The organism is Bacillus sp. FSL W8-0640, assembly GCF_038007725.1.
GTDB lineage: Bacteria > Bacillota > Bacilli > Bacillales > Bacillaceae_G > Bacillus_A > Bacillus_A cereus.
The window spans coordinates 1,359,925-1,475,267 of record NZ_JBBOXT010000001.1; the positions used below are offsets into that span (position 1 = coordinate 1,359,925).

A 115,343-nucleotide genomic window follows, 5' to 3' on the forward strand; every position below is an offset into this window, starting at 1 on the left:
GTTTTAATGCTAGCTTATATGAATGAAGAAGCATATGAAAAAACGTTAGAGACGAAAAGAACATGGTTTTATTCTCGTTCGAGGCAGTCGTTATGGAATAAGGGGGAAACATCAGGGAATCTTCAATATGTGCAATCTTTATATTTAGATTGTGATCAAGATTCAATTGTTGTGAATGTGAAACAAGTAGGACCTGCTTGTCATACGGGAGAGAAGACATGTTTTCACTATCAAATTATATAGGGGGATACATATGGAAAATGCCTTTAAGTTGCTGTATAAAATAATTGAAGAACGAAAGGAAAGCCCACTTCCTGAATCGTATACAAATTATTTATTTTCAAAAGGAGAAGATAAAATTTTAAAGAAAATTGGTGAAGAGTGTGCTGAAGTAATTATCGCATGTAAAAATAATGATAAAGAAGAAGTAGTGAAAGAAATGGTTGATGTATTTTATCACTGTTTCGTTTTATTAGCTGAAAAAAATATTACATTGGAAGATGTCATGCGAGAGGTGAAAGAACGAAATGGAAAGCTTTCGAGAGTTGGGGATAGAAGGGAAATAGATACATTATAAGGGGGAATGTATATGAAAGTAGATTATCATCTTCACTTAGAAGAAGGACCGTATTCAATAGGATGGCTTGCTAAAATAAATGAAGCGCTGGAACGTTATGAACCGCTTCAAGAAAGGCATTCTATTGATTGGCTTATGAAAACACAAGAGCGTTTGCAAAAGCGTGTGAAGGAAGGGCCATTTACAACAGAATGGATGGACCTCTATTTAGAAGAAGCTGTGCGAAAAGGTATAACAGAAGTTGGGATTGTTGATCATTTATATCGTTTTCATGAAGCGAAAGGATATTATGAAAAATATGTAGATATTAGTGATTCTAAGCTCGGTCGTATACAGAAGGAATGGTTAGATCAAGTAAGGGTAGTTTCACTGTATGATTTTACAAAGGTCATTGAAGAGGCGAAAGAACGATGGAGTAAAAGAGGTGTCACACTTAAACTTGGAATTGAAGCGGATTATTTTATTGGTTGTGAAGGAGAGTTAAAAGAATTATTAGCGCTAGGAGACTTTGATTATATAATTGGTTCCGTTCATTTTCTAAATGGCTGGGGATTTGATAATCCAGATACGAAAGAATATTTTGAGAAGCATGACCTACGCGCATTATATGATATGTTTTTTAAAACAGTTGAGAGTGCGATTCGTACCGAGTTATTTGATATTATCGCTCATCTTGATAATATAAAGGTATTTAATTATCGATTGGATGAGAATGAACAGCTTTCTTATTATGAGGAAATTGCCTGTGCGTTAGTAGAAACGAATACGGCAACAGAAATAAATGCAGGATTATACTATCGTTATCCTGTTCGTGAAATGTGCCCAAGTCCACTATATTTACAAGTATTAGCTAAGTATGGTGTTCCAATTACGATTTCTTCGGATGCCCATTATCCAAATGATTTAGGGAATTATGTACAAGAAAATGTACAAACATTACTAGCTCACGGTGTTACTCAGGTTGCAACATTTACGAAGCGAGCAAGAGTAATGAGGTCGCTTGAAGAAGAAGTAACAAATTCAAAATGAAACGCAATTTTTTAATGAAAACCGTCCTTTTTGTTCAAAATAAGAAAGAATGAAAAGGAGGGTAAGAAATGGCGAAACAACAAAATAAACAAAATGTACAAGGTGCACAGCAACAAGCCTATACTTCTGAAACGAATGCTGAATCTCAATCGGTTATTGAGGAGCAAATTAGCGATACGGTTGCAGAAGGAACGATTGATGTGAAGCTTGGAAAAGAATCGCAGGAAAAAGCGTAAGAAAAGGGGAGAGTTGCATCTCCTCTTTTTTCATGGAAAAGTGTCGATTTTTAAAACTATAATCAAATTCCTTGGTTTTTATATGTGGATTTCTTACAATGAAATATAAGAGATATCTTATTTTCTATAGAAGAGGTGTTAGTAGTGGCAAAAATATTAGTAGCGGGAAAAATTCCGGAAATTGGATTAGAACTATTAAAAGATCATGATGTAGAAATGTACGATAAAGAGGAATTAATTTCTATAGATGAATTAACAGAGCGTGTAAAAGATAAAGATGCATTGTTAAGTTTACTTTCGACAAAGGTGCCAAAAGAAGTTATTGATGCAGCGCCTCATTTAAAGATTGTTGCAAACTATGGTGCTGGTTACGACAATATTGATTACAAGTATGCGGGCGAAAAAGGAATTGCAGTTACGAATACACCGAAAGTATCAACGGAAGCGACTGCAGAATTAACATTTGCACTTCTTTTAGCAGCGGCGCGTAGAATTCCTGAAGGGGATACGTTATGTCGTACGACTGGATTTAACGGATGGGCACCGTTATTTTTCTTAGGACGAGAAGTTCATGGTAAGACAATCGGAATTATAGGTCTTGGAGAAATCGGGAAGGCTGTTGCAAAACGTGCGAAAGCATTTGGAATGGATGTTTTATATACAGGGCCAAATCGTAAGCTTGAAGCTGAAAGTGAGCTGGGGGCAACGTATGTGATGTTGGAAGAATTATTACAAACAGCAGACTTTATTACAATTAACTGTGCTTATAATCCAAAATTACATCATATGATTGATGAAGAGCAGTTTAAAATGATGAAGAAAACAGCGTATATTGTAAATGCTTCACGTGGACCAATTATGAATGAAGCAGCACTTGCTCATGCATTAAAAACGAATGAAATTGAAGGAGCAGCTCTTGACGTGTTTGAATTTGAACCGAAAATTACAGAAGAGTTAAAAGAATTAAAGAATGTAGTACTTGCTCCACACGTAGGGAATGCAACATTTGAAACTCGTGATGCGATGGCTGAAATGGCTGTCAGAAATATTTTAGCTGTATTAAACGGCGAAGAGCCAGTAACACCTGTAAATCAAATGGTATTAGTTACAAAATAAAAAGAAACCTTCCGGACTCGGAAGGTTTTCTTATTTTTCTTTATTCGCTTTTTTAGACGGTCTTTGTCTAATGAATTGAGATAACATGTACAAAATATATAGTGGAATGGCAATAAATAAGAAAACAGAAAAATTTCCAAATCCTGTTTGATACATTGTAATAATGATTCCAACTAAAAATAGTGTAATAATGATGCTATATCGTGGAATTGGTACATCTTTTAAACTTGGGATACGAATGCGGCTCACCATTAAAAATGCGAACGTTACAAATACGGTAATAAGAACGATTTTTGGAATGGTATGTGAAAATAATGTTAAGAAAGCAACAAGCCCTCCCGCTGCTGTAATCGGTACTCCAGTGAAATATTTCATTGAAGTAGAAGATGGTGTTACATTAAATCGTGCTAAACGATATGCTCCGAAAAGAGGGAATAATCCCGCTATGTATAATCCGATGATTCCGTAGTTTGAGAAAGATGTGTAATACATTAAAACAGCTGGTGCTGCACCAAATGTTACGACATCTGCAAGCGAGTCGAGTTCTTTTCCCATTTGTGAATCAACACGTAATAAACGAGCAACACGACCATCAAGACTATCTAACATCATCCCGATAAGTACTAAAATAGCAGCTGATTTATAATATCCTAAAGATGCATAGCCGATTGATAAAAATCCGCTATATAAATTTCCGAGCGTAAATAAGTTTGGAATAGCTGCTCTATACAAAATCTGATCCCTTGCTTTCTGTAATAAATTCTTAATTAGTGTATGAAAGTTTACTTATTTTATCATACCATAAATTTATTCCTCATACGAAAGAAATTACCAATTTGTGAAAGATTTCATAGAAGGATGGTTTGAAAATTAAGTGAAAATAAAAAGAGGAAGCAACTTGTATAAAGTTGCTTCCTTTACTATTCAAATTTCGTTGTCATCGTTCCAGTTTTATATCGATTATTAGGATCGAAGCGTAATAAATCTCCATAAATTAATTTATCGGAGAGTTTTAATTCTGTTTTTGCTTTTTCAATATACGGCTGACATAGCGTCATGTCAGCTTCTTCACCCGTACTTCTTTTGTAGCACATATTTTTTGTATAAACATACTCTTCAGAAACAAAGCTACCATCACGCATTACCATAAGCGGGTCTTTCTCTTTAATAAATAAGTCAGTTCCAAATTCAACGGATTTATTTGTTTTAATACCAAGTAAATGAAGGAGCGTTGGCTTAATATCAATTTGACCGGATACTTTAGAAACAACTTTTCCTTCTTGGCCAGGCACATGAATAATAAGAGGGACTCGTTGTAATTGCATAGAATCGAATGGTGTAATAGTATCTTTTCCTAGGAACTGTGCCATAGCTGCGTTATGGTTTTCGGAAATACCGTAATGATCACCATAGATGACAATAACGGAATTATCATACAATCCTTCTTCTTTTAATTGTTTAATAAATAATTTAAGAGCTTCATCTGTGTAACGAACAGTTGGGAAGTAGCGGTTTACAACACCACTTTCCGAGTTGAATTCATCAACATATTGATCTTCCGGATTTAGAAGAAATGGAAAATGATTTGTTAATGTAATAAATTTTGTATAGAACGGTTGCGGTAAAGATTTTAACTTTGGAATAGATTGTTCAAAGAACTCTTTATCTTTTAATCCCCAACCGACAGACATTTGCTCCGTTCCTGCGTAATCATTTAAATTAAAGTAACGATCATATCCAAGCGCAGGATACATTACATCCCGATTCCAAAACGTTTTATCATTTGAATGGAAGACGGCAGAAGAATATCCGTATTTCTTTAATTGTTCTGGTGTCGCTGTGTATTCATTTGTTGCATGAGTAAAGAATACAGAACCACGATCTAGCGGATAAAGTGAGTTTTCAACGATAAATTCAGCATCAGAAGTTTTACCTTGTCCAGTTTGATGATAGAAGTTATCGAAATAGAAACTATCCTTAATAAATTCATTTAAAAATGGTGTAATTTCTTTTCCATTTATTTTTTTATTAATAACAAAGCTTTGTGTAGATTCCATTGAAATTAAAATTACATTTTTACCTTTTGCAGCTCCAAATAAGTTTTTATCAACTTGTTTGTCTTTTGAGTCTGTATAGTTTTTAATTTCAGAAAACCCATCCCCACTTGCAAATACACGCTCAGCTGAGGACTTGGATTGAAGCGTAATATCAAATAGATGATATGTGTATAAACCTAAATTCTTCACGACAGTTTGACGGTCAAATGAGCGTGAGAACATTTGTGGTTTATAAATAACTGATACAACAATTTGTAGTGCTAATAAAGCTGTTACACCGCTAAAGAAAGTTCGCTTCTCTGAGCGGGAAAGTGGTGTTTTGTCGCCAAATGACGGGAATTTACGCGAAATAAACATTAAAATAATTGCATCTGCAAATAAAAGTAATGTTTTGTACGTAAAGAGTTCTTTTATACTTGTCCCTAAATCAGCCATATTGTTTGTTTGGAATAAAACTGGGAAAGTAACGAAATCGTTATAGAACCCATAAAACATTGCGTTTCCAAATAAAATAAATGACAGTATAAAACTGATTCCAATTATAATTCGGTTTCGGTGCTTAGATGCAAGTAAAGCTAAGCCGAAAAATAAAAGTAACGCAGCTAGTGGATTGATAAAAAGCATGAATTCTTCAAAGAAATTATCAATTTTAATATCAAATGCTAGCTTGTACACAATATATGTTTTAATCCATAGTAAAACGACTGCAACGAGTGCAAATCGCAGTTTTGGAAACAGATGTTGTAGCATAATATACTCCTCTCCTAAAAAGCATGACAGTTCTTGAGAGTCAGTTTGCTTAACGACTCATTTTATATATACGAACAGTCCTTTGTTATTATGATTATTATACTATGAGTATCATTATACGAAAATAAAAGAAGGTTGTGGGCTTTTTTATAATAATCGAGTAGAAAAAGAGTGGTGGGAGACAATAAAACAGAATTTCTATGTATGATAATTATTGTACGCAGAAAGAATCGCGTGATAATACGGAGGTTATAATGCGAAAATTATTATATTTTATAGCATGCAGTAGTGTTATACTTTTTACTTCACCGAGTGTGTCGGTAGCCCAATATGATGCACCTCTTATGGAAGATGCACTTTATTCTGTTTTATTTCCAAAAATAAATAAAGCAATTGAAAAACAATATGGAAGTTTGAAACCTTATCAATGTCCTAAAATTATTAGTTTAAAAAAAGTGTATAGCGGTACATATTTATTTCAAGCAAGTATTGAAGTGACAAAGTATGAACGTGTTGCTGGGAAAATTGCTCCACCATTTGAGAAGGTAACGATTACATTTAATAACGAAGAAGGCGAATGGGAAGTAACAAAGGTATTAGTAAAGCGCTTACCAGACGATACGAAATTAAACTGCAAAAAAACAATATAAAAAATTGTTTGACAAATAAAATGGTCCTTTGGTATTGTTAATAGCAACAATTAGATGTTTGAAAATTAAATAGACTTACCTCATCTACTCTCAAAGGTAGAGGCCGCGATAGGAAAGAGTAAGCTATGGGAGATTTAATGGAATCTGTGATCATAGGTTGAAAGGGACTATTGCCGAAATATAAGAATAACCATCTTATTCATATATTGGGACTGCATTGAATAAATGTAGTACTGTCATAAGATTTATTTTATGGAGAGCTATTTGGAGATGTTGATGCGGTTTCTTATTTTGAGGAGATAACAACTCGTTTATTTTTTCAATATATATTTTTCCTAATAAGAAACGCGTGTGAACATTGTTCCGCGCGTTTTTTGTCTATCTAAAAGCGTGCTGCAATGAATAGAAGATTGGGGTTATGAGTTTTAGAGGAAATAAGGGAGGAATTTAAATGTATTTACACGGCACAAGCCGAATTAATGGGCAAGGACACTTAGAAATTGGAGGGTGCGATACGACGCAGCTAGCAAAGCAATACGGAACACCACTTTATGTATACGATGAAGAGTCTATTCGAGGAAAATGCCGAGCATTTCATCGGGCTTTTAAAGAAAGTGGTTTCTCTTATCAAGTAGCATATGCAAGCAAGGCGTTCTTGTGCATGGAGATGTGCCGAGTAGCTCGTGAAGAGAATATGTCATTAGACGTTGTCTCTGGGGGAGAATTATATACTGCGCTCCAAGCAGGATTTCCGGCATCACGTATTCATTTTCATGGAAATAATAAAACAGAAGAAGAAATAGTGATGGCTCTTCAGGCGAATATCGGTTGTTTTGTCGTAGATAATTTCTTTGAATTAGAAGTTTTACACGATTTAGCGATGCAACATGGAAAGTTTGTGAACATATTAATTCGTGTAACGCCTGGAGTAGAGGCGCACACACATGAATATATTACGACAGGCCAAGATGATTCGAAATTTGGATTTGGCGTTTCAAACGGTCAAGCGATGCAGGCAATTAGATTTGCTTTACAAAAATCCAATTATAATGTGCTAGGGATCCATTCACATATTGGATCGCAAATATTTGAAACAGCTGGTTTTGTTCGAGCGATTGAAGTTCTTCGCCAATTTTTAGTAGAAGTGAGAGAGCAAACAAACTATGTAGTAAAAGTGTTAAATGTAGGCGGGGGATTTGGAATACGCTACACAGAGTCAGATACACCATTAACTCTTGAGACATATGTGCGAGCTGTAACAAGTGCAGTGAGAGAACAATTTACTGTATGTGAATATCCATTGCCAGAAATATGGATTGAACCAGGACGTAGCATTGTAGGTGATGCTGGGACAACAATTTATACAGTTGGATCTGTGAAAGATATTCCTGGTATTCGGAAATATGTATCAGTCGATGGTGGAATGACAGATAATTTAAGACCTGCTTTATATAGCGCGCGTTATGAAGCGATGTTAGCGAATCGAGGGAATGATGAGAATGAGGAACTCGTTTCGATTGCCGGGAAATGCTGTGAGAGTGGAGACATGTTGATTTGGGATATTCATTTACCAAAAGTCGCTTCTTCTGATTTACTAGCAGTTTCCTGTACAGGAGCATACGGGTACTCGATGGCGAATAATTACAATCGGATTCGAAGACCAGCCGTTGTCTTTGCAAAAGGCGGAACATCGCAAGTAGTTGTGGAACGCGAAACATATGAAAATATTATTGGGAACGATCGCATACGTATTAAAGAGCTTGTCTAAATAGAAAAAGGGGTTGTTCGGATGGGCAATTCCTTTTTTGTAAAAATAAAATAATTAAAATATATCGGAAAACTAGGATTGAAAAAAATCAGAATTATGATAAAATACAAATACAAAGCTTATCAAGAGAAGCGGAGGGAACTGGCCCGAAGAAGCTCGGCAACCTGCTTATAGAAAGCAAGGTGCTAAATCCAGCAAAATGGAATCCATTTTGAAAGATAAGGTAAAATATATTACCGAACAGTCTTTTCGAAATGGGAAAGATTTTTTTTATGAATAAAAAGGGGGGCTGTTCGCGTGGGTGTACGGGAACATTTTGATGAAGTATCCGAGAAGATTGAAGCGATGCTTGCTGATATGAAATATGGTTCAATTACAATTGTTGTGCAAGATGGAAAAGTAATTCAGTTAGAGAAAAGTGAAAAAGTACGTTTAAAGTGAAAAGCGCTGACTAGAAAAACTAGAGGCGGTTTTAACCTATTTTCATTAGGTTAAAACCGTCTTTTTGCTTTTACAGGGGGAAAAAACATGTTGACGTATGAAACGTGGGAAGAAAATGTTGTTTCGTTTTCGGAAGAAGATGAAACAAAAGGCGCGCTATCAGTATTAAAGTGGGCTTATAAAGAATATAAAGATGAAATCGTCTACGCATGTAGCTTTGGGGTGGAAGGTATGGTATTGCTGCACCTTATAAACCAAGTAAATCCATCTGCTAAAGTCGTATTTTTAGATACAAATGTTCATTTTCAAGAAACATATGAATTAATTCAAAAAGTGCGGAGGCGATTTCCTTCATTAAATATTATAGAAAAACAACCGGAACTTACGCTTGATGAACAAGAGAAGTTGCATGGTGAGAAATTATGGGAAAGTAATCCGAATCTTTGTTGTAAGATTAGAAAAATTTTACCGTTAGAAAAATCATTAGCAGCGGAAAAAGCGTGGATATCGGGCTTAAGAAGGGAACAATCAGAAACACGTAAGCATACAAAGTTTATAAATCAAGATCATCGTTTTCAATCTATTAAAGTTTGTCCACTCATTCATTGGACGTGGAAAGAAGTTTGGCGATATGTATACAAACATAGCTTGCCGTATAACCCGTTGCATGATGTTGGCTATCCAAGTATTGGGTGTGAGAAATGTACGTTACCTGTAGGGGATGGTGGCGATTCAAGAGATGGTAGATGGGCTGGGAAAGTGAAAACCGAATGTGGTCTTCATTACCAATAAGATGAATCTTGAAATAAAGCTAAGAGAGGATATAGAAAAATGAGCATAGTAAACGAATTAGTAAACCGTATAGATGAGACATATGACGTATCACAAATTGAAAAAGAAATTAAATTAGACAATATTGCGTTAAGTGATTTAGAACTATTGGCGACAGGTGGATATAGCCCCCTTACTGGTTTTTTAGGGAAGGAAGATTATGATTCAGTTGTAGAAACGCTTCGTTTAGCAAATGGTAGTGTGTGGAGTATACCGATTACATTACCGGTAACAGAAAAAGTCGCAGAAAGCCTGAAGGTTGGAGAGGAAGTAAAGCTTGTCAACAATGGAAATATATACGGTGTCATTCAAATAGAAGATATTTTTGTACCAGATAAAGAAAAAGAAGCGTTACTTGTATATAAAACAACGGATGAGGCTCATCCAGGAGTGAAAAAATTATATGAACGACCAAACGTTTACGTTGGAGGAACTATTATTCTAACAAAACGCTTTGAAAATAATCAATTTCCTTCTTATCATTTAGACCCAATTGAAACGAGGGAAGCATTTAAAAAACGTGGGTGGAAAACAGTGGTCGGATTTCAAACGAGAAACCCGGTACATCGTGCCCATGAGTATATTCAAAAATCTGCTCTTGAAATTGTAGATGGTCTCTTTTTAAATCCGCTCGTCGGAGAAACGAAATCGGATGATATTCCTGCTGATGTAAGAATGGAAAGCTATGAAGTACTTCTTCAAAAATATTATCCGAAAAATCGTGTCTTTTTAAGTGTATTTCCTGCTGCCATGCGTTACGCAGGACCAAGGGAAGCGATATTTCATGCGTTAGTAAGAAAGAATTTTGGATGTACCCACTTTATAGTAGGGCGTGATCATGCTGGAGTAGGAGATTATTACGGAACGTATGAAGCGCAAGAAATCTTCACAAATTTTACGATAGAAGAGTTAGGAATTACACCACTATTCTTTGAACATAGTTTTTACTGCACGAAATGTGAAGCGATGGCTTCAACGAAAACATGTCCGCACGGAAAAGAAGATCATGTTATTTTATCGGGTACGAAAGTAAGAGAATTATTAAGAAACGGTGAGATTCCGCCAAGTACATTTAGTCGTAAAGAAGTAGTGGAAGTGCTAATTAAAGGCTTGAAAAAAGAAGTAGTAACAGAATAGGGAGAGAACGAGATGGATACGAATATTACTTGGCATACAGCTTCGGTTTCAAAAGATGAGAGAAGAGTGAAGAATGGACATCATAGTTTTGTAATTTGGTTTACTGGTTTATCAGCTTCGGGTAAATCTACAGTAGCGAATGCGGTCGCTCGTAAACTGTTTGAAAAGAATATTGGAAATTATGTGCTGGATGGGGATAACATTCGCCACGGTTTAAATAAAGACTTAGGATTTTCTGAAAGTGATCGCATGGAAAATATAAGACGTATTGGCGAAGTGGCAAAGTTATTTGTAGATCAAGGAGCAGTTGTCCTTACAGCATTTATTTCACCATTTCGAGTGGACCGTAAACAAGTAAGAGATTTATTAGCGGCAGATGAATTTATTGAAATTTTTGTGAAGTGTCCGATTGAAGAGTGTGAGAAACGTGATCCGAAAGGGCTTTATAAAAAGGCAAGGAAAGGTGACATTAAGGATTTCACAGGTATTGATTCGCCTTATGAAGAGCCAGCACAAGCGGAATTAATTGTAGAAACGCACAAATATTCTATTGAAGAATGTGCGGAACAAATCGTGAAGTATTTACAAGAGCGTAGTTTTATATAGGGGGATAAACAATGAGTTATGAAAAAGTATGGGCTAACAATGAAAAATTAAATCAGACGGAGAAAAATAAATTAGAAAAAGATGGCTTAGAAATTTTTAATGATATTCCTTACTATGCGGAAAATGGATTCGAATCTATTCCAAAAGAAGAGTGGGATGCCTTTAAATGGGCAGGATTGTATTTACAACGTCCAAAAGAAGCTGGTTATTTTATGATGCGGGTAAATATTCCGTCAGGGATTATTACAAATGCACAGGCAGAAGTGCTTGCTTCTATCGCTGAAGATTATGGACGTGATGTAATAGATATTACGACGAGACAAGCGATTCAGTTTCACTGGTTAGAAATTCAGCAAATTCCAGATATTTTTAATAGATTAGCGAGAGTTGGATTGTCTTCAGCTGGAGCGTGTGGTGATATAACGCGTAATATTACAGGTAATCCGCTTGCTGGCATTGATGCAAATGAATTATTTGATACAACGCATATTGTAAAAGAAGTATACGATTACTTCCAGCATAATGAAGAGTTTTCTAATTTACCACGTAAATTTAAAATGTCTATTAGTTCTAATATTTATAACTCAGCAAACGCAGAGATTAACTGTGTTGCATTTACACCTGCTACGAAAGAAATAGATGGTGAGAAAAAAGTTGGTTTTCATATAAAAGTAGGTGGAGGATTATCAGCCCGTCCGTATTTAGCTGAGGAATTAGATGTATTCGTTTTACCAGAAGAAGTGAAGGCGGTGGCGATTGCAATTGCTACTATATTCCGTGATTTTGGATATCGTGAGAAACGTCATTTAGCGCGTTTGAAATTTCTTGTTGCGGACTGGGGAGCAGAGAAATTTAAAGAGAAACTAATAGAGTATACAGGGCCTTTACAAAGTAAAGGGGAAAGTGCACTCAAAGGATGGAATGCAGGCTATTTTTATGGTGTTCAAGACCAAAAACAAGAGGGATTAAAATATGTAGGTTTTAATGTACCGGTAGGTCGTTTACATGCAGAAGAAATGTTTGAGGTTGCAAGAATCGCAAAGCAATATGGAAATGGACAAATTCGTACATGTAATTCACAAAATTTCATTATTCCGAACGTTCCTCCGGAAAATGTAAAAGGATTACTTAGTGAACCGCTGTTTGAAGCGATATCTGCAAGCCCGAAATCATTTATTGGTCATGCGGTTTCATGTACCGGTATTGAATATTGTAATCTTGCACTAGTAGAAACGAAAGAAAGATTACGTCAAATTGCAGAATACTTAGATACACAAATTGCACTCGATGTTCCAGTTCGAATTCATATGGTAGGCTGCCCGAATTCATGTGGTCAACGTCAAATTGCTGACATTGGGTTACAAGGGGTGAAAATGAAAACGAAGGAAAAAGGCATTGTTGAAGCGTTTGAAATATACGTAGGTGGAACATTGTTAGATGGCGGTGCCTACAATCAAAAGTTAAAAGGAAAAATAGATGGCGAGGATCTACCTGATGTACTTGCATCATTTATAAGTTATTTCAAAGAGAATAAATTACCAGCCGAGACATTTTATGATTTTGTAGGTCGTGTTGGTGTAGATACATTACAAATAGCGTTAAATAACGTGTTAGAAGAAGTCATAGCGTCTTAGGAGGGACGATATGGATTTATATCGATTTGAAGCTGTATTAGTGAGTGATATTGTTCCGATAGTTGTTGTTGCTCAAAGTGAAGAACAGGCATTTAAGCTTGCGGAGATTGAGCTTGAAAAGCATTTTTTACCGTTGCCAGAGGTAAAAGAGATTTCTTTGTTTGAAAAAAAGAAGATTCGAAAAGGTGGGGCATTTGTTATCCATGAGTAGAGATCAGTAATACGAAAAAATAAAAACTTCCATTCTTATATACGAATGGAAGTTTCATTTTAATAGAAGAAATGAGGAGAGATGATGGGAAAGGTTTATATTGTTGGAGCGGGTCCTGGCGATCCAGATTTAATTACTGTTAAAGGGTTGAAATGTATTGAGAAGGCAGATGTTATTTTATACGACCGACTTGTGAATAAAGAGCTGCTTTCACACGCAAAGCCTGACGCGGATTTAATTTATTGCGGAAAACTCCCGAATTATCACACGATGAAGCAAGAGACAATTAACACGTTTCTTATTAAGTATGCGAAAAAAGGAAAAGTTGTAACGAGGCTTAAGGGCGGCGATCCATTTGTGTTTGGTAGAGGGGGAGAAGAAGCTGAAGCATTAGCAAAGCAAGGTGTACCATTTGAAATCATTCCTGGTATTTCAGCTGGAATAGCTGCTCCTGCTTATGCGGGCATTCCAGTGACGCACCGTGATGCAAGTGCAAGTTTTGCTATTGTGACTGGGCATAGGAAAGAAGGTGCTGAAGAAGAAGTGAAATGGGAAAGTTTAGCGAAAGGTGTAGAGACTTTAGCGGTATATATGGGGGTTAGTAATTTGCCCTACATATGTGAGCAACTTATGAAGCATGGAAAAGATAAAAGTACGCCAGCCGCTATTATTGAGCAAGGGACGACGTCTATGCAACGCACAGTTGTTGGAACGTTAGGGACAATTGTAGATGTTGCGAAAAAAGAGCAAATTCAAAATCCGAGTATGATTGTAATTGGAGAGGTTGTCCGTTTTAGAGAAAAAATTCATTGGTTTGAGAAGCAGACAGAAAATGCTTATCAAGTAAGTGGAGTGTTGTAAAATGAAAGCCGTCTTATATATATGTCATGGAAGTCGTTTGAAGACAGCGAAAGAAGAGGCGATTCAATTTATTACATCGTGTATGAGCCGTATAGAAGCGACTATTCAAGAAGTTTGTTTTTTAGAGTTAGCGAATCCTTCTATTGAAGATGGTTTTCGTACATGTGTGAAGCGTGGGGCCACTGAGATTATTGCTATCCCTGTTTTTTTATTAGCGGCAGGGCATGTAAAAAAAGATATCCCTTTTGAATTGGAAAAGTTAACTAATCAATTTTCGGATGTTAAAGTGACCTATGGTAATCCGTTTGGTGTATCAGAAACACTTGTTAAATCGGTGTATAGCGGAAGTGGCATCGAACAGGAAGATAAAAATGAAGTGACGTTACTTCTTGTTGCAAGAGGGAGTAGTGATCCTGAAGTATTAAGAGATATAAACTGGATTGCTTCTTTATTTCAAACAAAAGAGAAGGTTAAAAAAGTAGAAGTTTGTTATTTAGCGGCTGCAGAGCCAAAATTTGAGGAGAAGTTAAAGGAAGTTGTAGAACGAAAAGAAAAGAACATCGTTGTACTGCCTTACTTGTTATTTACAGGTTTACTTATGAAACATATTGAGAAAGAAGTGCGCCAATATGAATTGGGAGAGATAAAAATCAGTCCATATTTAGGGAAGAATGAAGCGTTTCAAGATATGTTAATTCAGAAAACGACGGAGTTATTGAAAGGAGATCAGTATGTATCCACTTACAGTGCGAGTTAATGAGAAACGCGTTGTTGTTATTGGCGGGGGAAAAGTTGCAGGATTTAAAATTATTCCTTTGCTCAAACAGGGTGCGGATATAGTTGTGATCAGTCCAGAATTAGATGCGAATTTAGTAAAACTTGTGGAAGAAAAGAAAATTCGTTGGTATCAAAGAGAATATGAAAAAAGTGATATTAAAAGTGCTTTTTTAGTTGTTGCAGCGAGTAGTGATTCAATATTAAATGAACAAGTTGCTGAAGATGCCGCTGAGAATCAATTAGTAAATGTTATTACAAATCCGGAAAGTGGTAATGTTCATTTTCCGGCAGCGATTCATCGTGGTTTACTTAATATAGCAGTTTCTACTGGGGGAGCGAGCCCGAAGCTCGCAAAAAAAATTCGAGATGATATTGCAAATAAATATGATGAGACATATGAATCGTATTTAGATTTTTTATATGAAGTAAGGTTGAAGTTAAAAGATTTACAGTTAGAAAAGAGGGCACGAAATATATTGCTCCAAGAAGTGTTAAAATCAGTATATGTGCAAAACGAGGGGAAAAGAGAAAGTTTTTTACGAGAATTAGAGGAAAAGATTTTAAAATAATAAAAGATAAAGTGCGCTTTACAAATATAAAAATATAATTTATAATCACAAGTAACTTCAATAGATGAAATCGATGAGCAAGAAGAGTACGTATATTTGATGCGTTCAGAGAGCTGGGGTTAGGTGGGAGCCCGGTACGATAAAATATACAGAATGGGCTTGCGAGAGGTATGTTGAACATTGTAGTAGGCAACCCGGGTTCCGCCGTTAAAAGGATAGAGTATCGGATTTATTCCTGTACTTGAACAAGTGGGATTTATCAATCCAATTGAGGTGGTACCACGGTATTTACATTACATATATCGTCCTCTACATGCATATTTGCGTGTAGGGGACTTTTTTATTTTCTAAAGGAGGTGTGCGAGTATGAAATGAAAGTGTATAATTAACAAAAATTTAAATATTCAGAAAAGGAGAATTTATGATGAAAGAAACACAGCAATGGACGTCGAAAATAGGCTTTGTACTCGCAGCAGCCGGAGCCGCAGTAGGTCTTGGTGCGATATGGAAATTTCCATATGTTGCAGGTAATGGCGGGGGAGGCGCATTCTTCCTTGTATTTTTACTATTAACTTTATTTATAGGTATGCCTCTTCTAATAGCGGAGTTTGTTATTGGACGTAGCACGCAAAAAGAGGCGGTTACAGCTTATAAAGTACTAGTGCCAAATAGCAAATTATATCCTTGGATTGGTCGTATGGGAGTTGTTACTTGTTTTAGTGTACTATCTTTTTATAGTGTTGTAGGTGGATGGATTTTACTTTATTTATATTATAGTGTGACAGGAAGTTTCTGGAATGGAGCAGCTGATTATGGACAATTGTTCGGTGAAACGATTTCAAATCCATTAAGCGCGATTGGAGCACAATTTATCTTTATGCTTTGTACGATTTTTGTCGTAAGTAAAGGTGTAGAGAAAGGTATAGAAAAGGCAAGTAAGTACATGATGCCGCTATTATTTATTTTATTTATTGCGATTATTGTTCGTGCGCTAACACTCGATGGTGCTTTTGCTGGAGTAGAGTTCTTCTTAAAGCCAGATTTTTCAAAGCTTACAGCAGATACGATTTTATATGCGATGGGACAATCTTTCTTCTCGCTAACTGTAGGTGCCTCGGTAATGGTAACGTATAGTTCGTATTTAAAGAAAGAAGAACATTTAGCGAAATCAGCAACATCTATTGTAAGTTTAACGGTTTTTGTTACAGTACTTGCAGGATTAGCAATTTTCCCAGCGATTTTTGCGTTGGGAGTTAAACCGACTGAAGGACCAGGACTACTGTTTATCGTCCTTCCAGCAGTATTTGCAAAAATACCATTTGGTCAATTTTTCTTTATTATGTTTTTAATTTTATTCTTCTTTGCGACTTTAACATCAGCAATTTCAATGCTTGAAATTGTAGTAGCATCTGTTGCGAAAGGTAATGAGAAGAAGCGTCCATCAGCATCATTATTAATTGGTATTCTTATTTTTGCAGTCGGTATTCCATCGGCGTTATCATTTGGGATTATGAGTGACGTGAAAATATTTGGGAAAACATTCTTTGATTTAGTCGACTTTTCGGTCAGTAACGTATTGCTGCCGTTAGGAGTACTAGCTATTTCATTATTTGTACCAAATAAAATGAGTAAAGAGTTATTGATGAAAGAATTAGAAGTGACGGAAACGAAGGGGAAAACGTTATTTAACATTTGGTTCTTCTTACTTCGTTATGTTATTCCGGTAACTGTAATAATTGTATTTTTAAATGCGATAGGTGTATTTAAAATGTTTGCATAAAAAAAGGCGGGGATCTCCCGTCTTTTTTTATGTGGATGTTGATGAGTGTAATAAACGATTATATGCTTTATAGGCTGTAGTGACTGCAAGGAATGAACCGATTAAAAATAATACTGAGCCGCCAAATGTAAATATCCGGCCAATATACGTCTCTCTAGCTTCTTCTATTTTTTGTTGTAATTGCGTATTCATATTGATCACCCCGTAAACTATAGGCATTTAGTTATAGTCTATGTAGAATGCCTATATTGTGTGAAGTGTAAATAAAAAACCTCGGTAGGCACCGAGGTTTTTTATAATCCGATATAAGGAGATGGGTCAACTGCGTTTGTCTTGCCGACATTCCATTCTCCAAGATGAAGTTCGAAGTGTAAATGTTGTCCGTATGATTGGCCCGTGTTCCCCATAAATCCAAGCTGATCGCCTTGTTTTACAGTTTGTCCATTCGATACAGAACGGCTATTCATATGAGCATATACTGTCGTATATGTTTTTCCGTTTATACGGTGAGATAAATACACTACGTTTCCGTAACTAGATGATAATTCTGAACGAATAACAACGCCATCTGCAGCGGCGATAATTGGAACCGTTCCCGAAGCAGCGATGTCAATTCCTTTATGGTTATCTAAAGAACGTACACCAAATCCGGAAGTTTTTGATCCAGCTGCTGGTTTGATAAAGCCACCGATATTTGTATCATGTGGTGTTGGGGCCGCTTGAGTTGCTTGAGCAGATTTAGTAGCTTGTTGTTTGCGAGCCTCTTCTGCCTGGCGAGCTTCTTCCGCTTTACGAGCTTCTTCGGCCCGTTTTTCTTCTTCAATTGCTTTTTGAACAGCTTGACGTTGATTTTCTAAAATGCCTTTGGATTCTTCTAATCCTTCAATCTCTGAATCTACTTTTGCTACTTTCGTATGTAGATCGTTAATAAGAGTTTGTTGCTGTTGTTGGTTATTTTGTAATTCTTGCTGTTTTTGTTCTAGTTTTTGCTCAGATTCTTTCAGTTGTTGTTCTTTTTTCTCAACAGCCTCTTTTTCTGACGTTACAGCATTTTGATCAGATGTTTGTTTTTTTACAATATCTGTATCGTTGTTTAATATTAAACTTACGGAGTACATATTATCAACAAGATCGGCAATATTTGAAGAATTTGTTAGTACCTCTGTAATGATATTTGTACGAGGTTTTTCTTGCATAGATTGTAATCGTTGTTTAATAACTTCCTGACGTGTATCTATGTTTGTTTGTAATTGTTCTATATGTTTCTTTTTGTCAGCAATTACTTGTTGAGTTTTGCTAATTTCTTTTTTTGTATCGTTTAATTCAGCTTCGTTTTTATTAATAGAAGTAGTTAATTCATCAATTTTCTTCTGTAATTCTTGAATTTCTTTTTCTATTTGTTCTTTCTCGACTGATTTATTTTGTAAGTCACTTTGTTTGCCTTCTAATTCAGATTGAATGTTAGATAATTTATCTTGATTTGTTTCAGCGTATACGGGTGAAAGTAACGGGGAAGCAAAAATCGTTCCTGCTGCTAAAACACTAAACGCTGCAAATTTCTTTTTCATAGTTGTCTGACTCCTTTCCCTATGAATGTTATATATCATAAGAAGAAGGGTGTCTATCGTTGTAATCATAATGTAAAGAAAATTTTATAAAATTGCTAAGTTTTGTCGGAATTTATCATTTTTCAACTGTAATTGTCATAATGCTTACATTTTATTCATATGCACATAAAGGTAAATTTTGGAATTCATCTGTAAAATGAAGGAGGAAAGTAATCGTTTTTATGAGGTGAAATATTACTTGGAAAGCTAATAAAACACTAGTGAGGAATCGTTCTCATGTTAGGTTTTCTGACATGGGTCTGCTTTTTGTCAAGAAAATTATTTGTGTTCGGGCAAAGTTATTTTGTTGTCAGATTTAAATTTTTGATTTATGATTTTTAACAGGGACAAAATGTAGTGAATTGTCGAATAATATGTAATACTCTTAATTTCTTAGTTTTATAGAGATAGAATGAGAGATAGAGTGACACATCGAAGAGGGGGTTACAACAAATATGAAAAGAATAGGACTTGCATGGCAAATATTAATAGGGCTTGCGCTTGGTATTGCGGTTGGGGCGATTTTCTTTGATAATCCAGCTGTTGTGAAGTACTTACAACCAATTGGTGATATTTTCATCCGATTAATTAAAATGATCGTTGTACCGATTGTTGTAGCAAGTATTGTTGTTGGGGTTGCTGGTGTTGGCGATGTTAAAAAACTAGGTCGACTAGGCGGAAAAACAATTCTTTACTTTGAAATTATTACAACAATTGCAATTATTGTTGGTCTATTAATAGCGAATATTTTCCAACCAGGAAAAGGCGTAAATATGGAGCAGTTAACAAAGACAGATATTTCGAAATATACACATACGACAGAACAAGTACAAAGTCATTCATTTGCAGATACATTTGTAAATATTGTTCCAACGAACATTATGAAGTCGTTAGCTGACGGAGATATGCTTGCTATTATCTTCTTCTCTGTATTATTTGGTTTAGGTGTAGCAGCAATTGGTGAAAGAGGAAGACCAGTTCTTCAATTTTTCCAAGGTGTAGCTGACGCAATGTTTTACGTAACAAACCAAGTTATGAAATTTGCACCATTTGGTGTGTTTGCACTAATTGGTGTTACAGTTTCTACATTTGGTCTTGCTTCATTAATTCCATTAGGGAAATTACTAATTGTCGTATATGGAGCAATGATCTTCTTCGTCGTAGTTGTCTTAGGACTTACAGCGAAAATATTTGGAATCAACATTTTCCAATTCTTTAAGATTTTAAAAGACGAGCTGATCTTAGCGTATTCTACAGCAAGCTCAGAAACAGTTTTACCAAAAATCATGGAGAAAATGGAGAAATTCGGTTGTCCGAAAGCAATTACATCTTTCGTTATTCCGACAGGTTATTCATTTAACTTAGATGGATCAACTTTATATCAAGCAATTGCGGCTCTTTTCTTAGCACAAATGTACGGTATTGATTTATCTATTACACAACAAATTACATTATTGCTTGTATTAATGGTTACATCAAAAGGTATCGCAGGTGTACCGGGCGTATCATTCGTTGTATTATTAGCGACACTTGGTACAGTAGGTATTCCACCTGAAGGCTTAGCGTTCATTGCTGGTATTGACCGTATTTTAGATATGGCTCGTACAGCAGTTAACGTTGTAGGAAACTCTTTAGCAGCTGTAGTTATGTCTAAGTGGGAAGGTCAATATGACGCTGAAAAAGGACAAGCTTATTTAAAAGAGATTTCTGAAAAGGGTCAAGCGGCTTAATTATAATATGAACAAGCTCTCACATAATATGTGGGAGCTTTTCTGTATATAGAAGAGGAGCAGACATAATGAAACGTAAATATGGTGACGGTTCTTCGTGGAAGAGGCTAATAGAAAAGAGTTATACGGTTAAGCAAGTGGAAGAGGGAATGCTCGGAATACTGGATATAAAAAAGGTGAGAGAGCCTAGTTGTAAAGAATATGATGGTGAAGAACTTTGTATTGCAGCGGATCAGTATACGTGGATTCAATATTTCATAGACGGGAAAAACTTTGCGATTACCGCTATGTTAGATGATCAGAAAAAATTAGTGCAATATTATATCGATGTGGCGAAAGAATATAAAATAGACGATCGTGGTTTACCGTATTTTGATGATTTATATTTAGATGTAGTATTATTACCTAGCGGTAAGGTGTATGTATTAGATGAAGAGGAGCTAGAGGATGCTTATAAAAGTGGTGATGTCACGAAGGAAGAGTATGAGTTAGCTTGGTACACTACGAAATGGATATTAGCAACAATAAAAAATAATGAATTTTATTGGATTTCAATGTTGAAAGAAGAAATAGAAAAGTTAAAATGATTGTTGTATTCGAATTTTTGTATAATTACCAAAAAAATCTATACAAAAAATAATTGACTTTTGTTTTGTAAGCGAGTAAAGTTAGGAAAGAAATTATTATTAAAAAATAAATATGAAACCTTCTTATAAAGAGAGGCGGAGGGACTGGCCCTACGATGCCTCGGCAGCGGACTCGATTTCAGAGTGCTGTGCCAAATCCAGCAAGCGTGTGCTTGAAAGATGAGAAGAGTGTTTCTTATAGATGTATAAGACCTCTTCTCATCGGAAGAGGTCTTTTGTTATTCATTAGAAAAAGGTTGAAACTAGGGAGAGATGATACTTTGAAAGAAACGAGAGGAAATGGTTTAGCTTTATTACCACTTGGGATATTTTTGGCGCTATTTATTGGTTCTGGAATTATTACAGGTGATTTCTATAAATTGCCGATACTTGTAGCGATCTCAATTGCTGTAGGAGTCGCTTTAATGATGAATCGTAAAGAAAGTTTTAATGTGAAAGTAGAGCGGTTCGCTAAAGGTGCAGGAAATCCGGATATTATGATTATGGTATTAATTTTTGTGCTTGCAGGTGCATTTTCTGAAACTGCTAAAGGAATGGGCGGAGTAGACTCAACTGTTAATTTAGCATTAACTATTTTACCGCCAGAATTTATCGTAGCTGGAATCTTTGTTATTGGGGCATTTATTTCATTAGCGATGGGAACTTCAATGGGAACAATTGCAGCATTAGCGCCGATTGCTGTAGGTATTAGTGGTCAAACTGATATCTCAATTGCGCTTGCAATGGCTACTGTTGTTGGCGGAGCGATGTTTGGTGATAATTTATCATTTATTTCAGATACAACAATCGCAGCTGTTCGTTCACAAGGAACAGAAATGAAAGATAAGTTTAAAACGAACTTTTTAATTGTGTTACCAGCGGCTATTATTACAATTGTGCTATTAGTAATAGTTACTTCAGGAAGTGACACGCAAATTAAAGCACATAGCTTTGATTGGATAAAGATTTTACCGTACGCAGGAGTACTGATTACAGCGCTACTTGGCTGGAATGTACTTATTGTATTAACTGGTGGAACTGTACTATCTGGTGTTATCGGTCTTATAGATGGAAGTTACACGTTAGAAAGTTTCTTTAAAAGTGTAACGACTGGAATGGGCGGTATGATGGAGTTAGTATTACTTGCTATATTAATTGGCGGTATGGTTGAATTAATCCAATATAATGGTGGTATTCAATATTTAATGAATGTATTAACACGTAATATTCGTTCGAAAAAAGGAGCGGAATTTGGTATTGCTGGTTTAGTGAGTATGACGAATATGTGTACAGCGAATAATACGATTTCAATTATTTTTACAGGCCCGCTTGCAAAAAATATTGCAGATCAATATGAAATAGACCCTCGTAAATCAGCGAGTGTATTAGATCTTTTCTCATGTTGTGTGCAAGGATTAATTCCGTACGGTGCCCAAATGTTAACGGCAGCAGGATTTGCAGCGTTATCTCCAGTTGAATTGTTACCGTATGCATTTTATCCAATTTTAGTTGGAGTATGTGGGATTGTTTCTATTTTAATTGGGTTTCCAAGGTTTTCGAAAGTAGCTAAGAAAAAAGAGTATCATAAAACTGCTTAATTTAATATGAATGTTAGTAATTAAAAAACGTGCAGAGAATAGACTCTGCACGTTTTTTGCGTAAAGGGCTGAATATGACTCGGTCTTAAGTCTGAGTAGAAAACGGTTCTTAAGCTCGTTATGGAAAGATGAAAAAATAGTTAAGATAAGAGTATCAAATCGAAGGGAGGCAAGCACAAGATGAAACAATTTCTAGCGTTTATCGCAGCCGGTATTTTGGCTTTAATTGCTCTTGGTAGTCTTGCTGGTATTGTAGGATTCGCAATCGGAGCAGGAGTTGTATATTGGAGCTATAAATCATTTGTGCGAGCTAAATCATTTTTTGGAAAGTTAGCTTGGGGTATTGTTGGTTTAATCGGTTTATCCATTGCACTTTCTCATTCGCCAGCATTAATCGGTATCGCTGCTTTAGTGGTTTTATACTACGGATACCGTGAGTGGAAAAAAGAAAAAGATGTAGTTGTTGAATCTGCTCCAGAAAGTTCTAAATCATATAGCAACTTTGAAGATGAGTGGAACAAATTAATGAAAAACTAAAACAATAAATCAAATTATAATTAAAGTAGAAGAGAGGAAGATTTATAATGAAACAATCTTTATTCGGACGTGTACGCGATGCAATTTTAGCTGATTTTCATAACGTGTTAGATGAGAAGGAAAGAAAAAATCCAATTGCGATGTTAAACCAATATTTACGTGATAGTGAGCGTGAAATAACAAAAATTGAGAAGTTAATTGAGCGTCATAAAACATTAAAATCTAACTTTGCTCGTGAGCTTGAGCAAGCACGTTATTTCGTTAATAAAAGATCAAAGCAAGCTATCATTGCTCAAGAAGCAGGTGAATTACAATTGCACGAACGTGCGTTAGAAGAGGTAGCTTATTATGAAGGGCAAGTAACTCGATTAGAAGAAATGTATGCAGGTGTTGTAGAGCAAATTGATGAGTTAGAGCGTCGTCTTTCTGAAATGAAAAATAAATTAAAAGAAATGCACGCAAAGCGTATGGAACTAATGGCACGTGAAAATATGGCACATGCAAATCGTCGTATGAATACTGCGATGCATAAAATGGATGAAAATAATCCATTCTTACGATTTGAAGAGATTGAAGATCATATTCGTGACTTAGAAACTCGTATGAATGAAGAGCATGAGCGTGACACATTTGATATGAAAATTGCAAAACTTGAGCGTGAAATGAAAGAAAAGAATGATGTATCGTTAACGAAAGAGTTAACAAAATAATAGTAGTATATTATAAAACAGGCTTATGATATAGTGATAGGAGAAAAGGTGTTGGAAAGCAATGCCTTTTCTTCTATGTATATGTGACAAGAAGGGGGGAGCTGAAATGAAGAAACATTTTTCAAAGACACAATTAATGGGGATGCTCCTCATCATATTTGGGTTCGGTCTTTTTCTTGATATGATACTTGGACATTTTGAACCAGGTGGTCTCATTTTTGCATTTATTATGCTTATGTTTGGAAGGCATTATCGTAAAAAGAATCGTTATGTACGGGGAAATGTATTTTTATTTGTTGGTGGTATCGTATTTTTATTCTTCTTATTTTCATCAGCAGCATTTGTTCTTGTCGTATTTGCTTGTTTAGCTTTAATTGGTTATCAATTGATTCAACAAGGGCATCAGCAAAAAGCAATGAAGGTTGAAATTAAAGAAAAAGGGATGATAGACGAAGAGAAGCAAATATTTCGTACAGAACCATATTTGAAAAATATGTTTGTAGGCAATGTGCGAATGATGGATCATATTTATGAACTTGAGGATATTAATGTTCAATATGGTGCTTGTGATGTGGAAATAGATTTAACAACTGCTATGATTCCAGAAGGGGAAACGGTAATTGTTATTCGAGGTGTCGTTGGTAATATTCGTTTATATGTGCCATATGATATTGAACTTTCTTTAAATCATTCTGTTATTGTCGGGCGTGTGCTCTTGCCAGGTCATGAAGAGACAGGGTTTAACCGCAATGTTACATTTAGAACAGAGCAGTATAAAGAGGCTCCTCGACGTATTAAAATTATTTCTTCGCTTGTCGTAGGCGACACGGAAGTGAGGAAAGTATAATGAAGAAACAAAAAAATATTTCGTGGATGTATATTCGTTATTCTATGTTGTCCTCTGTTAGTATCGCACTCATTTGTACAATTGTATATGTATGGAAAAGCGAGCAACAAGTGTATGATTTATTATGGAAGGAATCCATCGCTTCTGTTCCAATTGGCTTGTTTATTATGACTACAAGTTTACTTATCGGGGGAATTGTAGGATATGCAATCGGTTACTATATAGAGCAGCGTATACAAGGATTAAATACGTTTCTATTTGAAGTAGAGCGAGGGAATTTTCCGAGCGATGTTTCGTTTACTGCAGATGATGAATTTCATGAAGTGGAACGAAAAGTAATCGTTCTGGCTCGTCGATTAGAGGAGCAAGCTGGACTCTTTCAAAAAGTAACGAATGAACGAGCTCATTGGAATGAAGAGATGAGACAAGAAGCGATTTCTCAAGAAAGGCATCGTTTAGCAAGGGAGTTGCATGATTCAGTAAGTCAGCAGCTTTTCGCAATGTCGATGATGATGTCAGCGATTAATGAACAAATAACTGAATTTCCAGATGTGACAAAAAAACAATTGCAACTTGTTGAAAATATGGTTGTAAATGCTCAATCAGAAATGAGAGCATTGCTCCTTCATTTACGTCCTGTACAATTGGAAGGTAAGAAACTGACAGAAGGTATAGAGGAATTATTAACGGAATTATCACGAAAACAACATATGAAAATTGAATGGCTTATTGAGCCAATAGAATTAAAAAAAGGTGTAGAAGATCATTTATTCCGTATTGTGCAAGAAGCGCTATCAAACACGTTGCGACACGCGAAGGCAAAGAAAACAGAAGTGCGCCTTCGAAAAATTGATCAATATGCGATTTTAAAAATCATTGATGACGGCGTTGGGTTTGAAGTAGGGGTTAATAAGGCTGGTTCATATGGCCTAAGATCGATGCAAGAGCGTGTTCATGAAATTGGTGGGACACTCAAGGTACTTAGTTTCCCGGCCAAAGGTACACAAATAGAAGTAAAAGTACCGATTATGATTGAGAGAGGAGGAGAAGTATGATAAAAGTATTGCTTGTCGATGATCATGAAATGGTTCGTATGGGTGTATCGGCATATTTATCTACACAGCCAGATATTGAAGTAGTAGGGGAAGCTGAGAATGGAAGAAAAGGATCAGAATTAGCATTGCAATTAAGGCCGGATATTATTTTAATGGACCTTGTTATGGATGAGATGGACGGTGTCGAAGCAACACGTGCTATTATTCAAGAATGGCCAGAAGCAAAAATTGTAGTTGTAACAAGCTTTTTAGATGACGAAAAATTGTATCCTGTTATTGAGGCTGGGGCGACCAGTTACTTATTAAAAACATCAAGAGCAAGTGATATTGCTGATGCTGTACGAGCTACTTATGATGGAGAAACAGTATTAGAGCCGAAAGTTACCGGGAAAATGATGTCCCGTATGCGTCAAAAGAAAGAGCAACCTTTGCATGATGATTTAACGGAAAGAGAGTTTGAGATTTTGTTATTAATCGCAGAGGGAAAAAGTAATCAAGAGATTGCGGACGAGTTATTTATTGCACTGAAAACGGTAAAGACACATGTGAGTAATATATTAAATAAATTGAATGTAAGTGACCGTACTCAGGCGGTTATTTATGCATTTAGGCATCAATTAACGAAGTGATAAAGTGAAACTTTAATCAGTGGGGAGGTTGTTCCTCCCCCACTGATTATCAGCCCTCACCAATCGGGCTTTTACGGGCAGTTAATGCGGGATAAAGTGAAACTTTAATTGGCGGGGAATTCCTCGCTGATTATTGGCTCGATACAATATAGATTTGGCGTTAAAACTATTGAATGTTTTTATTGACGATAAATAATGTAAGCGTTATCATTGAGGTGTTAACAGTACATATAAAGGGGAGAATGTATATGTTAGTTCAAACTATATTCGGAATGGATAAGTCTAAAAAATTAGGGGATTATGTGAACGCATTACAAGCGCTTTGTGAACAATATAATGTTGAAACAGATAAAATTGCGATTATTGAGGCTACAGAGGAATACTATTTATTTTTAGTAAAGCAAGAAGAGCACTATGATGTTGTCAAGGTAGAAACAGTTGATACGAATATTGAATATTATACGAAGGCTTATAAAATAAGCAGTTTTAATCATGCTGCGTATCAAATGTAAAAAAACTCCCTTTTGGGAGTTTTTTTAGGAGGCTTTTACTTCGTGAGATTCGGTTACTAATGGAACTTTTTTCGTACCGCTTAACTTAGCCATTGCAAGACCAATAAGAGCTCCTGCTAATGCTGGTATTAGCCAGCCGATTCCTTCATTATATAAAGGGATAAATTCAAAATATGGTGTGATAAATGAAACTGAAATACCACCTTGTTTTAATCCATCAAATACGCTCACTACAGCTGCTCCAATTAAAGCACCTACATAAACAGAGCGATATCCACCGAAGTATTTATGAAGTAATGATAGTAGTACGAGTACAATCGCAATTGGATACACAACAAGTAGAATTGGAACAGAGATTGCGATAATTTTCGTTAAACCTAAGTTGGCAACTAGTAATCCTAATGCGCAAATGATACTCGCGAACGTTTTGTATGAAAATGTAGTCAATAATGTTGAAAAATATTGGCTGCACGCAGATACGAGTCCAACGCATGTCGTTAAACAAGCGAGTGTAACGATAAGAGATAATAGGAGCAAACCGTATGGACCGAATAATTGTTGTACGATAACAGTAAGTAGCTGTCCGCCATTTTTTGCATATCCGAGCGAGACGCTAGTTGCCCCAAGCCAGCCGAGTGCACCGTATACAAGTACGAGCCCTGTAGCGGCAATAAGCCCTGCTTTTGCTGTGGCGATGGCAATGGACTTACGATCATTCACACCTTTAGAGCGAATTGCATTTACAACGATAATTCCGAATGCAAGTGCTGAAATAGTGTCCATTGTTAAGTAGCCTTCCATAAAGCCTTTGAAGATTGGAGAAGTTTGATACTCTTGCATTGCTGGTCCTGATTGCCCAAGTGGTGTAAATACACTTTTAACAAACAATAAGAAAATAGAGAGTAATAAAATAGGTGTTAATACATTTCCAATACGATCAACAAGTTTAGATGGATTCAAACTCAGCCAAAATACGATAGTAAAGAAGATGATTGTATATACAAATAGCACTAGGCTGCTAGAGCGGATTGTTTCTGGTAAGAAAGAACTAACACCCATTTCATAAGCGACATTTGCAACACGTGGGATGCCCATAGATGGACCGATAGCAATGTATACAATTACTGTAAAGAAAATTCCGAATAATGGATGAACATGACTTGCAAGTTGCTGCATTCCATTTCCAGATAGAGAAATTGCGATAACAGTTAGTAGTGGTAAGCCAACTCCTGTTAGTAAAAATCCAATCATTGCTGGCCAAAAGTTTTCACCTGCATTTTGGCCAAGCATGGGAGGGAAAATTAAATTACCTGCCCCAAAAAATAAAGAAAATAGCATAAGACCCGTGAAAAAAATATGTTTTTTTGATACAGTGTTCATTGTTTTTCCTCCTTTTTTAAATTCATTTGTAAGAACACAAAAAACTCGTCCCTAAAGAAAGGGACGAGTTATATTTACCCGCGATACCACCCTAATTTACACATGTAGAAATAAATCTATATGTATACGGCTTTGCAACGTACAACATGATACGTGTTCCTTGTAACGGGGGACGGCCGGTAAGAACTTACTGTAACATTCGGTTCTACTTCTCGGAGATGATTTTCGGTTACGCGCTGAACGTTGGCTTTCAGCAAATCGCCAACTCTCTGGGGAACAGTTCTATAACGTACTCGTTCTCGTCAATGAATTTTTATTCAAGTATTCTGACAGTATTGTTGCATGTTTTTTTTAGAAAGTCAATATGTTTTTTGAAAGATATATTTATATACGGAAATATCGAAAGTGATATTCGTTGTTGTAAAGGAAATGATGAATTGTAAAATGGGAGTGAAAATTTGCGGAGAATTGTAAATTTTATAGAGAAAATTGATATTTATAGGAGTGAAGAAGGGATTGTTTGAATTTATAGAGAATAATACAACAATCCACTTGCTGGAAAGAACAAACCAAAAGAGGTGACTGAAATGCTTGCGATGGGAGTATTATTTGGCATTATTGCTATAATTGGTTTTATGTGGTTATATTATTCGCGTTCGTTTAAACAAGCAGAAGTTTTACTCTTTCAAAAAGGTAGTTTGTTGACAAATCAGTCTAGATATTTAGTATGTCCGAAGTGTGGAAGTGCACAGGCCAGAAGTGGAGGATATCAAGAGTGTTGCAAAATTAGATTATGAAAGAAAGGAAGCCTCACATTATTTTGTGAGGCTTCCTTCCTTACAACTTCATGGCGCTCCAAATTGTCCATCGATCTCTTTCAATAATAGGAGAGACGTTTTGTAATGCGGTCTGTATATGTTGTAGAAGTTGAGAAAGTTCATCATCTGTTAACTCATATAGAATGGATCGACCTGTTCGAGGAGATAAATCTTGCAATAATGTTTCTACAGAATCATGTATTTTTCGTATTTCCCATTGTGTTTGTGTGGGAAGTACATGAAGAGAATGTTTTTGTAATTCTGTCTGTATAGTGTTGGTTTTTGGACGTCTTTTTGACTCTATTTCAATAAGTTTTGGAAATAGAGAGAAAAAATATCCGCGAATGTGTTCGGGACTTCCTGGAATTGTACAATCTTCAATTGTTCGATCTTGTAAAATAAGTACACCGTTTTTATTTAATATACGAGAAGCTTCACGTAAAAATGTAGGAATGTCTTGTAAATGATGAATAACTGCACGCGAAATAACTATGTCGAATGTTTCATTAGGGTATGGGATATTATGTGCATCACCGTGGATGAATGAAATGTTTGAAAAGTTGTTACAATTTTCTTTTGCAGCTTGTAATATTTCTTTTGAAAAATCAAGTCCCACAACATTATTGGCTCCCATAAGAGCGAGTTCTTTCGTATAAATCCCACCACCACAGCCGATATCAATTATTTGCTTGTTTTGTATTTCTGTAATGTTTTTTACCATTTCAGCCCAAGAAATATGAGCGTTTCTTGTTGCATATGTGTACTTATTATTTTCATCATGAAAATTAATGGACATGATAAAGACCTCCTTTCAATGATTAGTATAGCGTATTTAATAGGATGTCACGTTTTTGTTTTATGTATGAAGATTATAAGGATTTCTTATCGTAAGAGGAGGATTAATTTGAAAGGGAAATATGTATTGGTGTTGTTGTTTGTTATGTTACTAGCAGCTTGTGGTCAAGTTGAACCGAAAAAAGAAACAAAAAAAGTAGAAGAGACGGTGAATGAAGTGAAAGAAACAATAGGGGTAACCGTTATACAAAAAAAACATAAAGAGAAAAAGTTGCAGGAATCAGAAGCGAAGTTAGTAATAGACATTTTGAATAAAGCTGAGAAACAAGAAATAACAGGAAGCTTCGGTGAACCTGAATATGAAATACAAATTAGTAGAGATGGGAAAAAAGAAACTTATTATGCATGGTTAAGGGGAGAAGATAGACGAGGATGGGTGCAATATAAGAAAGCTATGTATATGTTGAATGAAAAAGATACGGAAAAGCTTTTGGATATATTTCCAAATGTCTCAGAACAAAAAGAAGATGAGATGCAGGTAAGCCCTTTAACGGAAGTAACAAAAAAAGATTTGCAGATTACCGCGTTTCATATTAAAACAGGCGATCAAAACGTGAATTATACGGTACGGTATACGATTTCACAATCACTATACAATAAGTTAGTGAAGGAGCAAGAATATTATTTGCAACTCAATTTTCCAGAAAAAGTTCAAAAATTAATTGGAGCAAAAGAGAGTGAAATGATTTTAGGTGAAAAAGTAAAGGAAGGGTATAAGCAATATGAATTACATGCTACTGTTCCGATAAAAAGCGCTTCAGAATCACAATTAAAATCATTAGAAACATATTACGAAAGTTATGATTTGAAAATATTAAACAGTAAAAAAGAAAAAATAGGTGTGTTTCAAAATATAATTCAGATTGTTAAAGATTATGGTGAAAAAATGAATTTTCAAAGATAAAGTGAGACTTTAATTAGCCCTTACGGATTGGAATGAATATAAACTCGTCAAATCTATATGACCTTTCCTAGGAAATGATAATAGAGAGGGGAAAGCACCCCTCTCTATTACTTTGCTTTTGCAGATGGCTCATTCATTGATTTTCGTGTAATAAGAAAAGAAATCATAAGAGCGGAAAGGATGACAAGGGCAATAAATACGTGATTGGGCAACAAATCTAATAATAATACGTAACTAACGGTATAAAAAATAAGAGTTGAAGCTAAAAACGATAGAGCACCTATTATAAGAGATTGTAAATTCATTTTTGTACACCTCCTTTTATTTATATTTTTGGCTGAAAATGGATTATATAAACATTATTTCTAACAATAGAAAAAAATATGTCATAATAGAGAAAAGAACAAGCTTTAATGAATGAATATGATTCATTAATGAGAGATAAAGGAGAGGAATATGAAAAATAATAAAAAAGGATTATGGGGAATTATTGTTGCGATAGGTCTATTTTTACTGTCTAAGTTAAAGTGGGTATTTGCAATTTTTAAATTAGCAAAGTTTTCAACGGTATTTAGTATGTTTCTATCGCTTGGCGCATACGCAGTTCTATATGGTTGGAAATTTGGAGTGGCGCTCATTTATTTGTTGTTTGTTCATGAAATGGGCCATTTATGGGCTGCGAAAAGAAAGGGGATCCCAACATCGCCAGCAATCTTTATTCCATTTATGGGGGCCCTTATTGGAATGAAAGAGATGCCGAAAAATGCGAAAGATGAAGCTTACATTGCCTATATGGGTCCGCTTTTCGGACTTCTGTCATTTTTACCCGCGATACCGCTTTATATAATGACGAAAGAGCCATTTTGGGCGCTTGTTATTTTGCTTGGAAGTATGATTAATTTCTTTAATTTAATTCCCGTTTCGCCGCTAGATGGTGGGCGAATTATTTCAGTTGTCAGTACTAAAATTTGGGGAGCAGGCCTTATTTTATTACTTGGCTATTCAATTTACTTTAAAAGTATTTTGGGAGGATTTATTGTTATTATCGGTTGTATGGAGTTATATAGAGTAATAAAGAGAGATGAGCCGATTAAGGAATTAGGGCATAAAATTGATGGGATGAAAGAATATGTTACTAGGCTTGAAGAGGAATTAAAAGAAACGGGTGCTGTACATCGGACTATATACGTGATGCATCATGAGATGAATGCATTAAGACAAAGAGAACGGGAAAAAGAGTTACAAATAGGTGAACTTCAAAAAATGGAAGTGTTAGAGTATCTTTTACCGAAGTTCGAACCGTTAGATTATGTTCCATATGAAGATGAAAAAGATGAGTATACAATTCACATAAGGGAAGCATTTGAAGCGTCAGAAAGAAAATTAAATGAATGGAAAACAGAAAAGGAACAACAAGAAAACTATTATAAAGTGGATGCGAAAACGAAATGGACAGTATTTGCTTGTTATATTGGATTAATGGCTATACTCGGTTACACAGCTTATGAAGGATATATTGTTTTACAAGAACATTTGCCAACGAGAAATGTATAGAAAAATATTGTCGAAATGATAGGAAGAATTTATACAGGAATTATATTTCTACGAGAGAAAGTTACAAGTATAGTCATACATTGTAATATTTTTAGTAGAGAAGGAGTTCTGTATATGAAGAAATTGTTAAGTGTATTCGGGATTATTATCGTGATGATCATTGCAAGCTATAGTCTTATGAAAGTGCTGTTACATTATGCGAATAAGCCTGCTGAGGTAAATACAATAGCTCAAATAGAAGATGTGCAAGAAGAGACAAAAGTGCTAAATTTTATTCGAATGACACATGAAAGCTATAATAATTTCTTAAATTACGGTAAAGCAGAGAATTATACAGACGGGGATTGGAATCAATTTAAGCAATGGTTTCAACAACAAGAATCATCGTTAAAAAATATACATACAGAAATAAAGAATGAAAAAATAAAACGTGATGTAAATAGAAGCTATGAAATTGTAAAAAAAGGTGTGGAACTTCAAAATATTGAGTATGTAGTGTATGCCCACCGTGTATATCATGACTTGGATATTATCGTAAATAAATATAGAGGTGAAACGAATATCTGGGGATATACGGAGTTTGGCGATGGGAAAGATATAAAAGTAATTGAACAAGCTATACAAACAAAATAATAAGCTAGCTAGAATTCTAGTTAGCTTATTTTCTTTTGTAAATACAATGTTCATATATTATTCACAAAAACACCGTGTTAATAGTGATTAAAATCACAATCTGCATTATAAGATTCAGTTAAACTAAAAACAGTTAAGGAAATAGAGGAGTGGGATACAATGTTAAGTGCAAAAACAATTGAAATCGTAAAGTCAACAGTACCATTATTACAAGAAAAAGGCGTTGAAATTACAACGAGATTTTATGAAATTTTATTTTCGGAACATCCGGAGTTATTGAATATTTTCAACCATACAAATCAGAAAAAGGGAAGACAACAACAAGCGTTAGCGAATGCTGTTTATGCAGCTGCAACGTACATTGATAATTTAGAAGCTATTATTCCAGTTGTAAAACAAATTGGTCATAAGCATAGAAGTTTAGGTATTAAAGCAGAGCATTACCCGATTGTAGGTACATGTTTACTACGTGCCATTAAAGAGATCGCAGGTGCACCTGATGAAGTTTTAAATGCATGGGGAGAAGCATATGGTGTCATTGCTGATGCATTCATTAGCATTGAAGCAGAGATGTATGAAGAAGCTGCACATAAAGAAGGTGGATGGAAAGACTTCCGCAACTTTGTGATTGTTAAAAAAGTGAAGGAAAGCGATGTTATTACGTCATTTTATTTGAAACCTGAAGATGGAGGGAAAGTTTCTTCATTCATCCCAGGTCAATATGTAACGATTCAAATCAATATTGAAGGTGAGACATATACACATAATCGTCAATATAGTTTATCCGATGCTCCTGGGAAAGAATATTATCGTATTAGTGTAAAAAAAGAAAAAGGTGTAGATACACCAGACGGTAAAGTGTCTAATTACTTACATGAACATGTAAAAGAAGGAGATGTTTTACCAGTAAGTGCACCAGCGGGAGATTTCGTGTTAAATATGGATTCAACATTACCAGTTGTACTAATTAGTGGTGGAGTAGGGATTACACCGATGATGAGTATGTTAAATACGTTAATTGAACAAGATTCAAAACGTAATGTATATTTTGTTCATGCAGCAATAAATAGTAATACACATGCAATGAAAGAACACGTTAAGACAGTAGAAAATGAATATGAACAAGTTAAAGCATATACTTGTTATTCTGCACCGACTGAAAAAGATTTAGAAATGAAGAACTTTGATAAAGAAGGTTTCATTGAAAGTGAATGGTTAAAAACTATTATTCCGACAACTGAAGCAGAGTTTTATTTCTGTGGTCCAGTAGCATTTATGAAGCATATAAATGCTGCACTAACTGATTTAAGTGTGAAACAAGAGCATATTCATTATGAATTTTTCGGCCCAGCAACAAGCTTACAATAAGCAAAAAAACGAGGTATTTATTTTACCTCGTTTTTTATTTGTTCTCGTAATAAACGGTTTACTGTTTCACGACGTATACCTATCAGTTGACCAATTTCGGTTTGTGTTAATATTTCATATATAGGAATGTCACCTAAATATAGGGCGAACCATTCTTGTAAACGATGAAGACGTTCTTTCGGAGAGACGGTTGTCAATTGATCAATTCGTTGTTGCATCATTCTTAATTTAGATTGCAATTGCATAGCGATGTTAGCATACGATTCGGGATTTGCTTGAAGTCTCTCGTACCATTCACTATTAGTGATCGGTTCCACTTCTGTTTTTATTAAAGCGATAGCTGTACCGTGATATTCTTTCGGTGAAATTAAAGAATGATGAGGTATCGTTTCACCTGGAACGATAATGTTGAATAAAAATGGTGTTCCGTCTTCTTCTAGCCGAACTACTTTTAATAAGCCTGTTTTTATAAAGTATAAAGGACCGTCCTCGCCTTGACGGAATAGTACATCTCCTTTGTGTAGAATCAATGTTAGCCCCCCATTAATATGTTTCTATTTCTTCTATTTTAGCGTATATGTATATAGACAATATGCTATTTCAACAGCAATTTCATTGACGAAATGTATGCTATTACAGTAGTATACTATTTAGTGTGTAATAGTACTAGCAATGAATACGCTGTAGGGGGTTTAGTATATTGTTAGATGCGATGAGAATGACGGATATGAGAATTCCGGCGAATGCTATCATTCATGTAGAAGAGATGAAAGGTGGAGTCGTTTTATCCGTTGAAGTAGACGGCCAAATTATTTATACGATGGCTTATGATGAAGAAACAGATAGCTATGCTGAATTATATGATCGAAACGATAAGAGGGCGTGCCAAGTACATGAAGACTTCATGGGGTGGTCACTTCTTCATTAAAAAAGATGTCAATATGACATCTTTTTTTATTAAATCGATAGAATATACAAAGAAATGAAATATAAGGATAAAATTTGTAATAATTGATTTTGCATTGTTAGCACTCTGTAACTGCAAGTGAACTATTTTTTCGCTATCATAAAGATAACAGTCGCAGTTATAGGAGTGGTCAACTTGAAGAAAGTACATATTTCAAATTATATGTTATTATGTGTTTGTTTAATTTTATTTGTTCTCCTCGGAGGATTTTTATATTCATGTGTATAAGAAAAACGCATTCTAAAAAGAATACGTTATAAAAGGGAAATAATGATTAATCTAGTTCCAAGAATAATCAACGTAATACGTAATAAATTAATTACGGCGTTACCACTTAGTTTTGTATTAATGTAAGCCCCGATTTTTCCGCCAATCCATGCACCCGGAATCAGGATTAATGCATAAATCCAGCTGACATTTCCAAGTGAGATGTGAGTTACAGAACTTACAATTGCTGATAGAAATACGATGAACATTGAAGTTGCTACTGCAATATGTGCTGGGAATGCAAAAAGAAGCATCATTGCTGGAACAAGTAAGGCACCGCCACCAATTCCAAATAATCCAGATATAAACCCAACTATAAAGGCGATAAAGATAGCAAGAAACGGTGGGAATTGGTAGTGTACAGTATTTCCATCATTATCTGTAAAAGAACGCTTAATTACAGACGTATTTGAGAGGGAAAGAGGTTTTAATTTGTCTCGAAGCATAAGTAGAATTGAGACGAATATAAGGAAAATCCCAAAGTATAAAGAAAATGTGTCTTGGTTTAAAAATTTATTTGCCCATGATCCGATAATACCACCAGGGCCGCTTCCGATAAATAAAATAAGTCCACTTTTATAATCTACTCGCTTATGCTTCATGTAAGTAAGGGTGGAAGATAGTCCTGTGAAAACGACTGTTACCATAGAAGTCCCTACTGCAAGTTGTGGTGATAAACTGTGTAATCCAATTAATAACGGAACAATAATAATTCCGCCTCCAAGCCCAACTAGGCTGCCGACTGTTCCGGCGATTAGTCCGATGAAAAGTAACATGATGTATTCCAAAATTGCCAACTCCTCTAAATAACTTATCCACCAATTATTATACACGCTTTTTAATGAGAAATAGGCTTGTTCACAAAAAAGTCGTCTTCCTAGAAAAATAAGGAAGACGACTTTTGATTAGAAAACAAAATGTAATAGGTAGTAAAACAGAGCAGCTAAAGAAGCTGAAATAGGAAGTGTAATAACCCATGTAATTAACATGCGTTTTGCAGTTCCCCATTTTACCCCTTTCACACGGTGAGAAGCACCAACCCCTAAAATAGAAGAAGAGATAACGTGCGTCGTACTAACCGGTAAGTGAATGAATGTTGCACCGAAAATAACAAGTGATGATGATAAATCGGCAGCTACACCATTTACAGGACGAATTTTCATAATTTGTCCACCGACAGTTTTAATAATTTTCCATCCGCCGACAGAAGTACCAAGCCCCATTGCGATAGCACAAGATAATTGTACCCAGAACGGGATATCGCTAGAAGTATGATAGTTATTAGCCATAAGAGCCATCGTAATGATTCCCATTGCTTTTTGTGCATCATTCGTACCGTGTGTGTAGGCTTGTAATGCTGCAGTGAAAATCTGGAATATACGGAAGTTCTTATTCGTTTTTGTTAAGTTAAAGTTTTTAAATACTACTTTAAAAATACTGTATACGGTATAACCAATAACGAAAGCGATAATCGGTGAAATGATTAAAGCTTCAATAATTTTAATAAATCCTTTAAGATTTAGCGAGCTAATCCCAGCGGCCGCAATTGCTGCACCTGCGATTGAGCCGATAATTGCATGCGAAGAACTACTTGGAATACCGTAGTACCAAGTAATTAAGTTCCAAGCTATCGCCGCAAGCAAAGCAGCTAAAATTACAAGAGAACCATTTTGTAAGGCGAATGGATCAACGATATCTTTTGTAATCGTTTTTGCTACACCTGTAAATGTCATTGCGCCCAAAAAGTTCATAATAGCCGCCATAATAATGGCATGTCTAGGCTTTAGAGCTTTCGTTGAAACAGCCGTTGCAATAGCGTTTGCTGTATCGTGAAATCCATTGATAAAGTCAAAAGCTAAAGCGCAAATGACTACTAAAACGGTCAGTATCAAGAGTGTATCCATGATCAAACTCCTTACGCGTTCTTCATAATAATTGTTTCTAATACGTTTGCAACGCTTTGACAGCTATCAGCTACTTCTTCAAGCTCTTCGTAAATCTCTTTAAATTGAATAATCTTAATCGGATCTTTTTCACGAGAGAATAAGTTCTTAATCGCATGACGGCGAATATCATCACACTGTGATTCATAATCCTTAATCTTAATCGCATTTGTACGAATGTCGACTAATTTTTTGTTAGACATTAATTCAACAGAGTTTGCAATCTCAATCGCACATTGATTAATTGCTTCTACGAATTTAATCATGTATTCATCTGCTTCTGTAATAGAATACATTTCGAACAGACCAGCACTGTGATCTAATCCGTCTAATACATCATCCATACTCATTGCAAGTTGTAGGATGTCCTCACGCTCAATCGGAGTGATAAACGCTTTGTTTAACTCCATAATGATTTCGTGAATAAATGAGTCACCTTTTGACTCATACTCTTTCATGCGCATAGAAAACTCTTTTAAATCGCTAGCATTTTTAATTTTATACTCCACGAAAAACTGCGCGCCTTCTTTTAAATTTTCGGAAACATTCATTAACATTTCAGAAAATTTATCTTTTTTTGATTTAAAGACCATTATTGTTACCCCCACAAAAGTAATATATGTAAAATATATTGGCTAATCAATTCTAACAAAAAACTGTCGTTTTTTAAAACATTTTATCGAAAAGTTTACAAAAACTTAACATAACTCTCGTTGTTCTATTAATAATATTAATATCCAATAGTGAATATCTTACTTGTAGAATGTCCTTTTCTTGCAAAAAGTATGAATGTAAAAGAAAAGCTTTACACTATAGGAATGACTACGTTATTATAATAAATTTAAAAGGCGGTATATTCTTCCTTTTAAAAAGAAGAGTGTAAATAAATGAAGGAAGTGAACGAATGAAATTGAAGAACACTCATTTTAAAAAAATGCTTGAGTGGTTCAATAAGAGGAAGAAACTTCGTAATTCATTAATTGTATTGGGAAGTGTATTCGTTACTCTATTTATTGCTGTAAATATAATAATTTCCATTCAAGACATATCTGAACTAAAACAAGCTGTTCCACAACCGACTTTAATTTATGATGCAAATAATGAGGTCGCAACTAAATTAGCTTCTTCGAAAACAGAAGGCGTTAAAAGAAAAGATATTCCTGATATTATGGTTCAGGCAATTGTTGCAGTAGAAGATAAGGAATTTTTTAACCATCATGGTATTTATTATAGTGGAATTATAAGTGCGGTTTTTAAAAATATTACAGCAGGAGAAGTTGTAGCAGGGGGAAGTACAATTACACAGCAGCTTGCGAAGAATGTATTTCTGACACAAGATCGTACATTTTCTCGTAAAATAAAGGAATACTTTTTAACAAAAAAAATAGAACGTACTTATACAAAAGATGAAATTATTGAAATGTATATGAATCAAATTTATTTTGGGGAAGGTGCTTGGGGTATAAAAAGGGCAGCAAAATCTTATTTTGATAAAGATGTAAAAGATTTAACAATTTCAGAAGCTGCAACGATTGCAGGCTTAATTAAAGCACCATCTGCATATTCACCTTATAAAAACTTTAACAAGTCAATTGAAAGACGTAATGTCGTATTAAGCTTAATGAAAGAGCAAGGATATATTTCTGACGAACAGTATAATAAAGAAAAAGAGAGTGGTCTTGTATTAAAACGTGGTGTGGATGATAAATACAAGGGAAAATATTCTCAATATGTAGACTATATTGTTAGAGAAGCGATGGACAAATACGAATTAACACAAAATGAAATTTTAGCAGGTGGTTATCGTATTTATACTGAGCTTGATCCGAAAAAACAACAAGCTGTAGAAGATGTTGTGAATAATGATAGTTATTTCAAAGATAGTGGCTCAGATCAACTTATGCAAACAGGTGTAGTCCTTATAAATCCCAAAACAGGCGGTGTTCCAGCTTTAGTTGGGGGTAGAGGACCATATCAGTTTTTACAATTTAATCATGCTACGCAATTAAAAAGACAGCCAGGTTCAACATTAAAGCCTCTAGCTGTATATGTACCCGCTTTAGAACAAGGGTATGAAGTATACGATATATTAAAGGATGAACCATTTAATATTAAAGAATATAAACCACAAAATAGCGATCATACTTTTCACGGTGATGTGACAATGTATGAAGCTGTGGCAAAGTCGTACAATGTTTCGGCTGTTTGGCTATTGGAACAGATTGGATTAGATAAAGGATTGAAATCTTTAGAGCGATTTGGTATTCCATTAGTGCCAGAAGATCGTACGTATCCAATCGCTTTAGGCGGTATGCATGTAGGAACATCCCCATTTGTAATGGCTCAAGCGTATAGTACATTTGCAAATGATGGTGTTCAAGTGGAAGCTCATGCGATTAGAGAGATACAAAATGCGGAAGGTGAAACGATTGGAAAGTGGTATAAGAAAGAGACACGAGTGACAAGCGAGAAAATTTCTCAAAAGATGACATATTTATTAAAAGGCGTTGTCGAAAAGGGAACGGGTGAAAAGGCGAAAGTTAATAATGTTGATACGGCCGGTAAGACAGGAACTACTCAAATTGTAAATGGCCCAAGCACCGGCGCAAAGGATTCATGGTTTGTTGGATACACACCAGATTTGGTAGGTGCGATTTGGGTAGGATATGATAAAACAGATAGCGATCATTATGTTCCGGGTGGTAGTCAAATTACGACGACAATGTTCCGGGATATTATGAAAAAAGCGAACGCAAATCCAGCTCAAAAAGCATTTCAGTTATCGCTCATATCTGAGGCTGATTATAAAAAACAATTGACTACAATAGAAGAGGAAAAACGAAGAAAAGAAGAAGAGAAGAGAAGGAAAGAAGAGGAACAACAAAGAAAAAAAGAGCAACAAGAGTGGATTGATAAAGTGAAAGAATGGATTCCTTCATTTTGGTAAAAGAAAGAGGCGAATAATGAAATTCGCCTCTTTTTTGTATGAAAAACAAAATGAAACTTTAAACGATTGAAATTATCCCTTCTCCGTACTAGTTACTACTCGTTAAGTATAATGTTCGTATTGCCAAAGGATTGAGAATCGTATGTGACAATTATTTTTCCTTTACTAATAGGTTCGTAAGGTAATTCTTCTTCGTAATTACCATTATTTTCATTGTGGATAGAAAGTGTAATTTCATCGATTTTTTTATTTGTATACTGATCTTTAATCGTTTCAGCAATTTGAAGTAACGCTTCGGAACTAGAAGCTTTCGTAATAAGCATTCCCGTTATAACTTTCTTTTCATTTTTTGTTGCATTGGAATAAGGGATGTTGCTTTGTTTCGTATACAAAATTTTGTATGGAACAGTTTTTCTATCTGCTTTTGAAATAGTGGAATATTTTAGAGTTAAAAAAAATCCTACACATAAAATAATGCATACCATAAGAGCAATCCAAATGCGTATCGGTGACATAACTCTCATTTTTCATCCCTCTTTCATATCTTTGACTTCATTATTTATCATACAAAATGAGGATTAAGATAGAGTAAATTTGAGGTAAAGAAACGTAAAGAAGGAGCACTTATCCTCCCAAACAAGTGCTCCTTTTTATTAAAAGAGAGATTTAATAGACAATCAAAATCACATCTATTACTTATAAATGTGCTTAGTCCTCCCAAAATATTTTCGGAAATTGTGGTTAGTAAATTCGGAAGACAGATAGTGTCGCAGTTGTATCGCCCGCAGGTCCTTGAGCGCCTTGAGGCCCTTGAGCACCAGTAGTCCCCGTAGTTCCTCCGCCTAGGCAACCAAATCCATATTGAACTGGAATAGCTTGACCAAGAGCTTGAAGAAGTATAACAAATTCTGTAAGTTCTGACTTAGGGATGTTAATATGGTTACATGCTCTTACTTCGCAACAATCATTACCATAAAATACTTTTCCTTTATTTTTATTGTTCATCTTTTCATTCTTTTCTTTCATAGAATCATTAGTCATTACTATATATTAAAATGAAATTTATACTAAATTCGTGATGGACAAACTACCATTTCTAAAAAAAATAAGAAATTGGCCCACCTACGAAAGAAATAAGTAAGATATAGAGAAAGATTTATATAATGTAAAGAAGAAAAGTGCAACATAAAAAACTACATGCTAATTGTTGGGAGTGTTTAACAATTGGCATGTAGTTCGTGGATTAGTCCTTTATTTACATTGATTTAATTTTTCAAGGGTTGTTTTAGGTAAGATTGGAATTGAAATAGTGAAAGTTGTACCATCTTCATTACTAGTCATTTTTAATGTGCCGTTATGATTTTGGATGATTTTTTTTGTTACTGACAAGCCTAGTCCTGTTCCCGAATCCTTCGTTGAGAAGAATGGATCAAAGATATATTCTTGAATAGCTGGATGAATACCAATTCCATTATCTGTGAAAGTAATCCGAACGAAGTTATTAAGGCGATAACTAGTAATTTGAATAGAAAGAGGTTTGTCGCCTTGAGCATCGACGGCATTTTGAAATAGATTTAAAAACACTTGAACAAGTTCATGTCGATCAATATTGACTAAAATATCATCTAATTCATTAGAGAAGTTATAATCAATTGAAATATTATGCAAGGAGACTTCACTAGCTAGTAACTGTTGAATATAGTCACGTAAAAATGTATTGATGGGAAACGGTTCTCTTGTAAATTCCCGTGTTTTTGAAATGGCTAAAAATTTTGTAATAATATTATTTGCACGATCTAATTCAGGGATAAGCAAGTTTTTAAATAACTCTTTATTTGATGGAGAAATGCTTTCTTGTAAAAATTGTAAGTATCCTCGTACTGTTGTAAGAGGATTTCGTACTTCGTGTGCAATTCCAGCTGCGATTCGCCCTGCTAACGAAAACTTCTCAGCATCACGTTCTGTATTTAAATAATGAAAGACACTAATAACTCTAAAAATCTCCCCGTTATAATCGCGAATAATTCGGTTATTTATAATGCCATAGTTTTTGTCTAAAACTTCTTCATTATATATTTCTGTTCCCGTTTTTAATGTTTCAATTGCTTTAATTTTTTCTTCCGGCAAGTTTAGTAATTGTTGAATCGGTTTTCCGATAATATCATTTCGTATTACACCGAAATCATCTGCAGCAACTTGATTACATAAAGTAATATTCCCTTTACTATCGATAAAGGTTACATGATGTGAAAAGGCATCAAAAATATGTACAAAGTGTTTTTCAAGTTGTTCAAATAAAAATAATGAATCACAAGTAAGTTGAAAATGAGCCTCTTTATTCTCTTTTGGTATTTCTTGAATGGAATGAGTCGTTCTAGTTTTCTTTATTCGTAAACCAATATGTGGATTTTTGTATGTGAAATGATGTGGTAATTGATTCACAAGTTCTTCATAAAAACGTACTTTATTTTCTAGTTCTTCAATTCGTTTTTCATGAGATACAGTAGCATCGTTTGGAAGCATAAATAAATAACCCCTCATTTTAAAAATTCTTCCATATAGTATATCATATTTTTATAAGGATACTCTTAAAGAAAAGGCTACATGATGCAAAGTGTTTGGAAAGTGAATTGAAGATGAAGTTAAAAGGGAGGGGTATATGTGCTGTTTATTGGAGTGACAGGATGGGGAGATCATGATTCTTTATACATAAATCCCTATGAAAATAGAAATAAATTACGAACATATAGCGAGTATTTTCCTATTGTGGAAGTGGATAGTTCATTTTACGCAATGCAACCTGCACGAAATTATATAAAATGGGCAATGGAAACGCCGAAAGATTTTTCTTTTGTCGTAAAAGCGTATCAAGGAATGACAGGACATATGAAAGGTGAAATTCCTTTTTCTACGTTCGATGAGATGTTTGATGTGTATAAACAGTCTATTCTTCCTTTAATAGAAGCTGATAAATTAAAAACAATTTTATTTCAATATCCACCATGGTTTGATTGCAAAAAGAAAAATGTAGATTTTCTTCGATATACGAAAGAAAAAATGGAAGGTTTACCATGTGCAATAGAATTTCGAAATCAAACATGGTTTTATCCAGAAATGAGAGATAAGACGTTACAGTTTCTAGAACAGGAGAAATGGATTCATACAATTTGTGATGAACCACAGGCTGGGATAGGTTCTGTGCCACTCGTGTTAGAGGTTACGAATTCAGACATGGCATTAATACGTTTTCACGGTCGAAATGTTCATGGTTGGCTTGATAAAGGGGAAAATTGGAGAGCGGTTCGCTGTTTATATCGCTACAACAATAAAGAACTGGAAGAATGGGTTGAACGACTAGAGCAATTAAAAAAGAAAACAAAGGATATATACGTACTGTTTAACAACAATTCAGGTGGGGATGCAGCAGATAATGCGAAACAGCTTATGAAAATGATGAACATTACATATGGTGAGCCGAAGCCGGAGCAATTAAATTTTTTTGAATGATAATAAACAAGAAAGGCACTGTACAAACAGGGGGAATGTACAGTGCCTTTCTATATGAAAAAGAGGGGTAACAATGTTACTGAGCGTTTGGTTGATTCATCAATTGTTGGCTTCATAATAAATGATAATGGTTATCATTATCATTGTCAATGGTTTTTCTAAAAATATATAAAAAACTTTGTGTATTTTAAATAGAGATAAAAAAAGAACAGCGATTAATGCTGTTCTTTTCCATTGACGAATTGTTGTAAATCAAAAGGAGTTATCGCTTGGATAAATTCTTTTGAGATAAGTGTTTGAACGAGAGTGCTCTCAGAGATAGAAGCACCTGTTTTCTTTTCATAAGCTTGTTTTAATAAATCAAGTTTTTCAGCCGTTTCTTTTGGTAATTCAATTGTAAGTGTGTTCATAATTTCTCCCCCTTATTATTAGAGTACCACTACAGTATAGGAGAGACAAGAAAAGAGCATATGAAATATAAAAAAGGTTACCAAATTTTAAAATGGTAACCTTTTTTATGTATAAGAGTTATTAAGCAATACCGATATACTTTAAAGTTTTTGATGGAGTACTGTGATCAAAGAAGTGTTGTAAAAACGCAATATCAACACCTGATTTGTATGCACAATAACCCCAAGTTTTTCGAAGTGTATGTGAGCTAATCCCTTCTAATCCAACTTCTTTTGCGGCTTTGTTTAAAATGTACCATGCATGTTGTCTCGTAATAGATTTTGTTCCTTTTTGAGATTTTAACAATGGTTCATTACGTTTCCAAGTTTTACGTTCTTTCATGTAGTCTTCGATTGCGTGCTGTAAGTCTTCATTTACAGCAAACCATTTATGTTTCTTCACTTTTTCATTGTAAAATAAAATGGAATGGCGAACATTTTCATTTTCATCGATTACATCACTAACTTTTAATTGTAAGATTTCACTTACTTTTAAGCCAGAATTTACAGCTAATACGAATAATAAGCCATCACGTTTCGAAGATTGTAAAAGTATATTTTTGATAGTTTCTAATTGTTTTTCATTTTGAATAGGTTGTCCTGCTTGTTTCATTTCACGCACTCTCCTCTTTTATATGTGTAAAGGAAAGGATTAACTTGTTTCTTACTATAAAGGGAGAGTGTGAATTTCATGTGAACTCCTAGTGAAATTAAGACAAATTATTTGACTTCTTTTACTTTTTGTAAATTGAAATAGAATACAACACTGTTAGTCGTATTATACACACCATACTCGGCATGATGTAGGTCTAAAATATTTTTTACAATAGATAATCCGAGACCGGTACCTCCAGTGTGACGGCTACGTGATGCATCTAGACGATAGAAGCGATCCCAAATTTTTTCAAGACTTTCTTCAGGGATAGGGTTTCCTGTATTTTCGATTTCGACTTTTACGGTATCTTCTGCTTCTATAATGGAGACTTGTATTTTTTCTCCCTCTGGTGTATAACGAATTGCATTACTTAGTAAGTTCACAACTACTTGCTCAATGCGACTGCGATTTGCTGTAACAAGTATAGAAGGGTCTGCATCGACGTTCACTTGTAAATGTTTTTCTTCCATGCTAAATAATAATTTTGTGTAGACTTGTTGCGTTAATTCACCGATTGAGAACGTCGTCATATCTAGTTTGTAAGTACCAGATTCCAACTTTGCTAATTCTAACATTTCAACAATCAGCCTGTTCATATTTTCTGTTTCTTCTAAAATAACATCAGTATAATACGAAGTATCCTTACTAACACCATCTTTAATTCCTTCTGCAAAACTTCTAATTACACTTAGCGGTGTTTTTAATTCGTGTGATACGCCAGAAATGAATTCTTTTCTTGTTTTTTCTAATTGACGTTCACGTTCAATATCTTGTTGTAACTTTGTATTAGCAACATTTAATCGATCGATTCGATCTTTTAAATTTACAGATAATGTATTGATACTGCCAGAAAGTCCGCCAATTTCATCGTCAGCTGTAACTGGTAATTTCTCACTAAAATCAAAATTAGCCATTTTTTTCGTAACACGATTCATTTTAATTAATGGCTTTACAATGATTTTTGAGTAGTAGAAGGATAACAAAATAATAACGAGAAACACGATGATTAAGGCATAGACATAATAATCTTTTAAAACGAGCATCGCTTCATTAACAGGCTGCAAAGATGCTATCGCAAAAGCGTATTCTGTAATCCTTCCATTTTCTGTAATCGGTTTTACAAAGATACTATTTTTTATATTTTCTCCGCCATCTAATATGAAAGTACTTAATTGGTTCGAGTTAGAAGTGCCCTCTCTAATCATATCAGCAAAATATTGAACGGCTTGTAATGTTTCAATATCATTTGCAAGGCGAACCTCAGCTTTGGATGGGAGCTGTAACTTAGTTATAACACCTGTAAAGACGATTCGAGTTGTAGATTTGTATCGGCTCGCAAGTCTATTCTTAGAAGGATTTCCATTAATTGATTGAAAATCCGAATAGAAATGTTCGTTTTGCCATTGATTATAATTCGTTCCTAATTTTTGTGGTGTGATTATATTATTCTCTTGCACGACTCCATCAACATTGATTATTACATCTTTTTTTAAACCTAAATTTTCGAATTTATTATATTCTTCTGGTGTTAAAAGATTATTGAGTGGAATGGAATACTGTTTATTATTGTTGGGATTAAATACATCGATATAGTAATTGTTATCACTTTTAATAATACCGTTAGAATCTAAAAACTGCATATCGGCATTTGTTTTATCATGAAATTCTTGTTTTAGTTTTCTAACCTTCTCATAACTTTTATCACTTTTATCATAATTATCTACGAATTTTTCAAAAGCAGTTTGGACTGTTTTTACTTTCTTATTAATATAAAATTTCTCTAAAAATAGAGATTGTCCTAGGAAAAAAAGTAGGAATATGATTGTAAATAAAGTGGATGTTAATAAAAATAGTTTAAAGACGATACTTCTGTTTTTCACTGCGTCACCTCTTATGAGAAATACTGTAAATGATTTCTTTATCCCGCTTTAACGGGCAATAAGACTCCCACTTCAAAATTCGGCGAATACAAGGGAGTTAAGTGGGAGATCAATTGCCCGTAAAATCCGATTGGTTCAACTAATAATCAGTGGGGGATGGAAAAACCCCCCACTGATTAAAGTTTCACTTTATTATAACAAACGTTACAAGAAAGTAGAGGGGAGAAATCTGTCTCTTTATAAAGTAGTTATTTATAAAAAGTAACATAAAAAGAACTCGCCAGACGTATGACAAGTTCTTTAGTGTACTATTGTTGAATTGCTGCATCTAAAGCGATTTCAATCATTTCGTTAAATGTAGTTTGACGCTCTTCAGATGTTGTTTCTTCGCCAGTGAAGATGTGATCGCTAACTGTTAATACTGATAATGCATTTACACCGTATTTCGCTGCTAATGTGTAAAGAGCAGTTGTTTCCATTTCTACTGCTAATACACCGTAATCTCCAAGTTTTTTAACCATGTCCATGCTTTCACGATAAAACACATCTGCTGTTAAAACGTTACCGACACGAACGTGTAATCCTTTTTCAGTTCCAGCATCATAAGCTTTCTTTAAAAGGTCAAAGTTTGCAGCTGGTGCAAAATCAAATCCTGGGAATGTTAAACGGTTCATATTAGAATCAGTACAAGCCGTCATTGCGATAATAACATCACGAACTTTTACATCTTTTTGAATTGCACCGCAAGTTCCAACGCGAATTAAATTTTTAACTCCGTAGCTTTGGATTAATTCGTTTACATAAATAGAAATAGAAGGAACACCCATACCTGTACCTTGAACAGATACACGTTTTCCTTTATAAGTTCCAGTGAAACCTAACATACCACGCACATTATTATAGCAAGTAACGTCCTCTAGAAATGTTTCAGCGATATATTTTGCACGTAATGGATCACCAGGTAATAGAATAGATTCAGCGATTTCACCTTGTTTTGCTTCGATATGTACACTCATAAAAAAGTCCTCCTTATAATGTATTGATAGAAATCAATATCATTTGCATTATACACTACGAATCCTTTCAATTAAAATCTTTTTATTATTTGTAATATGTACAAAATAGGAGGATTTCATAAATCATAATCTAGAATATATATCTTAAGAAGTTTTGTATGAATAGAGACAATAAAAATGGTAGGTGATGTTTTGAAAAATCTTGTCATTGGGCTTATTGCGTTAGTACTTATTGTGGCAGGAGGATTTTACATAAAAAAATATCAAGAAAACGAAGAGACTGTAGGAGATGTTCAGGAAGTAAAGTGGGATGTTTCGAATGGAAAGGGAAATGAGAAAGTAGATATTGTATTTCAGTTGTTAAACAACAAGAATAATGAAATTCGTGGTGTAAATGATCAAATGCGGGCAGTGATTGTAGATGGACAGTTAAAAAACATACAACAAATTAAACCCACATTTGCAGGGAACGGGTCATATAAGTTATCTTCCAAAATAGCGAAAGACGAAGAATATACAATATTTTTATACGAAGACAAAAATAAGTCCGTAGAGTCATTCGCTAGGAAGAATTTTGGTAGAACCAAAGAGGAGAACAATAAGAAAAAAGTGAAATTTCCAATCGACAGTGTACTTACAAAAAAAATAGGAGAGTATGAAGTTTCTCTTTTATTTGGTGCATTACATCCGAATGAACCAGTTACGTTAACATTTCAGTTTCAAGCGAAAAAGGGTGAAAAATTGAAATTGCATTCAGAGAGAGGAGAAGTAGAGTCACTCTATATAGTGGATGAAACGAAGGAGAATTTTTTATACGCTATGCCTGTAGATACGGATGAACAATTACAATACCGAATTACATTTCCTGCCGAGGGCACGTATAAAATGTGGGGGAATTTCTATATAAATGGTAAGAAGTATGAAAAAGAATTTATTGTACAAGTTCAAAAAAGAAAAAACAGCTAAGAATTTAGCTGTTTTTTCTTTTTCCTATTAATTTTGTTACAGAGAGCATTGTAATTGGTAAAGAATGATTCTTCCTAAATGCTAAATATTTACCGCTCCATGCTGGTTTATATTTTTCTTTAAAATGTCGTAATCCGCTGAAACTATACGTATAACGAACGTTATTAAAGATTGCAGCAGCCACTCGTTCAGACCAGAAAGACTGTGTGGATAAACCAACATTTGAAAGTGGTGCCATACCGATATTAAAGGAGTGGTATTCATTTTCTTTTGCCCACTGGAATAAGTGGATGAAAATTGCGTCCATAATGCCGCTAGGCGCATCTGGATAATATCGCATTAAATCGACAGATAATGATCCGTTTTGATATACAGGCATGAATGTTGTGAATGCAATAATTTTTCCATCCGAATCAGATAATGTTGCGATAGGAGCGCGACTAATATATTCACGATCGAAGTATCCGAGTGAAAAACCTTTCTCTTTTTTTCCACCAAGCCATGCATCTGAAACTTTTCTTAACTCTTCATATAATTCGTCGGAGAAAGGTGGCTCATGAATAGAGAATGTATAGCCTTCTCTTTCAAAACGGTTGAAAGTAGCTCGCATGCCAGCGCGTTTCTTTCCTGTTATTGTAAAGGTATTTAAATCAACAACAGCTTCTTCACCAAGCTTAAAGAAGTTATAACCAAAATCGTGGTATAAACTCATCCATTTACTTTCAATTTGATAGAATACACAAATGTATCCAAATCGATCAGCCTCAGCTAAAAACTCTTGCAATACAGTACGATAGGAGGAAGGGTCCCCAATTGGATCACCTAGTACAATAAGTCGTTTTCCAGTTATTGAGAAGAGAATGAGTGCTTTTCCATCACTACTGAAAAAGAACTGTTTATCTCCTAAAAAACCTAAATGACTAAGTACATTTCCACCATGTTCATCTAAGAAGTTTTGTAATCGTTTATCATTAGCTGGTTGCCCGGGAAATTCATTTCGATAACGATTTGCAATGAGTGAACCAATTAGTAAAAAAGTAGGAACAAAAAAGGCAGCTGCTAATGCACTTCGTTTCACTTGTGTAATATTACGAACGACAAAATCAGGTTTGAAAGCTTCTTTTGCACCTGCAAATAAAATACCTAAGTTTTTATATAAATATAACGTTACAAGTAGGAATATAAAAACTTTTACGATATCGGAAAGTGAGACTTCCATTTTCTCACGCACAAACCTTTTACGAAGCATATACAATACAGCGAGTACGATTAATAAAATAAAAGTTTCTTCAACATCAATTCCTTTTAGTGTGTTAAAAATAGCCGCTCCAATTAAAGAAACAATCGTCATATAATAAGAACGTTTTGTTCCGTAATATATCCCCCGCGAAAGAATGAGGAGGAGAATACCGAATGTTAGCGATAAGCTAAAAGAAAATTGAATAAGATGTTTTGGAGCTAGAATATGTAAGGCGTGTGCCCGATTTATACTTGTCGGTAGAATGGTTGATAAAATAACCATTAAGCCAGCAAATACTGTTAAAGCAGCAGATGCCCAAGAACCTAACTTTCCTAGAAAGTCACGCTGCAAAGTCCATATAACACCAGTTGTCTCTAATGCAGGCGCAATAAAAGGTTTATCTTCAAACTTTTTAATGGCTACTCCTGTCATTTCAAAAGCTGCAAAAATGAGACCAAGGCAGAAGGGCAAGATGTAATAGACGAGACGATATAATAACATAGCAGGGAGTAAAACACCTGTATCGATGCCGTATTGCCCAAGCCCAGTTAAGAAGACAAGATCAAATGATCCAAGGCCACCAGGAACAAGACTAACGACACCAGCTAAAGCAGCAATAACATATACGCCTAAAAACTTTTGGAATTCGATTTCAATGCCAAATAATAGTAATATGACGTACATAACAATACCAGCAGATACCCATTCGACTAATGAAACTAATGAGTATAAAACAGTTGGGTTTTTCTCCTCTTCTTCTTGTTCCTCTGTTTGCGTCGCTTTTCTATTTTTTAATTTAGAAAATCCGATATATATAGGGACGAAAAGAGCGAAGAAGATAAGAACAGGCCATAGCCATGGTTTTTCATGCAAAATAAATCTCGTGTCTAATATTCCGATGAGACCAAGAAATGAAAGAATGGCTAATCCATTAATAAAGGCAGTTGTCATCCAAGCGATACTTTTAATAAGTTTTCCATTTTCTTTTATATATGGACGATAAAGCATTGTGCGTACGCCGGCTCCAACAAGACCACCAAACCCGATAAATCCATTTAAAGTATTAGCAATCCACGAGATACGGAAAATCTTTTGGACAGGGATATCAGCTTTTAAGTAACGAAGCATAACATAGTCATAAAAGAACATTGTTGATACAGCGAATGCACCAAGTGTAATTGCTAAAAAGACTCCTCCAGTTGGAATGTTTTTAATTGTATCAATCGCTTCTAAAAAAGAAATGCCCGCTAATTCTTTTTTTGCTTGAAAGAATACAATTGTTAATACAACAAATGGGAAGACAATTTTCCCGATTTGTAAGAAACGTTTCCATGAAAACGACATAAATACAACTCTCCTTGTATAAGAAAACTGAGACAATAATATTATTATGACAAACTTCAAGAAAAATAAAAAGGTAAATTCCTGTATAGGCGAGCTATTTTTTATATAGGTATATTTAAAAGAATATTTTGTTTGTCAGAAAATTAAGTTAGAATAAGATGAAAGAGGGGGAGGGTAGTATATGATTATAAAAGGTTACGTAGGATATGAGTTAGAAAAAGCGAAACCTAATACATCAGAAGATTTTTTTAACAGATCTGAAGTGACATATATATTAAATGGTAAAGAGAAAACTTTTTCGGTTTTATACGTTCGATATTTTGAAGAAGTTTTACAAGAAATTACTCCTTTTGAAGGAAATCCAGTGTATAAAGTAGAAGAACAAAACATATATTTGCGTGATATTGTAGCGATATGTTGTTTAGTGAAAGATAAGGAGCTTCGTGCGCAAAAACGTTTGTATTTAAATAATATGGAAGAATTTCAACAATATTTTGATGAGGGAACGGTGTCGAAAGTACAAGAAATATTGGCTGAATTACATAAAAATAAAAGAGTAGAAATAGCGTGAAATGGCAAAGGAGAGAGAAAAATGTCTAATTTGATGGTTGAAAATCAAACAGAACAAGTTTCTATATTTTTAGAAGATGCTATTAATTTGATAACCAATTATGTAAATTATCATACGTTACCTTCTTTATTAGAGGAAACACCAGCAGGGAATGAGCAATATTATAAAGGGGTATTAGCATCAATGAGACGACTTCTCGTTTTTTGCGAAGAAGGACAGGATGCATGTTTTGTTTTGTTGAATAGCCAGCCATTTCGAAAAACAGCAGCTGAAAAAATTTTATATAAGATTTACCATCAAGTAATTGCAGAGTTTTTTTCACCGAAGAGTGATCATTGGTATGAAAATAGTCGGTCTGCATATACAGGGAAAAATTCTATCGTTTTTCAACAAACACCACCTGCATCTTTGGAGCAAGTGATGAAGAGTTTAGAAGGTAAATTTCAATTGATGCGTGAAGAACTAGAATATTATGAGACGGATTATCAGACAAAGATGTTACACAAATATTGATTGAGGAAAAGAAGCTAAGGTTACTTAGCTTCTTTTCCTTTTGTACAGTTATATAAGGGATTTTCATTGAATATAGTTAAGTGGATAGCATTAGGGAGGTGCAACATGAATCAGCAAGGTGTATTTACAGATTACTTTCATGAAGTAGAAAATTGGTGTGAAAGTGTTCTTCACGTATTAGATAGCCGCGCAATGGAAGTGTATGATGTCCATATGCTTGCCTATAAAATTCAGACGTTATTAGAGCGTATGAAAGAGCATGAGTATGAAACAGATGCAGAGTTTATGTATGAAATAAGCGATGATGTAGAACATATTCAGCATCACTTGCAGGAAGTATTTATGCAAGAAGAAGAGGAATATGAATTATATGAAAGAGGGGATAGTGAACGAGCTGTCCCGATTGGAGGACATACACTCCCGCCATTACCTTATCCGTATAATGCATTAGAACCGTATATTTCTAAAGAAATTATGATGTTACATCATGATAAACATCATCGGAGTTACGTGGAAGGGTTAAATAAAGCAGAGAAGATGATGGAAGAAGCGAGAAAAACAAATAAATTTGATTTAATTAAGCATTGGGAAAGGGAAGCGGCTTTTCATGGGTCAGGTCATTACTTACACACGATATTTTGGAATAACATGAAAAAAGACGGTGGTGGAAGTCCAAGAGGAGCTTTTTCACAACAAATTGAACAAGATTTTGGGAGCTTTTTACGTTTCCAAAAACATTTTACAGAAGCGGCCTCTAAAGTAGAAGGTTCAGGCTGGGCAATTCTCGTTTGGGTACCCCGGTCTGGAAGGTTAGAAATTTTGCAAAGTACACTTCATCAATTATTTACACAATGGGATACGATACCGCTCCTTGTACTAGATGTCTGGGAACATGCGTATTATTTACAATACCAAAATCGAAAAGATGAATATATTAAAAACTGGTGGAATGTTGTAAATTGGCCTGATGTAGAAAAAAGGTTTGAAACTGCGAAACAAATTGAATGGACACCATATTAGACGCAAATTCTCTGCGTCTTTTTTAATGGAAGTAGAAGGAAGATTTCGTTCATATTTTAAAAGGCCAAGCATACACTTGTACAAAAAGTGCCAAAAGGACGTGGGGGGAAATATGAGACGAATTTGTGTAATCATTACGCTTCTTATGATGTATGCAAGCGTTATGCCGATTCCTACATATGCAAAGATGAACAGCAATGTCAGTGCTCGAAATGCTGTATTAATGGAGCAACAGTCTGGTCGTGTATTATACGGAAAAGCAGAACATGAGCCTCAAAAAATTGCTAGTATAACAAAAATTATGACCGCCTTATTAGCTGCTGAATCAGGGAAGATGAAAGAAATGGTATCAGTTAGTAATGAAGCGGTGAGGGTGGAAGGATCGGCAATCTATTTAAAGCCTGGACAAAAAGTGAAGTTAGAAGATTTAGTATACGGACTCATGCTTAGATCTGGTAATGACGCAGCGCAAGTAATTGCTGAAAGTGTGGGTGGGAGTATAGATGGATTCGTATATTTAATGAATCAAAAAGCGAAAGAAATTGGAATGAAAGATACGCACTTCTCAAACCCTCATGGCTTAGATGGAGATGGATCACATTATTCGTCGGCTTACGATATGGCATTATTAACGAAATATGCAATGGGAAACGAGACATTTAAGAAAATCTTTGGAACCAAAACATATAAATCAGATTCTTGGGATTACCCGTGGAAAAATAAACATAAGCTGGTAACGTCTTATTATGAATTTGCAACAGGAGGAAAAACAGGCTTTACGAAGAAAGCTGGGCGAACGCTTGTGACAACGGCATCAAAAGATGGACTAGATTTAATTGTCGTAACTTTGAGTGCCTCTAGTGATTGGGATGATCATATGAATTTGTTTGATAAAGGTTTTGAACGTTTCAAACAAACGAAAGTTTTAGGACAAGGAGCAATTGCTGAAATAAATGAAAAGAAGTATGCCAACCATGTTTATACGAAAAATAGTTTTTCGGTACCGTTAACTGAAGAAGAAAAAAAGAACGTAGTATTAAAAGTTGAACTCCATAAAAGTATAAAACTTACGGATGGAGTAAAGGTTGGGAAGACAGACATTTATGTTGGTAATGAGAAAGTTGGAGAACGGAATTTATTTTATAGTAAACGGAAGTTAGTAGCTACAACGGGACTTTACTGGAATAATGTGAAAGAAATTTTTTCTTACATGATAGGTGTTGGGAACGATGGTTAATCTCGTATGGGTAGCGATGGCTGTCATTGGGATTGTATACGCCATGATAAATGGAACGATGGAAGAAGTGAATAAAGCTGTATTTGACGGAGCAAAAGATGCGGTAACGATTTGTATAGGACTTATTAGTGTTTTAGTATTTTGGCTCGGTTTAATGAAAATTGCAGAGGAAGCCGGATTGTTAAAAAAATTAGTTACACTTTTTATGCCGATAGTAAAAAGGTTGTTTCCAGAAATACCAAAGGATCATCCGTCTATGGGATTTATTCTATCAAATATGATGGCAAACTTTTTTGGTCTAGGTAATGCAGCAACCCCTCTTGGTATTAAAGCGATGGAACAACTGAAAGAGTTAAATGGAGGAAAGGATTCGGCGAGCCGTTCTATGGTGACGTTTCTAGCATTAAATACATCAGCCATTACATTAATTCCTACGACAGTCATTTCCATTCGAATGACGTATGAATCAGCGAATCCTACTGAAATTGTTGGGGTAACATTTATTGCACAAGTACTTTCTATGATTGGAGCAATTTGGATTGACCGCTATTTTTACCGAAGAAGGAGTAGAAAGGGGCGGAAAAAATGAGTATTGTAAATACAATTTCCTTATGGGTAATTCCTTGTGTAATTGGTTTTATCCTTTTATATGGCACAATAAAGAAAGTACCGACGTATGAATCGTTCGTTGAGGGAGGAAAAGAAGGGATTCAAATTGCAATTTCCATCTTACCGTTTATGGTTGGAATGCTTGTGTCTATTTCTATATTCCGGTCTTCAGGTGCATTAGACGCAATGATATCGGTAATGAAGCCAATGTTAGATTTGATCCATGTTCCAGCAGAAATTGTTCCACTAGCACTTATACGCCCTATTTCAGGCTCTGCTGGTTTAAGTATTACGACCGATTTAATTGCCACATATGGGCCAGATTCGTTTATTGGGAGATTGGCTTCTACGATGCAAGGGAGTACAGATACGACTTTCTATATTTTAACTGTATATTTTGGAGCGGTTGGGATCAGAAAAATGGGGGATGCACTAAAAGTAGGACTTTTTGCAGATTTAATCGGGATTATATGCTCAATTGTGTTCGTTTCTTTATTGTTTCAGTAATACTATTCATTTTTTACGCTATTTCGCTTATAATACGTATACGACCACTATTAAGGTGTAGCTTAATAGTGGTTTTTTTATGTGGTATTTTTGACAAAATGATGAACTTTTATTGTGAGAAATATGAAAAATATGGACAATAATAAAGGGTAAAAACATGATTTGACCTTTATATGTTTATTATCATCGCTATGTTGTTTAAGTAAGATGAAGCGAATAGCCGTAAAGCGTATGCGGTTGCCAAGTCTTTCTAATGTAAGGTAAGATAAATTCGAGGTGAAAAAAAGAAATGGAACGATTACAAAAAGTGATTGCGCAAGCAGGTATTGCATCGAGAAGAAAGGCTGAGGAATTAATTCAGCAAGGAAAAGTGAAAGTTAATGGAAAAATAGTGAAGGAGTTAGGGACAAAAGTAACTCCTCAAGATAAAGTAGAAGTAAATAACATCCCTCTTGAAAAAGAAGAACCTGTTTATTTTTTACTATATAAACCAACTGGCGTAATTTCAAGTGTATCAGACGATAAAGGAAGAAGTGTTGTAACGGACTTTTTCCCGGAAATTACACAACGTTTATTCCCAATCGGACGCTTAGATTATGATACGTCTGGCGTATTATTAATGACAAACGATGGGGACTTCGCAAACGTATTAATGCATCCTAGATATAAAGTTGAAAAAACATATGTTGCAAAAATAAAAGGGCCATTAACAGGTGAGAAAATTCGCATGTTAGAACGCGGTGTTACGTTAGAAGACGGTAAAACAGCACCAGCACGTGTGAAAATTATTTCTTGGGACAAGCGTAAAGAAATGGCTATTGTACAATTAACAATTCATGAAGGACGTAATCGTCAAGTACGTCGTATGTTTGAAGCGTTAGACTGTAAAGTAGTGAAATTAAAACGTGAACGTTATGCTTTCTTAGAAGTAGGAAGCCTGCGACCTGGTGATGCGAGAGAATTGACACCACATGAGGTGAAACAATTACGCGCGCTTGCTTCTACAAAGCCAAGATAAGCTATAGAGTTAAAAATTCACCAGTGGAGTGCTCTGCTGGTGATTTATTCAATACAACATTTACAGAAGATAATACATAACATTTATCGAGGAGAGGAGAAGTAATATGAAGAAAAATCGCTTATTATTTCGCGTTATTATTCTACTCATTTTATGTGGTGCTGTAGGATTTACCCTTTATCAAGGATTCTTTGCTAATAAAGAGAAAATGCAAATCGGAAAAGAAGCACCTAACTTTGTTGTGACGGATTTAGAAGGGAAGAAAATTGAACTAAAAGATTTAAAGGGAAAAGGTGTATTTTTAAACTTTTGGGGCACGTGGTGTAAACCTTGTGAAAAAGAAATGCCTTATATGAATGAATTATATCCAAAGTATAAAGAAAAAGGTGTTGAAATCATAGCGTTAGATGCAGATGAAACGGATATTGCAGTAAAGAACTTTGTGAACCAGTATGGTTTGAAATTCCCAGTTGCCATTGATAAAGGACAAAAGATTATAGGAACATATGGAGTAGGTCCATTACCGACAAGCTTTTTGATTGATAAAGATGGAAAAGTAGTGGAGCAAATTATAGGTGAACAAACGAAAGAACAGTTAGAAGGGTATTTAAAGAAAATTACTCCGTAATAAAGAAAGCCTTTACATAAGGGGTGCGTGTCTATAGTGCCTCTGGTTTAAAAATTCTGAGTATTGCGGTAACTTGAGGTTAGAATATACAATAGTACATATAGATACAGGGGCGGTGAGAGTGTTGAAAGAAATTAAATGTGAATGTGGACATGTTAATCCGATAGGAACCGTTTTTTGTGAAGCTTGCGGGAAACCATTTGAAAGCAATGAAAATACAAAACTATTGGATATGCGCTATGAGGGGAGTGCACGGAGATCTCTCACGCAGACAAAAACGATAATCGATAAAATTTGGAGCTTTTTCTCTTCTGTAAAAGTGGGTGTATGGCTAATCGTAATAACTTTAGCTGCATCAGCGATAGGAACTATTTTTCCGCAAGAAATGTACATAACTCCAGGGATTGCACCAGCTGAATATTATAAACAAGAATACGGATTTTTAGGACAATTATACTATCAATTAGGGTTTAATAATTTATACGGTTCATGGTGGTATATGATTTTGATTGCTTCTATCGGTATTTCACTTGTGATATGTAGTTTAGACCGTGTTATTCCACTTTATAAAGCTTTAAAAAAGCAAGGCGTAAAAAGACATCCTAGCTTTTTAAAGAGACAGAGATTATATGGGACTGGTACACCGCAAGAAGGTGACCTGGAAAGAGTGCAAAAGAATTTAAAGAAAAGAAACTATAACGTGAAAGTGGAAGACGGAAACGTTTTAGCAGAAAAGGGACGCTTCTCGCGTTGGGGTCCATATGTAAATCATATCGGTCTTATTATCTTTTTATTCGGTGCGATGCTTCGTTTTTTACCGAGTATGTACGTAGACGAAGCACTTTGGTTACGTGACGGTGAAACGAAAGAGATACCAGGGACGGATGGACAATACTACTTAAAAAACGAGAAATTTATAAAAGAAGTTTATGATAAAAGTAAGGACAAGGAAGTTTTTGATGAAGCGATTGATCGTGTAGGCGATAAAATGATTGCGAAAAACTTCCAAACGAATGCCGTATTATATAAAGCAGTAGGAGAAAATATAGCAGGACAAAAACCGAAATTAGAAAAAGTAAAAGAAGCGGAAATTCGAGTGAATGAACCACTGAAATTTGATCAATTTGCAGTGTATCAAGTGGATTATAAAGAAAGTGAATTTAAAAGTATGTCCTTTAACTTACAAAATAAAGAAAATAATCAAAAGTGGGGACCGATTAAAGTAGATTTAACGAATCCTAAGGAAAAATATGATTTAGGAACTGGTTATTCTCTAGAACTATTAAGCTATTTTCCTGATTTTTATTTTGATGAGAATGGAAAACCAAATACGAAAACGAAATTACCAAACAATCCTGCATTTGTATTTAAAATGTTTACACCTGAAACACCAGATGGTGAAGTGAGTTTTGTTGGTATTCAGCAAAATATAGAACCAGATGGAAACAACAAATATAAAATGTCGTTTGCAGGTGTTGAAATGCAAAATGCAACAGCACTTACTGTAAGAAAAGATTTAACGCTTTGGATTCTCGGCATTGGAGGATTTATATTTATGGTTGGTGTCATTCAAGGTATGTATTGGAATCATCGCCGTATTTGGATACAACGTGTTAATGATGAATGGTGGATTGCAGGGCATACAAATAAAAATTGGTTCGGTTTAAAGAAAGATATTGAAAGAGTAATAGAAGGTACAGCAATTCCACAGCCAAATGATAAAGTAATTGATAAAAAAATTAGTTAAGGTGGGGAAACGATATGGTGCAAATAAGTAGTAACTTTCTCTTTACCGCATTTATTTTATATTTAATTGCGACTCTATTTTTTGGGGGAGCCATTAAAGAAAAGGGTCATAAATGGGCAAATGTAGGAATAACGATTACAATTTTAGGGTTTATAGCACAAACAGTATATTTTGTTACAAGGTGGATTGCATCAGGGCATGCGCCAGTTAGTAACTTTTTTGAATTCGGTACATTTTTCGGCATGATGCTTGTAGGAGCATTTATTGTCATGTATTTTATGTACCGTGTAAGCATAATCGGACTATTTGCATTACCAGTTGCGCTTTTATTAATTGCCTATGCAAGTATGTTTCCGAGGGAAATATCTCCGCTTATTCCATCTTTAAAAAGTAATTGGTTACATATTCACGTGACGACTGCAGCAGCAGGACAAGCCATTTTAGCGATTAGTTTTATTACAGGCGTTATGTATTTATTGAAAAATGTAGATCAATCGACGAGAAGTAAACGTACATTTTGGCTAGAGACGGTAGTATTTACACTTGTTTGTACAGTTGGATTTATTGGAGTAACAACGGTATTTTCTAGTATGAAATATGAAGCGAAGTTTCAATGGATTGATAAAAATGAACAACAACTGGAAATGAAGTACAATCTTCCGGCTTTAGTTGGACCGCATGAAGGGAAGTTACTGACAGAAAATAAATTAGAACCGGCAGTTGAAGTTCCAGCAATTGTAAATGCAAAAAAATTAAATACTGTTATTTGGTCAGTGTTAGTTGGAACATTACTGTATATTGTATTAAGACTCGTTTTACGGAAGCGAGTATCGGCGGCACTTCAGCCGTTAGTAAAGAATACGAATAGTGATCTACTAGATGAAATCGGATATCGATCTATTGCAATTGGATTCCCAGTTTTCACATTAGGTGCATTAATTTTTGCGATGATTTGGGCTCAAATAGCGTGGACGCGCTTTTGGGGCTGGGATCCGAAAGAGGTTTGGGCACTTATAACGTGGCTCTTTTATGCTGCAGTACTACATTTACGATTATCTAAAGGGTGGCATGGGGAGAAATCAGCTTGGCTTGCAGTAATTGGTTTTGCAATCATTATGTTTAACTTTATTGTAGTAAACTTAATTATTGCCGGTTTACATTCATATGCATAGAGAAATAAAATAGGAGAGTGCATGTCACTTTCCTATTTTATTTTTGTCAACTTTTCTTCTTTTTTGAGAAAAACATGACAAAGTAGCGGTTGATTTTGTAAAATGATGTCGAGGACATTATATACAGTTCAAAAAAAATACATAGTTTTGGAAAAAAATTGAACAAAATTTATTATTCTTGTGAAGCATAATATGGGAAGTGAAACATTTAGAAGATTGCTTAAATAAACGAGAATAGCGCAACATAATAGTTAAAGAAGGGTAGGTGTGAACCGCTGAGGTGAGAGTACGCAGCGGGTAGAGATGGAAAATGAATCAAGAATTTTAATTGTAGATGATGAGGATCGTATTCGTCGTTTATTGAAAATGTACTTAGAAAGAGAACAATATACGATTGAAGAAGCAGATAATGGTGATACAGCTTTAGAAATGGCGTTGCAAAATGATTACGATTTAATCTTATTAGATCTTATGATGCCTGGTAAAGATGGCATTGAAGTATGTAAAGGGGTTCGTGAGAAGAAAGCGACACCAATTATTATGCTGACAGCAAAAGGTGAAGAAGTAAATAGAGTACAAGGATTTGAAGTTGGAACAGATGATTATATTGTAAAGCCGTTTAGTCCACGTGAGGTCGTGCTACGTGTGAAAGCGGTATTACGTCGTGCTGTACCAACAACATTCTTTACACAAGATACAACGACAAAAGATGTTACTGTATTCCCTCACTTAACAATTGATAACGATGCACACCGTGTTACTGCAGATGGCAATGAAGTAAACTTAACGCCGAAAGAATATGAGTTACTATTATTTTTAGCGAAAGCTCCTGATAAAGTATTCGATCGTGAGCAGCTGTTAAAAGAAGTATGGCAATATGAATTCTTCGGAGATTTACGTACAGTTGATACACATGTAAAGCGTTTACGTGAGAAGTTAAGCAAAAAATCACCAGATGCAGCGAAAATGATTGTTACTGTTTGGGGTGTAGGTTACAAATTTGAGGTTGTGAACGACTGATGCTTTGGAGAAGTGTAGTAGGGAAGTTATGGATGACCATATTACTTCTCGTTTCGTTTGTTCTTGGATTTGTTGCGATTTTACTTTCACAATTTTTTAGAACGTATTATGTTGATATGAGTGAAAATAGACTTCAAAAAGTCGCAACAAGTGTTACGGAATTAATTGAAGAAGGTGCCGATGTAAAAACGATTGAGAACATCGCGTACAAATTCTCTGATCCACTTTCAAGGATTATTATTGTAGAAGATGGCAAGGAAATCTCTTCTTCACCGAAACAAGAAGGGTTAGTCACCCTTACAATGGATAATTTAAAAGAAGATAAAGAATTAGCCGCTGTTTTTACGGACAAAAAAGAAATTAAGAACAACATTAGAAAAGCTTCTGATAGTAGAAAGAATAAAAGCACTGAAAATGATATTGTGATCGTTGGGAAACCAGTGCAATCAAAAAATCAAAGCGCAGTGTTCGTATATGAATCTTTACAAGTGCCAATAAAAGATATGGAGAGAACGACTGATTTCATTTTCTTAGCCGCTGGGATTGCGATTATATTAACAACTTTCTTTGCGTTCTTCTTATCTACTCGGATTACAGCACCGCTTCGTAAAATGCGTGAGGTTGCTTTTGAAGTGTCACGTGGGAAATTTGATGCAAAGGCTCCTATGGTATCTCAGGACGAAATTGGTGAGCTGGCAACGGCCTTAAATCAAATGGGTAAACAGTTGAAGTTTAATATGAATGCTTTGCAGCAAGAAAAAGAACAGTTAGCTAGTATTTTGAGTAGTATGGCAGATGGAGTTATTACGTTAAATCAAGAAGGTGAAGTCGTAGTTATTAATCCACCGGCTGAACATTTCTTACAAGTTTGGCAAGAAGAAAAAGAGATAGAGTTAAGTAAAAAATTACCTTCTGAACTTGTGGAACTATTCCATCTCGTTGTAGAAAGCGAGCAACAACAAGTTGTTGAAATTAATTTACAAAAAGGGAACTATGTAGTTCTTATGACACCACTTTACAATCAAACGAAAATTCGTGGGGCTGTAGCGGTACTGCGAGATATGACGGAAGAACGTCGTCTTGAGAAAATGCGTCAAGACTTTATTGCGAATGTATCACATGAACTTCGTACACCGATGGTCATGCTGCAAGGGTATAGTGAAGCGATTTTAGATGATATTGTGCAAACGAAAGAGGAAATAGATGAGTTTGTTCAAATCATTTATGATGAATCCGTTCGTTTAGGTAAACTTGTAAATGAATTGTTAGATTTAGCTCGTATGGAAAGCGGTCACGTAGAGTTACATATTGGTGAAGTGGACATACATCCGTTTGTGGAAAAAATTGGTCGTAAATTCCAAGGGATTGCAAAGGATAAAGAAGTTGAACTAACAGTTGATTTCCGGAATCAGATTGAAGAATATGCGTTTGATGCAGATCGGATGGAACAAGTGTTGACGAACTTGATTGATAACGCAATTCGTCATACGAATGCGGGTGGACATGTAACGCTTGTAATTGATACGAAAAATAATGGCCTCATTTTTGAAGTACAAGATTCGGGTGTAGGCATTCCAGAAGAGGATATTCCATTTTTATTTGATCGTTTCTATAAAGCTGATAAAGCAAGAACACGTGGGAAAAAGGGTGGAACAGGACTCGGGCTTGCAATTGCGAAAAATATTGTTCAAGGCCATGACGGTAAAATTTCTGTATCAAGTGTTGTTGGAGAAGGAACTACATTCTCTGTATATTTACCGAATCGTATAATTTAGATATGCTTTTTTAAAGTTGATAATGAATAAAGTTCTGCTGTTTTTTATTTTTTTGTAAACTCAATTAAATAAAGAATGGTAGAACTTTTTTCTATCTTGGTCGAATTAAAAATAACAAGAGAGGTGCTGTGAAGAAATGAAATTATATACAAAAACAGGAGATAAAGGAACGACAAGTGTAATAGGTGGCAGGGTTGATAAAGATGATATCCGTGTGGAAGCGTATGGAACAATAGACGAGGCAAATTCTCATATTGGATATGCAATGACTAAGGTTCAAGGCAAGGCTTTTAGAGATATTTACAATGAGCTCGAAAATATTCAACATGAACTATTTGATTGCGGAGGAGACTTGGCAATAGTGGAACAAAAAATTCCTTATAAAGTGACAATTGAGATGGTTGAAAGTTTAGAAAGAAAGATTGATTTATATATAGAAGAAGCCCCGCCATTAGAACGCTTTATTTTGCCAGGTGGTAGCGAGGCGGCGGCTACTATTCATATTGCACGTACTGTTGTAAGGAGAGCAGAACGCTCTATAGTATCATTGCAAAAAGAAGTGAAAATAAATGAAGTTGTCTTAAAGTATGTAAATAGATTATCTGATTATTTGTTTGCGATAGCTCGAGTAATAAATGCCCGATTACAAGTGAAAGATGTGGAGTATAACCGTAGTGCATTAGTTTTTCGTGATAAGAAAGAGAAGGAAGTGGAGTAATTCACTTTCTTTTTTTGTATACTTTTTTCTGTAATATACCAAAATAGAGAAGGTATGGTGGTAATTAGAAAACGGAGGATGTATATGAAAGTTTTAAAATGCGGCGTCATGTTATTGAGTATACTGTTTGTATCTCAATTACATGTTTATGCAGAGGAAAATCGATGGACATGGCCTGTTGAAGGTCAGATAAGTGATTATTTTGGGACAAGGCATGGAAAACACTATGGTATTGATGTAGCTGCGCCGATTGGAACGCCTGTGGCAGCTATTCAAGATGGTAGGGTAACGAAGTCTTATTATTCAAGTAGTTATGGAAATGTTGTATTTATTAAACACGGAGAATATGAGGCTGTATATGCACATTTAAATAAGAGGTATGTGGGGCAGGGAGATTATATTTCCAAAGGAGAAAAAATTGGAGAAGTAGGGAACACGGGAGAATCGCGAGGTGCACACTTACATCTAGAACTTCATCAAGGAAGATGGACGATGGCGAAAAAGAATGCGATGAACCCATTGCTTGTTTTAAATGAACAAAGAAATGAAGTTGTTTCTTCATCATTATATGTCGTACAAAAAGGGGATACTTTAGTTAGTATTGCACGGAAATTTAGTATGACACTTAAGGAAATTAAAGAAAAAAATGGATTGCAGCAAGAGCTAATTTATCCTAATCAACAATTATATGTTAAGTGAAGGAAACATCTCAAAAATTAAACTTTGAACAAATTTATGTTCTTCTTAAATAAGGTTCAATGTAAATGAAATTATATGGGCGCTTTTGCTAGAACTATTGAGTGAATTAGAGCATCTATATCTAAAAGAAAACCGTCCCAAAATTTATTTTGGGACGGCTTCTTTTACCAAAAAATAAAGACACATATAAATCCAGAAATAGCTAAATAGCTATATAAGTAAAAAACTTTTGTTCTTGTTTTCTCTTTTGTTCGAAACAGTACGATAGTCGGTTCAATTAAACCGATTGTCAAACAAAGTAGGCCAAGAAGCATACAACCAATCGAGATAGAATACAGGGCGATTTGTGGTGCTTGAAATGGAATCATCCATTTTAATAAAAATGCAATAAGTGCAGTGTAACAAATACTACCGATGTATTTATTCAGTGGTGTATTAGAACGAAAACCAGGAAGTTTTTTTAAGAAAGAGCGGGAAACAACTTCTGTTTGTAAAGATGTATGCTCTTCAATAATTTTTTGAGCTTCTTTTCCTTTTTGAAAAAGAGATAAGATCCAATTTCGCTCACCCTGAAAAATAAATTGAGAAGTTGTCAAATAGTGATCAATCTTCACTTTATTCCAACTCTTCCACGGATGACGCTCACACAATTTTAATTTACTTTCTGTTTTTTTATCATACTGATAAATACTGATGCCATCTTCATCGAAAGTAGCATAGTATGTCTCGTTTGAGAATGTGCCTAAATCAATTGGGCAGTAGAAAAGTAATTCTTTTTTTAAGTAAAAGTATTCTTTTCTTAAGTTTTTTTTCATTGCTTCTCGAATAGAATGTCTCTTGTCTTTTTTCATGACATTTCCTCCATAACTCAGAAAATGTTCTTATCTTAACAATTCAATATCTTATCACTTTTAATTATATATGACTAGGTAATTCAAAAGAGAAATGCCGAATAATAAAAAATATGGATTGTATTGTAAAATATCTCGCAATTTATTTTTTTGTTACGAAAAATAAATAACTAATTTTAAATAAGTTACAATTTTTTAGTTCACAATGTTATGAGGTTGTTGTATAATGAAGGGGAAAATAGAATATCGGTCTATCTTCGGGGCAGGGTGAAAATCCCGACCGGCGGTGATGAACTATTTATGATTTTGTTCTAAGCCCGCGAGCCGTTAAGGCAGGATTTGGTGTGATTCCAAAGCCGACAGTATAGTCTGGATGGGAGAAGATGGAGGTTCAAGCGTTCAAAAAAGATATGGATTTGAACGTCTGTTTGATGTGCCTTAAATTCTCCCTTTGTGTAAAACACAAAGGGTTTTTTCGTTCTATGAAAAAATAGGCATAGCAGAACCTTTCCACTTTCCATGAGATGATCGATGGAAAAGGAGAGAGAAAGATGAAACAAAAAAACAGTGTAGTGCAGATGGTGAGTGTAGCGATGCTAAGTAGTATTGCATATTTACTAATGATGTTAGATTTTCCGTTCCCAGGGCTTCCGCCATTTTTGAAAATTGATTTTAGTGATGTACCAGCTCTAATTGCAGCAATTATCTTTGGACCAGTAGCAGGAGTGATTGTAGAGGCGATAAAGAACATTTTACATTACGGGATTCAAGGAAGTTTAACGGGAGTACCAGTTGGAGAGATTGCAAACTTTATTGCAGGATGCTTATTTATTGGACCAGCAGCTTTCTTATTTAGAAAGTATCGTACTGTGAAGAGTTTAACTACAGGATTAATGCTAGGGACAATTACAATGGCACTTATTATGAGTGTATTAAACTACATCATCATATTCCCGGCTTACACTTGGTTTTTAAATTCACCGGCTATGTCTAGCGAAGCTATAAGAACAACGGTTGTAACGGCAATCTTACCATTTAATTTAATTAAAGGGATTGTTGTAACAATTGTATTTGTAGCATTATTCTCACGCCTGAAAGTATGGGTGTTTGCAAAAATGAAAAATGCATAATATATATTAAAACCATTAGTAGTGTGAAACTACTAATGGTTTTTTATTAAGGAAAATAAAATTTAGATACAAAAAATGCCCCTCATCAATATGAGGGGCATTTTTTGAAGTTAATAAAAGACTATTCGAATTTTAAAGCGTCTCCGTCGAATGATTCGTCAGCAACTTTAATTGAGTCAGTTGGACAGCCTTCGAATGCATCCATCATATCTTCAATTAATACATCTGGAATTTCAACGATACCTTGGTTATCATCTAATGTTACAAATGCAATACCTTCATCATCATAGTCATAAATGTCTGGTGCAGCAGCGCCACAAGCACCACATGCAATACAAGTATCTTTATCAACGATTGTATATTTTGCCATCTTTTTTCCCTCCTGATAATATGTATGTGAAAAGCTCGCCATAAAAATTATAACCTTATTGTAAAACGGTTTGTAAAACTTTTCAACATAAAATTATAATGATAATGCTTATCAATTAGAGTGTCAACTTATTTTTGAATTATGTCATAAGATTTTCAAAATACGTAAATATGATTTCGTTTGATACAATAGAATATATACAAGTATATAGTTCTCATATGATAAGTTTAATGAGCGAAAGTAGATAGTGTAATTGTACTGAAAAGAATGAAGTTAAGATTGGAAGGTGGAAGCGGTCATGCAAATACAATATACTTTGTTGCATTGTTTAAAACAATTGAATGGTGAAAGAACCGTTTCTTCTATTTATTATTTACTAAAGGGCAAACGTTCTTCGCAAACTTTACAAGATGGAAATATGTTCCGAATTTCTTTTTTGTTCGGAATATACAAATCATTGAATAGAAATGACTATGATGGTGAAGTTGCAAAGTTGTTGCAAGCGAATTTTATTCAAGAAATACATGAAAATACATATGTGTTAACACCTACGGGTAAAATGCAGTTACATAAATGGGAGGAAGTTTATGCTTTTCCGGCGCATTTGCATGGTTTACATTATGGTGAATTAGGTGAAACATTTTGGAAAAGATTATCATTAATTATTCAAACTATATCAAATTTACAACAGAATAATACGAAGTTTATCCCAATTCAGCAAGATACAGAAATAATGATGTGGGTGAAACGTTTTCTAACAGGAATACCATATAAGAGAAGTGAGTTGGCGAGAAAACTATGGACGGAAGTATATAATCTTTTAGAAAAGAGCAATACGATAGAAGCGACGATTGTAACATATCGACTAACGGGTTATGAACGTATTGGTTGTACATTGCAACAATTAGCAGAAATTACGAAACAAGATATATTCAGGGTGTATTTTTTATTTTGGGGTACAATGCATTTCTTTATACAAGAAGTTCGTGATAAAGAAAATGAATTTCCACTATTAGCTGAAATTATATCTTATCCAAATGAAAGAGCTGAATTATTTAGTTTATCGACGAAAAAAACATATAATTTTTGGAGACAAGGACGTTCTTTAGAAGAAATAGCGACGATTCGGAATTTAAAGGTTGCAACGATAGAAGATCATTTTGTTGAAATTGCTTTGCGAGAAAAAGATTTTTCTATTGAAATGTTTATGGAAAAAGAAAAGATAGACAAAGTAATAAAAGTAATTGAAGCATTGCAAACGCGGAAGTTACGTGTTTTGAAACAAGCGGTTGGAGAAGATATCTCTTATTTTGAAGTTCGTCTTGTATTAGCGCGGATGGAGGGTGTAAATGAAACTTGAAGAATATTTATATAAGTGGTTTGGATATTCTGAATTTCGTCCAGGTCAAAAAGGAGTTATTACAGATTTATTAGAAGGAAAAGATGTGATAGCAATGCTTCCGACTGGAAGAGGGAAATCTATGTGCTATCAGTTTCCGGGGCTTATGCGAGAAGGAACAGTGCTTGTTGTATCACCGTTATTATCTTTAATGGAAGATCAAGTGACACAATTAAAGTATGTTGTGAAAAACCGAGTAATAGCATTTAATAGTTTTCGGACATTAAATGAAAAAAGAGAAGCGATGAAAAAATTATCTTCATATAAATTTATTTTTGTTTCACCAGAGATGTTACAGTCGGAGTTATTAATTAGGGAATTGAAGAAAATTCATATTTCATTATTTGTTGTTGATGAGGCTCATTGTATTTCTCAATGGGGTTATGATTTTAGACCGGACTATAAAAAACTAAATGTAGTTATTGAAAATATTGGTTCTCCTACAGTATTAGCATTGACAGCCACAGCGACAAAAGGGGTACTGCAGGATATCGCAAATAGTTTAAATTTAAAGGGTGCCGCGGAACATGTATACTCTATTGACCGTCCTAATATTGCAATGGATGTGCAATTTGTAGAGACGATAGAAGAAAAGAAAGAGGCGCTTTTAGAGCAGGTGATGTATTTACAAGGGCCGGGGATTGTATATTGCTCAAGTAGAGCGTGGACAGAAAGGTTAACGGAATACTTGAGAGGGAAAGGTGTTACTGGTGTAGCTTTTTATCATGGTGGTATGGAACATGAAGAGCGTATGTTAATTCAACAGCAGTTTATGAACGATCAATTGCAACTTGTAATATGCACAAGTGCATTTGGTATGGGGGTAAATAAGGCGAATACGCGATATATTATTCATTTTCATTATCCAACTAATATAGCTTCTTACTTACAAGAAATCGGAAGAGCTGGAAGAGATGGCGAACCGAGTATAGCTATTTTATTATGTAGTCCGTTGGATCATGATTTACCAATTTCAATCATTGAGGATGAATTGCCAAGTAAGTCACAAATACAATTTTTATTTTCTTTACTACAAGAAAGAATGTTTCAAACGAAAGAATTACCAATAGAAGATGTAGAAGAAATTTGTTATAATGCAGCAAGATTTAATGAGCAATATTGGCGTTTCGTTCGTTATCATCTCGAACAGGTTGGAATTATACAACAACGAAGATTATTATTAGAAGGTTTGTCAGATGAAATCATGAACCGATTAATAGCTGAAGTAGAAATAAGGTTGCGTAATAAATATAGTGAGCTAGAAAATATGAAGTCATGGATACAAGTTAAAGGATGTAGACGTGAATATGTGCTGCAACAGTTCGGTTATAGGAAAGAGCAAGAGTTAATTAATTGCTGCGATTATTGCGGTATTACAAAAGAAGATTATAAAAAAAGACGAGCGCAACAATCGGATTTCGACTATAATTGGGAAACAGAGTTACAAAAGCTTTTCGGCCTAGAAAAGATGGAGGAATGATGAACATTCAAAGACATAATGTTGAAGATATGAGTCCGCAGGAAATAAGGCTGAATCTATATATAACACAGTTAATTATTATCGGTATTGGCTGTTTACTGGCATATATATTATTTCAAGATGTAAAAGAAGTCTTTAATTTATGGAAATGGGAACCAGTATCTATACTTATTATAGGTGGTTTGTTAGCGATTGGTATTGTGTTATTAGATTATGTTGCAATGCGAGTGTTTCCGGAGTCTTGGTTTGATGATGGTGGTATTAACGATAAGATGTTTCGAGGAATGTCCGTTCTGCATTTACTCGTTATTACGTTCTTAATTGGTTTTGCAGAAGAATTTTTATTTAGAGGTGTAGTACAGACTCATTTTGGAATTGTAATTGCGAGCTTCGTATTTGCAGTGTTACATATTCGTTATATAACAAAGCCATTTTTGTTTTGTTTCGTCTGTTTCATTAGTTTTGTCTTTGGTTATGTATTTGAATGGACAGGAAATTTGTTTATAACAATCTTTGCACACTTTCTTGTTGATTTTATAATGGGACTCCAATTAAGAAAATAAATGGAAGGTGGTGGTGAACAACATGAGGAAACGAATTCCTGATTTTGAAGAGGAATTAGAAGTTGAGCGAGTGGAAGAAAAAGAAAGTTTACCGCCGCGTAGTGAAATTCATAGAAATAAAGAAAAAAAACAAAAGTTTAAAATAAATCACATTTTCGTCCGGGTTTTAACATTTCTATTCATTCTGCTGCCGATTAGTATTTTGTGGTACACGGATAAATATATTCAGGTGAAGGGTGATAGTAATAATGCCGGAAAAAGTGCGTTTGAAGTAATCTTCTTTGATTCAGCTAAATCTGAGTCGCAGAAACATTCTGAAAAAGTAATAACGCATACTGTGAAAGAGGGAGAAACTTTAGAAAGTATAGCGAAGCAATATTTTTCAGATGGAAATGGAATTGAAGTAATTAAAAAGTATAATAACTTGCAAGAAGATGAAGTGAGTGCAGGTCAAGAATTAAAAATTCCGATAAAAGATAAGTCCACAAAGCAAGAAAGCTAGTGAGTTAAGCGAACACCGTTTGTTATAAAAGCCTAGGATTATCTTTATGAGGAGGGGAGTCAAAAATATGATATGGATTATATTATTCAGTACTCTCATAGGCATGGGGATTTTATTGCTTCTTGTGATGTATAAAGAAGCGATGCGTAATACGGTGTTGGAACATACTTTAGTATTTAAAGAATTTCCGAAAAGTTTTCAAAAAGTAAATGTGTTTTTTATTTCTGATATTCATAGAAGAGTCATTTCGAATTTGTTAATTGAACAAGTAAAAGGAAAAGTAGATCTCGTAATTATCGGAGGAGATTTAGCAGAGAAAGGTGTCTCTTTATCAAAAATCTCTGCGAATATTCAAAAGTTAAGAGAGATAGCTCCTGTATATTTTGTGTGGGGAAACAATGATTATGAGATAGAATATCATGAATTAGATGCGTTATTATTAGAAAATAACGTAAAAGTTTTAGATAATACAAGAGTGGTATTTGAGTCTGAATTAGGCGAGAAAATTTGTTTGCTCGGTATAGATGATGTTGGATTGCACCGTGATCGTCTAGATTTGGCATTGGCGGATTGTAAAGAAGATGGTTTTCGTATCCTAGTTAGTCACAACCCTGATATAATAAAAAAAATGTCTGGAAATGAACAGATTTCACTTGTCTTAAGTGGACATACGCATGGAGGGCAAATCCGATTATTCCCATCTAAAAAATATTTAAAAGGTGGCGTATATAACCATTTAAATACGATTCTCTTTGTTAGTAATGGGTATGGAACAACATTGATACCACTTCGTTTCCGAGCACCTGCTCAAACACACATCATTACATTGTGCGGAGGGAAATGATGCCAACTCTTAATGGGAAATACAATATAAAAGCCGTTTCGAATATAATTGGAGTTCAGCCGAGTACGCTTCGTGCATGGGAAAGACGATATCAAATTATTGCCCCAAAGCGGAATCAAGCTGGGCATCGTTTATATACAGAAGAGCATATTCAAATTTTAAAATGGTTAATGGAAAAAGTTTCTTCCGGTATGATGATTGGACAAGCAGTTCGATTATTAGAAGAGAATCGTTTGCAGAGTACAGTTCAAAAAGAGATACATTTCGATAAAGAAGTTGTTTTAGTGGACGATTTGCTACAAGCTTTGTTAAAATTTGATGAAATTACAATTGCTGCATTATTAAACGAAGCTTTTAGTATATATTCAACAGAGAAGGTTGTTGCCAGTATTGTTCTTCGAGTGACAGACAAATTATTAACGTCAAAAAATAATAATGAGATTTCAATGGTGCAATTTCAATATGCACTATCATTTTTACAAACGCGTCTAGGGATGGTGTATCACAATGCCTCAATGTTTTCCTCTTTACACAAAGTTATTGTGTTAGAAAAGGATGCATTGAAAGGATTTATTTTTTCAACTTATTTACGCTTAAAAGGATATGAGGCGATATATATTAGGACAAGCTTAGCTGAAGATGGTATGTTATCAGCGGTAGAGGAAATACAGCCGAAATATGTATTTGTATCTTTTGCTGACGAACAAGAAATGAAAAAGACGATGAACTTTATAAAGTTATTACAAGAAAAAAGGGAATCTCTTTTAGTTGGATTTATCGGAAAGCTAGGCGTTCTAAACCAGTTGGACATTGAAACAATCCTAATTGGTGATACGAAAGAAGAATGGGATGGATGGTTAAAAATGTCGGAATAGTTGTTCGAAAAGAACCATCTATTTTCTATTTCATATAATAAAAATTAGATGCATTGGTTACGTAGGGAGGGTATGAGATGAGGCTGGAACGATTAAATTACAATAAGATAAAAATTTTTCTAACATTTGATGATTTATCTGAACGAGGATTAACGAAAGAAGATTTATGGAGAAATGCACCGAAAGTACAGCAATTATTTCGTGATATGATGCAAGAAGCAAATAAGGAATTAGGGTTTGAAGCAGATGGTCCGATTGCAGTTGAAGTGTTTTCTCTACAAGCACAAGGGATGGTTGTAATTGTAACGAAAGAAAATCAAGAAATGGATACAGATGATGAGTTCCGTGACGAGTTTATTGAAATGCAAGTGACTCTAGATGAAAGTGAGCATATATTATATGAGTTTGCTACGCTAGATGACGTAATTAACCTGTCGAATCGCTTATATAACCTTGGTGTAACTGGCGGAAAGCTATATACGTGGGATGAGCGCTTCTATCTTTGGGTGGAAGAAGAGGAACAAATTCAATTGTTAAAGGCGGATTTTATAGCTATTTTAGCGGAATACGGTAATCCGTCTACAGCAACCATTTATCGCATCATGGAGTACGGTAAAGAATTAATGGATGTTAACGCGATAGAGCAAATACACAATTACTTTGTGAAAAAACAAAACCTCAGCTAATACAACATAGCTGAGGTTTTGTTTTTATTTGGAGAAGGGAAGGGATGATTGTAAATACTCGAACATACTTTTTGAAAATAAAATATGCAGTTTTATGGGAGTGTGGTTGATGGAAATAAAAAATATTTAAATATTTAAGTATTTTACTTTTCTAAAAGTAATAAAAGGACTATAATAATAGTGAAAACGCTTGCAACAGAAAATAGTTTGTATATATTTGTTAGCGTTTTCTATTGCATTCCAAATTTAAGGGTGTATACTAGGCAATGAAGGTTTACTAAACAAGTGAAATTACAGGGGGTTTACTTACTATGGTAGCCGAAAAGGGAACTCAAACAAAAACACAACAACAAAGGGAACAACATTTTGAACTATTGAATTCAACACAAATTGTTATTAGTGAAGCGTTAGAAAAATTGGGTTATCCAAACGAAGTATATGAATTATTAAAAGAACCAATTCGTATGATGACAGTGAAAATACCAGTTCGTATGGATGACGGGACTGTTAAAATATTTACAGGATATCGTGCACAACATAATGATGCTGTTGGTCCAACGAAAGGTGGGATTCGCTTCCATCCGAATGTAACAGAAAATGAAGTGAAAGCACTTTCAATCTGGATGAGTTTAAAATGTGGTATTGTTGATTTACCATATGGTGGAGGTAAGGGTGGAATTATTTGTGATCCACGTGAAATGTCATTCCGTGAGTTAGAAAGATTAAGTCGCGGTTATGTACGAGCAATTAGCCAAATCGTAGGACCGACGAAAGATATTCCAGCTCCAGATGTATTCACAAACTCTCAAATTATGGCATGGATGATGGATGAGTATAGCCGTATTGATGAATTTAATTCACCAGGATTTATTACAGGTAAACCGCTTGTATTAGGTGGATCACATGGACGTGAAACAGCAACAGCGAAAGGTGTAACAATTTGTATTCGCGAAGCTGCGAAAAAACGTGGCATTGATATTAAGGGTGCACGCGTTGTTGTTCAAGGATTCGGTAATGCTGGTAGCTTCTTAGCTAAATTTATGCATGATGCAGGTGCGAAAGTTATTGCAATCTCAGATGCTTACGGCGCGTTACATGATCCAAATGGATTAGATATTGATTATTTATTAGACCGTCGTGATAGCTTCGGTACAGTAACAAAGCTATTTAACAATACAATTTCAAACAAAGAATTGTTAGAACTTGATTGCGATATTTTAGTTCCAGCTGCAATTGAGAACCAAATTACAGAAGAAAATGCTAATGATATTAAAGCGAAAATCGTTGTTGAAGCAGCAAATGGTCCAACAACATTAGAAGCGACTAAAATTTTAACAGATCGCGGAATTTTACTTGTTCCAGACGTGTTAGCAAGTGCTGGTGGTGTAACAGTATCTTACTTTGAGTGGGTACAAAATAACCAAGGTTACTACTGGACTGAAGAAGAAGTAGAACAACGTTTAGAAAAAGTAATGGTAAGATCATTTGATTCTATTTATGAAACAGCACAAGTTCGTAAAGTGAACATGCGCTTAGCGGCGTACATGGTTGGTGTTCGTAAAATGGCTGAAGCAAGCCGCTTCAGAGGTTGGGTATAAAATATTATATCTTGAGAAAACGTGATTTCCTTTCGAGGGAATCACGTTTTTTTGTTGAAGTATTAAATGAGGTGTTGTATATGGAGAATGAAATGCTGGAACGAGTAGAACAATTAGAAGAAAAGGTTAATAGGTTAGAGGGAGAACTCGCAAGAACGATGAAAGCTCGCAAAATAAGTACCGTTCGGATGTTCGGGGAAGGGCTACTGTTTCTGATATTTGGTGTGGTTGTAGTAGGGCCGATTATTGCCGTTGTAATCTCAATTTTTACTTGGCTTGCTGAAAAATAAAATAAAAATAAAAAAGAACGCTTGTTCTATGCGAACAAACGTGCTATACTCTCCTTAGATAAACAAAACGGAAATGATTTTAAGGAGAGATAAATGATGAAAATGACAGTAGACCAAAGATTTATGATGCCAGCAGATGTTGTAGAGCGAGTGGAAGTATTACGAAACAAACAAAGCAAGCGTGGCACATTATTACAATCGGTAAATAAATTTTTCGGTTTAGATACGAAAGAAGATTGTGTTTGGTTTTACGGTTTTTATGGAGTGGCTGTAAGTATCTTGTTGTTTATGGTGTTCACTTCAAATATTTTCGATTTTCTCTTCGCGTAAGAAATATGCGATAAGGACATTGCTACCGAATACATATATAAGGAAGTAAGGTAATCTTCTAGAGCGGGAGTTGGTAGCAATGGCGATGTTTCCTATAGAGCGCAATTATATTGGATATGGAAGTTCACGACCGGGGATTCCTCTGACTAAAGTGAGATTTATCGTAAGCCATGATACGGGGAATCCTGGAAGCAATGCGATAGGCAATCGAGATTACTTTAATGAATTACAACCGAAAGCTTCGGCACATACATTTATAGATGATAAAACAATATTGGAGATTATTCCTATAAATGAAGTTGCGTATCATGTTCGATATGGTGTGCCGACGGATAATGACTTATATGGCTATGACGCGAATAAGGCGGCCATTGGAGTGGAACTTTGTTATGGTGGTGATGTTAACTTTTGGGAAGCGTATAATCGTTTTACATGGTATCATGCGTATTTATGCCAAAACTTTGGCTTAAATCCGAAAAAAGATATCGTGTCACATAAAACGCTTGATCCAGCTAGAAAGATTGATCCTGAGAATGTATTAGGGAAACAAGGTATTAAATTTCAGCAGTTTTTAGCAGATGTCTATCGGATGTACGTTTCGTTTAGATGACAAATATATGAAAAATGAATACAATAAAGATAGGTGCCTACTGCTGTAAGTAGGTTTTTTCTTGTTTTTATAAATAGTGCATTGGTAGAAGACTAGGAGTGGACGAGTATGCAGAAAGAAACAGTTATTATAATCGGAGGCGGTCCGTGCGGATTAGCGGCTGCAATTTCGTTGCAAAAGGTAGGGATAAATCCGTTAGTAATTGAAAAAGGAAACATTGTAAATGCCATTTATAATTATCCAACTCATCAAACATTTTTCTCTTCTAGTGAAAAATTAGAAATTGGTGATGTAGCTTTTATTACAGAAAATCGTAAGCCATTTCGAAATCAAGCGCTTGCGTATTATCGTGAAGTAGTAAAACGTAAATCTGTACGTGTAAATGCTTTTGAGCGAGTGGAGAAAGTTCAAAAAGATGGAGAAGTTTTTCAGGTTGAGACGACAAAGCGTGACGGAAGTAAGGAAATGTATATAGGGAAATATATTGTTGTAGCAACTGGATATTATGATAATCCAAATTATATGAATGTTCCAGGTGAGGAATTGAAGAAAGTAGCTCACTATTTTAAAGAGGGGCATCCTTATTTTGATCGAGATGTAGTAGTTATAGGTGGGAAAAACTCGAGTGTAGATGCCGCGTTAGAACTTGTTAAATCTGGTGCACGTGTAACGGTACTGTATCGTGGAAGTGAGTATTCACCAAGCATAAAGCCTTGGATTTTGCCGGAATTTGAGGCGTTAGTACGAAACGGTACAATTCAAATGCATTTTGGAGCTCATGTGAAAGAGATTACTGAGCATACATTAACGTTTACAGTTGATGGTGAAGCTTTTACAATCAAAAACGATTTTGTATTTGCGATGACTGGTTATCATCCTGATCATAGCTTCTTAACGAAGATGGGTGTTCAGATTGATGAAGAAACAGGACGTCCAATTTATACAGAGGATAGAATGGAAACGAATGCTGAAAATATTTTCATTGCAGGTGTCATTGCTGCTGGAAATAATGCAAATGAAATATTTATCGAGAACGGTAGATTTCATGGAGATGCGATTGCGCAAACCATTGCATCAAGAGAAAAATAAAAAGGAGCTGTCGGGAAAATCTCGACAGCTCCTTTTTATTCGTGCATAAACATATTTTGAATGGATTCATGAGAATTTGTATTCTCTAATGCAACAAGTAATTTAATGCGTGCTTTTTGTGCATTTAAGCCGTATGTGAATACAATGCCCATATCTTTTAAGTGTTTACCGCCACCTTCATACGAATATACGTCTTGAACGATACCGTTGAAACAGCGAGAAACCAATACGACAGGAATACCTTTATTTAATAATCTTTCTAGGCTAGGTAGTGTTCTTGGAGGGAGATTACCTTGTCCAAGAGCTTCGATAACAATGCCGTCTACAGGAAGATTTTCGATTGCTGCTAATAATGTATCATCCATGCCAGCATATGCTTTTAGAACAACTACATTTTTAGACACTTTATTTATCGTATATGATTCGCGATGTACTAAAGCGTGATGGAAGACAACGCCGCGTTTTGTTACCATTCCAATTGGTCCGTATTGTGGACTTTGGAATGTTGCGACATTACTTGTATGTGTTTTCGTTACATTTGTAGCGCAATGAATTTCGTCGTTTAATACGACTAAAACACCTTTTTCTGCAGCTTCATCACAACTAGCAACTTTTACAGCTGATAAGAAGTTATATAGACCATCAGCACCTAACTCATTGCTAGAGCGCATTGCACCTGTCACTACGATCGGAATAGTTGCTTGTACTGTTAAATCTAAGAAATAAGCTGTTTCTTCTAATGTATCCGTACCATGCGTAATAACTACGCCATGAATGTTGTCTTGTTTTACTCTTTCATCAATGATGACTTGTAATTGTAACATTTCGCTCGGTGTCATATGAGGAGATGGTAGATGGAACACATCTTCAACGATTAAATCAACATCGCCTTCTAAATCAGGAATGAATTTTAAAAGAGGATTTTTTTTACCTGGTTGTACGACCCCAGTTTCTTTATCTTCCTCCATTGCAATTGTTCCACCTGTGTGTAAAACTAGGATTCTTTTCAATGCTTATACCCCTTTCAAGTAAAAAAATACATTTAGAACATAACATGTTTTGAGTAAATTCGACAATGGAAATGTATAAAAGTATGCCTCGAAAATGACAATAAAATTAACTGCTATATGTACGATGTATAAAATTACGAAACGAAATGTGCAAATATAGTATAGGAGGGAGAAATTACGGTGAAAAAGATGGAGAGAATTTTTATTCGTATATTAATAATACAATTCATTTGTCTTTCTGTTGTACAATTGTTATTTATACATAAGTCATCAGTGAAATATTTATCTAAAATTGTTTATTATGAGGGTGTTATGGTAAAAAACAAAGTGGAAATCTTGCAGGTGAATCGGTAGTTTTCATTTTCTTCTATGAAGGATTATGCTACAATAATTGAGGATTTAATGACGCGAAGCAAATGAGAAGAAGCAGGGTGAACACCTGCTTTTCGTTTTGTTTTATAAGTGAAAAAATGAGGTGTTACAATGGATAAACGAATTTCAATTGCTATAGATGGTCCAGCAGCTGCAGGGAAAAGTACAGTGGCAAAAGTTGTTGCGAAGGAACTTTCTTATGTTTATATTGATACAGGCGCAATGTACCGTACGCTTACATATGCAGCCCTTCAACAAAAAGTAGACATTGAAAATGAAGAGCAGTTAATGGAAGTTGTAAAGAATGTAAATATTGAGTTTCAGCAAGGAGAAAATACACAGCTTGTATTTTTAAATGGACAAGATGTTTCTGAAGTAATTCGTACACCTGATGTGACGAATCGAGTATCTATTGTAGCGAAACATCGCCTTGTTCGTGAAGAAATGGTACGTCGTCAGCAAGAGTTAGCGAAAAAAGGCGGCGTTGTAATGGACGGCCGTGATATTGGTACACATGTATTACCGGATGCTGAAGTGAAAATCTTTATGCTTGCTTCTGTTGAAGAAAGAGCGGAAAGAAGGCATTTAGAAAATTTAAATAAAGGTTTCGATTCTAATTTAGAGCAGCTAAAAGAAGAAATTGCTCAGCGTGATAAATTAGATTCAGAACGCGAAGTTTCTCCACTAAAAAAGGCTGATGATGCATTGGAATTAGATACGACTTCTTTATCAATTGAAGAAGTTGTCCAAAAAATTATGAGCATTGTTTCTGGAGTGTTTGCGAAATAAAGAAAGGGGATAATCCTCTTTCTTTTTTTGTTTAAATAGAAATGTAAAGGATACGTGAATTGTGAGTCTCTTTCCTTGACAAATGAGCTGATTTGTAAGAAGTTAGTTAAAGAGGAATAAAACTGTCAGAATATATTCGCTATTATATTTCAAAACATACTTTTTTCAAGCTGGTTTTGCTGTATACTATTTATATAGGTTTAATATATTTTCTTGTGAATGTTATTGAAAAAGAGTATGTGATGAGAAATTCTTAAACATGCAAATGAAAACTTTGTTTTCATTTCGTATATACATAAAAAATGCTTTGTCAATTCTGTAGGGAGGTATTTCCATGGTAGAGAAAATGAATGAAGAAGTTATGGATTCAAAAGAATTACAAGTTGGTGACGTTGTTACAGGTTCTGTAACGAAGGTTGAAGAGAAACAAGTGCTTGTAAATGTTGGATACAAAACAGATGGCGTAATTCCAATTAGTGAATTAGCTAACGTTCATATTGAAAAAGCAAGCGATGTTGTAGAATTAGATCAAACACTAGAGTTGAAAATTATTAAATTAGAAGAAGATGATCTTGTCTTATCTAAACGTGCTGTTGATGCAGAAAAAGCATGGGTAGAACTACAAGAGAAATTTACTTCTGGTCATGTATTTGATGTTACTGTAAAAGATATTGTGAATGGCGGATTAGTTGTGGACCTTGGTGTTCGCGGTTTTATTCCAGCTTCACTTGTAGAAGTACATTATGTAGAAGACTTTACTGACTATAAAGGTAAAACATTAGCGGTGAAAATTGTTGAATTAGACCGTGAAAAAAATCGTGTAATCCTTTCGCATAAAGCGGTAGTAGAATTAGAACTAGATTCTAAGAAAAAAGAAGCAATTTCTTCATTAAAAGAAGGGGACGTTGTTGAAGGAACAGTACAACGATTAACTGACTTTGGAGCATTCGTTAATGTTGGTGGAGTGGACGGTTTAGTTCACATTTCACAAATTTCACACGAACGTGTAGAGCAACCTTCTGAAGTGTTAGAGCAAGGTCAAAAGGTTAAGGTAAAGGTGTTATCTGTTGATGCTGATACACAACGTATTTCTTTATCAATTAAAGCAGCTCAACCAGGACCTTGGGAAAACGTTGCTGGCGAAATAAAAGCTGGAGATATTCGTGAGGGAGTAGTAAAACGCCTTGTTACATTTGGTGCATTCGTTGAGATTTTACCGGGCGTTGAAGGACTTGTACACGTATCTCAAATTGCAAATCGTCACGTGAAAAATCCGAATGAAGTATTGGAAATGGGACAAGAAGTAAAAGTGAAAGTACTTGAAGTTCACGTAGCAGAGAAACGTATTTCTTTAAGTATAAAAGAAGCGCTTGAGGAAAATAATGTAACTGAAGATTATAGTCAGTATGAGCCAAATGCTGATTCTGCTACTTTCCAATTAAGTGATATTATTGGTGAACAACTGAAAAAATTAAAGAAATAATGAGGGGTACAAGTGGTAAGGGCAAAACGTAAATTAGATCATATTGAATACGCTCTTTCTACTGGTCAGTCTCGTACGCATGGCTTTCATGATATTGATTTTGTGCATCAAAGCTTGCCAAATTCAAATTATGACACAATAACATGTGAAACAAAAATCGGCGAACTTTCACTAAGTTCGCCGATTTTTATCAATGCGATGACTGGTGGTGGAGGAGAGAAAACGTTACATATTAATGAGCAATTAGCATATGTAGCGAAACATCATAACCTTGCTATGGCTGTAGGTTCGCAAATGGCGGCGTTAAAAGATGAAAGTGAAGCTGCTTCTTATAAGGTGATCAGAAAGGTAAATCCAAATGGTATTTTCTTTGCTAATTTAGGTAGTGAGGCAACTATCGAACAGGTAGAGCGTGCCGTTGATATGATTGAAGCGAATGCATTGCAAATTCATTTAAATGTCATACAAGAGTTAACGATGCCAGAAGGAGACCGTGATTTTACTGGAGTACTTCAGCGCATTGAGAAAATTGTTTTAAATAGTAAAGTCCCTATCATTGTAAAAGAAGTTGGATTTGGGATGAGTAAGGAAACAGTGCAGCAGTTAGCGAACGTAGGTGTAACAGCAATTGATATTGGTGGGCAAGGTGGTACGAATTTTGCTGCTGTTGAAAATGAAAGAAGACAGCGAATGCTTTCTTATTTTAATAACTGGGGCATACAAACAGCAACCTCGATTATTGAAGCAACCTCTACAAATAATAACCTCTCTTTTATTGCATCTGGGGGCATACAAACAGCGCTTGACGTAGCGAAAGCGATCGCATTAGGGGCGAATACAACTGCGTTTGCTGGTTACTTTTTACGTATTTTAATGCAAGATGGTATCGAGAAGTTAGTGGATGAAATTGAGCTCCTACATACAGATTTGAAATTTATAATGACAGCTCTTGGTGCGAAAACGATAGAAGAGTTGCAATCTGTACCTCTTGTTGTAAAGGGTGAAACGTATCATTGGTTAATACAGCGTGGTATTGATACTGCGCATTATAGTAGGAGATAAAAAATCAACCGTTCGGTTGATTTTTTTTGTTCTATTCTTTTTCGTAATATAAAGTGGAGAAAGGAATTAGTATTATATAAAAATATCATTTCGTAAAAATTGCAATTGAAAAAGGGTTGAAAAATGTAGATGGTGTGTTGTCGAATTACTGGAGAGAACTTAATTTTTAATAGGAATAGGTGAAGATAAAAAGAAGTAATGGGAGGATATAGTGTGTGAAATATTATTTCAATATAAATAGAAAACATTAAACTGATTATGTAAAAGACGGTTTCGTACAATATCGAAACCGTCTTTTTGCATTAATTAGTGCTGGTTTTGTTTTCGAGCCTGTTCTGGTGTATCAAGTCCAGTTGCACCTGGATATTGTAGTGATTGATCACGATCGGATTCAACGCGGCGTGATTCTCGTAGTTTTCGTTCTTGGCGATCTTTACCCATAATGAATAACACCTCCTTGTTAAAAGTGTTGCTGTTATAAGAAAAAACTATGCGTAAATAAAGTGGATTAACTTTCATAAAAAGTTCCCATAATGGAAAACATAGGAGGTGAAGTTGATGGATGGAAGTACTTTTTATTTTGTAGCTTGGATAGGGTGGATCATTGTAACCTTTTTTATGAAAAAGGACCTTATTCGGTGGAAGTTAGGCGCTTGTATACTGATTTTTATAATTTGCTCTCCGTTACATGTAACGATCGCCTCATTCGTGGTATCAGTAAATGCTCTTTTACTTTGTATTATTTCTTTTATAGGGATCACGCTATATTCTGTCTGGAAAAAATTATATAGCTTACTTTCGGCGCTTATTATTGCAATGTTATATACAAGTTTTCATCTGTTAGAAATATATGATCCGATTTGGATTGTGGTGGATAGAGTGTTTCTGCTAAGTAGTGGTCTTGTGTATGCATCGGTGTTATTGCATGGAGATCGCATATTACGATTATGTTCTCTATATGTAGGGATGTTACAAGGAGAGCTGCTAGTGACATTTATTTTTAGGAAATTGAATTTTCCATATGATTACGGTAGTTTAGCATTTTTTGATATCGTCGCCATTTCTACATTATTCATGGCAATATTGTTTTGGATTGCAAAAGCATCAGTATACATGGAACGGTTTAAGAGAAAAACACGTAAAAGAAAGGCGAGGGTAATACATGACTGAATATACACCAGCCATTTTATGCGGCGTAATAGCGGGGACAGTTACAAGGGTGCTAATGCTTCGGACGGATACACGGCAATATCCGACGAGGCTACATGGGAAAATTATTCATATTGCAATGGGGTTAATTGCAGCTGCTTTAGGAGCGATTGCAATCCCGTCTATTTTGAAAAAAGATTTTTCTGCCATTACATTTCTTACATTAGCAGCGACACAATTTCGTGATGTACGTAATATGGAAAGAAATACGCTTCAACAATTAGATGGGTATGAGCTCGTACCGCGTGGAAATACATACATTGAAGGAATTGCATTGGTTTTTGAAAGTCGCAACTATTTGGCAATGTTAACGTCGTTTGCAACGACGTTTGCGTATATAGGATTCCGTTCATGGATTGCAGGAGTAATTATGGCTATAATCGCATTTTTTATTGCGAAAAAATTAATGTCTGGTAAAAGGCTACATGATCTTGTTGAAATTGAGCACGTTCCGCTTCGTTTTGAAGGAGCAGGGCTTTATATTGACAATATTTACATTATGAATATTGGATTGCCAGCAAGACAAGAAGAAATTATGAAATATGGTATGGGTTTTATTTTAAAGCCGAAATCAATTGATGCGATGGTTACAATCTCAAATTTAGGGCAACGACAAGCTATTTTACACGATGTTTCAGTAGCGTTAGGGATTTATAGAGATTCTGGTACACCAGCGCTTGTACCGTTAGCAAAGCGTGATTTAGAGGATGGCAGGGTTGGGATTTTTGTCCTGCCGCAAGATCAAGATGCAGAGAAAGCGATAGGTGTCATAGGAAATGTACCAACGTTAGAAAGTGCTGTCCATATGTCATCGGAAGCCCCGAAAGGAAGGGGAGATAAGAGATGATGTTAGAAAGTGTTATTCTGGCAGTTATAACAACGACTCCAGAAAAATTTGCAGGTGGTGCTCCTTTATTCGTTTGCGAATCGACAGAGGAACTAGAATTTGTTGCAAATAATTTAGAGGCAATTTTAGATGGTATTGCACATCGCTTACAAGAGAATGTATATATTATTGTGAAACATTAGCAACGTGTGTTATAATGTGAGGTGTTTTGATACGTTGAGAAATATTCTGGAATGCAAATCCCTTCTTGCACAAAGAAGGGTTTTTTACATAATAAACAGAAGCAAGTTGAAAGGATGAAAGTATATGCCGAAACCAGTAATAGCGATAGTAGGTCGCCCGAACGTAGGGAAATCTACTATTTTCAATAGAATTGTTGGAGAAAGAGTTTCAATCGTAGAAGATATTCCAGGTGTAACGCGCGATCGTATTTATAGCGCTGGAGAATGGTTAAATCATGAATTTAACATTATTGATACGGGCGGAATTGATATTGGAGACGAGCCGTTTTTGACACAAATTCGTCAACAAGCTGAAGTAGCAATTGATGAAGCGGATGTTATCATTTTTATGACAAACGGTCGTGACGGTGTAACAGCAGCTGATGAAGAAGTTGCAAAAATTTTATATCGTTCAAATAAACCGATTGTACTTGCAGTAAATAAAGTGGACAATCCGGAAATGCGCAGTGACATTTATGACTTTTATGCATTAGGATTTGGCGAACCATTCCCAATTTCAGGTACACACGGATTAGGGTTAGGTGACTTACTAGACGAAGCTGCACAACATTTTCCAAAGATTGAAGAAGACGGATATGATGAAGACACAATTCGTTTCTCTTTAATTGGACGTCCAAACGTAGGAAAATCATCACTTGTAAATGCTCTTCTTGGTCAAGAGCGTGTAATTGTTAGTAATGTAGCAGGAACAACTCGTGATGCTGTTGATACACCATATAGTAAAGATGGAAAAGATTATGTAATTATTGATACAGCTGGTATGCGTAAAAAAGGAAAAGTGTATGAAAGTACAGAAAAATATAGTGTACTTCGTGCGCTAAGAGCGATTGAACGTTCTGACGTTGTTTTAGTCGTTTTAGATGGTGAAGAAGGAATTATTGAGCAAGATAAAAAAATCGCTGGATATGCTCATGATTCAGGGCGAGCTGTTGTTATCGTTGTAAATAAATGGGATGCAGTGAAAAAAGACGAAAAAACAATGAAAGCATTTGAAGAAAATATCCGTGCTCATTTCCAATTCTTAGAATACGCACCAATTGTTTTCTTATCTGCAAAAACAAGAAAACGTACACAAACATTAATACCGGTTATCGATGAGGTAAATGAAAGTCATAGTATCCGTATTCAAACGAACGTATTAAACGATGTAATTATGGATGCGGTAGCGATGAATCCGACGCCAACTCATAATGGTAGCCGTCTGAAAATTTTCTATGCAACACAAGTTGCGGTAAAACCACCGACATTTGTTGTGTTTGTAAACGATCCAGAATTATTGCACTTCTCATATGAGCGTTTCTTGAAGAATCGCTTACGTGAATCATTTGGCTTCGTAGGAACGCCGATTCACATTATCGCTAGAGCAAGAGACTAATGGAGAGGATGTGATTTTATGACAAAAATCACAGTAGTAGGAGCAGGTAGCTGGGGAACAGCGTTAGCGATGGTATTAGCTGACAATGGACATGATGTACGTATTTGGGGAAATCGCCCAGAACTTATGGATGAAATTAATACGAAACATGAGAATAGTCGATATCTCCCAGGCATTACATTGCCAAGCACAATCGTAGCCTACTCTTCTTTAGAAGAAGCATTAGTAGATGTAAATACAGTACTGTTAGTAGTACCAACGAAAGCGTACAGAGATGTATTACAAGAGATGAAAGAAATTGTTACTGAACCAATTACTTGGATTCATGCGAGCAAAGGAATTGAACCTGGTACGTCAAAACGTATTTCGGAAGTGATTGAGGAAGAAATTCCAGAGCACTTAATTAAAGATGTTGTTGTACTGTCTGGACCGAGTCATGCTGAAGAAGTCGGTTTACGACAAGCGACAACAGTTACGTCTGCAGCAAAGCGTATGGAAGCGGCTGAGGAAGTACAAGATTTATTTATGAATAGTTATTTCCGTGTATACACAAATCCAGATATCGTTGGAGTTGAACTTGGTGGTGCGTTAAAAAATATTATCGCATTAGCTGCTGGTATAACTGATGGTCTTGGATTAGGTGATAATGCAAAGGCGGCATTGATGACACGTGGTTTAACAGAGATTGCTCGTTTAGGAAGAAAAATGGGCGGGAATCCGTTAACGTTTGCTGGTCTAACTGGTATGGGAGACTTAATTGTAACGTGTACAAGTGTTCATAGCCGAAATTGGCGCGCTGGAAATATGCTTGGAAAAGGACACTCTTTAGAAGAAGTGTTAGAAAGCATGGGTATGGTTGTGGAAGGTGTAAGAACAACGAAAGCTGCTCATGAATTGGCAGAGAAAATGGAAGTTGAAATGCCGATTACAGCTGCTTTATATGACGTGCTGTTCAATGGGAATAACGTAAAAGATGCGGTAGGCTCATTGATGGGGCGTGTTCGAAAACATGAAGTGGAAGCTATACCTGATTTACTGTAAAGAAAAGCGACAGAAGTACATTTGTACTTCTGTCGCTTTTTTATTTTTTGGGTCTTTTCACCATTTTTTCATTTTTGCATAGGATGAAGAGTAACTTGAGGAGAGGGTGAAAAGAATGGATAATAATATTTTTAATAATATTGAGAAGGAAGCGAAAGTAAATAAAGAGGATATTTTTAAATTAGCATCATCCGTGCAAAATGCGAATTTACGTGATGAAACTGTACTTCGTCAATTAATTCATCAAGTGGCTCTTATGGCGGGACGTGAAGTGCCGAAAGAGCAAGAGGATCAAATTGTAAAAGCGATTATTAATAATAATATGCCAACAGATTTTGGCTCGTTAAGCAAAATGTTTAAAAAATAAATTATGAGAAACAAAGAGTTTGTAGATTGCATATGATAGCCATGAAAGAATGGGAATAGAGCTGTTTTTGGGCATATTTGGTCAACCGAAGCGAGAGGTACAATCGCTTCGGTTTTATTTTTGCTTAGATTGGTGAAAAATGCTGGAAAACCTATTGATTAAAGTTATATATTCGCAATTTGTAGTAAAATGTTCTTTTTGTATTTGTTTAAAGATTTTAATTTGTTAAAATAGTATAAAAATAGATTGATAAAAAGGGGTGTGTATATGTCAGAAGGGCTTATGAAAATGTGGTTAGCTTTAGGGGCAATTGGATTTATGTTTTTTGCAGTAAGTTTTATTTTATTAAGTAGACATAAAATAAAGAATAAATTTTTGAAAGGGATTACAGCATTAGTAGCGTACACCCTTATGATTGTGTCAGGAATTGTTATTTTTCTTGTTGTATTTAGTGGACCTGTACAGCAGTAAATGGAATGGTCTCGAAAATACTACATACAGAGCAAATTAGATTAGTATGAAAAGGTGATGCTAGTGAAAAAATTACATATTATTTTAATATTTTGTTGTATGAGCCTTTTAACGGGGTGTCTGTATCCGAAAGAAAATATGAAGCAAAATGCGGTTCCTTATGAAGATCAGCTACAGGTTGTTCAAAAAGCTGTTGTGACATTTAAGGAGCAAAATGATGGGATATTGCCAATTAAGACGAGGGATATGAGTACACCTATTTATCAAAAGTATCCGATCGATTTTCAACAGATTGCCCCGCGTTACATACAAGAAGCGCCAGGGAATGCGTATGAAAGTGGAGGAGTATATCAATACGTATTAATAGACGTTGAAACAAATCCAACAGTAAAGTTAATTGATGTTAGGATGGCTGAACAAATTCAGGAACTATCTTTAAAGCTTAGGATGTATCGTGATGAACATCAATATCCACCTTTTAAAAAAGTAATTTCAGATGGTGTATATGAATTGGATTTCAAAAAACTAGGATATAAAGATGTGCCACAAGTGACAAGTCCATATTCTGGTAAAGGACTTCCTTTTGTAATTAATGAAAAAGGAGAAGTTTTTGTTGATTATAGAATCGACTTATATGACGCTTTGAAAAAAAATGAAGGGCAGTTTACGGAGGGAGAAGATATTCGAAATATACTTTCGAAAGGTTCCCCGTTTGTACCAGCTTATTCTTTACCGTACACAGTAAAGGATGGAGAACCAATTTTTTTAAAATGATAAGTCATGAACCTTTCTTTTAGTGAATAAGTTCTAGAAGAAAGGTTTTTTATGTTATACAACTTACGATGCAAACAAAAGATATTTTTTAATAGTCATATGAAATTGGACAAAATTATATGATATATTGTCCGAACTTCTAGAATACCATTATATTATATCAGATATTATAGGCAACGTTAGAGAAGGTATTAGTTGACTATAAACGCGGAATTATTCCCAAAAATTTTGAGGGAGGGAATCACTTGGAAAAGGTAGATATTTTTAAAGATATTGCAGAACGAACAGGCGGTGATATTTATTTTGGAGTTGTAGGAGCTGTTCGAACAGGGAAATCAACATTCATTAAAAAATTTATGGAACTTGTAGTTATTCCAAACATTGAGAATGAGTCTGACCGTCAAAGAGCGCAGGATGAATTGCCTCAAAGTGCTGCTGGTCGTACAATTATGACGACGGAACCGAAGTTTGTTCCAAACCAAGCGGTTTCTATCGAAGTAGATGAAGGACTTGAAGTGAATATTCGATTAGTAGATTGTGTTGGATATACGGTTCCTGGAGCGAAGGGCTATGAAGATGAGAATGGCCCACGCATGATTAATACCCCTTGGTATGAAGAACCTATTCCATTCCATGAAGCTGCAGAAATCGGCACGCGTAAAGTAATTCAAGAACATTCAACAATTGGTGTTGTAATTACAACAGATGGAACAATTGGTGAAATTCCAAGAAGAGATTATATAGAGGCAGAAGAACGCGTTGTAAATGAGTTGAAAGAAGTAGGAAAACCTTTCATTATGATAATTAATACGGTACAGCCGTATCATCCAGATACAGAGCAATTACGCCAAAGTTTATCAGAAGAATATGATATCCCGGTTATTGCAATGAGTGTGGAGAGTTTAAGAGAAACAGATGTATATAATGTACTTCGTGAAGCACTATTTGAATTCCCTGTATTAGAAGTGAATGTGAACCTTCCGAGCTGGGTAATGGTGCTAAATGAAGGGCATTGGTTGCGTCAAAGTTATCAAGAAGCAGTTCAAGAAACTGTGAAGGATATAAAACGTCTTCGTGATGTGGATCGCGTTGTTTGGCAGTTTAGTCAATATGAATTTATTGATCGAGCGAGCCTAGCTGGCATTGATATGGGGCAAGGTGTGGCTGAGATTGATTTATATGCGCCAGATGAATTGTATGATCAAATTTTAAAAGAAGTAGTAGGAGTAGAAATTCGGGGGAAAGATCATTTATTAAAGCTTATGCTCGATTTATCTCATGCGAAAATAGAGTACGATCAAGTGGCGGATGCACTGCGTATGGTTAAGCAAACAGGATATGGTGTAGCAGCGCCTGCATTAGCGGATATGAGCTTAGATGAGCCAGAAATTATTCGTCACGGTTCAAGGTTTGGTGTGAAGTTAAAAGCGGTAGCGCCATCTATTCATATGATTAAAGTAGATGTAGAGTCAACGTTTGAGCCGATCATTGGTACTGAAAAGCAAAGTGAAGAATTAGTTCGTTATTTAATGCAAGATTTTGAAGATGACCCGTTATCAATTTGGAATTCTGATATATTTGGACGTTCACTTAGCTCGATTGTTCGAGAAGGAATTCAGGCGAAATTATCTTTAATGCCAGAAAATGCTAGATATAAATTAAAAGAAACGCTAGAAAGAATTATTAATGAAGGATCTGGCGGATTAATTGCGATTATACTATAAGAAAAAATCCCTCTCATTGTAGAGGGATTTTTTGTTTTTTTTGATTATAAAATAGAAAAATAAACAGTCATTATCTAATACATTGTTGTAAATTGTCAAGTTTCATCAGATTTTCACATTTTCAGAGTAACAATTTCCTTAAAAATATTGAATTATAAAGGAGAATCGTATAATATAGGCGTTGATAATGATTTATCTACATCTTTGTAGTATAGAATTTGCAAAAATTGCCTACAAATGAAAGTAAGACTCATTTTATGATCATTATACAGTCTTATCTTTGGGAGGAGGTGAATGGCATGAACAAGACAGATTTAATCAATGCTGTTGCAGAAGCAAGTTCCCTTTCTAAAAAGGACGCAACAAAAGCAGTAGACGCTGTTTTTGATTCTATCTTAGAAGCTTTAAAACAAGGTGATAAAGTACAACTGATCGGATTCGGTAACTTCGAAGTTCGTGAGCGTGCGGCTCGTAAAGGTCGTAACCCACAAACAGGTGAGGAGATTGAAATCGCTGCAAGTAAAGTACCTGCATTCAAACCTGGTAAAGCGTTAAAAGATGCGGTTAAATAATCCTTACATATTAACAGGGAAGAAGAGTTTCCTTTTTGGGAACTCTTCTTTTTGCTTTTAAAAACATAAATATGCTAGAATGTGTTCGTATCACTTTTAGGTTTTCGGGAGGGCTAGCGGATGGCAAAAGTTAATTTAGAACAAATTGAACATGCAGTACGCCTTATTTTAGAGGCGATTGGGGATGACCCAAATCGTGAGGGAGTACTTGATACACCAAAGCGTGTTGCAAAAATGTACGCAGAAGTGTTCTCAGGTATGCATGAAGATCCGAAAGAGCATTTGCATAAAGTATTCGGAGAAGATCACGAAGAGCTTGTACTAGTAAAAGATATACCATTTTATTCGATGTGTGAGCATCATTTAGTTCCATTCTATGGAGTTGCTCACGTTGCATATATTCCGCAAGGTGGAAAGGTGACAGGGTTAAGTAAATTAGCTCGTACCGTAGATACAATTGCACGTCGCCCACAACTGCAAGAACGTATTACATCAACAGTAGCGAACTCTATTATGGAAGTACTAGAGCCTCATGGTGTAATGGTAGTAGTAGAAGCAGAACATATGTGTATGACGATGCGTGGTGTAAAAAAACCAGGTGCGAAAACAGTAACGACAGCAGTGCGTGGTGTGCTTGAAAATGATGCTGCAGCGCGCAGTGAAATTTTATCGTTTATTAAAACGAAGTAAAGAAAAGCGGGAAACTGCTTTTCTTTTTTTTTTTAGTAAATAAATGATATAGTTTTAACTAGACAGAGTGAGATTAGAAAGATTGCTTACATGAATGGTAGGTGTAGCCAAGTTTTGGTTATAGAAAATAGAGTGTATGTGTTATAATAAGTTTTATGAATTAGAAAACAAGGGTGATTTTTTGTGTGTGACATCTACGGAGGGTATGCGGGTATAAAAGAAAAATTGATGGAGAAATTACGCCATCCTTACTTTATAAACTATATTGAAGAACCATTTATTGATGAAGAAAAGATAGCATTGTTATATGGTGCTTTAAAGAGTGCAAACTTACATATAGAACAAATTGAGCATTACGTAGTAACAATTATGCTTGTACAAATTGCGCTTGATACGCATGAAAGGGTATCAAATAAAGCAGGCGAGGAAGAGATTGAATTCCATAAATGTCGTCAATTAACAGTACTTGCAGGCGATTACTATAGTGGACTATATTATTATTTATTGTCTATGAATCGTGATATTGTTTTAATTCGTGCACTTGCTGAAGGAATTAAAGAGATAAATGAACACAAAATTATGTTATACCAAAAAGCGCATGAAACGACGGATGACATAATGAAAAGCATAGTAATGATTGAGTCTGCGCTCCTTCAAAAAACATGTGATCATTTTCAGTTATCACATTGGAAGCCATTTATCACATACGTATTAGGTGGAAATCGCCTTCAAAAAGAAATTCAATTGTATGCTGATAAGCAACATTCGCCTGTTTTTCAAGCTATGCAAGATGCTTTAGGGGATAAAGCAGAAGTAGTGATTAATGGTTGGATGAAGGAATTGAGAAAGAAAGAAAAAAAATTTTTAGAAAATCACACAGACATAAATGAAATAAATTCTGTGTTAAGGAATAAATAGAAGACATAAGCAATTTTACATTGGAAGAAGGTACGAGCATGCAACAATCAAAAGAAGAAAGAGTACATGACGTATTTGAAAAGATTTCTGATAAATACGATGTGATGAATTCTGTAATTAGTTTTCAAAGACATAAAGCGTGGCGTAAAGAAACGATGCGAATTATGGATGTACAACCAGGCAGTCAAGCGCTTGATGTATGCTGTGGAACCGCAGATTGGACAATTGCGCTAGCTGGAGCCGTAGGTGAACAAGGAAAGGTTGTTGGCTTAGACTTCAGTGAAAATATGTTATCTGTCGGTAAGCAAAAGGTAGAGGCGTTACAATTAAAACAAGTAGAACTTCTACATGGGAATGCAATGGAACTTCCGTTTGAAGATAATACGTTTGATTATGTGACGATTGGGTTTGGTTTACGTAACGTACCGGATTATATGCACGTATTAAAAGAAATGACGCGTGTAGTAAAACCAGGTGGAAAAGTAATCTGTTTAGAAACATCTCAACCAACAATGATTGGTTTTCGACAAGGGTATATTTTATACTTTAAATATATCATGCCGTTATTTGGAAAGATGTTTGCGAAAAGTTATAAAGAGTATTCATGGCTTCAAGAATCTGCTAGTACGTTCCCAGGGATGAAAGAATTGGCTCAAATGTTTGAGCAAGCTGGACTTGAACGTGTGCAAGTGAAACCATTTACTTTTGGGGTAGCAGCGATGCATTTAGGTATTAAACCAGAATCAAAATAGAAAAAAGAAGTTTTAGGTTAAGGTGAACAATATGAAGTTACAACTTATGTACTCTTTTTTACGATCGGATATTAATGTGATAGAAAAAGAATTAAAAAAGACAGTCGCTTCTGAACAGCCATTAGTAGAAGAGGCAGCATTACAGCTTATTGAAGCTGGTGGGAAACGAATTCGTCCTGTATTTGTGTTGCTTGCAGGGAAATTTGGAGATTATAAGTTAGATGCGATTAAGCATGTTGCTGTTGCGTTAGAACTTATTCATATGGCTTCTCTTGTTCACGATGATGTTATTGATGCTGCATTTTTACGACGCGGCAGTGCGACTGTGAATGCGAAATGGGGAGATCGTATTGCGATGTATACAGGGGACTATCTGTTCGCTAAGTCTCTTGAATGTATAACAAATATCGAAATTCCAGAGGCGCATCAAGCGTTATCACATACTATTTTAGAAGTCTGTAAAGGTGAAATTGAACAAATTAAAGATAAATACAATTATGACCAAAATTTAAGAACGTATTTAAGAAGAATAAAGCGAAAAACAGCATTATTAATTGCCGCGAGTTGTCAATTGGGAGCGATTGCTGCTGGTGCTAATCGTGATACGGTAAATCGTCTATTTTGGTATGGGTATTTTGTAGGAATGTCTTATCAAATTATTGATGACATTTTAGACTTCGTTTCTACAGAAGAGAAACTTGGAAAACCTGCTGGCGGAGATTTACTACAAGGGAATATTACACTTCCTGCTTTATATGCGATGGAAGATCCAGTACTTCGTCAGAAAATCACATCTGTACATGAAAATTCAACAGCAAGTGAAATACAAGAAATTATTGATGCTGTAAAAAATAGTACAGCAATTGATCAAGCATTTGCATTTAGTGAACGTTATTTACATAAAGCTTTAGAAATAATAAAACCACTCCCACGTGGAAAAGCAAAGTACGCATTACAAAATGTTGCAAAGTATATTGGAAAACGAAAATTTTAATGTTTATTCTAAAAAATAAAATAATCTCTCTATTTCAAAACTATTGCACAATTGTGATAAGGGTGATAATATGTGTGTGGGGATATACAATTACATACATAATTCAGAAGTGGAGAGATTTTTTATGGAAAAAACATTTCTAATGGTAAAACCAGACGGTGTACAACGTGCCTTCATTGGGGAAATTGTAGCTCGTTTTGAGAAAAAAGGCTTTCAATTAGTTGGTGCAAAATTAATGCAAGTCACTCCGGAAATTGCTGGACAACACTACGCTGAGCATAAGGAAAAACCTTTCTTTGGTGAGTTAGTAGACTTTATTACATCTGGACCTGTGTTCGCAATGGTATGGCAAGGTGAAGGTGTAGTAGATACAGCGCGTAACATGATGGGGAAAACAAGACCACATGAAGCAGCTCCTGGAACAATTCGTGGAGATTTCGGTGTAACTGTTGCGAAAAACATTATCCATGGTTCTGATTCTTTAGAAAGCGCAGAGCGCGAGATTGCTATTTTCTTTAAAGAAGAAGAATTAGTTGACTACTCAAAATTAATGAATGAATGGATTTACTAATTATTTTGAAATAATTTGTAAACGCTTTAATCACTGTGATAATAGTAAAAAGTGCAAGGAGAATAGGGGTATTCTTCTTGCACTTTTTTTATTTTCAGTTAGTTACGAAGTTTGAGCTGTTATGATATGTTGATATTTAAATTAGGCCTATCGGAAATATAGAATAAGAAAATGGTCGATTTATGATATAATTTCTTTAATATTTTTAGAATGATAAAAGTTAATATAGTGAGATAAATACATATACGAAAAGAGGAATAACGTATGCGATATATTACAGCTGGTGAATCTCATGGTCCACAACTTACAACGATTATAGAAGGTGTTCCGGCAGGATTGTCTTTAGTAGCAGATGATATAAACGAAGAGTTAGCTAGAAGGCAAAAGGGATATGGGCGCGGTAGACGCATGCAAATTGAAACGGATCAAGTGCAAATTTTAAGTGGTGTTAGACATGGAGAAACATTAGGTTCCCCTATTGCACTTGTTGTTGAAAATCGTGATTTTGCACACTGGACAAAAATTATGGGGGCGGAGCCTTTAACTGAGCAAGAAGAAAAAGAGATGAAAAGGAAAGTGACAAAACCAAGGCCTGGGCATGCTGATTTAAATGGTGCGATTAAATATGGTCATAGAGATATGAGGAATGTACTGGAACGTTCGTCAGCGCGCGAAACGACGGTGCGTGTTGCTGCTGGTGCGGTTGCTAAAAAGGTGTTAGCAGAACTTGGTATTAAAGTGGCGGGCCATGTAATTGAAATTGGCGGTGTACAAGCTAAGGAGATTACGTATAGTTCAATTGAAGAATTAAAGAGTATTACAGAAGCATCTCCTGTACGTTGCTTAGATGAAGAAGCTGGTAACCAAATGATGAAAGCGATTGATGATGCGAAAGCAAATGGTGATTCAATTGGTGGAATCGTTGAAGTAATTGTGGAAGGGATGCCAATTGGAGTAGGTAGCTACGTGCATTATGATCGAAAACTGGATGCGAAATTAGCAGCTGCAATTATGAGTATTAATGCTTTTAAAGGTGTCGAGATTGGAATTGGTTTTGAAGCAGCGCATAGACCAGGAAGTGAAGTTCATGATGAAATTCTGTGGGATGAGGAGCATGGATATACACGAAGAACAAATAATGCAGGTGGACTAGAAGGCGGTATGACGACTGGAATGCCAATTGTTGTGCGCGGTGTGATGAAACCGATACCTACACTTTATAAACCTCTTCAAAGTGTAGATATTGATACGAAAGAGCCTTTTACAGCGAGTATTGAACGTTCAGATAGTTGTGCAGTGCCAGCAGCTAGTGTCGTTGCAGAAGCGGTTGTGGCTTGGGAATTAGCGACAGCTTTAATAGAACAATTCGGATTAGATCGTATGGAACTAATTCGTGAAAATATTGAGAAACATAATGAATATGCGAGGGGATTTTAATGGGAAACATACATATTCAAACGAAATCAAAAGAATATGATGTACATGTTGGTAAAGAAGCGTTGTCAAACTTAACAACGATCGTTCAAAATATGCAGCCAGCGGTATCTAACGTAATGATCATTTCAGATGAAGCTGTTGCATCACTACATTTACAGACAGTTATCGATGCATTACAAGTAGAGCAGCACGTGTTTTCGTTTGTTGTACCAAGTGGCGAAAAAGAGAAGTCTTTCGAAAATTTCTATGCGGCTCATACGTCAGCTCTTGAAAATAAATTAGATAGAAATTCTTTAATTCTTGCACTTGGAGGCGGAATGATTGGAGATTTAGCTGGTTTTGTTGCTGCATCGTTTATGCGTGGTATTCGCTTTGTGCAGGTTCCGACAACTTTATTAGCGCACGATAGCGCAGTGGGTGGGAAAGTAGCGATTAACCATCCGTTAGGTAAAAATATGATTGGTGCATTCCATCAGCCAGAAGCAGTTGTATATCATACACCGTTTTTACAGTCTCTTCCTGAAAAAGAGTGGCGTTCAGGTTATGCAGAGGTGATAAAGCATGCTCTTATTGGTGATGTGGAGCTATACCATTGGTTAAAAGAAGAAGTGCAAGCATTAGCGGATCTTCATGATGAGAAGTTAATCCATATATTAACGAAGGCGATTCCTGTAAAGGCAAATGTTGTGTCACAAGATGAAACAGAGAAGGGTGTACGTGCTCATTTGAACTTTGGACATACGTTAGGACATGCTCTTGAAAAAGAGCTAGGGTATGGAAATATTACTCACGGTGACGGTGTAGCGGTTGGAATGTTATTCGCCATATTTTTAAGTGAGCAAGTGTACAAGGTTGATCTTGCTTATGAAGATATGAAGCAGTGGTTCTTGAAATACGGCTATCCAAAAATGCCAAGGGATTTGAATGTAGAGCGCCTCGTTCAATTGATGAAACAAGATAAGAAAGCAAATGCAGGAGCAATTCATATGGTGCTTATGCAGGAATATGGGGTAGTGAATGTCGTATCTATTTCAGATGAGACTGTTCATATTGCGTTAGAGGCATTTCAAAAAGATATGGTTTAAAATGATAGCGAAGTGCTGTGAAGTGCTCATTTAGAGGTATTCTCGTAATAGTGACGGTTATGACAAAAGATTACAGTAAGGGGCTATAACCGTATTGTAATCAAATTGAATGAAATGACTGGGGGAAGAAAAATGAGAGTGAAAGAGCAATTGTTAACTTTGAGAGCGTATGTGCCTGGGAAAAACATTGAAGAAGTAAAAAGAGAATATGGTTTATCAAAAATTGTGAAATTAGCATCCAACGAAAATCCATTCGGTTGTTCAGCACGTGTGACAGAAGCATTAACTTCTTTAGCGAGCCAATATGCCCTTTATCCAGATGGATATGCCTTTGAACTTCGGACAAAAGTAGCGGAACATTTAGGTGTAAAAGCAGAACAACTACTATTTGGTAGTGGATTAGATGAAGTCATTCAAATGATTAGCCGAGCGTTACTACATGAAGGAACAAACGTTGTAATGGCGAATCCTACGTTTTCACAATATCATCACCATGCTGTTATTGAAGGAGCAGAAGTTCGTGAAGTATCACTTAAAGATGGTATTCATGATTTAGATGCAATGCTAGAGCAAGTAGATGAGAAAACGAAAATTGTATGGATTTGTAATCCGAATAATCCAACAGGTACATATGTTGAGAAACAAAAATTACTTTCATTTTTAGAATCAGTTCCTAAGTCGGCTCTCGTTATTATGGACGAAGCATATTATGAATACGCGGAAGCAGAAGACTATCCGCAAACATTACCACTTCTTGAAAAGTATGAAAATCTTATGGTTTTACGCACGTTTTCAAAAGCATATGGTTTAGCTGCTTTTCGTATCGGATATGCGATTGGGGATGCGAAGTTAATCGGACAGCTAGAAGTAGCTAGGTTACCATTCAATACATCAACTGTAGCCCAATCTGTAGCACTCGCTGCATTAGAAGATCAAGCCTTTTTACAAGATTGTGTGCAAAAGAATGCTGAAGGTTTAAATCAGTATTATGCATTTTGTAAAGAATATAACGTATTCTATTATCCATCCCAAACAAATTTCATTTTCTTAAAACTTGGTATACCGGGTAATGAAGCTTTCGAACGATTAATGAAAAAAGGATATATCGTTCGTTCTGGTGCTGCATTTGGTATCGATGATGGTATTCGTATTACTGTCGGTTTGAAGGAAGAAAATGATGAAATTATAGAGTTGCTGAAAGAGCTTGTAAATGAGCAAGTACAGAAAGAAGAAACATATTCTTAAGAGATTGTGAAGGCTCCTAGTATAGGAGCCTTTTTTATCGCATTCAAAATAAAGGTTGAAGACTGCTAATTAAGTTATTCTGTAAACCACGGTTTGTATGGCTCGATAATTAGTGAGAGAAGTTATTTGCACGGTCATAAAAGAAAGCGGTACAATAGAAGATGATGGTAAGGTATCGGTGTCATATCCGAACCTTTTGAACAATTAACTACTCTGTAAGAAGAAGTATAAGAAGAAGTATGCTCATTCTAAAGGTTGCGTTCTAACAGTGAGTTGCTTATGATAAATGAACAGAAGAGAATATTTTTTAGAATTAAAGGAGACGTTTATGCAAAAGTTTGAACAAGCTGTTTCATATATTGAAAATGGTGAAGCGGAAAAAGGATTACAATTATTAAAAGAACAATTAAAAATTGCGAATGATGAAGAGAAGTATGATATCGCTCGTTACTATCATACGCTTGGATTTACAGATGAGGCATTAGCAATTACTGAAGACTTACGTTTACTGTATCCAGAAGAAAGTGAATTCACTGTATTTTTAGCAGAATTATATATTGATCTAGATAAAGAAGATGAAGCGATTGAAGTGCTTCATGATATTCCAGAAAATGACGATTTATATGTTCAATCGTTATTACTTGTTGCAGATTTATTCCAAATGCAAGGTTTTGATGATGTAGCAGAGCAAAAACTATTAAAGGCGAAAGAAATGATGCCTGATGAACCTGTTATTACGTTTGGGTTAGCAGAATTATATAGTAGTAAAGGTGAAGAACAAAAGGCAATTACTTATTATGAATCGCTATTAGCGGAACATAAAGTAATGGGTGGTGTTGTGATCGCACTTCGCCTCGCAGAAACGTTAAGCGCGATCGGAAACTGGGAAGAAGCGATTTCTTATTATGAAGCAGGCCTAGAGGAACAAAAAGATATTCACTCATTATTTGGATATGCCTTTACATTATACCAAGGTGAAGAATATCAGAGAGCAATTGGTGCTTGGCAAGAACTAAAAGAATTAGACCCTGAGTACGCATCACTGTACATGTATTTAGCGAAAAGCTATGAAAAAGAAGGAATGCTTCAAGAAAGCTATGAAACGCTTCATGAAGGAATTAAAGTAGATGAGCTTTCAGTTCCATTTTATGTAGAGTTAGCGAACATTGCGGCGAAATTAGGGAAAATAGTAGAAGCAGAGGAAGTTCTTCAAAAAGCGCTTGAGTTAGATCCAGGGCATTTAGGTGCAACATTAAAATATGCATATATCTTAAAAGAACAAGAAAAGTACGAAGAGTTAATTGCAATTGTAGAGCGTGCTATTGATAGTGGAGAACCAGATACACAACTACTTTGGGATCTTGCGTATGCAAAAAAACAATTAGAAATGTATTCGGATGCATTAAAACACTATGAAAGTGCATATACTTCTTTTAAGAATCATCCAGACTTCTTAGAAGAGTACGGTTATTTCTTATTGGAAGAAGGAAAACGAAAAGAGGCGAAAGAAGTATTTACCCAGTTATTACAACTAGACCCGACACAAATTCATATTGAAGAATTGTTATATAATTTAGAGGATTTTTCATAAGTTGGAAGGAAACTGAATGCCGCTTCTTGAATCTAAAAAGAAAAGAGAAAGACAGAGGAGGGACTTAATTGCTATGAATACCCCTGTTTCTGTAAACGAGAAGAAGGATTTTGTAAAATGGTTTTTGAATAATTACCAACTGAAACAGCGTGAATGTGTATGGATTCTGAATTATTTAATGAGTCACGACCAATTGATGCATAAAGTCCACTTCGTAGAGCATGCAAAATATTGTCCGCGTGGCTTAGTGATGTCAGCGAATTGTGTGAAAGACACACCGTTTCACTTTTTTAAACAAAATGTTATGACAACAGATGCTGAAAAATCGTTTCATGATATTCGTTTAAATCGAGATGAGGATATTTATATTCAACTCAACTTTAAATCATCGTTTCAAAATGCGAATTATGTAGCTGTATTAGAAGAAAACCCATATCTACCAAAGCATATTGAAGTAAATGAAAAAGATCGTTTACTTGCAGAAAGGTTTTTGGAAGAAAGTGTATTTTCGTTTAGGAGAGAACGCCTTTTGAAACAAATTGATGAAGCGTTAGATAAGCAAGATAAGGAAGCGTTTCATAGATTAACGGCAGAGTTAAAGACTTTATAGAATTTATTTGGATTAATTAATTTTTACAAATTTCAGACTTTTATAAAGAAAAACTACCTATATTGGGTAGTTTTTCTTTTTTTACCTCTTTTAGTGTGGTTTAATATATATAAAGTGAAAGTTCTGTCATTTGCAAGTGAAGGAGGGAAGGGATTTGAAGTGGATTGTAAAAGATGTAGAACAGTTTGAGCAAGCAAGAGAGTATGTTGATACAGGAGTAATACCGCTGTTATCAATTTCGGCAGCAAAAGAAATGAAAATGGTTGTAGAACAAGGTGAATTTATCGAATTGTTGAGCACGGAATTGGAAAGAGAGTATAAAGGAAGAGTGCTTTTACTGCCTGCGTTTACGTATTTGGTAGAAAGTCAAAAGAATGAAAAAGGTCGTTTGCAAGAATGGACAAATCATTTACGAAGTGAAGGTTTTAAGCATATTGCTTATGTTACAAGTGATTTTTCATGGAAAGAGGATATGCAAGAGTTACAGGGAGATTTATTTTGGTTTCCTTCATTAGCGTTAGAACAATTTAGTGATCAAGCAAAAAGAGAAGTTATTCATGCGCATATAAAAAATATAATGGTGATGTTGGAAGAGAAATGGGGAAACTCGCAATAAACAGAAAGTTCTTATTATTATGAGTAGTATGATATTGACCTGTGCATGAGCGTATTATATCATGATAGTGTCCTAGTTTTTATTTTTTATATAATTTATCACGAGGGGACAATTTCTGATAGAGGGGGGAAATTTTCGTGAGCGACAAAGAACATCGCGTGTCAAGAAGACAATTTTTAAATTACACACTCACAGGGGTAGGAGGCTTTATGGCTGCCGGTATTTTAATGCCGATGACGCGATTTGCGCTTGATCCGGTGTTAAGAAAAGAAGCGGGAACAGATATGGTTGCTGTTGCGCAAGTAAAGGATATTACAACAGAGCCGAAGCGTTTCGATTTTAAAGTGAAGCAGGTTGATGGTTGGTACAAGTCTGAAGAACCAAAATCGGCTTGGGTTCATAAAGATGAAAGCGGAGACATTGTTGCGTTCTCTCCAGTATGTAAACATTTAGGATGTACAGTTAACTGGAATTCGGACAAAGCACATCCGAATCAATTCTTTTGCCCATGTCACGGGGGGCGTTATACAAAAGATGGGATTAACATTAAAGGTACGCCACCCCTTGCTCCGCTTGATGTGTACGAGTCTAAAGTGAAAGATGGAACGCTGTATCTAGGAAAAGCGAAGCCAAGAGGGGGTGCAAAGTAGATGTTAAATAAAATTTATGATTGGGTGGATGAAAGATTGGATATTACACCAATATGGCGTGATATCGCTGATCATGAAGTACCTGAACATGTAAACCCGGCACATCACTTTTCTGCATTCGTCTATTGCTTTGGAGGACTTACCTTTTTCGTTACTGTAATTCAAATTTTATCTGGAATGTTTTTGACGATGTATTATGTGCCTGATATTAAAAATGCTTGGGAATCAGTTTACTATTTACAAAATGAAGTTGCTTATGGGCAAATTGTTCGTGGTATGCACCACTGGGGTGCTAGTCTCGTAATTGTAATGATGTTTTTACATACACTCAGAGTTTTCTTCCAAGGTGCGTATAAAAAGCCCCGTGAGTTAAACTGGATTGTTGGTGTTCTTATTTTCTTTGTTATGTTAGGTCTTGGTTTTACCGGATATTTATTGCCGTGGGATATGAAAGCTTTATTTGCTACAAAAGTAGGGATTCAAATTGCAGAGCAAACACCGCTCATTGGTCCTTATATTAAAACATTACTCGCTGGTCATTCCGAAATTGTTGGCGCTCAAACATTAACTCGCTTCTTTGCTATTCACGTCTTCTTCTTACCAGCAGCACTTCTAGGTTTAATGGCCTTCCACTTCATCATGATTCGCAAACAAGGTATTTCCGGTCCACTATAAGAGATTGCTAAATTAAAGGGGAAAGAACTAAAGGAGGGAGATTATGCATCGCGGCAAAGGGATGAAGTTTGTAGGAGATTCTCGGGTACCAGTAGCTCGGAAACCAAATATTCCAAAAGACTATTCTGAATACCCAGGGAAAACAGAAGCATTTTGGCCGAACTTCTTGTTAAAAGAATGGATGGTTGGTGCAGTTTTTTTAATCGGTTATTTATGTTTAACAGTGGCGCATCCGTCGCCGCTTGAGAGAATGGCGGACCCAACAGATGCTGGATATATACCACTTCCAGATTGGTATTTCTTATTCTTGTATCAGTTATTAAAGTATTCGTATGCTTCCGGTTCATTTACTGTAATTGGAGCATTTATTATGCCAGGGATTGCGTTTGGAGCATTACTGTTAGCTCCATTTCTTGATCGAGGTCCAGAAAGACGTCCATTGAAGCGTCCTGTGGCAACTGGATTTATGCTTTTAGCAATTGCATCGATTATCTTTTTAACTTGGGAATCTGTAGCACACCACGACTGGGAAGCTGCAAAAAAACAAGGAGCAATTGTAAAAACAGCGCCAGTTGATAAAAATGATGATGGCTATAAATTAATGCAAAAAAATACTTGTTTAACATGTCATGGTGACAATTTACAAGGCGGGGCAGCAGCACCGGCACTGCAAAACTTAACTTTAAAGCCAGAAGAAATTGCTAAAATTGCGAAAGAGGGAAAAGGTTCAATGCCTAAAGGTGTATTTAAAGGTACGGATGAGGAACTGAAGAAGCTTTCGGAATTCGTTGCAAAGTATAATAAAAAATAATAAAAAGCTGACTACAAAATTTGTAGTCAGCTTTTCTATTTAGTTGGATGAAGTTTGTTATAATAGAGTAGGATTTAATGAATGAATTACTTTGCTTGAAAGGTGTTGGACATACGGATTGGTGTACTTGTATGCAATGTTAAGACAACGCTCGGTATTATTATTTTTATTAATTGTTAACATATTAGGTACAATTTACGGATTTATATGGTACGGAAATCAATTGAAAGAAACGTCACCTATATTTTGGCCGTTTGTACCAGATAGTCCTATGGCGAGTCTCTTTTTTGTCTTTGTTTTAATTGCTTTTTTGGCAAAGAGAAACTGGGGATTAATAGAAGCGTTAGCGATTGTAACTTTAATAAAATATGGTATTTGGGCTGTTGTTGTAAACGGGATTATGATTTACGTAAAAGGGCCTATTGGCCTTATGGGCTACATGTTAATGCTTTCGCACTTTGCGATGGCAGTACAAGGATTTTTATATGCTCCATTCTATCGTATAAAAAAATGGCATTTTATAGTAGCAGCTGTGTGGACGTTGCATAACGATGCAATTGATTATTTATTTTGGCAAATGCCGCGATATGGAATTATGCATTTGTTTGTAGAGGAAATTGGTTATTTTACGTTTTGGTTAAGTATTGCTGTACTATGTATTACATATTATTGTTGCTTACGTGAGCAAAGGAAACAATTTTCTTTATGATGGTTAGAACATTTAGGGGGAGAACATGGAGAAAAATAAGAGTGGTACAAAAATATTGGATCGATTGATTACTTTAGTTGTTTCATATAGCATAGCATTTTCTATTTTTGCACTCGCAACAACGGCAGTTGTCTATGGAAAATGGCTGTATTATTTTGAAATTGATTTTTTAAATATTCCTGATTTAGCGGATATGACGAAGGATGAAATTAAAAGAAATTACGATGTGCTTATTACATATTTATCCCCGTTTTATGACGGAGCATTACATTTGCCAACATTAGATATGTCCACAAATGGCCGTATTCATTTTGTAGATGTTAAAAATATTTTAGTAAAGATTCAATATGTGATGTATGCGACAATTATGATTGCAGTGATAGGCGGAATTTATTTATTAAAAAAGAAAAATGAAAAGTTTTTACTGCATGGATCGATTTTAACAATCATTTTTCCGATAGCGCTTATGTTACCAATTGCTATTAATTTTGAAAAGAGTTTTGTATTATTCCATAAACTTTTATTTAGTAATGATTATTGGGTTTTTGATCCTGAAAAAGATCCAATTATATTAATGTTACCAGAAGAGTTCTTTATGCATGCTGCGTGTGCTATTTTATTATTCATTTTAGGTGGTAGTATACTTTGTTACAGTTTATATCGATATTTCGTAAAAAAGAAAAGGATGTCACAGAAAAAATTCTCTGCTTAAAGAGAATTTTTTTCTTTGTAAAATGATAATATATTTTTCGGTCTAGTTCTGTTCTATTCTTGTCCAAATTAACATATTTTGTACTAGTAGTTATAGGGGGGACCGGGATGAAGAGAACATTAATTGGATTGATAGCATTTCTAATTATAATGTTTCCGTTACGTATATATGCTGAAGAGTGGAATGAGCTAACAGGGTTGTTAGACGACTCGTTACAGTTAGTGAAGCGTAATGAAGATGAAAAAGCGGTACAAGTATTACAACATTTCTCGGAGCAATTTTTAATAAAGGGGAATGAAAAGAAGCAGGAAGTAACACCAGATCAAGTTAGAGTTATTTCTTTAGCTTACGATAAGGCGCAACAATCGCTCTCTGAAGAAGGTTTAGGTAAGCAAGCTAAAATTGATAATGTGCTGGCATTACAACTTGCTGTTGATGCACAAGTATCGAAATATCAACCACTTTGGATGGAAAGAGAAAGGAAAGTAATGGATGCCTTTTCTCAAATGGAAAAAGCGATGGAAAAAGAAGATGCTGGGCAGTTTCAACAAACGTTAAATACGTTTTTAAATGAATTCAATATTATTTATCCAAGCTTAATGATTGCTTTGCCAGAAAACGAGGTTCAGCGTGTAAATGTTCATTTATCTTATTTAGATGAATTTCGTAACGTTATGTTAGAAACGAAAGGCGGCCAAATGCAATTAGGGATTATTAAAGGGGATTTGCAAAAGATATTTCACACAGTAAAAAAAGATGAAATTGCACCCTCTCTCATTTGGTTTATGACAATTACTGGGGGACTTATTTTCTTCACATTAACTTATGTTGGATGGAGAAAGTATAAAGGAGAAAGAGAAAAAAGAAAAAGTAATGTACATTCTAAAAATAGATAATGCAATAAATAAAGATATGGATTGTAAGGTTTATTCATTGACAATAGTGGCAGAAGAAAATAGAATGAGAAGTACTATAATTAAAACTTCAATGGAGGTTCATGATGTTTTATTTAATTTACTTCGCGATCATAATGATCATACCGTTGTATGCACAGTCAAGAGTACGTAGTGCCTATAGCAAGTATTCACAAGTTTATTCAACATCAGGTATGACAGGAGCGGAAGTGGCTCGAAAAATTTTAGATGAAAATGGATTATACAACGTAGCTGTAGAAGAAACACCAGGTCATTTATCAGACCATTATGATCCAACCGCTAAGACGGTTCGATTATCAACAGATAACTATTATGGACATTCAGTTGCTGGTACAGCAGTTGCAGCACACGAAGTAGGACACGCAATTCAAGATGCAAAAGATTATAAATTTATGCGCGTTCGTCATTCGTTAGTGCCAGTTGCAAACTTTGGTTCGAATATGTCTTGGATTTTCGTCCTAATCGGTATATTTGCACAAATGTCTGGTTTGTTGTTATTAGGTATCATTTTAATGGCAGCAGGTGTTGTGTTCCAGCTCGTTACATTGCCAGTTGAGTTTGATGCGTCAAAGCGCGCAATGCAACAAATTGAAGCGTTAGGTATTGTATCAACAGATGAATATGGGCAAGCTCGTAAAGTATTAAATGCGGCAGCATTAACATATGTAGCAGCTGCAGCTGTAGCGGTATTTGAATTATTACGTCTCGTATTAATGTATACTGGTATGCAGCGTAGCGACGACTAAAGACTATCAATTTTGATAGTCTTTTTTTGTTGTATGGATTGAATTATATAATGTATTGCAAATAGAAATAATAGAAGTAATGCGGAAAGGCGGTGGGGGGAAATGAAATATCCAGACCATTTAGTAAAACAAGTGCAAGAGCGCAGTGCTCCTTATCAACTAGAAGGTTTTTTAAGTGGACAAGGTCCTGAAAATCCCAAATTTATGTTGTTAGGAGAAGCGCCTGGTGAAACAGAAATTCATAATGGGATTCCGTTTAGCGGGAGGGCGGGAAAACAATTAATGGATTTTTTAGAGCGTATTGATGTTACAAGGGAAGAAGTATATATTACGAGCGCTGTTCGAAGTAGACCTTATAAATGGCGAGAGAAAAAAGAACGAAATGGTGAAATCATACAAAAAAAGTATAATAGAACGCCAAATCAGGGAGAAATAGTTGCCCATGCGCCTTTGTTAGATTATGAATTAGAGAAAATACATCCGAAGCTTATCGTCACGCTTGGAAATATCGGTCTTCAACGTTTAACAGGAAAAAATAAAAAAATCACAGATATACACGGGCAATTATTAAAACAGCCCATTCAAAAATTAAAGGATATGCAAAGTGCAGAGTTTACATGGTCAGAGAAAGAATATCATGTTTTTCCGACTTTTCATCCAGCTTCCATTTTTTATAATCGGAGTTTATTGGAGCTTATTCATGAGGATTTTGAGAAGCTTAAAAGACTTGTAATAAAAAACTAGAAAAGCTAAGGCGCTTTTCTAGTTACATTTAATTATGTAAAGGGTTTTTATTTTCATCTAACGTAAATCCTTCACCAACTACATCATGTACATCACTTACAGCGACAAAAGCATGAGGATCTACAGAAGTAATGATATTCTTTAATTTCACGATTTCATTTTTAGCAACAACGCAATACAATACGTTACGTTCCACTTTTGTATACGATCCAACAGCTTTTAAAAAGGTTGCTCCACGCTCCATTTCAGATAAAATTTTGGCAGCAATTTCATCGTTTTTCTCTGAGATAATAGTCGCTCCTTTGGCAGCATAAGCTCCTTCTTGCATAAAATCAATGACTTTAGCACCGATAAAAACAGCAACTAGCGTATACATGCCCTCGCGGTATGATAAATAGGTAAGAATAGAGACTACGATAACGACAGCATCAAACATAAACATTGTTTTCCCCATACTCCAGCCAACATATTTGTGAGCTAGTCGTGCGATAATATCTACACCGCCAGTAGTCCCGCCATATTTAAATATTATTCCAAGGCCGATACCGATAAATGCCCCGGCGAATAAAGCTGCGAGTGTCATATCATTTTGCAAGTTTAAATGTAAGTTGAGTACTTCGTAACGCTGGAAAATCCATAGAAATAAAGATACGCTAAAGGTGCCAATTAATGTATATAAAAATGTCGTTCTGCCAAGTAACCTCCAACCAATAAAAAATATAGGGATATTTAAAATTAAGTTTGAGTAGGAAGGATCAAACTTAAATAAAAAATACAATAATAGTGTAATACCAGTAAACCCACCCTCTGCAAGGTGGTTTTCAATATTGATATTGACAATACCGAAAGAAAATATAGCGGAACCGATTAAAATAAAAATAATATTTCGCATCTTCAATTTTGATGTCATATAGAAATCCCCCTAATTATGTAATGATTGCATTGCTCCGCTGAAACAGTAAAACATAATAATAAGTAATTTCTAGTTGCTAGTGAAAATAGTAAGAACTTGATTGATGTGGGCTGATCTTTTGTGAAAAGCACAAAAGAAGGTTTCACTTTATCCCGCTCTAACGGCTGATAGGAGATGAAGCAAAGAAGAGGGGCAAACCAGCCGTAGGAACTCGATTAGTTCAACTAATCTTTTGCAAAAAGCGCAAAAGAAGTTTCACTTTACCCCGTACCAACGGCTGGTAGGAGATAAAGCTCTGAAGAAAGGCGAACCAGCCGTAGGAACCCGATTAGTTCAACTAATCTTTTGCAAAAAAACGCAAAAGAAGTTTCACTTTATTATAGTCTATCCAAAAATGGGTCGCAAATAGGTGTTTGGCGGGGAATAATATTTGTCAAATCGCGATGAATTGGCTAACATGAAAGAGGAAGGATTAGAGGTGAATAGTATGGAAGCAAAAACGATGAAAGATATGCAGAAAGAAGTAGATGCATATATTGGTCAGTTTAAAGAAGGTTATTTCAGTCCGCTTGCAATGATGGCTCGTTTAACGGAAGAAATGGGAGAGCTTGCAAGAGAGGTAAATCATTATTATGGTGAGAAACCGAAGAAAACAACTGAAAAAGAAAGAAGTATTGAAGAAGAGCTTGGAGATGTATTATTTGTTATGATTTGTATGGCAAATAGTTTAAATATTGATTTAGAGACAGCACATAACATTGTAATGAATAAATTTAATACACGTGATAAAGATCGCTGGACACGTATTGATGAGGGAGAGAAAGAATAATGAAAGAAATTAAAGTAATTATCGCCGGACCAAGAGGACGTATGGGACATGAAGCAGTCCTTCTTATGGAAAGAACGGAACATTTTAATTTAGTAGCAGCAGTGGATTATAAGCATGGTGGTGAGAAGATTTCTGATTTACCTGGCATGCCAGCATTACATGCACCGATTTACGCTGATTTACATACTTGTTTAGATGAAGTAGAAGCAGATGTGTTGTTAGATTTAACAACACCAGAAGTGGGGAAACAACACGTTACACTTGCAGTTGAGCGTGGACTTCGTTCGGTTATTGGTACAACTGGATTTACAGAAGAAGAATTGGCACGTTTAACAGAGAATGCAAAAGAAAAAGCAGTAGGAACAATTATTGCTCCAAACTTTGCAATTGGTGCAGTTCTTATGATGAAATTCTCACAAATGGCAGCGAAATATTTCCAAGATGTTGAGGTAATTGAATTACATCATGATCAAAAATTAGACGCACCATCTGGTACAGCTGTAAAAACGGTAGAGTTAATTCGTCAAAATCGTGAATCAAAGCAGCAAGGTCATCCAAAAGAAGTAGAGCAACTAGCAGGTGCACGTGGTGCAAATGTAGACGGTATTCACATTCATAGTGTACGTTTGCCAGGGCTTATTGCACACCAAGAAGTAATGTTCGGTGGAGATGGACAAATGTTAACAGTTCGTCATGATTCATTCAATCGTGCATCATTTATGTCAGGTGTAAAACTATCAATTGAGACAGTAATGAACCTTGATCATCTTGTGTACGGTTTAGAAAATATTATCGACTAAAGGGGAGACAACGGATGAAAATTGCCTTAATCGCACATGACAAAAAGAAAAATGATATGGTTTCGTTTGCATACGCATATAAACCAATTTTTGAACAACATGAATTATTTGCAACAGGAACGACAGGGCTTCGTATTATGGAAGCGACTGGATTAGTTGTAACAAGATATCAATCTGGCCCTCTTGGTGGAGATCAAGAAATTGGTGCAATGATTGCAAAGAACGATTTAGATATGGTGATTTTCTTCCGCGATCCATTAACAGCACAGCCGCATGAACCGGATGTGAATGCATTGCTTCGTTTATGTGATGTATATGCGATTCCACTTGCAACGAATATGGCAAGTGCTGAAATGTTAATGCACGCATTAGAGCGAGGAGATTTAGATTATCGTAAGTTAAGAAAATGAGGGGAACAATTATGAGTGGATTACATATATTAGCGTTTGGTGCTCATGCCGATGATGTTGAAATCGGCATGGCTGGTACCATCGCTAAATATACAAAGCAAGGGTATGAAGTAGGTATTTGTGATTTAACAGAAGCTGATCTTTCTTCAAATGGAACGATAGAGTTGAGAAAAGAAGAAGCGAAGGTTGCAGCTCGTATAATGGGAGTAAAAACGAGGCTGAATTTAGCGATGCCAGACCGTGGTTTGTATATGAAAGAAGAGTATATACGTGAAATTGTCAAGGTGATCCGTACATATAAACCAAAACTAGTTTTTGCACCGTACTATGAAGATCGCCATCCAGATCATGCAAATTGTGCAAAGCTTGTGGAAGAGGCTATTTTTTCAGCAGGAATCCGTAAATATATGCCGGAACTTTCACCACATCGTGTGGAGTCTTTTTATAATTATATGATTAATGGTTTTCATAAACCGAATTTTTGTATAGATATAAGTGAGTACCTCTCTATAAAGGTGGAAGCATTAGAAGCGTATGAAAGTCAGTTTTCAACAGGGAGCGATGGTGTTAAGACACCGTTAACAGAAGGTTACGTTGAAACTGTAATCGCTCGTGAGAAGATGTTTGGAAAAGAAGTTGGAGTCTTGTATGCCGAGGGATTTATGAGTAAGAAACCGGTTTTATTACATGCTGATTTATTAGGGGGATGTAAATGAAATTAAAAATAGGTATTACATGTTATCCTTCTGTAGGTGGTTCTGGAGTTGTTGGAACAGAATTAGGAAAGCAATTGGCGGAACGTGGGCATGAAATTCACTTTATTACATCGGGTTTACCATTCCGGTTAAATAAAGTATATCCAAACATTTATTTTCATGAAGTGACGGTAAATCAATACTCTGTATTTCAATATCCACCATACGATTTAGCGTTAGCAAGTAAAATGGCCGAGGTTGCACAAAGAGAAAACTTAGACATTTTACATGTGCATTACGCAATACCACATGCAATTTGTGCATATTTAGCAAAACAAATGATCGGAGAGCGTATTAAAATTGTTACAACCTTACATGGAACAGATATTACTGTGTTAGGTTCCGACCCTTCGTTAAATAATTTAATTCGTTTTGGTATTGAGCAATCAGATGTTGTCACTGCTGTCTCGCATTCATTAATTAACGAAACACATGAGCTTGTAAAACCAAGTAAAGAAATTCAAACGGTATATAACTTTATAGACGAACGTGTATATTTCAAGCGTAATATGTCTCAATTAAAGAAAGAATATGGTATAAGTGAGAGTGAAAAAGTACTTATTCATATTTCGAATTTCCGTAAAGTGAAACGTGTGCAGGATGTTGTTCAGGCATTTGCTAAAATTGTTAAAGAAGTAGATGCGAAGTTGCTTCTTGTTGGAGACGGACCAGAATTCTGTACGATTTTACAGATAGTGAAAAATTTACATATTGAAGATCGCGTTTTATTCTTAGGGAAGCAAGATAATGTTGCAGAACTACTTGCGATGAGTGATTTAATGTTGCTTCTATCAGAGAAGGAAAGTTTTGGTCTTGTTTTATTAGAAGCAATGGCGTGTGGTGTACCTTGTATCGGAACGCGGGTTGGAGGTATTCCAGAGGTTATTCAACACGGGGAAACAGGATATTTATGTGAAGTTGGCGATACAACAGGAGTGGCAAATCAAGCTATTCAGCTATTAAAGGACGAGGAACTTCACCGTAATATGGGAGAACGAGCAAGAGAAAGTGTTTATGAGCAATTTCGCTCAGAAAAAATTGTTTCACAATATGAAACGATTTACTATGACGTACTAAGGGATGACAAAAATGGAAAGATTTAAAAAAGCTAGTTCTATTATTGAGACATTAAAGCAACAAGGACATGAGGCTTACTTTGTTGGTGGGAGCGTACGAGATCTTATTATCGATAGGCCGATTGGAGATATTGATATTGCGACATCTGCTCTACCAGAAGAAGTGATGGCTATATTCCCAAGAAATGTTCCTGTTGGTCTTGAGCATGGAACTGTAATTGTTGTAGAAAATGGTGAGCCTTATGAGGTAACTACTTTTCGAACAGAAAGCGAATATGAAGATTTTCGAAGACCTAGTAGTGTTCAATTTGTTCGTTCATTAGAAGAGGATTTAAAACGTCGTGATTTCACGATGAATGCAATTGCTATGACAGAAGAAGGCAAAATGGTTGATTTATTTGCTGGACAGGAAGCCATTCAACAGAGAGAAATTGTGACAGTTGGAAATGCTGCGGATCGTTTTCAAGAAGATGCCCTGCGAATGATGCGTGGTATTCGGTTTGTAAGCACGTTAGGTTTTTCATTAGAAATGAAAACGAAGCAAGCGATTGAAACGTATGGGCATTTGCTAGAACATATAGCAATTGAGCGTATTACAGTAGAGTTTGAGAAACTGTTAACTGGTACATATTGTGTGAAAGGTCTCAAAGAATTAGTAGAGACGAAGCTATTTTCTCATTTGCCATATTTACAAATGTCAGAAGAGAGACTGTTAAAAGCTACGCAGTATAAATGGGATTCTTTCGAAACGGATATTGAGGCGTGGGCATTTTTCTTATATTGTATCGGAGAAGAACATCCATCTGTCTTTTTACGTCAATGGAAGTTTTCGAATAAAAAAATAAAAGATATTGTTGCAGTTTTATTGGCAATTCGTACTAGAAAGGAGAAGGATTGGGATACAGTCCTTCTTTATAAAACGGGAATTCATATCGCTGAAATGGCAGAGAGAGTATATGAAGCGATGATTGAAAGCTATGACCCTACATCTGTTGAACGAGTACAATTAATGTTTCATGCATTGCCAATCCAGGAACGTCAAGAAATGAATGTGACTGGTAATGATTTATTAAACTGGGCAAACAAAAAGCCTGGTCCGTGGGTTGCTGGAATGCTTCAGAAAATCGAAGAAGCAATCGTACAAGGAAACGTAGTTAATGAGAAAGAGCGTATAAGGGAGTGGCTGCAAGGATGCAATCTACTATAAGAAAGCAGTTATTGCAAGTTTTTTCTGAAGCGGATGGCGAGTTTGTATCCGGCCAAACAATTAGTGATAAACTTGGTTGTTCAAGAACTGCTGTGTGGAAACATATGGAGGATCTGCGGAGTGAGGGATATGAACTTGAAGCTGTGCGCCGATTAGGTTACCGAATTGCAAGTAAGCCAGACAAAGTGACTGCTAATGAAATTCAGTTAGGGCTACAAACGAAGCGGATTGGTAGAACAGTGTATTTTGAAGAAACTGTTGAATCAACGCAGCACATTGCAGCAAAACTTGCTTATGAAGGTGCAGAAGAAGGAACTGTCGTTGTAGCAGAAGAACAAACAGCGGGAAGAGGTCGTTTAAGCAGAAAATGGCATTCACCAAAAGGAACAGGGATTTGGATGAGTATTATTTTACGCCCATCAATCCCAGTTCATCATGCACCGCAACTTACTTTGTTAGCGGCTGTTAGTGTTGCACAGGCAATTGAAAAATGTACAGGTGTAAACGTAGGAATAAAATGGCCAAATGATATTTTAATTCAAGGTAAAAAGGCTGTAGGTATATTAACAGAAATGCAAGCGGATCCTGATAAAATTAATGCTGTCATTATGGGCATCGGTATTAATGCGAATCAAAAGCAAGAACATTTTGATGAAGAAATTCAGCACATTGCTACTTCATTAGCGATTGAATCAGGTAAGCCGATTGTTCGTGCAGAACTTATGCAACAAATCTATTTACAACTAGAAAAATTATATGAAGAGTATTTACAAAATGGTTTCTCTGTCATTAAAATTCTTTGGGAAAGTTACGCTGTGAGCATCGGGAAAGAAATTACCGCTCGAACGATGAGAGAGACAATTACGGGGTTAGCAAAAGGAATCACAGAGGATGGTGTATTACTTCTGGAGGATCATGAGGGGAAAGTACATCATATTCATTCTGCAGATATCGAAATTAAGTAAAAGAAGTTCCTCTTTTGGAACTTCTTTTTATTTCAATAGTTTTGAGTTAAATTTGTAACATGATAATAAATTCTTTTCATATTTAAAGTTCATTTCAAAATAGCTTCCGTCGAGTTGACCTGGCATGTTATTTGACGATTACTTTGCCTGTCATTCCTTTAAGAAGATGGTATCGACATATTAATTCATATGTACCAGTATTTTTAGGTTTCACGGTAATATTCTTTTCTTTTCCTGACTGGACTACGACGTCAATACCGAGTTTTTTCACTGTAAAGGTGTGCTCGTTTTTACCTTTATTTTTCAATAGTAATGTTGTTGATCCTTCAAGCGGAATCGTGATGACATTTGGATTAAAGTAATCATCATTTAGTTCAACCTCAATCACTTTCGTTAAATCGGTGGGTTGTGTTACGACATGAACTGAGGCAAATACTTGGGAGGATCCTAAAGACATCCACCATACAATCATTACAAGCAAACTGCTGAATCGAAATAACCACCTGTTCATAGACATCTGCAATTCTCCTTTGTTAAGTACTTTCCTCAATTAACCTGCATCATTAGTTTAAGAGTTATACTATATAGTTAAATTGATTACAGAAAAAATTAACTTGGACTTTTTTAACATGCGTTGAAAAAACATGTATCTTTTCAGGATTGAATTATCCATAAAAACTGTATAGCATATATACTCTCGTGTTAAATTTCATATACCGTAATAAGAATAAAAAATTATTTTTTCAAAAAAATGTAGTAATTCCTTTTTGTAGTTTGCTATAATTAGTTCGAATGTGGGCAGTATCAGAGCGAACTGCACCATGATTCGAAGTCATACGAAAAATAATAACTTGGATTCTGCCTTGATCCAATAACGGACTGGGACAGAGGGATGAATAATGCCGACTAACACACAACCCTTCTGCCCTTTTATGGCCAGAGGGGTTTTTTTTATATGATTTCGGCCATCTCCTCTCTCCTGCATAAAGGAGGAGTAGTTTTTGAAAACAAAAACAGATTTTTTGAAGATGAAAGAGCAAGGTGAGCCGATTACAATGCTAACGGCGTATGATTATCCATCTGCTAAATTAGCAGAAGAAGCTGAAGTTGATATGATTCTAGTTGGAGATTCTC

General features: G+C 35.4%; 128 protein-coding genes, 4 riboswitches and 2 other annotated features (2 of these 134 only partly in view). Of the genes, 103 read left to right on the forward strand and 25 right to left on the reverse strand.

Features of this window, described 5'->3' with window-relative positions:
- From hisI to N2V80_RS07140, 5 genes are all read left to right on the forward strand, one after another.
- Positions 1-243 carry the 3' portion of a phosphoribosyl-AMP cyclohydrolase gene (gene hisI, locus N2V80_RS07120; protein WP_000803961.1) on the forward strand. The gene continues 63 nt to the left of window position 1, outside the view, so only the last 243 of its 306 coding nucleotides appear in the window; its start codon lies off the left edge, out of view; its stop codon occupies positions 241-243.
- Positions 244-253: 10 nt separating this feature from the next.
- Positions 254-577, forward strand: a complete 324-nt coding sequence (gene hisE / locus N2V80_RS07125; protein WP_000426351.1) for a phosphoribosyl-ATP diphosphatase — start codon at positions 254-256, stop codon at positions 575-577.
- Between the two features lie 12 nt (positions 578-589).
- A complete protein-coding gene (locus N2V80_RS07130) occupies positions 590-1,606 on the forward strand; it encodes a histidinol phosphate phosphatase domain-containing protein (RefSeq protein WP_000861846.1) in 1,017 nt (338 codons plus the stop codon).
- A gap of 68 nt (positions 1,607-1,674) precedes the next feature.
- The gene (locus tag N2V80_RS07135) at positions 1,675-1,842 is read left to right on the forward strand and encodes a YozQ family protein (RefSeq protein ID WP_001118880.1); all 168 of its coding nucleotides are present in this window, start codon (positions 1,675-1,677) and stop codon (positions 1,840-1,842) included.
- Positions 1,843-1,986: 144 nt separating this feature from the next.
- Positions 1,987-2,958, forward strand: a complete 972-nt coding sequence (locus tag N2V80_RS07140) for an NAD(P)-dependent oxidoreductase (RefSeq protein ID WP_061655653.1) — start codon at positions 1,987-1,989, stop codon at positions 2,956-2,958.
- Positions 2,959-2,988: 30 nt separating this feature from the next.
- On the opposite strand, the gene pssA is transcribed toward N2V80_RS07140, so the two are convergent.
- Complete coding sequence (gene pssA, locus N2V80_RS07145; protein WP_000285417.1) at positions 2,989-3,690, reverse strand: CDP-diacylglycerol--serine O-phosphatidyltransferase; 702 nt, start codon at positions 3,688-3,690, stop codon at positions 2,989-2,991.
- A gap of 188 nt (positions 3,691-3,878) precedes the next feature.
- Positions 3,879-5,765 carry an LTA synthase family protein gene (locus N2V80_RS07150; protein WP_000939082.1) on the reverse strand — a complete coding sequence of 629 codons (1,887 nt, stop codon included), beginning with the start codon at positions 5,763-5,765 and terminating at the stop codon, positions 3,879-3,881.
- 254 nt (positions 5,766-6,019) lie between these two features.
- Here N2V80_RS07150 and N2V80_RS07155 point away from each other — a divergent pair, with 254 nt between their 5' ends.
- From N2V80_RS07155 to N2V80_RS07210, 12 genes are all read left to right on the forward strand, one after another.
- Complete coding sequence (locus tag N2V80_RS07155) at positions 6,020-6,415, forward strand: DUF3888 domain-containing protein (RefSeq protein WP_001228824.1); 396 nt, start codon at positions 6,020-6,022, stop codon at positions 6,413-6,415.
- Positions 6,416-6,504: 89 nt separating this feature from the next.
- A riboswitch (Lysine riboswitch) is annotated at positions 6,505-6,686 on the forward strand.
- A gap of 180 nt (positions 6,687-6,866) precedes the next feature.
- Positions 6,867-8,183: a diaminopimelate decarboxylase gene (gene lysA / locus N2V80_RS07160; RefSeq protein WP_000280649.1), complete on the forward strand. Its 1,317-nt coding sequence runs from the start codon at positions 6,867-6,869 to the stop codon at positions 8,181-8,183.
- 116 nt (positions 8,184-8,299) lie between these two features.
- Positions 8,300-8,408: riboswitch (SAM riboswitch) on the forward strand.
- Between the two features lie 72 nt (positions 8,409-8,480).
- Complete coding sequence (locus N2V80_RS07165) at positions 8,481-8,624, forward strand: YezD family protein (RefSeq protein WP_000538896.1); 144 nt, start codon at positions 8,481-8,483, stop codon at positions 8,622-8,624.
- A gap of 87 nt (positions 8,625-8,711) precedes the next feature.
- Positions 8,712-9,416 carry a phosphoadenylyl-sulfate reductase gene (locus N2V80_RS07170; protein WP_000959013.1) on the forward strand — a complete coding sequence of 235 codons (705 nt, stop codon included), beginning with the start codon at positions 8,712-8,714 and terminating at the stop codon, positions 9,414-9,416.
- 39 nt (positions 9,417-9,455) lie between these two features.
- Complete coding sequence (sat, locus tag N2V80_RS07175) at positions 9,456-10,592, forward strand: sulfate adenylyltransferase (protein WP_000029494.1); 1,137 nt, start codon at positions 9,456-9,458, stop codon at positions 10,590-10,592.
- 12 nt (positions 10,593-10,604) lie between these two features.
- A complete protein-coding gene (gene cysC / locus N2V80_RS07180) occupies positions 10,605-11,198 on the forward strand; it encodes an adenylyl-sulfate kinase (protein WP_061654647.1) in 594 nt (197 codons plus the stop codon).
- Between the two features lie 11 nt (positions 11,199-11,209).
- Positions 11,210-12,832 (forward strand): nitrite/sulfite reductase, encoded by a 1,623-nt coding sequence (locus tag N2V80_RS07185; RefSeq protein ID WP_000119615.1) that lies wholly within the window; start codon positions 11,210-11,212, stop codon positions 12,830-12,832.
- Positions 12,833-12,842: 10 nt separating this feature from the next.
- Positions 12,843-13,043 carry a DUF3906 family protein gene (locus N2V80_RS07190; RefSeq protein WP_000366919.1) on the forward strand — a complete coding sequence of 67 codons (201 nt, stop codon included), beginning with the start codon at positions 12,843-12,845 and terminating at the stop codon, positions 13,041-13,043.
- An 84-nt stretch (positions 13,044-13,127) separates the two neighbouring features.
- Positions 13,128-13,904 (forward strand): uroporphyrinogen-III C-methyltransferase, encoded by a 777-nt coding sequence (gene cobA / locus N2V80_RS07195; protein WP_000521255.1) that lies wholly within the window; start codon positions 13,128-13,130, stop codon positions 13,902-13,904.
- A gap of 1 nt (position 13,905) precedes the next feature.
- Complete coding sequence (locus N2V80_RS07200; protein WP_000648886.1) at positions 13,906-14,661, forward strand: sirohydrochlorin chelatase; 756 nt, start codon at positions 13,906-13,908, stop codon at positions 14,659-14,661.
- Positions 14,636-15,250, forward strand: a complete 615-nt coding sequence (locus N2V80_RS07205; RefSeq protein ID WP_000283354.1) for an NAD(P)-binding protein — start codon at positions 14,636-14,638, stop codon at positions 15,248-15,250. Before N2V80_RS07200 ends, N2V80_RS07205 begins: the two co-directional genes overlap by 26 nt.
- Before the next feature lie 64 nt (positions 15,251-15,314).
- Positions 15,315-15,563, forward strand: a binding site (T-box leader).
- Between the two features lie 111 nt (positions 15,564-15,674).
- Positions 15,675-17,030: a sodium-dependent transporter gene (locus tag N2V80_RS07210; RefSeq protein WP_000665430.1), complete on the forward strand. Its 1,356-nt coding sequence runs from the start codon at positions 15,675-15,677 to the stop codon at positions 17,028-17,030.
- 27 nt (positions 17,031-17,057) lie between these two features.
- Here the strand turns inward: N2V80_RS07210 and N2V80_RS07215 are convergent, their stop codons facing one another.
- Complete coding sequence (locus N2V80_RS07215) at positions 17,058-17,222, reverse strand: hypothetical protein (RefSeq protein WP_001096002.1); 165 nt, start codon at positions 17,220-17,222, stop codon at positions 17,058-17,060.
- Between the two features lie 101 nt (positions 17,223-17,323).
- Positions 17,324-18,598, reverse strand: a complete 1,275-nt coding sequence (locus tag N2V80_RS07220) for a murein hydrolase activator EnvC family protein (RefSeq protein ID WP_000726079.1) — start codon at positions 18,596-18,598, stop codon at positions 17,324-17,326.
- Positions 18,599-19,092: 494 nt separating this feature from the next.
- On the opposite strand from N2V80_RS07220, the gene gltP reads away from it, so the two are divergent.
- The 9 genes from gltP to N2V80_RS07265 all read left to right on the forward strand — a co-directional run bounded on the left by gltP (position 19,093) and on the right by N2V80_RS07265 (position 26,881).
- Positions 19,093-20,367: a glutamate/aspartate:proton symporter GltP gene (gene gltP, locus N2V80_RS07225; protein WP_000821131.1), complete on the forward strand. Its 1,275-nt coding sequence runs from the start codon at positions 19,093-19,095 to the stop codon at positions 20,365-20,367.
- Between the two features lie 68 nt (positions 20,368-20,435).
- The gene (locus tag N2V80_RS07230) at positions 20,436-20,954 is read left to right on the forward strand and encodes a DUF402 domain-containing protein (RefSeq protein ID WP_000824661.1); all 519 of its coding nucleotides are present in this window, start codon (positions 20,436-20,438) and stop codon (positions 20,952-20,954) included.
- Between the two features lie 120 nt (positions 20,955-21,074).
- Positions 21,075-21,180: riboswitch (SAM riboswitch) on the forward strand.
- Positions 21,181-21,274: 94 nt separating this feature from the next.
- Complete coding sequence (locus N2V80_RS07235; protein ID WP_061654648.1) at positions 21,275-22,591, forward strand: Na+/H+ antiporter NhaC family protein; 1,317 nt, start codon at positions 21,275-21,277, stop codon at positions 22,589-22,591.
- A 180-nt stretch (positions 22,592-22,771) separates the two neighbouring features.
- The gene (locus N2V80_RS07240) at positions 22,772-23,128 is read left to right on the forward strand and encodes a lmo0954 family membrane protein (protein ID WP_000808641.1); all 357 of its coding nucleotides are present in this window, start codon (positions 22,772-22,774) and stop codon (positions 23,126-23,128) included.
- Positions 23,129-23,175: 47 nt separating this feature from the next.
- On the forward strand, positions 23,176-23,838 hold the full coding sequence (locus tag N2V80_RS07245; RefSeq protein WP_000814127.1) for a PspA/IM30 family protein: 663 nt from the start codon (positions 23,176-23,178) through the stop codon (positions 23,836-23,838).
- A 106-nt stretch (positions 23,839-23,944) separates the two neighbouring features.
- Positions 23,945-24,685 carry a cell wall-active antibiotics response protein LiaF gene (gene liaF / locus N2V80_RS07250; RefSeq protein ID WP_061654649.1) on the forward strand — a complete coding sequence of 247 codons (741 nt, stop codon included), beginning with the start codon at positions 23,945-23,947 and terminating at the stop codon, positions 24,683-24,685.
- Positions 24,685-25,740, forward strand: a complete 1,056-nt coding sequence (locus N2V80_RS07255) for a sensor histidine kinase (protein ID WP_000744326.1) — start codon at positions 24,685-24,687, stop codon at positions 25,738-25,740. The genes liaF and N2V80_RS07255 overlap by 1 nt, the downstream gene beginning before the upstream one ends.
- Positions 25,737-26,369: a response regulator gene (locus tag N2V80_RS07260; protein ID WP_000598707.1), complete on the forward strand. Its 633-nt coding sequence runs from the start codon at positions 25,737-25,739 to the stop codon at positions 26,367-26,369. Before N2V80_RS07255 ends, N2V80_RS07260 begins: the two co-directional genes overlap by 4 nt.
- Before the next feature lie 173 nt (positions 26,370-26,542).
- Entirely contained in the window at positions 26,543-26,881 is a 339-nt protein-coding gene (locus tag N2V80_RS07265) for a DUF3922 domain-containing protein (protein ID WP_115735452.1), read from the forward strand.
- A gap of 24 nt (positions 26,882-26,905) precedes the next feature.
- Here the strand turns inward: N2V80_RS07265 and brnQ3 are convergent, their stop codons facing one another.
- Entirely contained in the window at positions 26,906-28,261 is a 1,356-nt protein-coding gene (brnQ3, locus tag N2V80_RS07270; protein ID WP_001099140.1) for a branched-chain amino acid transport system II carrier protein BrnQ3, read from the reverse strand.
- A gap of 56 nt (positions 28,262-28,317) precedes the next feature.
- Positions 28,318-28,576 (reverse strand) — a binding site (T-box leader).
- 272 nt (positions 28,577-28,848) lie between these two features.
- Here brnQ3 and N2V80_RS07275 point away from each other — a divergent pair.
- Positions 28,849-29,058: a hypothetical protein gene (locus N2V80_RS07275; protein ID WP_000880630.1), complete on the forward strand. Its 210-nt coding sequence runs from the start codon at positions 28,849-28,851 to the stop codon at positions 29,056-29,058.
- A 40-nt stretch (positions 29,059-29,098) separates the two neighbouring features.
- Here the strand turns inward: N2V80_RS07275 and N2V80_RS07280 are convergent, their stop codons facing one another.
- Positions 29,099-29,875: a class I SAM-dependent methyltransferase gene (locus N2V80_RS07280; RefSeq protein ID WP_000026286.1), complete on the reverse strand. Its 777-nt coding sequence runs from the start codon at positions 29,873-29,875 to the stop codon at positions 29,099-29,101.
- Between the two features lie 108 nt (positions 29,876-29,983).
- On the opposite strand from N2V80_RS07280, the gene N2V80_RS07285 reads away from it, so the two are divergent.
- The gene (locus N2V80_RS07285; RefSeq protein ID WP_000677064.1) at positions 29,984-30,838 is read left to right on the forward strand and encodes a hypothetical protein; all 855 of its coding nucleotides are present in this window, start codon (positions 29,984-29,986) and stop codon (positions 30,836-30,838) included.
- A 107-nt stretch (positions 30,839-30,945) separates the two neighbouring features.
- Here the strand turns inward: N2V80_RS07285 and N2V80_RS07290 are convergent, their stop codons facing one another.
- Positions 30,946-31,143 (reverse strand): hypothetical protein, encoded by a 198-nt coding sequence (locus N2V80_RS07290; RefSeq protein ID WP_001053356.1) that lies wholly within the window; start codon positions 31,141-31,143, stop codon positions 30,946-30,948.
- 151 nt (positions 31,144-31,294) lie between these two features.
- Between N2V80_RS07290 and N2V80_RS07295 the strand changes: the two genes are divergently transcribed.
- The 3 genes from N2V80_RS07295 to hmpA all read left to right on the forward strand — a co-directional run bounded on the left by N2V80_RS07295 (position 31,295) and on the right by hmpA (position 34,393).
- Entirely contained in the window at positions 31,295-32,392 is a 1,098-nt protein-coding gene (locus tag N2V80_RS07295) for a site-2 protease family protein (protein ID WP_000794491.1), read from the forward strand.
- A gap of 114 nt (positions 32,393-32,506) precedes the next feature.
- A complete protein-coding gene (locus tag N2V80_RS07300) occupies positions 32,507-33,025 on the forward strand; it encodes a hypothetical protein (RefSeq protein WP_000735526.1) in 519 nt (172 codons plus the stop codon).
- A 159-nt stretch (positions 33,026-33,184) separates the two neighbouring features.
- Positions 33,185-34,393, forward strand: a complete 1,209-nt coding sequence (gene hmpA, locus N2V80_RS07305; protein WP_000947317.1) for an NO-inducible flavohemoprotein — start codon at positions 33,185-33,187, stop codon at positions 34,391-34,393.
- A gap of 17 nt (positions 34,394-34,410) precedes the next feature.
- Here hmpA and N2V80_RS07310 read toward each other — a convergent pair whose 3' ends face one another.
- Positions 34,411-34,923: a Crp/Fnr family transcriptional regulator gene (locus tag N2V80_RS07310; protein ID WP_000600581.1), complete on the reverse strand. Its 513-nt coding sequence runs from the start codon at positions 34,921-34,923 to the stop codon at positions 34,411-34,413.
- 170 nt (positions 34,924-35,093) lie between these two features.
- Between N2V80_RS07310 and N2V80_RS07315 the strand changes: the two genes are divergently transcribed.
- On the forward strand, positions 35,094-35,321 hold the full coding sequence (locus tag N2V80_RS07315; RefSeq protein WP_000883009.1) for a hypothetical protein: 228 nt from the start codon (positions 35,094-35,096) through the stop codon (positions 35,319-35,321).
- 293 nt (positions 35,322-35,614) lie between these two features.
- On the opposite strand, the gene N2V80_RS07320 is transcribed toward N2V80_RS07315, so the two are convergent.
- The 3 genes from N2V80_RS07320 to N2V80_RS07330 form a co-directional block, all read right to left on the reverse strand.
- Complete coding sequence (locus N2V80_RS07320; protein ID WP_061654650.1) at positions 35,615-36,415, reverse strand: sulfite exporter TauE/SafE family protein; 801 nt, start codon at positions 36,413-36,415, stop codon at positions 35,615-35,617.
- Positions 36,416-36,532: 117 nt separating this feature from the next.
- Positions 36,533-37,531: an inorganic phosphate transporter gene (locus N2V80_RS07325; RefSeq protein WP_000380273.1), complete on the reverse strand. Its 999-nt coding sequence runs from the start codon at positions 37,529-37,531 to the stop codon at positions 36,533-36,535.
- Between the two features lie 11 nt (positions 37,532-37,542).
- Entirely contained in the window at positions 37,543-38,163 is a 621-nt protein-coding gene (locus N2V80_RS07330; protein WP_000231449.1) for a DUF47 domain-containing protein, read from the reverse strand.
- Positions 38,164-38,474: 311 nt separating this feature from the next.
- Here N2V80_RS07330 and N2V80_RS07335 point away from each other — a divergent pair, with 311 nt between their 5' ends.
- Complete coding sequence (locus N2V80_RS07335; protein WP_061654651.1) at positions 38,475-40,517, forward strand: transglycosylase domain-containing protein; 2,043 nt, start codon at positions 38,475-38,477, stop codon at positions 40,515-40,517.
- Between the two features lie 95 nt (positions 40,518-40,612).
- Here N2V80_RS07335 and N2V80_RS07340 read toward each other — a convergent pair whose 3' ends face one another.
- The 3 genes from N2V80_RS07340 to N2V80_RS07350 all read right to left on the reverse strand — a co-directional run bounded on the left by N2V80_RS07340 (position 40,613) and on the right by N2V80_RS07350 (position 43,040).
- Positions 40,613-41,041: a hypothetical protein gene (locus tag N2V80_RS07340; protein WP_001265589.1), complete on the reverse strand. Its 429-nt coding sequence runs from the start codon at positions 41,039-41,041 to the stop codon at positions 40,613-40,615.
- Positions 41,042-41,258: 217 nt separating this feature from the next.
- Positions 41,259-41,543: a hypothetical protein gene (locus N2V80_RS07345; RefSeq protein WP_061654652.1), complete on the reverse strand. Its 285-nt coding sequence runs from the start codon at positions 41,541-41,543 to the stop codon at positions 41,259-41,261.
- A gap of 225 nt (positions 41,544-41,768) precedes the next feature.
- On the reverse strand, positions 41,769-43,040 hold the full coding sequence (locus N2V80_RS07350; RefSeq protein ID WP_000937241.1) for an ATP-binding protein: 1,272 nt from the start codon (positions 43,038-43,040) through the stop codon (positions 41,769-41,771).
- Positions 43,041-43,178: 138 nt separating this feature from the next.
- Between N2V80_RS07350 and N2V80_RS07355 the strand changes: the two genes are divergently transcribed.
- A complete protein-coding gene (locus tag N2V80_RS07355) occupies positions 43,179-44,024 on the forward strand; it encodes a DUF72 domain-containing protein (protein WP_000897354.1) in 846 nt (281 codons plus the stop codon).
- Between the two features lie 215 nt (positions 44,025-44,239).
- On the opposite strand, the gene N2V80_RS07360 is transcribed toward N2V80_RS07355, so the two are convergent.
- From N2V80_RS07360 to deoD, 4 genes are all read right to left on the reverse strand, one after another.
- Positions 44,240-44,434, reverse strand: a complete 195-nt coding sequence (locus tag N2V80_RS07360; protein ID WP_001094860.1) for a DUF3924 domain-containing protein — start codon at positions 44,432-44,434, stop codon at positions 44,240-44,242.
- Between the two features lie 121 nt (positions 44,435-44,555).
- Positions 44,556-45,086, reverse strand: coding sequence for a tyrosine-type recombinase/integrase (locus N2V80_RS07365; protein ID WP_000806236.1), 531 nt, complete (start codon positions 45,084-45,086; stop codon positions 44,556-44,558).
- Positions 45,087-45,193: 107 nt separating this feature from the next.
- Positions 45,194-47,008 carry a sensor histidine kinase gene (locus N2V80_RS07370; protein ID WP_061654653.1) on the reverse strand — a complete coding sequence of 605 codons (1,815 nt, stop codon included), beginning with the start codon at positions 47,006-47,008 and terminating at the stop codon, positions 45,194-45,196.
- A 308-nt stretch (positions 47,009-47,316) separates the two neighbouring features.
- Complete coding sequence (gene deoD, locus N2V80_RS07375; protein ID WP_000110707.1) at positions 47,317-48,024, reverse strand: purine-nucleoside phosphorylase; 708 nt, start codon at positions 48,022-48,024, stop codon at positions 47,317-47,319.
- A gap of 177 nt (positions 48,025-48,201) precedes the next feature.
- On the opposite strand from deoD, the gene N2V80_RS07380 reads away from it, so the two are divergent.
- Entirely contained in the window at positions 48,202-48,990 is a 789-nt protein-coding gene (locus N2V80_RS07380) for a hypothetical protein (RefSeq protein WP_000232610.1), read from the forward strand.
- A gap of 4 nt (positions 48,991-48,994) precedes the next feature.
- Here the strand turns inward: N2V80_RS07380 and mprF are convergent, their stop codons facing one another.
- On the reverse strand, positions 48,995-51,574 hold the full coding sequence (gene mprF / locus N2V80_RS07385; protein WP_000010893.1) for a bifunctional lysylphosphatidylglycerol flippase/synthetase MprF: 2,580 nt from the start codon (positions 51,572-51,574) through the stop codon (positions 48,995-48,997).
- Positions 51,575-51,755: 181 nt separating this feature from the next.
- Between mprF and N2V80_RS07390 the strand changes: the two genes are divergently transcribed.
- The 14 genes from N2V80_RS07390 to N2V80_RS07455 all read left to right on the forward strand — a co-directional run bounded on the left by N2V80_RS07390 (position 51,756) and on the right by N2V80_RS07455 (position 64,808).
- Positions 51,756-52,145: a hypothetical protein gene (locus N2V80_RS07390; RefSeq protein WP_000584363.1), complete on the forward strand. Its 390-nt coding sequence runs from the start codon at positions 51,756-51,758 to the stop codon at positions 52,143-52,145.
- A gap of 21 nt (positions 52,146-52,166) precedes the next feature.
- Positions 52,167-52,658, forward strand: coding sequence for a YpuI family protein (locus N2V80_RS07395; RefSeq protein WP_000067556.1), 492 nt, complete (start codon positions 52,167-52,169; stop codon positions 52,656-52,658).
- Positions 52,659-52,763: 105 nt separating this feature from the next.
- Positions 52,764-53,678 (forward strand): superoxide dismutase, encoded by a 915-nt coding sequence (locus N2V80_RS07400; protein WP_001075739.1) that lies wholly within the window; start codon positions 52,764-52,766, stop codon positions 53,676-53,678.
- 112 nt (positions 53,679-53,790) lie between these two features.
- Positions 53,791-54,915: a D-alanyl-D-alanine carboxypeptidase family protein gene (locus N2V80_RS07405; protein WP_001252636.1), complete on the forward strand. Its 1,125-nt coding sequence runs from the start codon at positions 53,791-53,793 to the stop codon at positions 54,913-54,915.
- Positions 54,908-55,504, forward strand: a complete 597-nt coding sequence (spmA, locus tag N2V80_RS07410; protein WP_000247811.1) for a spore maturation protein SpmA — start codon at positions 54,908-54,910, stop codon at positions 55,502-55,504. The genes N2V80_RS07405 and spmA overlap by 8 nt, the downstream gene beginning before the upstream one ends.
- Positions 55,501-56,031 carry a spore maturation protein SpmB gene (spmB, locus tag N2V80_RS07415; protein ID WP_000029514.1) on the forward strand — a complete coding sequence of 177 codons (531 nt, stop codon included), beginning with the start codon at positions 55,501-55,503 and terminating at the stop codon, positions 56,029-56,031. The genes spmA and spmB overlap by 4 nt, the downstream gene beginning before the upstream one ends.
- A 289-nt stretch (positions 56,032-56,320) precedes the next feature.
- Positions 56,321-57,049 (forward strand): 23S rRNA pseudouridine(2605) synthase RluB, encoded by a 729-nt coding sequence (gene rluB, locus N2V80_RS07420; protein WP_000440556.1) that lies wholly within the window; start codon positions 56,321-56,323, stop codon positions 57,047-57,049.
- Positions 57,050-57,155: 106 nt separating this feature from the next.
- Complete coding sequence (resA, locus tag N2V80_RS07425; RefSeq protein WP_000742194.1) at positions 57,156-57,677, forward strand: thiol-disulfide oxidoreductase ResA; 522 nt, start codon at positions 57,156-57,158, stop codon at positions 57,675-57,677.
- Between the two features lie 121 nt (positions 57,678-57,798).
- Positions 57,799-59,424, forward strand: a complete 1,626-nt coding sequence (resB, locus tag N2V80_RS07430; RefSeq protein WP_000910547.1) for a cytochrome c biogenesis protein ResB — start codon at positions 57,799-57,801, stop codon at positions 59,422-59,424.
- 14 nt (positions 59,425-59,438) lie between these two features.
- On the forward strand, positions 59,439-60,596 hold the full coding sequence (resC, locus tag N2V80_RS07435) for a cytochrome c biogenesis protein ResC (protein WP_000250081.1): 1,158 nt from the start codon (positions 59,439-59,441) through the stop codon (positions 60,594-60,596).
- A gap of 303 nt (positions 60,597-60,899) precedes the next feature.
- Positions 60,900-61,616 carry a DNA-binding response regulator ResD gene (gene resD, locus N2V80_RS07440; protein WP_000426861.1) on the forward strand — a complete coding sequence of 239 codons (717 nt, stop codon included), beginning with the start codon at positions 60,900-60,902 and terminating at the stop codon, positions 61,614-61,616.
- The gene (resE, locus tag N2V80_RS07445; protein WP_000964697.1) at positions 61,616-63,391 is read left to right on the forward strand and encodes a sensor histidine kinase ResE; all 1,776 of its coding nucleotides are present in this window, start codon (positions 61,616-61,618) and stop codon (positions 63,389-63,391) included. Before resD ends, resE begins: the two co-directional genes overlap by 1 nt.
- Positions 63,392-63,527: 136 nt before the next feature.
- A complete protein-coding gene (locus N2V80_RS07450) occupies positions 63,528-64,109 on the forward strand; it encodes a cob(I)yrinic acid a,c-diamide adenosyltransferase (RefSeq protein ID WP_000781278.1) in 582 nt (193 codons plus the stop codon).
- A gap of 84 nt (positions 64,110-64,193) precedes the next feature.
- Complete coding sequence (locus N2V80_RS07455; RefSeq protein ID WP_000866120.1) at positions 64,194-64,808, forward strand: peptidoglycan DD-metalloendopeptidase family protein; 615 nt, start codon at positions 64,194-64,196, stop codon at positions 64,806-64,808.
- A gap of 164 nt (positions 64,809-64,972) precedes the next feature.
- Here N2V80_RS07455 and N2V80_RS07460 read toward each other — a convergent pair whose 3' ends face one another.
- Positions 64,973-65,659, reverse strand: coding sequence for a hypothetical protein (locus N2V80_RS07460; RefSeq protein ID WP_000710837.1), 687 nt, complete (start codon positions 65,657-65,659; stop codon positions 64,973-64,975).
- A gap of 249 nt (positions 65,660-65,908) precedes the next feature.
- Positions 65,909-66,048: riboswitch (FMN riboswitch) on the forward strand.
- Positions 66,049-66,210: 162 nt separating this feature from the next.
- Between N2V80_RS07460 and N2V80_RS07465 the strand changes: the two genes are divergently transcribed.
- Positions 66,211-66,789, forward strand: coding sequence for an ECF transporter S component (locus N2V80_RS07465; protein ID WP_000810856.1), 579 nt, complete (start codon positions 66,211-66,213; stop codon positions 66,787-66,789).
- Positions 66,790-66,910: 121 nt separating this feature from the next.
- Here N2V80_RS07465 and N2V80_RS07470 read toward each other — a convergent pair whose 3' ends face one another.
- Entirely contained in the window at positions 66,911-67,159 is a 249-nt protein-coding gene (locus tag N2V80_RS07470; RefSeq protein WP_001151993.1) for a ferredoxin, read from the reverse strand.
- 298 nt (positions 67,160-67,457) lie between these two features.
- Between N2V80_RS07470 and N2V80_RS07475 the strand changes: the two genes are divergently transcribed.
- The 12 genes from N2V80_RS07475 (at position 67,458) to N2V80_RS07530 (ending at position 77,425) form a co-directional block, all read left to right on the forward strand.
- Positions 67,458-68,519, forward strand: coding sequence for a helix-turn-helix domain-containing protein (locus N2V80_RS07475; protein WP_001167011.1), 1,062 nt, complete (start codon positions 67,458-67,460; stop codon positions 68,517-68,519).
- Complete coding sequence (gene recQ, locus N2V80_RS07480; RefSeq protein WP_000762980.1) at positions 68,509-70,038, forward strand: ATP-dependent DNA helicase RecQ; 1,530 nt, start codon at positions 68,509-68,511, stop codon at positions 70,036-70,038. Before N2V80_RS07475 ends, recQ begins: the two co-directional genes overlap by 11 nt.
- Positions 70,038-70,601: a CPBP family intramembrane glutamic endopeptidase gene (locus N2V80_RS07485; protein ID WP_001025780.1), complete on the forward strand. Its 564-nt coding sequence runs from the start codon at positions 70,038-70,040 to the stop codon at positions 70,599-70,601. The genes recQ and N2V80_RS07485 overlap by 1 nt, the downstream gene beginning before the upstream one ends.
- Positions 70,602-70,623: 22 nt before the next feature.
- A complete protein-coding gene (locus N2V80_RS07490) occupies positions 70,624-71,103 on the forward strand; it encodes a LysM peptidoglycan-binding domain-containing protein (RefSeq protein ID WP_001231553.1) in 480 nt (159 codons plus the stop codon).
- A gap of 67 nt (positions 71,104-71,170) precedes the next feature.
- On the forward strand, positions 71,171-71,947 hold the full coding sequence (locus tag N2V80_RS07495; protein WP_000637796.1) for a metallophosphoesterase: 777 nt from the start codon (positions 71,171-71,173) through the stop codon (positions 71,945-71,947).
- Positions 71,947-72,822 (forward strand): MerR family transcriptional regulator, encoded by an 876-nt coding sequence (locus tag N2V80_RS07500; protein WP_061654654.1) that lies wholly within the window; start codon positions 71,947-71,949, stop codon positions 72,820-72,822. The genes N2V80_RS07495 and N2V80_RS07500 overlap by 1 nt, the downstream gene beginning before the upstream one ends.
- A gap of 77 nt (positions 72,823-72,899) precedes the next feature.
- Positions 72,900-73,508 (forward strand): genetic competence negative regulator, encoded by a 609-nt coding sequence (locus N2V80_RS07505; RefSeq protein ID WP_001235402.1) that lies wholly within the window; start codon positions 72,900-72,902, stop codon positions 73,506-73,508.
- A gap of 311 nt (positions 73,509-73,819) precedes the next feature.
- Positions 73,820-75,106, forward strand: a complete 1,287-nt coding sequence (gene gudB, locus N2V80_RS07510; protein ID WP_000225173.1) for an NAD-specific glutamate dehydrogenase — start codon at positions 73,820-73,822, stop codon at positions 75,104-75,106.
- Between the two features lie 80 nt (positions 75,107-75,186).
- Positions 75,187-75,396 carry a hypothetical protein gene (locus N2V80_RS07515; protein ID WP_000426768.1) on the forward strand — a complete coding sequence of 70 codons (210 nt, stop codon included), beginning with the start codon at positions 75,187-75,189 and terminating at the stop codon, positions 75,394-75,396.
- A gap of 93 nt (positions 75,397-75,489) precedes the next feature.
- Positions 75,490-75,726: a DUF3961 domain-containing protein gene (locus N2V80_RS07520; RefSeq protein ID WP_001983018.1), complete on the forward strand. Its 237-nt coding sequence runs from the start codon at positions 75,490-75,492 to the stop codon at positions 75,724-75,726.
- 79 nt (positions 75,727-75,805) lie between these two features.
- Positions 75,806-76,336 (forward strand): peptidoglycan recognition protein family protein, encoded by a 531-nt coding sequence (locus N2V80_RS07525; protein ID WP_001240655.1) that lies wholly within the window; start codon positions 75,806-75,808, stop codon positions 76,334-76,336.
- A gap of 108 nt (positions 76,337-76,444) precedes the next feature.
- A complete protein-coding gene (locus N2V80_RS07530) occupies positions 76,445-77,425 on the forward strand; it encodes a YpdA family putative bacillithiol disulfide reductase (RefSeq protein ID WP_001168510.1) in 981 nt (326 codons plus the stop codon).
- Between the two features lie 35 nt (positions 77,426-77,460).
- On the opposite strand, the gene ansA is transcribed toward N2V80_RS07530, so the two are convergent.
- Positions 77,461-78,435, reverse strand: coding sequence for an asparaginase (ansA, locus tag N2V80_RS07535; protein WP_000822026.1), 975 nt, complete (start codon positions 78,433-78,435; stop codon positions 77,461-77,463).
- Between the two features lie 180 nt (positions 78,436-78,615).
- On the opposite strand from ansA, the gene N2V80_RS07540 reads away from it, so the two are divergent.
- The 4 genes from N2V80_RS07540 to N2V80_RS07555 all read left to right on the forward strand — a co-directional run bounded on the left by N2V80_RS07540 (position 78,616) and on the right by N2V80_RS07555 (position 82,141).
- Positions 78,616-78,789 carry a YpfB family protein gene (locus N2V80_RS07540; protein ID WP_000738057.1) on the forward strand — a complete coding sequence of 58 codons (174 nt, stop codon included), beginning with the start codon at positions 78,616-78,618 and terminating at the stop codon, positions 78,787-78,789.
- A gap of 129 nt (positions 78,790-78,918) precedes the next feature.
- The gene (cmk, locus tag N2V80_RS07545) at positions 78,919-79,596 is read left to right on the forward strand and encodes a (d)CMP kinase (protein WP_000361257.1); all 678 of its coding nucleotides are present in this window, start codon (positions 78,919-78,921) and stop codon (positions 79,594-79,596) included.
- Positions 79,597-79,930: 334 nt separating this feature from the next.
- Positions 79,931-81,079: a 30S ribosomal protein S1 gene (rpsA, locus tag N2V80_RS07550; RefSeq protein WP_000229559.1), complete on the forward strand. Its 1,149-nt coding sequence runs from the start codon at positions 79,931-79,933 to the stop codon at positions 81,077-81,079.
- Positions 81,080-81,091: 12 nt separating this feature from the next.
- Positions 81,092-82,141, forward strand: a complete 1,050-nt coding sequence (locus N2V80_RS07555) for a type 2 isopentenyl-diphosphate Delta-isomerase (RefSeq protein WP_061654655.1) — start codon at positions 81,092-81,094, stop codon at positions 82,139-82,141.
- Between the two features lie 306 nt (positions 82,142-82,447).
- Here the strand turns inward: N2V80_RS07555 and N2V80_RS07560 are convergent, their stop codons facing one another.
- The gene (locus tag N2V80_RS07560; protein ID WP_000513900.1) at positions 82,448-82,582 is read right to left on the reverse strand and encodes a YpzI family protein; all 135 of its coding nucleotides are present in this window, start codon (positions 82,580-82,582) and stop codon (positions 82,448-82,450) included.
- Positions 82,583-82,699: 117 nt separating this feature from the next.
- Here N2V80_RS07560 and N2V80_RS07565 point away from each other — a divergent pair, with 117 nt between their 5' ends.
- From N2V80_RS07565 to N2V80_RS07705, 29 genes are all read left to right on the forward strand, one after another.
- A complete protein-coding gene (locus N2V80_RS07565; RefSeq protein ID WP_000349098.1) occupies positions 82,700-83,311 on the forward strand; it encodes a YphA family membrane protein in 612 nt (203 codons plus the stop codon).
- On the forward strand, positions 83,304-84,197 hold the full coding sequence (locus N2V80_RS07570) for a YIEGIA family protein (RefSeq protein ID WP_000141596.1): 894 nt from the start codon (positions 83,304-83,306) through the stop codon (positions 84,195-84,197). The genes N2V80_RS07565 and N2V80_RS07570 overlap by 8 nt, the downstream gene beginning before the upstream one ends.
- Positions 84,194-84,379 (forward strand): capping complex subunit for YIEGIA, encoded by a 186-nt coding sequence (locus N2V80_RS07575; protein WP_000979059.1) that lies wholly within the window; start codon positions 84,194-84,196, stop codon positions 84,377-84,379. Before N2V80_RS07570 ends, N2V80_RS07575 begins: the two co-directional genes overlap by 4 nt.
- A gap of 124 nt (positions 84,380-84,503) precedes the next feature.
- Entirely contained in the window at positions 84,504-85,814 is a 1,311-nt protein-coding gene (gene der / locus N2V80_RS07580; protein WP_061654656.1) for a ribosome biogenesis GTPase Der, read from the forward strand.
- A gap of 18 nt (positions 85,815-85,832) precedes the next feature.
- The gene (locus N2V80_RS07585) at positions 85,833-86,855 is read left to right on the forward strand and encodes an NAD(P)H-dependent glycerol-3-phosphate dehydrogenase (protein ID WP_000161763.1); all 1,023 of its coding nucleotides are present in this window, start codon (positions 85,833-85,835) and stop codon (positions 86,853-86,855) included.
- 115 nt (positions 86,856-86,970) lie between these two features.
- The gene (locus tag N2V80_RS07590) at positions 86,971-87,222 is read left to right on the forward strand and encodes a stage VI sporulation protein F (RefSeq protein ID WP_000369754.1); all 252 of its coding nucleotides are present in this window, start codon (positions 86,971-86,973) and stop codon (positions 87,220-87,222) included.
- Between the two features lie 267 nt (positions 87,223-87,489).
- Positions 87,490-87,693, forward strand: a complete 204-nt coding sequence (locus N2V80_RS07595; RefSeq protein WP_001289004.1) for a DUF2768 domain-containing protein — start codon at positions 87,490-87,492, stop codon at positions 87,691-87,693.
- Between the two features lie 63 nt (positions 87,694-87,756).
- A complete protein-coding gene (locus N2V80_RS07600; RefSeq protein WP_000733112.1) occupies positions 87,757-88,467 on the forward strand; it encodes a hypothetical protein in 711 nt (236 codons plus the stop codon).
- A 245-nt stretch (positions 88,468-88,712) separates the two neighbouring features.
- Positions 88,713-90,191: a stage IV sporulation protein A gene (gene spoIVA, locus N2V80_RS07605; protein WP_000416519.1), complete on the forward strand. Its 1,479-nt coding sequence runs from the start codon at positions 88,713-88,715 to the stop codon at positions 90,189-90,191.
- Positions 90,192-90,490: 299 nt separating this feature from the next.
- Positions 90,491-90,763, forward strand: coding sequence for an HU family DNA-binding protein (locus tag N2V80_RS07610; protein ID WP_001043860.1), 273 nt, complete (start codon positions 90,491-90,493; stop codon positions 90,761-90,763).
- A gap of 120 nt (positions 90,764-90,883) precedes the next feature.
- Positions 90,884-91,453 (forward strand): GTP cyclohydrolase I FolE, encoded by a 570-nt coding sequence (folE, locus tag N2V80_RS07615; protein WP_001151482.1) that lies wholly within the window; start codon positions 90,884-90,886, stop codon positions 91,451-91,453.
- A 183-nt stretch (positions 91,454-91,636) separates the two neighbouring features.
- The gene (locus tag N2V80_RS07620; RefSeq protein ID WP_061654657.1) at positions 91,637-92,371 is read left to right on the forward strand and encodes a heptaprenyl diphosphate synthase component 1; all 735 of its coding nucleotides are present in this window, start codon (positions 91,637-91,639) and stop codon (positions 92,369-92,371) included.
- 38 nt (positions 92,372-92,409) lie between these two features.
- Complete coding sequence (menG, locus tag N2V80_RS07625; protein ID WP_001187674.1) at positions 92,410-93,123, forward strand: 2-heptaprenyl-1,4-naphthoquinone methyltransferase; 714 nt, start codon at positions 92,410-92,412, stop codon at positions 93,121-93,123.
- Between the two features lie 31 nt (positions 93,124-93,154).
- Positions 93,155-94,117: a heptaprenyl diphosphate synthase component II gene (gene hepT / locus N2V80_RS07630; protein ID WP_000776076.1), complete on the forward strand. Its 963-nt coding sequence runs from the start codon at positions 93,155-93,157 to the stop codon at positions 94,115-94,117.
- 124 nt (positions 94,118-94,241) lie between these two features.
- On the forward strand, positions 94,242-94,688 hold the full coding sequence (gene ndk, locus N2V80_RS07635; protein WP_000415883.1) for a nucleoside-diphosphate kinase: 447 nt from the start codon (positions 94,242-94,244) through the stop codon (positions 94,686-94,688).
- A 264-nt stretch (positions 94,689-94,952) separates the two neighbouring features.
- The gene (aroC, locus tag N2V80_RS07640; RefSeq protein ID WP_001269386.1) at positions 94,953-96,125 is read left to right on the forward strand and encodes a chorismate synthase; all 1,173 of its coding nucleotides are present in this window, start codon (positions 94,953-94,955) and stop codon (positions 96,123-96,125) included.
- The gene (aroB, locus tag N2V80_RS07645; RefSeq protein WP_061654658.1) at positions 96,125-97,210 is read left to right on the forward strand and encodes a 3-dehydroquinate synthase; all 1,086 of its coding nucleotides are present in this window, start codon (positions 96,125-96,127) and stop codon (positions 97,208-97,210) included. The genes aroC and aroB overlap by 1 nt, the downstream gene beginning before the upstream one ends.
- 132 nt (positions 97,211-97,342) lie before the next feature.
- Positions 97,343-98,455, forward strand: coding sequence for a histidinol-phosphate transaminase (gene hisC / locus N2V80_RS07650; protein ID WP_001264023.1), 1,113 nt, complete (start codon positions 97,343-97,345; stop codon positions 98,453-98,455).
- A gap of 328 nt (positions 98,456-98,783) precedes the next feature.
- The gene (locus N2V80_RS07655) at positions 98,784-100,046 is read left to right on the forward strand and encodes a tetratricopeptide repeat protein (RefSeq protein WP_001168671.1); all 1,263 of its coding nucleotides are present in this window, start codon (positions 98,784-98,786) and stop codon (positions 100,044-100,046) included.
- Between the two features lie 73 nt (positions 100,047-100,119).
- Positions 100,120-100,656 (forward strand): ReoY family proteolytic degradation factor, encoded by a 537-nt coding sequence (locus tag N2V80_RS07660; RefSeq protein WP_001095925.1) that lies wholly within the window; start codon positions 100,120-100,122, stop codon positions 100,654-100,656.
- A gap of 154 nt (positions 100,657-100,810) precedes the next feature.
- Positions 100,811-101,272, forward strand: a complete 462-nt coding sequence (locus N2V80_RS07665; protein ID WP_000871314.1) for a YpiF family protein — start codon at positions 100,811-100,813, stop codon at positions 101,270-101,272.
- Positions 101,273-101,409: 137 nt separating this feature from the next.
- On the forward strand, positions 101,410-101,922 hold the full coding sequence (gene qcrA / locus N2V80_RS07670; protein WP_001280593.1) for a menaquinol-cytochrome c reductase iron-sulfur subunit: 513 nt from the start codon (positions 101,410-101,412) through the stop codon (positions 101,920-101,922).
- A complete protein-coding gene (gene qcrB / locus N2V80_RS07675) occupies positions 101,923-102,597 on the forward strand; it encodes a menaquinol-cytochrome c reductase cytochrome b subunit (protein WP_000932700.1) in 675 nt (224 codons plus the stop codon).
- A 43-nt stretch (positions 102,598-102,640) separates the two neighbouring features.
- A complete protein-coding gene (qcrC, locus tag N2V80_RS07680) occupies positions 102,641-103,408 on the forward strand; it encodes a menaquinol-cytochrome c reductase cytochrome b/c subunit (RefSeq protein ID WP_000554603.1) in 768 nt (255 codons plus the stop codon).
- Between the two features lie 118 nt (positions 103,409-103,526).
- Entirely contained in the window at positions 103,527-104,117 is a 591-nt protein-coding gene (locus N2V80_RS07685; protein ID WP_025967075.1) for a DUF1405 domain-containing protein, read from the forward strand.
- 25 nt (positions 104,118-104,142) lie between these two features.
- Positions 104,143-104,829, forward strand: coding sequence for a lipoprotein intramolecular transacylase Lit (gene lit, locus N2V80_RS07690; RefSeq protein WP_000414377.1), 687 nt, complete (start codon positions 104,143-104,145; stop codon positions 104,827-104,829).
- 107 nt (positions 104,830-104,936) lie between these two features.
- A complete protein-coding gene (gene ypjB / locus N2V80_RS07695) occupies positions 104,937-105,725 on the forward strand; it encodes a sporulation protein YpjB (protein ID WP_061654659.1) in 789 nt (262 codons plus the stop codon).
- Positions 105,726-105,826: 101 nt separating this feature from the next.
- Positions 105,827-106,510, forward strand: coding sequence for a zinc metallopeptidase (locus tag N2V80_RS07700; protein ID WP_058839490.1), 684 nt, complete (start codon positions 105,827-105,829; stop codon positions 106,508-106,510).
- 102 nt (positions 106,511-106,612) lie between these two features.
- On the forward strand, positions 106,613-107,254 hold the full coding sequence (locus N2V80_RS07705) for a uracil-DNA glycosylase (RefSeq protein ID WP_016117488.1): 642 nt from the start codon (positions 106,613-106,615) through the stop codon (positions 107,252-107,254).
- A gap of 28 nt (positions 107,255-107,282) precedes the next feature.
- Here N2V80_RS07705 and N2V80_RS07710 read toward each other — a convergent pair whose 3' ends face one another.
- On the reverse strand, positions 107,283-108,164 hold the full coding sequence (locus tag N2V80_RS07710; protein ID WP_000202121.1) for a YitT family protein: 882 nt from the start codon (positions 108,162-108,164) through the stop codon (positions 107,283-107,285).
- A 490-nt stretch (positions 108,165-108,654) separates the two neighbouring features.
- On the opposite strand from N2V80_RS07710, the gene N2V80_RS07715 reads away from it, so the two are divergent.
- The 7 genes from N2V80_RS07715 to N2V80_RS07745 are packed head-to-tail and all read left to right on the forward strand — an operon-like array spanning position 108,655 to position 114,209.
- Positions 108,655-108,996, forward strand: coding sequence for a nucleotide pyrophosphohydrolase (locus N2V80_RS07715; RefSeq protein ID WP_002108639.1), 342 nt, complete (start codon positions 108,655-108,657; stop codon positions 108,994-108,996).
- Entirely contained in the window at positions 108,996-109,796 is an 801-nt protein-coding gene (dapB, locus tag N2V80_RS07720; protein WP_000658809.1) for a dihydrodipicolinate reductase, read from the forward strand. Before N2V80_RS07715 ends, dapB begins: the two co-directional genes overlap by 1 nt.
- A gap of 14 nt (positions 109,797-109,810) precedes the next feature.
- A complete protein-coding gene (gene mgsA, locus N2V80_RS07725; protein WP_000684765.1) occupies positions 109,811-110,206 on the forward strand; it encodes a methylglyoxal synthase in 396 nt (131 codons plus the stop codon).
- An 11-nt stretch (positions 110,207-110,217) separates the two neighbouring features.
- Positions 110,218-110,922 (forward strand): bacillithiol biosynthesis deacetylase BshB1, encoded by a 705-nt coding sequence (bshB1, locus tag N2V80_RS07730; RefSeq protein ID WP_000015673.1) that lies wholly within the window; start codon positions 110,218-110,220, stop codon positions 110,920-110,922.
- Positions 110,919-112,064 (forward strand): N-acetyl-alpha-D-glucosaminyl L-malate synthase BshA, encoded by a 1,146-nt coding sequence (gene bshA / locus N2V80_RS07735; RefSeq protein WP_000768305.1) that lies wholly within the window; start codon positions 110,919-110,921, stop codon positions 112,062-112,064. Before bshB1 ends, bshA begins: the two co-directional genes overlap by 4 nt.
- A complete protein-coding gene (locus N2V80_RS07740; RefSeq protein WP_061654660.1) occupies positions 112,051-113,244 on the forward strand; it encodes a CCA tRNA nucleotidyltransferase in 1,194 nt (397 codons plus the stop codon). Before bshA ends, N2V80_RS07740 begins: the two co-directional genes overlap by 14 nt.
- Positions 113,229-114,209: a biotin--[acetyl-CoA-carboxylase] ligase gene (locus N2V80_RS07745; RefSeq protein ID WP_001192063.1), complete on the forward strand. Its 981-nt coding sequence runs from the start codon at positions 113,229-113,231 to the stop codon at positions 114,207-114,209. Before N2V80_RS07740 ends, N2V80_RS07745 begins: the two co-directional genes overlap by 16 nt.
- A 127-nt stretch (positions 114,210-114,336) precedes the next feature.
- On the opposite strand, the gene N2V80_RS07750 is transcribed toward N2V80_RS07745, so the two are convergent.
- Positions 114,337-114,726 carry a cupredoxin domain-containing protein gene (locus tag N2V80_RS07750; protein ID WP_000062393.1) on the reverse strand — a complete coding sequence of 130 codons (390 nt, stop codon included), beginning with the start codon at positions 114,724-114,726 and terminating at the stop codon, positions 114,337-114,339.
- Positions 114,727-115,210: 484 nt separating this feature from the next.
- Between N2V80_RS07750 and panB the strand changes: the two genes are divergently transcribed.
- Positions 115,211-115,343, forward strand: the 5' portion of a protein-coding gene (gene panB, locus N2V80_RS07755) for a 3-methyl-2-oxobutanoate hydroxymethyltransferase (protein WP_000851108.1). The gene runs 704 nt beyond the window's last position; only the first 133 of its 837 coding nucleotides appear in the window; its start codon is at positions 115,211-115,213; the stop codon falls past the right edge of the window.

Bases quoted from the DNA above. Each gene is read 5' to 3' on its own strand.
- hisE (WP_000426351.1), top strand. From the start codon at position 254: ATGGAAAATGCCTTTAAGTTGCTGTATAAAATAATTGAAGAACGAAAG.
- N2V80_RS07130 (WP_000861846.1), top strand. From the start codon at position 590: ATGAAAGTAGATTATCATCTTCACTTAGAAGAAGGACCGTATTCAATA.
- N2V80_RS07135 (WP_001118880.1), top strand. From the start codon at position 1,675: ATGGCGAAACAACAAAATAAACAAAATGTACAAGGTGCACAGCAACAA.
- N2V80_RS07150 (WP_000939082.1), bottom strand. From the start codon at position 5,765: ATGCTACAACATCTGTTTCCAAAACTGCGATTTGCACTCGTTGCAGTC.
- N2V80_RS07155 (WP_001228824.1), top strand. From the start codon at position 6,020: ATGCGAAAATTATTATATTTTATAGCATGCAGTAGTGTTATACTTTTT.
- lysA (WP_000280649.1), top strand. From the start codon at position 6,867: ATGTATTTACACGGCACAAGCCGAATTAATGGGCAAGGACACTTAGAA.
- N2V80_RS07170 (WP_000959013.1), top strand. From the start codon at position 8,712: ATGTTGACGTATGAAACGTGGGAAGAAAATGTTGTTTCGTTTTCGGAA.
- sat (WP_000029494.1), top strand. From the start codon at position 9,456: ATGAGCATAGTAAACGAATTAGTAAACCGTATAGATGAGACATATGAC.
- cysC (WP_061654647.1), top strand. From the start codon at position 10,605: ATGGATACGAATATTACTTGGCATACAGCTTCGGTTTCAAAAGATGAG.
- N2V80_RS07185 (WP_000119615.1), top strand. From the start codon at position 11,210: ATGAGTTATGAAAAAGTATGGGCTAACAATGAAAAATTAAATCAGACG.
- N2V80_RS07190 (WP_000366919.1), top strand. From the start codon at position 12,843: ATGGATTTATATCGATTTGAAGCTGTATTAGTGAGTGATATTGTTCCG.
- cobA (WP_000521255.1), top strand. From the start codon at position 13,128: ATGGGAAAGGTTTATATTGTTGGAGCGGGTCCTGGCGATCCAGATTTA.
- N2V80_RS07200 (WP_000648886.1), top strand. From the start codon at position 13,906: ATGAAAGCCGTCTTATATATATGTCATGGAAGTCGTTTGAAGACAGCG.
- N2V80_RS07205 (WP_000283354.1), top strand. From the start codon at position 14,636: ATGTATCCACTTACAGTGCGAGTTAATGAGAAACGCGTTGTTGTTATT.
- N2V80_RS07210 (WP_000665430.1), top strand. From the start codon at position 15,675: ATGAAAGAAACACAGCAATGGACGTCGAAAATAGGCTTTGTACTCGCA.
- N2V80_RS07215 (WP_001096002.1), bottom strand. From the start codon at position 17,222: ATGAATACGCAATTACAACAAAAAATAGAAGAAGCTAGAGAGACGTAT.
- N2V80_RS07220 (WP_000726079.1), bottom strand. From the start codon at position 18,598: ATGAAAAAGAAATTTGCAGCGTTTAGTGTTTTAGCAGCAGGAACGATT.
- gltP (WP_000821131.1), top strand. From the start codon at position 19,093: ATGAAAAGAATAGGACTTGCATGGCAAATATTAATAGGGCTTGCGCTT.
- N2V80_RS07230 (WP_000824661.1), top strand. From the start codon at position 20,436: ATGAAACGTAAATATGGTGACGGTTCTTCGTGGAAGAGGCTAATAGAA.
- N2V80_RS07240 (WP_000808641.1), top strand. From the start codon at position 22,772: ATGAAACAATTTCTAGCGTTTATCGCAGCCGGTATTTTGGCTTTAATT.
- N2V80_RS07245 (WP_000814127.1), top strand. From the start codon at position 23,176: ATGAAACAATCTTTATTCGGACGTGTACGCGATGCAATTTTAGCTGAT.
- liaF (WP_061654649.1), top strand. From the start codon at position 23,945: ATGAAGAAACATTTTTCAAAGACACAATTAATGGGGATGCTCCTCATC.
- N2V80_RS07255 (WP_000744326.1), top strand. From the start codon at position 24,685: ATGAAGAAACAAAAAAATATTTCGTGGATGTATATTCGTTATTCTATG.
- N2V80_RS07260 (WP_000598707.1), top strand. From the start codon at position 25,737: ATGATAAAAGTATTGCTTGTCGATGATCATGAAATGGTTCGTATGGGT.
- N2V80_RS07265 (WP_115735452.1), top strand. From the start codon at position 26,543: ATGTTTTTATTGACGATAAATAATGTAAGCGTTATCATTGAGGTGTTA.
- brnQ3 (WP_001099140.1), bottom strand. From the start codon at position 28,261: ATGAACACTGTATCAAAAAAACATATTTTTTTCACGGGTCTTATGCTA.
- N2V80_RS07275 (WP_000880630.1), top strand. From the start codon at position 28,849: ATGCTTGCGATGGGAGTATTATTTGGCATTATTGCTATAATTGGTTTT.
- N2V80_RS07280 (WP_000026286.1), bottom strand. From the start codon at position 29,875: ATGTCCATTAATTTTCATGATGAAAATAATAAGTACACATATGCAACA.
- N2V80_RS07290 (WP_001053356.1), bottom strand. From the start codon at position 31,143: ATGAATTTACAATCTCTTATAATAGGTGCTCTATCGTTTTTAGCTTCA.
- N2V80_RS07295 (WP_000794491.1), top strand. From the start codon at position 31,295: ATGAAAAATAATAAAAAAGGATTATGGGGAATTATTGTTGCGATAGGT.
- N2V80_RS07300 (WP_000735526.1), top strand. From the start codon at position 32,507: ATGAAGAAATTGTTAAGTGTATTCGGGATTATTATCGTGATGATCATT.
- hmpA (WP_000947317.1), top strand. From the start codon at position 33,185: ATGTTAAGTGCAAAAACAATTGAAATCGTAAAGTCAACAGTACCATTA.
- N2V80_RS07325 (WP_000380273.1), bottom strand. From the start codon at position 37,531: ATGGATACACTCTTGATACTGACCGTTTTAGTAGTCATTTGCGCTTTA.
- N2V80_RS07330 (WP_000231449.1), bottom strand. From the start codon at position 38,163: ATGGTCTTTAAATCAAAAAAAGATAAATTTTCTGAAATGTTAATGAAT.
- N2V80_RS07335 (WP_061654651.1), top strand. From the start codon at position 38,475: ATGAAATTGAAGAACACTCATTTTAAAAAAATGCTTGAGTGGTTCAAT.
- N2V80_RS07340 (WP_001265589.1), bottom strand. From the start codon at position 41,041: ATGAGAGTTATGTCACCGATACGCATTTGGATTGCTCTTATGGTATGC.
- N2V80_RS07345 (WP_061654652.1), bottom strand. From the start codon at position 41,543: ATGAAAGAAAAGAATGAAAAGATGAACAATAAAAATAAAGGAAAAGTA.
- N2V80_RS07350 (WP_000937241.1), bottom strand. From the start codon at position 43,040: ATGCTTCCAAACGATGCTACTGTATCTCATGAAAAACGAATTGAAGAA.
- N2V80_RS07360 (WP_001094860.1), bottom strand. From the start codon at position 44,434: ATGAACACACTTACAATTGAATTACCAAAAGAAACGGCTGAAAAACTT.
- N2V80_RS07365 (WP_000806236.1), bottom strand. From the start codon at position 45,086: ATGAAACAAGCAGGACAACCTATTCAAAATGAAAAACAATTAGAAACT.
- deoD (WP_000110707.1), bottom strand. From the start codon at position 48,024: ATGAGTGTACATATCGAAGCAAAACAAGGTGAAATCGCTGAATCTATT.
- N2V80_RS07380 (WP_000232610.1), top strand. From the start codon at position 48,202: ATGGTAGGTGATGTTTTGAAAAATCTTGTCATTGGGCTTATTGCGTTA.
- mprF (WP_000010893.1), bottom strand. From the start codon at position 51,574: ATGTCGTTTTCATGGAAACGTTTCTTACAAATCGGGAAAATTGTCTTC.
- N2V80_RS07390 (WP_000584363.1), top strand. From the start codon at position 51,756: ATGATTATAAAAGGTTACGTAGGATATGAGTTAGAAAAAGCGAAACCT.
- N2V80_RS07395 (WP_000067556.1), top strand. From the start codon at position 52,167: ATGTCTAATTTGATGGTTGAAAATCAAACAGAACAAGTTTCTATATTT.
- N2V80_RS07400 (WP_001075739.1), top strand. From the start codon at position 52,764: ATGAATCAGCAAGGTGTATTTACAGATTACTTTCATGAAGTAGAAAAT.
- N2V80_RS07405 (WP_001252636.1), top strand. From the start codon at position 53,791: ATGAGACGAATTTGTGTAATCATTACGCTTCTTATGATGTATGCAAGC.
- spmA (WP_000247811.1), top strand. From the start codon at position 54,908: ATGGTTAATCTCGTATGGGTAGCGATGGCTGTCATTGGGATTGTATAC.
- spmB (WP_000029514.1), top strand. From the start codon at position 55,501: ATGAGTATTGTAAATACAATTTCCTTATGGGTAATTCCTTGTGTAATT.
- rluB (WP_000440556.1), top strand. From the start codon at position 56,321: ATGGAACGATTACAAAAAGTGATTGCGCAAGCAGGTATTGCATCGAGA.
- resA (WP_000742194.1), top strand. From the start codon at position 57,156: ATGAAGAAAAATCGCTTATTATTTCGCGTTATTATTCTACTCATTTTA.
- resC (WP_000250081.1), top strand. From the start codon at position 59,439: ATGGTGCAAATAAGTAGTAACTTTCTCTTTACCGCATTTATTTTATAT.
- resD (WP_000426861.1), top strand. From the start codon at position 60,900: ATGGAAAATGAATCAAGAATTTTAATTGTAGATGATGAGGATCGTATT.
- resE (WP_000964697.1), top strand. From the start codon at position 61,616: ATGCTTTGGAGAAGTGTAGTAGGGAAGTTATGGATGACCATATTACTT.
- N2V80_RS07450 (WP_000781278.1), top strand. From the start codon at position 63,528: ATGAAATTATATACAAAAACAGGAGATAAAGGAACGACAAGTGTAATA.
- N2V80_RS07455 (WP_000866120.1), top strand. From the start codon at position 64,194: ATGAAAGTTTTAAAATGCGGCGTCATGTTATTGAGTATACTGTTTGTA.
- N2V80_RS07460 (WP_000710837.1), bottom strand. From the start codon at position 65,659: ATGAAAAAAGACAAGAGACATTCTATTCGAGAAGCAATGAAAAAAAAC.
- N2V80_RS07465 (WP_000810856.1), top strand. From the start codon at position 66,211: ATGAAACAAAAAAACAGTGTAGTGCAGATGGTGAGTGTAGCGATGCTA.
- N2V80_RS07470 (WP_001151993.1), bottom strand. From the start codon at position 67,159: ATGGCAAAATATACAATCGTTGATAAAGATACTTGTATTGCATGTGGT.
- N2V80_RS07475 (WP_001167011.1), top strand. From the start codon at position 67,458: ATGCAAATACAATATACTTTGTTGCATTGTTTAAAACAATTGAATGGT.
- recQ (WP_000762980.1), top strand. From the start codon at position 68,509: ATGAAACTTGAAGAATATTTATATAAGTGGTTTGGATATTCTGAATTT.
- N2V80_RS07485 (WP_001025780.1), top strand. From the start codon at position 70,038: ATGAACATTCAAAGACATAATGTTGAAGATATGAGTCCGCAGGAAATA.
- N2V80_RS07490 (WP_001231553.1), top strand. From the start codon at position 70,624: ATGAGGAAACGAATTCCTGATTTTGAAGAGGAATTAGAAGTTGAGCGA.
- N2V80_RS07495 (WP_000637796.1), top strand. From the start codon at position 71,171: ATGATATGGATTATATTATTCAGTACTCTCATAGGCATGGGGATTTTA.
- N2V80_RS07500 (WP_061654654.1), top strand. From the start codon at position 71,947: ATGCCAACTCTTAATGGGAAATACAATATAAAAGCCGTTTCGAATATA.
- N2V80_RS07505 (WP_001235402.1), top strand. From the start codon at position 72,900: ATGAGGCTGGAACGATTAAATTACAATAAGATAAAAATTTTTCTAACA.
- gudB (WP_000225173.1), top strand. From the start codon at position 73,820: ATGGTAGCCGAAAAGGGAACTCAAACAAAAACACAACAACAAAGGGAA.
- N2V80_RS07515 (WP_000426768.1), top strand. From the start codon at position 75,187: ATGGAGAATGAAATGCTGGAACGAGTAGAACAATTAGAAGAAAAGGTT.
- N2V80_RS07520 (WP_001983018.1), top strand. From the start codon at position 75,490: ATGATGAAAATGACAGTAGACCAAAGATTTATGATGCCAGCAGATGTT.
- N2V80_RS07525 (WP_001240655.1), top strand. From the start codon at position 75,806: ATGGCGATGTTTCCTATAGAGCGCAATTATATTGGATATGGAAGTTCA.
- N2V80_RS07530 (WP_001168510.1), top strand. From the start codon at position 76,445: ATGCAGAAAGAAACAGTTATTATAATCGGAGGCGGTCCGTGCGGATTA.
- cmk (WP_000361257.1), top strand. From the start codon at position 78,919: ATGGATAAACGAATTTCAATTGCTATAGATGGTCCAGCAGCTGCAGGG.
- rpsA (WP_000229559.1), top strand. From the start codon at position 79,931: ATGGTAGAGAAAATGAATGAAGAAGTTATGGATTCAAAAGAATTACAA.
- N2V80_RS07560 (WP_000513900.1), bottom strand. From the start codon at position 82,582: ATGGGTAAAGATCGCCAAGAACGAAAACTACGAGAATCACGCCGCGTT.
- N2V80_RS07565 (WP_000349098.1), top strand. From the start codon at position 82,700: ATGGATGGAAGTACTTTTTATTTTGTAGCTTGGATAGGGTGGATCATT.
- N2V80_RS07570 (WP_000141596.1), top strand. From the start codon at position 83,304: ATGACTGAATATACACCAGCCATTTTATGCGGCGTAATAGCGGGGACA.
- N2V80_RS07575 (WP_000979059.1), top strand. From the start codon at position 84,194: ATGATGTTAGAAAGTGTTATTCTGGCAGTTATAACAACGACTCCAGAA.
- der (WP_061654656.1), top strand. From the start codon at position 84,504: ATGCCGAAACCAGTAATAGCGATAGTAGGTCGCCCGAACGTAGGGAAA.
- N2V80_RS07585 (WP_000161763.1), top strand. From the start codon at position 85,833: ATGACAAAAATCACAGTAGTAGGAGCAGGTAGCTGGGGAACAGCGTTA.
- N2V80_RS07590 (WP_000369754.1), top strand. From the start codon at position 86,971: ATGGATAATAATATTTTTAATAATATTGAGAAGGAAGCGAAAGTAAAT.
- N2V80_RS07595 (WP_001289004.1), top strand. From the start codon at position 87,490: ATGTCAGAAGGGCTTATGAAAATGTGGTTAGCTTTAGGGGCAATTGGA.
- N2V80_RS07610 (WP_001043860.1), top strand. From the start codon at position 90,491: ATGAACAAGACAGATTTAATCAATGCTGTTGCAGAAGCAAGTTCCCTT.
- folE (WP_001151482.1), top strand. From the start codon at position 90,884: ATGGCAAAAGTTAATTTAGAACAAATTGAACATGCAGTACGCCTTATT.
- menG (WP_001187674.1), top strand. From the start codon at position 92,410: ATGCAACAATCAAAAGAAGAAAGAGTACATGACGTATTTGAAAAGATT.
- hepT (WP_000776076.1), top strand. From the start codon at position 93,155: ATGAAGTTACAACTTATGTACTCTTTTTTACGATCGGATATTAATGTG.
- ndk (WP_000415883.1), top strand. From the start codon at position 94,242: ATGGAAAAAACATTTCTAATGGTAAAACCAGACGGTGTACAACGTGCC.
- aroC (WP_001269386.1), top strand. From the start codon at position 94,953: ATGCGATATATTACAGCTGGTGAATCTCATGGTCCACAACTTACAACG.
- aroB (WP_061654658.1), top strand. From the start codon at position 96,125: ATGGGAAACATACATATTCAAACGAAATCAAAAGAATATGATGTACAT.
- hisC (WP_001264023.1), top strand. From the start codon at position 97,343: ATGAGAGTGAAAGAGCAATTGTTAACTTTGAGAGCGTATGTGCCTGGG.
- N2V80_RS07655 (WP_001168671.1), top strand. From the start codon at position 98,784: ATGCAAAAGTTTGAACAAGCTGTTTCATATATTGAAAATGGTGAAGCG.
- N2V80_RS07660 (WP_001095925.1), top strand. From the start codon at position 100,120: ATGAATACCCCTGTTTCTGTAAACGAGAAGAAGGATTTTGTAAAATGG.
- qcrB (WP_000932700.1), top strand. From the start codon at position 101,923: ATGTTAAATAAAATTTATGATTGGGTGGATGAAAGATTGGATATTACA.
- qcrC (WP_000554603.1), top strand. From the start codon at position 102,641: ATGCATCGCGGCAAAGGGATGAAGTTTGTAGGAGATTCTCGGGTACCA.
- lit (WP_000414377.1), top strand. From the start codon at position 104,143: ATGGAGAAAAATAAGAGTGGTACAAAAATATTGGATCGATTGATTACT.
- ypjB (WP_061654659.1), top strand. From the start codon at position 104,937: ATGAAGAGAACATTAATTGGATTGATAGCATTTCTAATTATAATGTTT.
- N2V80_RS07700 (WP_058839490.1), top strand. From the start codon at position 105,827: ATGATGTTTTATTTAATTTACTTCGCGATCATAATGATCATACCGTTG.
- N2V80_RS07705 (WP_016117488.1), top strand. From the start codon at position 106,613: ATGAAATATCCAGACCATTTAGTAAAACAAGTGCAAGAGCGCAGTGCT.
- N2V80_RS07710 (WP_000202121.1), bottom strand. From the start codon at position 108,164: ATGACATCAAAATTGAAGATGCGAAATATTATTTTTATTTTAATCGGT.
- N2V80_RS07715 (WP_002108639.1), top strand. From the start codon at position 108,655: ATGGAAGCAAAAACGATGAAAGATATGCAGAAAGAAGTAGATGCATAT.
- dapB (WP_000658809.1), top strand. From the start codon at position 108,996: ATGAAAGAAATTAAAGTAATTATCGCCGGACCAAGAGGACGTATGGGA.
- mgsA (WP_000684765.1), top strand. From the start codon at position 109,811: ATGAAAATTGCCTTAATCGCACATGACAAAAAGAAAAATGATATGGTT.
- bshB1 (WP_000015673.1), top strand. From the start codon at position 110,218: ATGAGTGGATTACATATATTAGCGTTTGGTGCTCATGCCGATGATGTT.
- bshA (WP_000768305.1), top strand. From the start codon at position 110,919: ATGAAATTAAAAATAGGTATTACATGTTATCCTTCTGTAGGTGGTTCT.
- N2V80_RS07740 (WP_061654660.1), top strand. From the start codon at position 112,051: ATGGAAAGATTTAAAAAAGCTAGTTCTATTATTGAGACATTAAAGCAA.
- N2V80_RS07745 (WP_001192063.1), top strand. From the start codon at position 113,229: ATGCAATCTACTATAAGAAAGCAGTTATTGCAAGTTTTTTCTGAAGCG.
- N2V80_RS07750 (WP_000062393.1), bottom strand. From the start codon at position 114,726: ATGTCTATGAACAGGTGGTTATTTCGATTCAGCAGTTTGCTTGTAATG.